Source organism: Dyadobacter sp. CY343 (assembly GCF_021390335.1).
Lineage (GTDB): Bacteria > Bacteroidota > Bacteroidia > Cytophagales > Spirosomataceae > Dyadobacter.
Genome location: NZ_JAJUXK010000002.1, coordinates 57,672 through 173,014 on the forward strand (window position 1 = coordinate 57,672; position 115,343 = coordinate 173,014).

The 115,343-nt window shown below is 46.0% G+C and carries 94 protein-coding genes (2 of these 94 cut by a window edge); 54 read left to right on the forward strand and 40 right to left on the reverse strand.

From position 1 onward, the window contains the following. Positions 1-228, reverse strand: partial view of a nucleotide-diphospho-sugar transferase gene (locus LZG94_RS06765; protein ID WP_233791171.1) — the 5' portion only. It extends 708 nt beyond the left edge of the window; only the first 228 of its 936 coding nucleotides appear in the window; the start codon lies at positions 226-228; its stop codon lies off the left edge, out of view. A gap of 739 nt (positions 229-967) precedes the next feature. Between LZG94_RS06765 and LZG94_RS06770 the strand changes: the two genes are divergently transcribed. The 11 genes from LZG94_RS06770 to asnB all read left to right on the forward strand — a co-directional run bounded on the left by LZG94_RS06770 (position 968) and on the right by asnB (position 14,840). Further along, a complete protein-coding gene (locus LZG94_RS06770; RefSeq protein ID WP_233791172.1) occupies positions 968-1,864 on the forward strand; it encodes a polysaccharide lyase in 897 nt (298 codons plus the stop codon). A gap of 230 nt (positions 1,865-2,094) precedes the next feature. After that, complete coding sequence (locus tag LZG94_RS06775; protein WP_215232682.1) at positions 2,095-2,913, forward strand: polysaccharide biosynthesis/export family protein; 819 nt, start codon at positions 2,095-2,097, stop codon at positions 2,911-2,913. 8 nt (positions 2,914-2,921) lie between these two features. Then, positions 2,922-5,282, forward strand: a complete 2,361-nt coding sequence (locus LZG94_RS06780; protein WP_233791174.1) for a tyrosine-protein kinase — start codon at positions 2,922-2,924, stop codon at positions 5,280-5,282. Between the two features lie 49 nt (positions 5,283-5,331). Then, positions 5,332-6,684: a flippase gene (locus LZG94_RS06785; protein WP_215232684.1), complete on the forward strand. Its 1,353-nt coding sequence runs from the start codon at positions 5,332-5,334 to the stop codon at positions 6,682-6,684. 46 nt (positions 6,685-6,730) lie between these two features. Then, positions 6,731-8,029, forward strand: a complete 1,299-nt coding sequence (locus tag LZG94_RS06790) for a hypothetical protein (RefSeq protein WP_233791175.1) — start codon at positions 6,731-6,733, stop codon at positions 8,027-8,029. Between the two features lie 12 nt (positions 8,030-8,041). Further along, positions 8,042-9,265 (forward strand): acyltransferase, encoded by a 1,224-nt coding sequence (locus LZG94_RS06795; protein ID WP_233791176.1) that lies wholly within the window; start codon positions 8,042-8,044, stop codon positions 9,263-9,265. Between the two features lie 52 nt (positions 9,266-9,317). Beyond that, positions 9,318-10,271, forward strand: a complete 954-nt coding sequence (locus tag LZG94_RS06800; RefSeq protein WP_233791177.1) for a glycosyltransferase — start codon at positions 9,318-9,320, stop codon at positions 10,269-10,271. A 25-nt stretch (positions 10,272-10,296) separates the two neighbouring features. Continuing rightward, positions 10,297-11,280 (forward strand): glycosyltransferase, encoded by a 984-nt coding sequence (locus LZG94_RS06805; RefSeq protein ID WP_233791178.1) that lies wholly within the window; start codon positions 10,297-10,299, stop codon positions 11,278-11,280. Positions 11,281-11,311: 31 nt separating this feature from the next. Beyond that, on the forward strand, positions 11,312-11,812 hold the full coding sequence (locus LZG94_RS06810; RefSeq protein ID WP_233791179.1) for a serine acetyltransferase: 501 nt from the start codon (positions 11,312-11,314) through the stop codon (positions 11,810-11,812). A 44-nt stretch (positions 11,813-11,856) separates the two neighbouring features. Continuing rightward, positions 11,857-12,939 carry a glycosyltransferase family 4 protein gene (locus LZG94_RS06815; protein ID WP_215232690.1) on the forward strand — a complete coding sequence of 361 codons (1,083 nt, stop codon included), beginning with the start codon at positions 11,857-11,859 and terminating at the stop codon, positions 12,937-12,939. A gap of 38 nt (positions 12,940-12,977) precedes the next feature. Further along, entirely contained in the window at positions 12,978-14,840 is a 1,863-nt protein-coding gene (gene asnB / locus LZG94_RS06820) for an asparagine synthase (glutamine-hydrolyzing) (protein ID WP_233791180.1), read from the forward strand. A 153-nt stretch (positions 14,841-14,993) separates the two neighbouring features. On the opposite strand, the gene LZG94_RS06825 is transcribed toward asnB, so the two are convergent. Together LZG94_RS06825 and LZG94_RS06830 are read right to left on the reverse strand one after the other, a co-directional pair. Then, on the reverse strand, positions 14,994-15,485 hold the full coding sequence (locus tag LZG94_RS06825; protein ID WP_215232692.1) for a glycosyltransferase: 492 nt from the start codon (positions 15,483-15,485) through the stop codon (positions 14,994-14,996). Continuing rightward, complete coding sequence (locus LZG94_RS06830; protein ID WP_215232693.1) at positions 15,482-15,925, reverse strand: oligosaccharide biosynthesis protein Alg14; 444 nt, start codon at positions 15,923-15,925, stop codon at positions 15,482-15,484. The genes LZG94_RS06825 and LZG94_RS06830 overlap by 4 nt, the downstream gene beginning before the upstream one ends. Positions 15,926-16,897: 972 nt before the next feature. Between LZG94_RS06830 and LZG94_RS06835 the strand changes: the two genes are divergently transcribed. After that, positions 16,898-18,052, forward strand: a complete 1,155-nt coding sequence (locus LZG94_RS06835) for a polysaccharide lyase (protein ID WP_233791181.1) — start codon at positions 16,898-16,900, stop codon at positions 18,050-18,052. Positions 18,053-18,145: 93 nt separating this feature from the next. Beyond that, on the forward strand, positions 18,146-18,580 hold the full coding sequence (locus LZG94_RS06840) for a VOC family protein (protein WP_233791182.1): 435 nt from the start codon (positions 18,146-18,148) through the stop codon (positions 18,578-18,580). 17 nt (positions 18,581-18,597) lie between these two features. On the opposite strand, the gene LZG94_RS06845 is transcribed toward LZG94_RS06840, so the two are convergent. The 3 genes from LZG94_RS06845 to LZG94_RS06855 form a co-directional block, all read right to left on the reverse strand. Beyond that, a complete protein-coding gene (locus LZG94_RS06845) occupies positions 18,598-19,284 on the reverse strand; it encodes a hypothetical protein (RefSeq protein ID WP_233791183.1) in 687 nt (228 codons plus the stop codon). 160 nt (positions 19,285-19,444) lie between these two features. Continuing rightward, complete coding sequence (locus LZG94_RS06850) at positions 19,445-20,503, reverse strand: phytase (RefSeq protein ID WP_233791184.1); 1,059 nt, start codon at positions 20,501-20,503, stop codon at positions 19,445-19,447. A gap of 18 nt (positions 20,504-20,521) precedes the next feature. Beyond that, a complete protein-coding gene (locus tag LZG94_RS06855; RefSeq protein WP_233791185.1) occupies positions 20,522-23,353 on the reverse strand; it encodes a TonB-dependent receptor in 2,832 nt (943 codons plus the stop codon). 187 nt (positions 23,354-23,540) lie between these two features. Between LZG94_RS06855 and LZG94_RS06860 the strand changes: the two genes are divergently transcribed. Continuing rightward, positions 23,541-25,022: a glycoside hydrolase family 130 protein gene (locus LZG94_RS06860; protein WP_233791186.1), complete on the forward strand. Its 1,482-nt coding sequence runs from the start codon at positions 23,541-23,543 to the stop codon at positions 25,020-25,022. On the opposite strand, the gene LZG94_RS06865 is transcribed toward LZG94_RS06860, so the two are convergent. Next, complete coding sequence (locus LZG94_RS06865) at positions 25,011-26,021, reverse strand: glycosyltransferase family 4 protein (protein WP_233791187.1); 1,011 nt, start codon at positions 26,019-26,021, stop codon at positions 25,011-25,013. The two genes, LZG94_RS06860 and LZG94_RS06865, sit on opposite strands and share 12 nt — an antisense overlap. After that, positions 26,018-28,261 (reverse strand): glycosyltransferase family 4 protein, encoded by a 2,244-nt coding sequence (locus LZG94_RS06870; protein WP_233791188.1) that lies wholly within the window; start codon positions 28,259-28,261, stop codon positions 26,018-26,020. Before LZG94_RS06870 ends, LZG94_RS06865 begins: the two co-directional genes overlap by 4 nt. 194 nt (positions 28,262-28,455) lie before the next feature. Between LZG94_RS06870 and LZG94_RS06875 the strand changes: the two genes are divergently transcribed. Then, on the forward strand, positions 28,456-29,304 hold the full coding sequence (locus tag LZG94_RS06875) for a transglutaminase family protein (protein WP_215232701.1): 849 nt from the start codon (positions 28,456-28,458) through the stop codon (positions 29,302-29,304). 8 nt (positions 29,305-29,312) lie between these two features. On the opposite strand, the gene LZG94_RS06880 is transcribed toward LZG94_RS06875, so the two are convergent. Next, positions 29,313-29,492 carry a hypothetical protein gene (locus LZG94_RS06880; RefSeq protein ID WP_233791189.1) on the reverse strand — a complete coding sequence of 60 codons (180 nt, stop codon included), beginning with the start codon at positions 29,490-29,492 and terminating at the stop codon, positions 29,313-29,315. Positions 29,493-29,693: 201 nt separating this feature from the next. Between LZG94_RS06880 and LZG94_RS06885 the strand changes: the two genes are divergently transcribed. Beyond that, positions 29,694-30,413, forward strand: a complete 720-nt coding sequence (locus tag LZG94_RS06885) for a DUF3891 family protein (protein ID WP_233791190.1) — start codon at positions 29,694-29,696, stop codon at positions 30,411-30,413. 10 nt (positions 30,414-30,423) lie between these two features. Here the strand turns inward: LZG94_RS06885 and LZG94_RS06890 are convergent, their stop codons facing one another. The 9 genes from LZG94_RS06890 to LZG94_RS06930 all read right to left on the reverse strand — a co-directional run bounded on the left by LZG94_RS06890 (position 30,424) and on the right by LZG94_RS06930 (position 40,881). After that, positions 30,424-31,770 (reverse strand): DUF3526 domain-containing protein, encoded by a 1,347-nt coding sequence (locus tag LZG94_RS06890; RefSeq protein ID WP_233791191.1) that lies wholly within the window; start codon positions 31,768-31,770, stop codon positions 30,424-30,426. A 2-nt stretch (positions 31,771-31,772) separates the two neighbouring features. After that, on the reverse strand, positions 31,773-33,215 hold the full coding sequence (locus tag LZG94_RS06895; protein WP_255700617.1) for a DUF3526 domain-containing protein: 1,443 nt from the start codon (positions 33,213-33,215) through the stop codon (positions 31,773-31,775). Between the two features lie 55 nt (positions 33,216-33,270). Further along, positions 33,271-33,966 (reverse strand): ABC transporter ATP-binding protein, encoded by a 696-nt coding sequence (locus tag LZG94_RS06900; RefSeq protein ID WP_233791193.1) that lies wholly within the window; start codon positions 33,964-33,966, stop codon positions 33,271-33,273. Positions 33,967-34,097: 131 nt separating this feature from the next. Next, positions 34,098-35,060, reverse strand: a complete 963-nt coding sequence (locus tag LZG94_RS06905) for a glycerophosphodiester phosphodiesterase family protein (protein WP_233791194.1) — start codon at positions 35,058-35,060, stop codon at positions 34,098-34,100. Continuing rightward, entirely contained in the window at positions 35,057-35,653 is a 597-nt protein-coding gene (locus LZG94_RS06910) for a histidine phosphatase family protein (protein WP_233791195.1), read from the reverse strand. The genes LZG94_RS06905 and LZG94_RS06910 overlap by 4 nt, the downstream gene beginning before the upstream one ends. Positions 35,654-35,684: 31 nt before the next feature. After that, complete coding sequence (locus tag LZG94_RS06915; RefSeq protein ID WP_233791196.1) at positions 35,685-37,118, reverse strand: FGGY-family carbohydrate kinase; 1,434 nt, start codon at positions 37,116-37,118, stop codon at positions 35,685-35,687. Further along, entirely contained in the window at positions 37,115-38,563 is a 1,449-nt protein-coding gene (locus tag LZG94_RS06920; RefSeq protein ID WP_233791197.1) for an FGGY-family carbohydrate kinase, read from the reverse strand. Before LZG94_RS06920 ends, LZG94_RS06915 begins: the two co-directional genes overlap by 4 nt. An 11-nt stretch (positions 38,564-38,574) precedes the next feature. Continuing rightward, complete coding sequence (locus tag LZG94_RS06925; protein ID WP_233791198.1) at positions 38,575-39,579, reverse strand: 2-hydroxyacid dehydrogenase; 1,005 nt, start codon at positions 39,577-39,579, stop codon at positions 38,575-38,577. A 42-nt stretch (positions 39,580-39,621) separates the two neighbouring features. Next, positions 39,622-40,881: an MFS transporter gene (locus tag LZG94_RS06930; RefSeq protein WP_233791199.1), complete on the reverse strand. Its 1,260-nt coding sequence runs from the start codon at positions 40,879-40,881 to the stop codon at positions 39,622-39,624. 178 nt (positions 40,882-41,059) lie between these two features. On the opposite strand from LZG94_RS06930, the gene LZG94_RS06935 reads away from it, so the two are divergent. The 3 genes from LZG94_RS06935 (at position 41,060) to LZG94_RS06945 (ending at position 43,685) form a co-directional block, all read left to right on the forward strand. Beyond that, the gene (locus tag LZG94_RS06935) at positions 41,060-41,824 is read left to right on the forward strand and encodes a DeoR/GlpR family DNA-binding transcription regulator (RefSeq protein WP_233791200.1); all 765 of its coding nucleotides are present in this window, start codon (positions 41,060-41,062) and stop codon (positions 41,822-41,824) included. Between the two features lie 97 nt (positions 41,825-41,921). Continuing rightward, on the forward strand, positions 41,922-42,794 hold the full coding sequence (locus LZG94_RS06940; RefSeq protein WP_233791201.1) for a sugar phosphate isomerase/epimerase: 873 nt from the start codon (positions 41,922-41,924) through the stop codon (positions 42,792-42,794). A gap of 63 nt (positions 42,795-42,857) precedes the next feature. Further along, positions 42,858-43,685 (forward strand): SGNH/GDSL hydrolase family protein, encoded by an 828-nt coding sequence (locus tag LZG94_RS06945; protein WP_233791202.1) that lies wholly within the window; start codon positions 42,858-42,860, stop codon positions 43,683-43,685. On the opposite strand, the gene LZG94_RS06950 is transcribed toward LZG94_RS06945, so the two are convergent. Next, complete coding sequence (locus LZG94_RS06950) at positions 43,678-44,220, reverse strand: DUF4468 domain-containing protein (protein WP_215232715.1); 543 nt, start codon at positions 44,218-44,220, stop codon at positions 43,678-43,680. The genes LZG94_RS06945 and LZG94_RS06950 overlap by 8 nt on opposite strands. Before the next feature lie 123 nt (positions 44,221-44,343). Here LZG94_RS06950 and LZG94_RS06955 point away from each other — a divergent pair, with 123 nt between their 5' ends. The 3 genes from LZG94_RS06955 to LZG94_RS06965 are packed head-to-tail and all read left to right on the forward strand — an operon-like array spanning position 44,344 to position 45,451. Further along, positions 44,344-44,697 carry a DUF6152 family protein gene (locus LZG94_RS06955; RefSeq protein WP_233791203.1) on the forward strand — a complete coding sequence of 118 codons (354 nt, stop codon included), beginning with the start codon at positions 44,344-44,346 and terminating at the stop codon, positions 44,695-44,697. Next, the gene (locus LZG94_RS06960; protein WP_233791204.1) at positions 44,697-45,170 is read left to right on the forward strand and encodes a DUF6644 family protein; all 474 of its coding nucleotides are present in this window, start codon (positions 44,697-44,699) and stop codon (positions 45,168-45,170) included. Before LZG94_RS06955 ends, LZG94_RS06960 begins: the two co-directional genes overlap by 1 nt. Next, positions 45,170-45,451, forward strand: a complete 282-nt coding sequence (locus tag LZG94_RS06965) for a hypothetical protein (RefSeq protein WP_233791205.1) — start codon at positions 45,170-45,172, stop codon at positions 45,449-45,451. Before LZG94_RS06960 ends, LZG94_RS06965 begins: the two co-directional genes overlap by 1 nt. 64 nt (positions 45,452-45,515) lie before the next feature. On the opposite strand, the gene LZG94_RS06970 is transcribed toward LZG94_RS06965, so the two are convergent. Beyond that, positions 45,516-46,892 (reverse strand): FlgO family outer membrane protein, encoded by a 1,377-nt coding sequence (locus LZG94_RS06970; protein WP_233791206.1) that lies wholly within the window; start codon positions 46,890-46,892, stop codon positions 45,516-45,518. A 209-nt stretch (positions 46,893-47,101) separates the two neighbouring features. Between LZG94_RS06970 and LZG94_RS06975 the strand changes: the two genes are divergently transcribed. From LZG94_RS06975 to LZG94_RS06985, 3 genes are all read left to right on the forward strand, one after another. Beyond that, positions 47,102-47,524 (forward strand): organic hydroperoxide resistance protein, encoded by a 423-nt coding sequence (locus LZG94_RS06975; RefSeq protein ID WP_233791207.1) that lies wholly within the window; start codon positions 47,102-47,104, stop codon positions 47,522-47,524. Between the two features lie 99 nt (positions 47,525-47,623). Continuing rightward, positions 47,624-51,289 carry a phosphoribosylformylglycinamidine synthase gene (gene purL / locus LZG94_RS06980; RefSeq protein ID WP_233791208.1) on the forward strand — a complete coding sequence of 1,222 codons (3,666 nt, stop codon included), beginning with the start codon at positions 47,624-47,626 and terminating at the stop codon, positions 51,287-51,289. A gap of 137 nt (positions 51,290-51,426) precedes the next feature. Next, the gene (locus tag LZG94_RS06985) at positions 51,427-52,431 is read left to right on the forward strand and encodes a virulence RhuM family protein (RefSeq protein ID WP_233791209.1); all 1,005 of its coding nucleotides are present in this window, start codon (positions 51,427-51,429) and stop codon (positions 52,429-52,431) included. A gap of 27 nt (positions 52,432-52,458) precedes the next feature. Here the strand turns inward: LZG94_RS06985 and LZG94_RS06990 are convergent, their stop codons facing one another. From LZG94_RS06990 to LZG94_RS07000, 3 genes are all read right to left on the reverse strand, one after another. Continuing rightward, positions 52,459-52,917, reverse strand: a complete 459-nt coding sequence (locus tag LZG94_RS06990) for a lipocalin family protein (RefSeq protein WP_233791210.1) — start codon at positions 52,915-52,917, stop codon at positions 52,459-52,461. A 72-nt stretch (positions 52,918-52,989) separates the two neighbouring features. Beyond that, positions 52,990-54,813: a sialate O-acetylesterase gene (locus LZG94_RS06995; RefSeq protein ID WP_233791211.1), complete on the reverse strand. Its 1,824-nt coding sequence runs from the start codon at positions 54,811-54,813 to the stop codon at positions 52,990-52,992. Between the two features lie 43 nt (positions 54,814-54,856). Then, positions 54,857-56,242 carry a hypothetical protein gene (locus LZG94_RS07000; RefSeq protein WP_233791212.1) on the reverse strand — a complete coding sequence of 462 codons (1,386 nt, stop codon included), beginning with the start codon at positions 56,240-56,242 and terminating at the stop codon, positions 54,857-54,859. 301 nt (positions 56,243-56,543) lie between these two features. On the opposite strand from LZG94_RS07000, the gene LZG94_RS07005 reads away from it, so the two are divergent. Beyond that, positions 56,544-57,272 carry a uracil-DNA glycosylase family protein gene (locus LZG94_RS07005; RefSeq protein WP_233791213.1) on the forward strand — a complete coding sequence of 243 codons (729 nt, stop codon included), beginning with the start codon at positions 56,544-56,546 and terminating at the stop codon, positions 57,270-57,272. Between the two features lie 30 nt (positions 57,273-57,302). Here LZG94_RS07005 and LZG94_RS07010 read toward each other — a convergent pair whose 3' ends face one another. After that, complete coding sequence (locus tag LZG94_RS07010; protein WP_233791214.1) at positions 57,303-57,485, reverse strand: hypothetical protein; 183 nt, start codon at positions 57,483-57,485, stop codon at positions 57,303-57,305. Between the two features lie 186 nt (positions 57,486-57,671). Between LZG94_RS07010 and LZG94_RS07015 the strand changes: the two genes are divergently transcribed. The 5 genes from LZG94_RS07015 (at position 57,672) to LZG94_RS07035 (ending at position 60,515) form a co-directional block, all read left to right on the forward strand. Further along, positions 57,672-58,532, forward strand: coding sequence for a hypothetical protein (locus tag LZG94_RS07015; RefSeq protein ID WP_233791215.1), 861 nt, complete (start codon positions 57,672-57,674; stop codon positions 58,530-58,532). A gap of 444 nt (positions 58,533-58,976) precedes the next feature. After that, positions 58,977-59,174, forward strand: coding sequence for a hypothetical protein (locus LZG94_RS07020; RefSeq protein ID WP_233791216.1), 198 nt, complete (start codon positions 58,977-58,979; stop codon positions 59,172-59,174). A gap of 111 nt (positions 59,175-59,285) precedes the next feature. Beyond that, entirely contained in the window at positions 59,286-59,816 is a 531-nt protein-coding gene (locus LZG94_RS07025) for a dihydrofolate reductase family protein (protein ID WP_233791217.1), read from the forward strand. A gap of 55 nt (positions 59,817-59,871) precedes the next feature. Beyond that, positions 59,872-60,066, forward strand: coding sequence for a hypothetical protein (locus tag LZG94_RS07030; protein ID WP_233791218.1), 195 nt, complete (start codon positions 59,872-59,874; stop codon positions 60,064-60,066). Next, entirely contained in the window at positions 60,066-60,515 is a 450-nt protein-coding gene (locus tag LZG94_RS07035; RefSeq protein WP_233791219.1) for a DUF6036 family nucleotidyltransferase, read from the forward strand. The genes LZG94_RS07030 and LZG94_RS07035 overlap by 1 nt, the downstream gene beginning before the upstream one ends. Positions 60,516-60,527: 12 nt before the next feature. Here LZG94_RS07035 and LZG94_RS07040 read toward each other — a convergent pair whose 3' ends face one another. Then, on the reverse strand, positions 60,528-61,514 hold the full coding sequence (locus LZG94_RS07040) for an OmpA family protein (RefSeq protein WP_233791220.1): 987 nt from the start codon (positions 61,512-61,514) through the stop codon (positions 60,528-60,530). 111 nt (positions 61,515-61,625) lie between these two features. On the opposite strand from LZG94_RS07040, the gene LZG94_RS07045 reads away from it, so the two are divergent. After that, on the forward strand, positions 61,626-62,138 hold the full coding sequence (locus LZG94_RS07045; protein WP_233791221.1) for a DinB family protein: 513 nt from the start codon (positions 61,626-61,628) through the stop codon (positions 62,136-62,138). Between the two features lie 63 nt (positions 62,139-62,201). After that, on the forward strand, positions 62,202-62,801 hold the full coding sequence (locus tag LZG94_RS07050) for a 2'-5' RNA ligase family protein (RefSeq protein WP_233791222.1): 600 nt from the start codon (positions 62,202-62,204) through the stop codon (positions 62,799-62,801). A 6-nt stretch (positions 62,802-62,807) separates the two neighbouring features. Here LZG94_RS07050 and LZG94_RS07055 read toward each other — a convergent pair whose 3' ends face one another. Beyond that, on the reverse strand, positions 62,808-63,401 hold the full coding sequence (locus LZG94_RS07055) for a 2OG-Fe(II) oxygenase (protein WP_233791223.1): 594 nt from the start codon (positions 63,399-63,401) through the stop codon (positions 62,808-62,810). Between the two features lie 126 nt (positions 63,402-63,527). Here LZG94_RS07055 and LZG94_RS07060 point away from each other — a divergent pair, with 126 nt between their 5' ends. The 7 genes from LZG94_RS07060 (at position 63,528) to LZG94_RS07090 (ending at position 72,140) form a co-directional block, all read left to right on the forward strand. Then, positions 63,528-64,133: an RNA polymerase sigma factor gene (locus tag LZG94_RS07060; RefSeq protein ID WP_233791224.1), complete on the forward strand. Its 606-nt coding sequence runs from the start codon at positions 63,528-63,530 to the stop codon at positions 64,131-64,133. Positions 64,134-64,213: 80 nt separating this feature from the next. Further along, positions 64,214-65,290, forward strand: coding sequence for a FecR family protein (locus LZG94_RS07065; protein ID WP_233791225.1), 1,077 nt, complete (start codon positions 64,214-64,216; stop codon positions 65,288-65,290). 95 nt (positions 65,291-65,385) lie between these two features. Continuing rightward, a complete protein-coding gene (locus LZG94_RS07070) occupies positions 65,386-68,844 on the forward strand; it encodes a TonB-dependent receptor (RefSeq protein ID WP_233791226.1) in 3,459 nt (1,152 codons plus the stop codon). A 30-nt stretch (positions 68,845-68,874) separates the two neighbouring features. After that, on the forward strand, positions 68,875-70,485 hold the full coding sequence (locus LZG94_RS07075; RefSeq protein WP_233791227.1) for a RagB/SusD family nutrient uptake outer membrane protein: 1,611 nt from the start codon (positions 68,875-68,877) through the stop codon (positions 70,483-70,485). 155 nt (positions 70,486-70,640) lie between these two features. Then, the gene (locus LZG94_RS07080; protein WP_215232737.1) at positions 70,641-70,865 is read left to right on the forward strand and encodes a helix-turn-helix transcriptional regulator; all 225 of its coding nucleotides are present in this window, start codon (positions 70,641-70,643) and stop codon (positions 70,863-70,865) included. Then, on the forward strand, positions 70,862-71,194 hold the full coding sequence (locus LZG94_RS07085; RefSeq protein WP_233791228.1) for a HipA N-terminal domain-containing protein: 333 nt from the start codon (positions 70,862-70,864) through the stop codon (positions 71,192-71,194). Before LZG94_RS07080 ends, LZG94_RS07085 begins: the two co-directional genes overlap by 4 nt. Beyond that, positions 71,187-72,140, forward strand: a complete 954-nt coding sequence (locus tag LZG94_RS07090; RefSeq protein ID WP_233791229.1) for a HipA domain-containing protein — start codon at positions 71,187-71,189, stop codon at positions 72,138-72,140. Before LZG94_RS07085 ends, LZG94_RS07090 begins: the two co-directional genes overlap by 8 nt. A gap of 24 nt (positions 72,141-72,164) precedes the next feature. Here LZG94_RS07090 and LZG94_RS07095 read toward each other — a convergent pair whose 3' ends face one another. After that, positions 72,165-72,899 carry a DNA-formamidopyrimidine glycosylase family protein gene (locus LZG94_RS07095; RefSeq protein ID WP_233791230.1) on the reverse strand — a complete coding sequence of 245 codons (735 nt, stop codon included), beginning with the start codon at positions 72,897-72,899 and terminating at the stop codon, positions 72,165-72,167. 24 nt (positions 72,900-72,923) lie between these two features. On the opposite strand from LZG94_RS07095, the gene LZG94_RS07100 reads away from it, so the two are divergent. After that, the gene (locus LZG94_RS07100; RefSeq protein ID WP_233791231.1) at positions 72,924-74,159 is read left to right on the forward strand and encodes an AI-2E family transporter; all 1,236 of its coding nucleotides are present in this window, start codon (positions 72,924-72,926) and stop codon (positions 74,157-74,159) included. 58 nt (positions 74,160-74,217) lie between these two features. On the opposite strand, the gene LZG94_RS07105 is transcribed toward LZG94_RS07100, so the two are convergent. Next, a complete protein-coding gene (locus LZG94_RS07105; RefSeq protein WP_233791232.1) occupies positions 74,218-75,210 on the reverse strand; it encodes a ScyD/ScyE family protein in 993 nt (330 codons plus the stop codon). A 206-nt stretch (positions 75,211-75,416) separates the two neighbouring features. Between LZG94_RS07105 and LZG94_RS07110 the strand changes: the two genes are divergently transcribed. Both LZG94_RS07110 and fdhA read left to right on the forward strand, forming a co-directional pair. Next, positions 75,417-75,998, forward strand: coding sequence for an O-methyltransferase (locus LZG94_RS07110; RefSeq protein WP_233791233.1), 582 nt, complete (start codon positions 75,417-75,419; stop codon positions 75,996-75,998). 139 nt (positions 75,999-76,137) lie between these two features. Next, positions 76,138-77,325: a formaldehyde dehydrogenase, glutathione-independent gene (fdhA, locus tag LZG94_RS07115; RefSeq protein WP_233791234.1), complete on the forward strand. Its 1,188-nt coding sequence runs from the start codon at positions 76,138-76,140 to the stop codon at positions 77,323-77,325. A 165-nt stretch (positions 77,326-77,490) separates the two neighbouring features. Here the strand turns inward: fdhA and LZG94_RS07120 are convergent, their stop codons facing one another. Beyond that, complete coding sequence (locus tag LZG94_RS07120; protein ID WP_233791235.1) at positions 77,491-79,941, reverse strand: ABC transporter permease; 2,451 nt, start codon at positions 79,939-79,941, stop codon at positions 77,491-77,493. Positions 79,942-80,214: 273 nt separating this feature from the next. On the opposite strand from LZG94_RS07120, the gene LZG94_RS07125 reads away from it, so the two are divergent. Next, complete coding sequence (locus LZG94_RS07125; RefSeq protein WP_233791236.1) at positions 80,215-82,866, forward strand: c-type cytochrome; 2,652 nt, start codon at positions 80,215-80,217, stop codon at positions 82,864-82,866. A gap of 236 nt (positions 82,867-83,102) precedes the next feature. Here LZG94_RS07125 and LZG94_RS07130 read toward each other — a convergent pair whose 3' ends face one another. After that, entirely contained in the window at positions 83,103-83,450 is a 348-nt protein-coding gene (locus tag LZG94_RS07130) for a hypothetical protein (protein ID WP_233791237.1), read from the reverse strand. A gap of 141 nt (positions 83,451-83,591) precedes the next feature. On the opposite strand from LZG94_RS07130, the gene LZG94_RS07135 reads away from it, so the two are divergent. After that, positions 83,592-84,593: a zinc-binding dehydrogenase gene (locus LZG94_RS07135; RefSeq protein WP_233791238.1), complete on the forward strand. Its 1,002-nt coding sequence runs from the start codon at positions 83,592-83,594 to the stop codon at positions 84,591-84,593. A gap of 49 nt (positions 84,594-84,642) precedes the next feature. Here the strand turns inward: LZG94_RS07135 and LZG94_RS07140 are convergent, their stop codons facing one another. The 4 genes from LZG94_RS07140 to LZG94_RS07155 form a co-directional block, all read right to left on the reverse strand. Continuing rightward, positions 84,643-85,734, reverse strand: coding sequence for an Ig-like domain-containing protein (locus LZG94_RS07140; RefSeq protein WP_233791239.1), 1,092 nt, complete (start codon positions 85,732-85,734; stop codon positions 84,643-84,645). Positions 85,735-85,761: 27 nt separating this feature from the next. Continuing rightward, positions 85,762-86,451: a hypothetical protein gene (locus LZG94_RS07145; protein ID WP_233791240.1), complete on the reverse strand. Its 690-nt coding sequence runs from the start codon at positions 86,449-86,451 to the stop codon at positions 85,762-85,764. A gap of 64 nt (positions 86,452-86,515) precedes the next feature. Beyond that, on the reverse strand, positions 86,516-87,481 hold the full coding sequence (locus LZG94_RS07150) for a hypothetical protein (protein WP_233791241.1): 966 nt from the start codon (positions 87,479-87,481) through the stop codon (positions 86,516-86,518). Positions 87,482-87,525: 44 nt separating this feature from the next. After that, positions 87,526-87,906 carry a hypothetical protein gene (locus LZG94_RS07155; RefSeq protein WP_233791242.1) on the reverse strand — a complete coding sequence of 127 codons (381 nt, stop codon included), beginning with the start codon at positions 87,904-87,906 and terminating at the stop codon, positions 87,526-87,528. A gap of 187 nt (positions 87,907-88,093) precedes the next feature. On the opposite strand from LZG94_RS07155, the gene LZG94_RS07160 reads away from it, so the two are divergent. Next, positions 88,094-88,891: a HipA family kinase gene (locus tag LZG94_RS07160; protein WP_233791243.1), complete on the forward strand. Its 798-nt coding sequence runs from the start codon at positions 88,094-88,096 to the stop codon at positions 88,889-88,891. After that, positions 88,869-89,255 (forward strand): DUF3037 domain-containing protein, encoded by a 387-nt coding sequence (locus LZG94_RS07165; protein WP_233791244.1) that lies wholly within the window; start codon positions 88,869-88,871, stop codon positions 89,253-89,255. Before LZG94_RS07160 ends, LZG94_RS07165 begins: the two co-directional genes overlap by 23 nt. Positions 89,256-89,259: 4 nt before the next feature. Here LZG94_RS07165 and LZG94_RS07170 read toward each other — a convergent pair whose 3' ends face one another. Together LZG94_RS07170 and LZG94_RS07175 are read right to left on the reverse strand one after the other, a co-directional pair. Then, positions 89,260-90,015 carry a LytTR family DNA-binding domain-containing protein gene (locus LZG94_RS07170; protein ID WP_215232753.1) on the reverse strand — a complete coding sequence of 252 codons (756 nt, stop codon included), beginning with the start codon at positions 90,013-90,015 and terminating at the stop codon, positions 89,260-89,262. 6 nt (positions 90,016-90,021) lie between these two features. Beyond that, a complete protein-coding gene (locus LZG94_RS07175) occupies positions 90,022-93,585 on the reverse strand; it encodes a histidine kinase (RefSeq protein ID WP_233791245.1) in 3,564 nt (1,187 codons plus the stop codon). Between the two features lie 280 nt (positions 93,586-93,865). Between LZG94_RS07175 and LZG94_RS07180 the strand changes: the two genes are divergently transcribed. The 3 genes from LZG94_RS07180 (at position 93,866) to LZG94_RS07190 (ending at position 97,955) form a co-directional block, all read left to right on the forward strand. Continuing rightward, positions 93,866-94,147, forward strand: a complete 282-nt coding sequence (locus LZG94_RS07180) for a hypothetical protein (RefSeq protein WP_233791246.1) — start codon at positions 93,866-93,868, stop codon at positions 94,145-94,147. 355 nt (positions 94,148-94,502) lie between these two features. Continuing rightward, a complete protein-coding gene (locus tag LZG94_RS07185; protein ID WP_233791247.1) occupies positions 94,503-96,851 on the forward strand; it encodes a hypothetical protein in 2,349 nt (782 codons plus the stop codon). A 6-nt stretch (positions 96,852-96,857) separates the two neighbouring features. Then, on the forward strand, positions 96,858-97,955 hold the full coding sequence (locus LZG94_RS07190; protein WP_233791248.1) for a T9SS type A sorting domain-containing protein: 1,098 nt from the start codon (positions 96,858-96,860) through the stop codon (positions 97,953-97,955). Positions 97,956-98,097: 142 nt separating this feature from the next. On the opposite strand, the gene glgB is transcribed toward LZG94_RS07190, so the two are convergent. The 4 genes from glgB to LZG94_RS07210 form a co-directional block, all read right to left on the reverse strand. Beyond that, positions 98,098-100,029: a 1,4-alpha-glucan branching protein GlgB gene (glgB, locus tag LZG94_RS07195; RefSeq protein ID WP_233791249.1), complete on the reverse strand. Its 1,932-nt coding sequence runs from the start codon at positions 100,027-100,029 to the stop codon at positions 98,098-98,100. Positions 100,030-100,039: 10 nt separating this feature from the next. Further along, positions 100,040-103,375 (reverse strand): maltose alpha-D-glucosyltransferase, encoded by a 3,336-nt coding sequence (gene treS, locus LZG94_RS07200; RefSeq protein ID WP_233791250.1) that lies wholly within the window; start codon positions 103,373-103,375, stop codon positions 100,040-100,042. Positions 103,376-103,381: 6 nt separating this feature from the next. Continuing rightward, complete coding sequence (locus tag LZG94_RS07205) at positions 103,382-105,340, reverse strand: alpha-1,4-glucan--maltose-1-phosphate maltosyltransferase (protein WP_233791251.1); 1,959 nt, start codon at positions 105,338-105,340, stop codon at positions 103,382-103,384. A gap of 161 nt (positions 105,341-105,501) precedes the next feature. Further along, entirely contained in the window at positions 105,502-109,728 is a 4,227-nt protein-coding gene (locus tag LZG94_RS07210; RefSeq protein ID WP_233791252.1) for a hybrid sensor histidine kinase/response regulator, read from the reverse strand. A gap of 191 nt (positions 109,729-109,919) precedes the next feature. On the opposite strand from LZG94_RS07210, the gene LZG94_RS07215 reads away from it, so the two are divergent. The 4 genes in view from LZG94_RS07215 to LZG94_RS07230 are tightly spaced (at most 58 nt apart) and all read left to right on the forward strand, a layout consistent with a single transcriptional unit that may run on beyond the window. Continuing rightward, entirely contained in the window at positions 109,920-110,303 is a 384-nt protein-coding gene (locus LZG94_RS07215; protein ID WP_233791253.1) for a response regulator, read from the forward strand. 56 nt (positions 110,304-110,359) lie between these two features. Continuing rightward, positions 110,360-114,577 carry a malto-oligosyltrehalose synthase gene (gene treY / locus LZG94_RS07220; protein ID WP_233791254.1) on the forward strand — a complete coding sequence of 1,406 codons (4,218 nt, stop codon included), beginning with the start codon at positions 110,360-110,362 and terminating at the stop codon, positions 114,575-114,577. Positions 114,578-114,635: 58 nt separating this feature from the next. Further along, positions 114,636-115,109 carry a hypothetical protein gene (locus LZG94_RS07225; protein ID WP_233791255.1) on the forward strand — a complete coding sequence of 158 codons (474 nt, stop codon included), beginning with the start codon at positions 114,636-114,638 and terminating at the stop codon, positions 115,107-115,109. Between the two features lie 24 nt (positions 115,110-115,133). Further along, positions 115,134-115,343, forward strand: partial view of a zeta toxin family protein gene (locus tag LZG94_RS07230; RefSeq protein WP_233791256.1) — the 5' end (the start) only. 363 nt of this gene lie beyond the right edge of the window; the window shows 210 of its 573 coding nt (coding positions 1-210); the start codon lies at positions 115,134-115,136; its stop codon lies beyond the right edge, outside the window.

The window sequence follows — 115,343 nt, forward strand, 5'->3', positions numbered from 1 at the left end:
CAGCCAACGCTCCACTTTGCATTCCCAATTAATCTGCGATTCGTCAAAAAAGCATCGGCAAGTGTCAACAAGTTCCAGTTCTTCGGGCAATCCGTTTCGGGGCGCATCTGAAAATATATATAGCCTGGAAGGTTTTAATTTTCTGATCTGTTCAAATACGTGACATGTAGTCTCTGGCCTGTTGAATGTGATCAGCAGTACAGGAATGTCAAACAATTTCTTATCCATTAAGAATTTTAAAATTTTAGAGGGTCATATCTGTTCCAGCCGGTGTTGATCGGAGGAGGGTTGAGTTTTTTAGTGTATGTATTCTGGAATTTGTAAATCGAAGGTATTACATTAAATATAACCGTAGCGGGCTTTTGGGGCAAAGTGCACGTAAATTGGGGTCACAAACTATCTGATCGGGGTGTTTTGCAACCGAATTAAAATAGATAAATAGCTGATTTAGGTTGTCGTATTAAACTTTATCTAATTGATAAGGAATTTCAATTTCAAAATCAATAAGAATATAAATATGTATCCTGTGAAAATGTAAATAGAATATTAATCGTTGAACATTTGTATATTATTTCAATTTAAATTCGGAACGATAACTAAATATGCATTTTGGATTTATTTTTCCAATACTAGTTTTAATAAGAAACCGTATTAGTTGAAAGATATATATAAGTATATGTATATTGAAATGTAAACTACATAGTCAGATACCAGCTACTATTTTTACAATAAGCGCGTTAGTACTACAACTCGTGTCGAAATAAATAATTAGTATCAGGGAGTACATTTGTAAATATATATCGTCTCCACAATAACCCCGACTTACACCCCCGAATTTCGATACGATCACCCCAAAAGCAGGGATGGTAAATATTGCATATACTAATATTGTGAACGAAATGCTTCCGGGCACCGACTTAATAACCCTCTTCGTTCAGAATATTTAAATACAACTCCTCGTCACTCTATGAATTTTTCTTCATACCGGATCGCAAACTTTGTTGGTTATGCAGTTTGCTCAGCAGCCATATTCTTCTGCCTTCAATCATGCGAACGTCTTGGGATTTCCAAGAAGAAACATGAGCCGACAAAGCCGGAGGTAGCAAATGACACGATCGCTCATTTTGATTTTGAACATGGGATAGGCGAGTGGCCGGAAAAGGTGGTATGCTGCCCCTGGTCAGCAAAACTGGACAGTTCAGTAAGTAGGGGAGGCAAGAAGTCGCTGCGCTTTGAGCTACAGGAAGCATCTTTCACAAAAGAGCAAAAAAATACACTGATTGGTCCCGAGGCGGTTTACGGGCTGATACCCAACGATGTGAAGGAGGGTTGGTTTGCGTTTTCAGTGCTGTTTCCGCAAACTTTCACAAAGGATACGATAGAGGAAAGCATCGTTTCCTGGCAGTCACTTCCTGATTTTGATGCGGGTGAAGAATGGCGCAGTCCGCCTTTGTTGCTTGGGGTGCTCAACGATAGTCTGGTGCTGGAAATACGGTCAGACCACAACCTGGTGACGAGACCTAATGAATATACGTTCGAAAGATTTAATCTCGGGCCGGTAGCCAGGGACAAATGGCTTGACTGGGTTTTTCACATCAAATGGGCTTACGATAATACAGGAAAAATAGAGGTTTGGAAAAACGATGCGCTGGTATTCCAGCGACTGAACCAGCCTAATTCCTATTATGACAGGAAGTTTCCCTATTTCAAAATCGGTATTTTGAGAATTGGCTGGACCAATGCACCGGGCTCTGTGAATACGAGGGTTTCGGGCAGTGACGAACCCAGGATAATATTCGTTGACGACATCACGGTTGGAAACGCAAAGCTTGATTATAACCACGTTCACACAAAAAGTAAATAATTCAATTTTTAGATCGGATCGTTATATTAAGGTTACGTATATAGTAAAACGTTTAAATGTAGCCGGTTTTCGAATTTATAAAATGAATGCAAATACATAGCCTGCTTCTCAATTTTGAAACCCCTGTAAATACCCATTCCGCCCCAACGTATAGGAATGATACCCCAAAATAAGTGATTGAATAAATACTAATGCATTACTTTGTTCTGTTAATAAATACCCTACTCAACATGAAATTACCTTTGCCCTCTATTAAGTTGTCTAAGAGCCTTACTTCATCTTTCAGGTACCTTCCGTTCTTATTCATTCTTCTCAATTTTTCTTGCAGTTCTTACAAAAAGGTACCTTATTTTAAAGACCTCAACCGTGATTCGTTGATCATCGAGAATGTTAAGAATTACGTGCCTATTACTGTGCAGCCTGCCGACATACTTGGAATTAATGTCAGCAGCAGAAACCCCGAATCCTCCTCTGTCTTTAATTATAATTTGAACCGTGTTAATGGAAACATGTATGATCAGTCTGCCGACAATCCGGTTACGGGATACCTTGTCGATTACAACGGAGAAATACAGCTTCCATTAATCGGTAATTTTAAAGTAAGCGGATTAACGACTTCCGAATTGCGCAAAAAATTGACCGAAGTATTGCTGACTTATTATAAAGATCCGGTTGTTAATATCCGCATCCTTAATTTTAAAGTAGCTGTTTATGGAGATGTTCAGAGACCTGATATTTACACGCTGCACAACGAAAGAACAACGATCACGCAGGCGCTGACACTCGCAGGAGATCTTAATATCACAGCAATGCGCAACAATATTATCCTTGTTCGTGAGCAGGATGGAAAGCGCAACTTTATTCCCATTGACCTTACTTCCAAGAAGCTCTTTGAATCTCCCTATTATTATCTGAGAAACAACGACGAGATCTACGTTCAACCTGATCGTACGAAATACGCCACTGTCGACCGCGGCTTCCGCATCACAACCCTCGCACTTTCCGGGCTTTCTATCATTGCCATCGTTCTGTCAAACTTATATAGATAACAGTCATAATGAATATCCAACAGGCACAAATTACCGCCTTCGCCTTTTCAGACCCTAAGAATAAAAATGGAAAAGGAAGCTCGTCCATTCAGCGCTACCTGTACCACTGGCCGCTTTTCGTAATAGGAATGGCAATAACAGGAACGTTGTTTTTCTTTTACCTAAAAACCGATAAGCCGGTGTACGAAGTGAAAGCTTCACTGCTGATCCAGGATGAAAAAAAGACCCCTAATCAACAGGCGCCGCTTCAAGAAATCAACCTTCTGAATTCAACCCGGATCATCGAAAATGAATTCGAAATTCTGAAATCAAAGCAGTTGATCGGTCAGGTTATTTCCGATTTGCAGCTGGCAGTTCAGTATCGCAAAAAGGATAGTTTCGGCTACACGGATCTGTATAAAGACAGCCCCGTTAAGTTAACCGTTCCCGGCGCGCCGGATGCAGCGAAGTATGGCAAATTCAACATCGTTATTAACAGCCCGAATACTTTTATCATTAAATATCCAAATGATAGAGAGCAGGAAGTTGCATTCAATAGTGAAGTAAAAGACGAATACGGAACGTGGAAACTGGAAGCCGTGAAGGACCTTACTTCCTATATCAACTCAGAAATCGAAATCGCTAATCTGGATCCCGATTTTCTGGCCATTGATTACCAGAAACGCATTGATGTAACCCTTTCGAATAAGCTCTCAACAACGATCGTATTGTCTTTGCACGACCAGGTTCCGCAGCGTGGAAAAGATGTACTTAATACGTTGATTAACAATTATAACCAAGTAAGAACGGTTTCGAAAAACCAGGAGATCAAAAATACGATCGACTTTCTCGACCAGCGCCTGAACTCCCTGCGTGTGGAGCTGAATGATGCGGAAAGAGGGATTGAAACCTTTAAAAGCAGCCGCGGGCTTACTGATATGACGTCGGACTCGAAGATCAGTCTGGAAAATATGCAGGCTAACGACGCGAGACTTAATGATGTGAATATCAAGCTCAGCGTGATCTCGGGTGTTGAAAAATATATCAGATCCGCGCAAGGTCCGGATAAAGTGCCTACCACGCTTGGAATAGACGATCCAGCTTTGAGCAGTCAGATTGAAAAACTGGCTTTGCTGCAATTGCAGCGCGAAAAATTGCTTGCGACAACGCCGGAAACCAATCCCGACTTTGAACCGATCAATCGGCAGATTTCAACCACGAAAACTGCTATCAAGGAGAACGTGGAAAATATCAGGACTTCACTGGTAAATACCCGTGATAAGCTGCAAACCTACAACCGCAAGTTTGAGTCTTCGATCAAGAATATTCCGACGCAGGAGCGGCAATACGTGAATATCAAGAGACAGCAATCGATCAAGGAAAGTCTTTATAACTATCTGTTACAGAAGAGGGAAGAGGTATCTATCCGCTACGCATCGAGCCTGGAAGAAGACAGGGTGGTGGACAGGGCTTATGCAGGCGCTCCGTCGGGTACGATGAAATCGCTGGCTGCCGCGCTGGCACTGATCTTCGGATTCGGGCTGCCGTTTGGGATCGTGTACATGAGAATCCACTTTACATCCAAAATCGAAGACGTTTCCGAGATCACTGATGCTGTTAAGATTCCTGTAATCGGAGAATTGTTGCTTGAAACGGGTAAAAAGAAGGTGCCTGCCAACAGTAACTGGACTACCGCGATCAGCGAGCAGATCAGGGCGATACGGATCAGGTTACAGCATATTTACAGCGATAAAAGAAAGGGTAGGGTCATTCTGATCACGTCCAGCGTGGCAGGCGAGGGGAAAAGCTTTTTAAGCAGCAACCTGGCACTGGCTACGGCGTTCGCAGGAAGAAAAACCGTGTTGGTTGAACTTGATCTGCGCAAACCAAAGATCCTTAAAAACTTCAAAATGGACAGCTCGCTTCCCGGTGTGAGCGATTACCTGGCCGGAGAAACGTCGGTTGACAAGATCATTCAAAATTCGAATGCTGACGCTTACCTGGATATTATCGGCAGCGGAACCGCGCTACCAAATCCATCGCAAATCCTTGAAAACGGCGAATTGCAGCAGTTAATACAGGATCTGGCGAACGTTTATGACGACATTATCATAGACAGCCCACCCGTGCATTTGATTTCAGACGCATTGCTTTTCGCTAAAATGGCTGATCTGACGCTTTATGTGATGAGACAGGGCGTGACCAGCAAATCGGAACTTGCGTTCATTAAAGATCTGCAAAGGCAGAATCATTTGCCCAACCTGAATATTGTGTTCAATGGCGTGCAAAGCCGTAAATACGGATATGGATACAGCTACGATATGAACTATTACGATCAGAAACCCGGCATTCTGAGCCCGGTGTTCAGCAATTTCGCTGACCGTTTCTAGGTAAGTCAATACATTAAGAACAGCCAGAACAGACTGTAACTACTCAACGATGGACAAAAGTAATTCGATGAAGCAACTGGGCAAGAACTTCTTGTCGCTTACCCTGGTGCAGATAGGAAATTACGTGCTGCCGATCCTTTCGGTGCCCGTCATTTCCAGGATAATCGGCCCGGAGAAATATGGTTTGATCAATTTTGCAGTCGCCTATGTTGCCTATTTCACCCTTCTTGTCAGTTATAGTTTTGACTTTTCGGCTACCAGAAAACTGCTGAAAGATCCCGATAATGTTGACTATCGGAGCGAAGTTTTCAGTGAAGTTTTTTATACCCAATGCCTGCTGTTTTTAGTGGCGACCAGTGTGTTTGTCGCAACGTTATTTCTGGTGCCCGATTTTGCATCCAACAGACTGGTAATCATATTCTCCTACCTGGTTTGTGTAGCCTCATTATTTACACAAAACTGGCTTTTCCAGGCGATGCAGGATCTTACGAAAGTGGCTATTTTCAACCTCACCAGTAAGCTGCTTTTTACGATTTCTATTTTGTTTTTTGTAAGAAAAAATGAAGACTATATCTGGCAGCCACTTTTAATAGGATTGATACAAACCGGAATCGCGGTCTGGTCTTTTGTGTGGGCATTAAAGAATTATAAGATCAAATTTCTGCGCTTCAATCTGAAAAGATGTTTCAATGTATTGTGGGAAGAAAGGATCATTTTCTTTTCGCTGATTTTCGTCAATCTTTATTCCAGTACCAATACCGTCATATTGGGTTTGTACCAGAATCCGGAGCAGGTAGGATTTTACACTTCGGCTCAGAGACTGATCGTTATCGCACAATCAGTTTTAACAATGCCACTGGCGCAGGCGTTTTACCCATATATTGGCCGCGCATTCTCGGAAAGTAAGGAAAGCGGACTGCGCGTTGCGCAAAAACTAATTCCATTGATTGTCCTTTTTATTGGCAGCGCCTCGGTATTCATATTTGTATTCGGCCCACTGGTGATCAGGTTGTTTTACGGAGAGAAGTTTGAGGCTGCTATTCCTGTATTTCAAATGCTCGCAATTATTCCGCTGTTATTCGCGCTTAATAATGTGCTTGGAATTCAGATCATGGTAAATCTCAAAATGGACAAACACTTCTTTACAATATCTGCGCTTGCGGGAATTATCAGTATCTCTTTGAACCTGTTGATCGTCAGACAATGGGGCTACATGGGAACGTCGGCTAACTGGCTTTTTACCGAGATATTCCTGTTCGTTAGTATGTATGTGGTATTGAAAAGAAAAGGACTTAACCCGATCAACGGGGAGTTTTTCAGATTCCAGAGTATATCGGAATTATTAAACCCGATGGTCAAAAAAATGTATGCAACAGTAAGGCCAGCTAATAAGGGATTGTAACGTACACTAACAACCGTAATCATCCGGCACTCCACGAAATAATAAAATGATACTAACGCTCAACGGTGAAAATATCGGCTCAGCTGAAATGACAACAGGCAAATACCAGAACCTCAAATTTGCATTTGTTGTATTCGCTACGTTGGTAAGCAGCCATTTGTTTGCATTTCATGGAGTAAATGGAAGGATATTCGATGTGCTCGAAATTGTGGTAGTGGTCGCTTGTATTGGAATTCTGATCGTATCAAAAGACAGATCGCCTGCCATTTCTATTTTCGGGACCAATGTAAAGCTGTTCCTGATCATACCGCTTATTAGCGCGCTCGGTGCAGCGGCATTTCACGGTCAGGAATTGCATTGGTCAGTGTCGGTAATCCGAACCAATTTTTTCTGGCTGCTCTATTTCGTCGTTCGCGTTTTCAATATCGATACCAAGCGTATTGTGTATTTAATAGCGACTATCGGAGTAATATGGTGCATAATTACGATCGTGCAGCAATTTACTTATCCGATGATCCTGTTTTATAACAGAGACGGCGAAGACGGACAGGAACTGTTGCGCGGGAATATTTACAGGTTTATGATCGACCCTCATTATTTCGGGGTATTTATGACCATTTATTTTTATTGCGAATCCCTCAGAAAACAGAAATTCGTTTATATGCTATTCGTCCTGCTAGGACTGGCCGGACTCTATTATTTCGGTACCCGACAAGTAGCGGCTGCGGTGCTGGGTTGCATGGCGATATTTACTTTGAGCCTGAAAGGAAGGACCCAAATTATGGCACTCGGCGTGGCGCTGGCGCTTTCCTGTTTTGCTTATGCATTCAGCGATGTATTGTTCGGCAGCTTTGTCGAGCTCACCAACGATCAGCTAAATTCAAACGAAGACGATATCCGTAATATCGCTGCCGACTTTTTCCTGTTTGACTACTGGCCTCACTGGATGACCGTTTTTACCGGAAATGGGATGGAAAATCACAATTCGCATTACGGAATGGAAATGCTCCGGATGAATCAGGAGTTAGGATTGTACAGGAGCGACGTCGGCTTGATCGGTGCATTCAATCTGTTCGGTATCTTTTATGTGATCAATATTTTATGGGTAAATATTAAAGGGATCAGCAGCCGCTATTATACAGGTGAAACCAAATATCTCAGGTTATTCTTTGTCTATTCTCTGGTATTAGTTTGGATCAGTGAACATTATTCTTATGCAGCTGCAATTCCGTTTTTCTGTTTTCTTTTTTATCTCGTTGAATGGTCTTACACACAGAAAATAATGATAAGAACGATTGAACCTGCTGAATATGAGCATGAAACTCGTGTTGCAGAACCAGCGTAAACCCCTTAAAACATGGAACAAGTTTTACTTCAGGAAACGGAAAAGCCGATAATTTCTGCTCAGGAAAAGAAACCGATCAAACACAGCTCCGAAAGAAAACCCGGACTGGATGCATTACGCGCGATCGCCATACTTTTGGTTGTCTGGTACCATTCGTTCGGAATATTGAAACCGCTTTTTACGATTCCTGTCATTGGCCAGGTGTTCAAGAAAATGTATGTCGCTTCCACCTGGATCGGTCCGCTGGGAGTAGATCTGTTTTTTGTTCTGAGCGGCTTTCTGATCGGTTCTATTTTAATTAAGATTTTCCTGAAAGAAGAGCGGTTCACTTTCAAAACAATTGTTAATTTCTGGATGAGAAGGTGGTTGCGTACTGTACCCAACTATTACTTCATGCTGGTGGTTTGCTTTATGCTTTACAGCTATTTGTATAACACCGAATTCAACTGGAAATATTTCCTGTTCATACAAAACCTGACATCTGCGCACCCTCCGTTTTTCGGTGAAGCTTGGAGCCTGGCAGTCGAGGAATGGTTTTATCTGACAGTCCCGGCCGCTCTGATGATCGTTAATTATCTGGCAAAAGGTAGCAGCAAAAACCGGATCCTGCTTTACACATTCAGCGCTTATCTGATCCTGTTTATTTCATTAAGATTTGTAAAATCCCTTACCGGAAATGATATCAATCTGGATACGGATATTAGGAAAGTAGTTGTATTCCGTTTGGATGCAATAATGTACGGAGTGATCGTCGCGCTTGCCTTTCAGAACGCCCGCGCATTTCTGCTTAAATGGAAAAAGCCGCTGGCCGTCATCGGGCTGATCGGGTCGTTTTTAGCGGTGGCGGTTGTCTTTATGATTTTTGAGAAAACGAATTGGTATAACGACAATAGCATAGTCAAGCTGCTGATCAACAGTTCTTTCTACACTGTCATGCCTATTTTCTTTGCTATGTTATTGCCGCACGCGGTATTCGTAAAAAAGATAAAATACAGATTACTGCGTGATGCGGTAATGCACATCAGTCTCATTTCATATTCAATGTACCTGATTCATTATTCGCTTATCTATATTCCGTTTTTCGAGAAATATGAGACCAGTTCCATATCGATGTCGATCCTTTTATATGTGACTTATTGGGTCCTCGTTTTTATCGTATCTGCAATCAATTACAGATTCATTGAAGCACCAGTCATGAAATTAAGAAACCGGATCAGCCCCGAGAAGGCGCATTAATATCACCTAACTCTATCTGCTTATTTACCCTCCTCAATTTATTAAATCGTCAATGAAATCCGACCAAAAGTTAGCCATAGTGATTCCCGCATTCAAAAGCGAGTATCTCTTCGACACACTGGAGTCGATCCGAAATCAGACCTGTAAAGACTTTACCGTTTACATTGGTGATGATGGCAGTCCCAATAATCTGTTCAAAATCATCAAGGATTTTACCTACGATCTGGACATTGTTTACAAGCGGTTTGAGCATAATATGGGCGCGCAAAATCTGGTAGGACATTGGGAGCGCTCGGTGGCGATGACGAACAATGAAGAGTGGATCTGGCTCTTTTCCGATGACGATGTGATGGATCCGAATTGCGTGAGCTCATTTTACAAATCACTCAATAGCGGCGTTAAGGCTGACCTTTTTCACTTTGACATTGATATCATCGACGGCGAAAGCAAAACGATCAAGAAATGCAGCAATTATCCTGCTGTATTAAGAGTTGAAAATTTCTTCGCAGAGCGCATTCGTCATAAAATTCACAGCTCGGTTGTCGAGTACATTTTCAGGAGAAGCGTTTATTATCGGGAAGATGGTTTTCAAAACTACGATCTCGCATGGTGTTCCGATGATGCAACGTGGATTAAGTTCGGCCGGAAATCGGATATTGTTACCATCCCATACGCGCGTGTTTCGTGGCGTTTCAGCGGATCCAATATCTCTTCCAATCTGAAACAAAAATCGGTTGTACTCCGGAAACTGGAATCCAATGTTCAGCATATTCAGTGGGTTGCAGACTATTTCAAAGCCAATAATATTTCAGAAGAGACTTCGAATCTGGATAAATTTAAATGGGCTTTTTCAGTCGTGATATTATCCACGGCCGTTTCGGTAAGAGAAAGATATCGGCTTGGCTTATCGGTAGTTAACACGCTCGGATATTCGCGAATTGCTCCGCTTGCTATGGCTTATCTGATGTATTGGGATGTGAAAAGATCCATATTGCCAAGCCGATAGTTTCCTCAACGTTAAAAAGAAGTTTATGCCAGCATTATCCATTATTGTTCCCGTTTATAATAAGGAACAATACGTAGAATCCTCTCTTAATTCGATATTAAACCAGTCTTTCACTGACTTCGAAGTAATCGTAGTCAACGATGGATCCACCGATTCGAGCCCGGCCAGATGTGATGCATTTGCCCGCCGCGACCCGCGCATTACCGTTGTGCACCAAAATAACCAGGGCGTTTCGGAGGCCAGAAATGCAGGAGTTAAACTGGCGACCGGCAGGTATATCGGATTTGTCGATTGCGACGATGAGCTTGAAAAGGATATGTATGAAATTTTGCTAACTAATATATCTGACTTCAAGGCTGACATCTCCATGTGCGGCGTCAAAAAAACAACGCTGAACAACCAGACCTCGGATAGTACAGCTCAGGAATTACAGTTATTTAATAAAAAGGAGGCGCTTGTCGCATTGCTGAACAACGATTTTCCGATCAGCGTTTATGACAAGATATACAGAGCTGATCTGGCTAAGTCGGTATTGTTTACCGGGCATATTTATGAGGATATGTTTTACAATTTCAATGTGCTTCAAAAGGCTTCGAAGGTGATACGGACGAGCAGTGAAAAGTATAATTACATTGTCCGGGAGAATTCGGAAAGCATGGCCAGGTTCAGCAAGAAGTACATGAATATCCTGGATTTCTCTACCAAAATGTTGGCGCAAAGTAGAAATGCAGACCGGGAAATACTGGAATCTGCGGTGATGTTTGACTTTGTTACCAATATCTCTCTTTTGAATCTGCTGATCTTGTCTGATGCAAGTGAATATGCGGCTGAGTACAAACTGATTTCAGATAATCTATCGAAATACAGGGATTATCCGAAGAACGCAACGGTTCGCAGCAAGCATAAATATGCGTTGTCTATTTTCCTGTTTCAACCTGTTGTGTACAAATACCTGCTTCGGCTGTATTGCCAGTTTGCGGATTCGGATGTATTAAGAAGAACGAAATAATATTCTCTTCTCCATATTTATAAAACACCACATGATCACATATATTTTTCAGGACTGGAAGAGCAACCAGCAAAATTCAAGGGGACGTTTCCTGATGGTTTTGTTCAGAATTGCGAGCTACTATTCTCGTGGCGGCATCGTTTCGCTCCTGCTTTTTCCCTATATCATATTTTACAAGATACTTGTGAATTTTATATTGGGAACAGAGATACCACACGATCTGAAAGCTGGAAAAGGGTTGCGCGTATTTCACGGACAAGCGCTGGTAGTTCATTCCAATACCGTTTTGGGATCCGATTGTACGCTGCGGCAATCCACCACGATCGGTAATAACGGGTCAAGTGATTCGTGCCCGGTAATTGGTAACCACGTTGATATTGGCGCGAATGTATGCATCATCGGAGATATAAGGATCGGCGATCATGTGAAGATCGGCGCGGGAAGTGTGGTCGTGAAAAGTATTCCTTCCTATTCTGTGGCGGTCGGTAATCCCGCACGAATTATCAGGCAGACAGAGCCTCAACTAGCGTAAGAATTTTACCCTCCTTTATCATCAATAAGAAAAGTTTTTTCGAAATGCCAGAACGCTCCCTTTTTCAACACGCATTGCACGTAGGTCCGCAATATAAAAATCACCGTGGCGGAATGGGCGCGGTAATTGCCTCCTACAATAAAAACATTTCTGATTTTCAGTTTGTATCTTCCTACGAAGGAAATTACAGCACATTGGCGAACGTTCCGTATTTCTTTGTTTCGCTTTTTAAATATGTTGGCGTATTGATAGCGAACAGGAAAATCAAGATCGTCCATATTCATGGCGCGCACAACGGAAGCTTCTTTCGGAAATACATATTGTTTCTGATTGCCAAATATGTGTTTGGAAAAGCGGTCGTATACCACAGCCACGGTTCCGATTTTCACATCTTTTATAATGGCAGCGGCGCGTTTGTGAAAAAGCTGGTCGCGCATTTCATCAACCACGCCGATCTGATCATTTGTCTTTCAATTCAATGGAACGATTTCTTCAAGGAGAATTTTTCCCCGAAACGAATTCATATTCTCGAAAACATTGTAGATCATCCGGATAAAACACCTGTGAGAAGACAAAAGCCGGTTCTTACGCTTTTATTCCTGGGATATATTGGCGACAGAAAAGGTATTTACGATCTGGTTAATGTAATTATTGAAAATAAAGAGTTTTTCAACGGTCGGCTCAAACTATTGGTTGGGGGAAACGGCGAGTCGCAGAAACTGGAAGCTATTATTAAAACGCATTCGCTGGAAAACATCGTCGAATACGTAGGCTGGGTAACGGGCGAAAAGAAGGATGAACTGCTTTCTACGAGTGATATTTTTATATTACCTTCTCATAATGAAGGGCTTCCGGTTTCTATATTGGAAGCAATGAGCTATAATCTGCCTATTATCTCTACTCCCGTTGGCGGCATTGGCGAGGTAGTGCGCGATAATGTGAACGGGTTCCTCGTCGAGCCTGGCAACAAAAAATCGATCCTCGAAAGCCTGAAAGCATTTGTGCTTTCGCCGGTACTCGCATTGGAAATGGGCCAGCGGTCGTCGCTGATCTTGAAACCATATTATTCTAACTCGGTGATCCCGAAGCTGCATTCATTTTATACCGAGCTTCTGACCGAAAAATAATTTATCAAAAATATTAATAACCTTATCTCTCCTTTACTATGTGTGGAATTGCCGGAAGTATTAATTGTGAACTGCCCGAAGAGGATATCAATCTGATCAGTCACAGGGGCCCTGATTCACAGGCGCTTATTGAATTGAAATCTGATAATTACCGGGTTTTTCTTGGTCATACGCGCCTCTCGATCCTGGACCTTTCGGAAGCTGGAAAGCAGCCTATGTTTACCGATTGCGGAGATTACTGCATCACTTTCAATGGGGAGATCTACAATCACAAAGAGCTCAGGGCCAAGCTGCCTAACATCAGTTTCAGAGGTCAGTCTGATACTGAGACCATTTTATATTATCTGCGCGAATTCGGTATTGATTCCGTTAAAGATTTCAACGGTATTTTCTCGTTTGCATTTTTTAATCGCAAAACAGGCAAAACGGTTCTCGTACGCGATCCTTTTGGTGTAAAACCGCTGTATTACTACATTTCAGGCGACAAGCTTATTTTTAGTTCGGAGATCAAAGTGATTTCCAACAACAAAATATACGCGCGGGAAATCGATGAGGCTGCATTGAATACGTTCCTCACTTTCCGCTACAATCCTGCGCCGCAAACGCTGTTCAAGGGAATCAAGAAATTGGAAGCGGCGACTTACCTTGAATTTTCACCAGATGGCCGCCACACTTTCAAGAATTACTGGCCAAAAGCGCAGAAAATAAACTACAATATATCTGAGGAAGAGGCGATTGGTGAATATCAGCGTCTGCTCGAGCAAGCTGTCGAGCGCCAGTTGCTGAGTGATGTGCCGGTTGGACTTCTGCTGAGCGGCGGACTTGATTCGGCCGTACTCGGGCATTTGATGTCGAAAAAATCTGCTTATAAGATCAAGACTTTCACAGTTGGATTTAAAGGTGTAGGGAATTTCAATGAGCTGGACGACGCGCGCGAAACTTCACAGCTGATCGGTTCGGAGCATTATGAAACGTTCATGGAAAAGGAAACCTACATGAACTACTTTTATAAATCTTTCTACCACACCGAGGAACCGGTGGCTGAGCCGACTATTCCGGCACTTTACTACCTTTCCAACCTGGCTTCCCAGCAGGTAAAAGTGGTATTGAGCGGTCAGGGTGCCGACGAGCCGATGGCCGGATACAAACGCTACCAGGGTGAGCGGCTGATCTCGAAATACAAGGGCATTTTGTCTATGCTCCCACTTTCGCTGGTCTCCAAAGTTTTCTCAAATAACAGCACCTTGGAGCGCGGCGTATATGCATCGCAGTTTAGCAACGAACTCGACCGCTTCATCGCGATTTACACCTTGCTGACGCCGGACATGAAGGAGAATTTGTACAAGCCTGATTTCCTGGCGCGTAACGAATGCAACCAGAAAGTCCATTTCGAGAAATTCTACGACAGAACCGACAAAAACGCCGATTCCCTGTCAAAGCTGCTTTACCTGGATACCCGCACGATGCTGCCAGATAACCTGCTGCTTTTCAATGATAAGCTCACGATGGCCAACTCGATTGAGAACCGGGTGCCGTACCTCGACATTGATCTTGTCAATTACCTGGAATCTCTTCCGATTGATTTAAAATTGCGAGGAAAAATGGGTAAATACATTCATAAAAAAGCGTCGGAAGCGTGGCTGCCGCAATCTGTCATTCATCGCAAGAAAAGAGGATTTGAAACGCCGGTAGGGGATTGGTTCAAAAATGAATTGTCTGACACATTAATGCAAATGATCGATAGTTCAGATTCATTATGCAGACAATATTTCAATGTTGAATTTATCAAGAAAATGATCCAGCAGCACAGGTCGATGAAAAAGGACTACAAGAAGCAGTTGTTTATTTTATTGTCACTCGAATTGTGGTACAGTTCTTTCTTCAAGGCAAAGCTAAACTGACAAAAATAGTTCTTACCAAAAAGGTGCGGCAATGTAATTGCTGCACCTTTTTTATTTACCTTAATATTCATTTCTGTAAGTAAAAAAGGTACCGGACATTTGCCCGGTACCTTTTTTATTATTCGTTAAAATTCAGTTAACCAGCTCAGAATATTAAGCTGGAACTGCCATAAAATTTTGCAGGGAATTGATTAATTCAAGAGATGCATATTTACCCACAGAGTGCAAAGGATTAAGTGCTCCCTTTGCCATGGATAAGACCTTTTCTTTCAGCTGTTGTTCGTCGTAAGCAACGTGCACATAATTAAGACTTTCCAATCTCTTTGCAGTGGCCAGCTGGTGGTCATTTCTGTGTTCTCCATATTTAACCAATTTCGGCAAAACCAGAATTGGCTTTTCTCTTTCGAATGCAGAAATGATCGTACCCATACCAGCGTGACTGACAACCAATTCCGCGGCGGAAAAGTATTTATCGAATTCTGTTGGAGATATAAATTCAAGTGCCTTCATATGTTTGGCCTTGTAGCTGCCGCCGGTCGACACCTGTGCGACGAATGTGATGTGCGGCAGCAGCTCAGCTACCTGGTCCATCGTGGAAATTAGCCTGTCAAAGGCTCCCTGAGTACCTACTGTTACAAAAATCATGATAATACGCTTCCGTTAAAAGTAACTTTTGAATTAGACAAATCCGGCCACTGTGTATAGCTTCTGTCAGCTATTGAAGTCGCTATTCTGCCGCTCATTGAAATATTCTCAACGTTGGCAATACTGTCAATCCAGACCGTTTTGGCGCCGATTACTTTACCTGCGATAATTCCCATTAACCCGGGTGCGGCTCCGGTTGTAATGATGATATTGGGGCGGGAAAGGAAGACGATTTTCAGTACACACATCAGTGAATACAGCAGCTTCATTTTGTTCCATCTGCTGGCATCAGGAATGCTGTGGAATTCATATCCGTCCACAGTGTCTTTAAAGCTTTTCTTAGTGGAAACGAAAATCAATTCATGGCCTTCAAATGCAGGTTTCAATCTTAATAACTGAATCCAGTGTCCTCCGGCAGAGGCAATTGCTAGAATTTTCATAAATAAACGAGGGTTTAAACGAGAGTATTTAACACTAATTAAATTAGAGTCTTTAATTGATTAAATAATGGTTAATAGATTACTTGTTTTTGATAATTAGGAAGCGGCATTGCGGACTTCAAAAGGTTGCCTGTGATCACAGGATTTCGATTTTGCAAATAGATCTGAGAGGTGATTTTATTTTCTGACAAGTTCATTTTAGAGGAGAGTAAATAACGAAACAAATTACTGAATGAGGATAGGTCTAAATCGTTAGCAAGTATAATAGATTACTATTTATTGCGTGACCATTTTGGGGTGACGAGGCGCATTTTGAGGGTGAACCTTTGAGAGGTTGGGGAAGCGTTTTATTTAGTAACTAGGTACAATTTCGGGCGTGTAAATATTTCTACAAATTGCTTTTAAACTATATTTATAAATTAAAAAAGTAGTTATGCAAACTGTGTATAAATTGCAGTTACAGAAAAACTGTTAGAAATAAGTAACTGAATTTTCCAGACCAGGACCAGTTGGAAACTTCCCGGACAATTTTCAGAAAAGCAACTGATTTTACCTTTCCCAAAACGGGATAGAATGCCTGCCTGGCTGGTGCGAAAAACCTCTTCTTTCGACCTTCTTAACCCAACTGAATGTAACTGTTTCGATTGTAGAACTTATTCGATAGCTCTAATTGCTTGTGAGAGAGTGTGCCGGTTTGTACACAACACCGTAGAATCGCCCGATCTGCGCGTTCACTGCCTGAGCAAATCTTCCTTCATGCGCCAAACTGGGGATTTAGCTACATTTTTTGGCTATATATATGTAGGATATGAAACTAGCTTGATCTTCAATAACAATTAGTTACTTCATAGTTACATTCTTGTAGTATTAGCTTCTACAAATAATTCTCTTGTTGTGTAGTATTTGTATGTAATTTTTCTAGCTTTGCCCAGTCACTAGACGATCGAAGTACAACTTATTACCCGCTAACTCATGAAGAAAAAATCTTTACTACTACTGCTTTTTGCGGTCGGGTTTTTCGGCTGCAGCTCTCCCGAAACTGGCGAAGTATTGCCTGAGAATGCAAATAATGAGACCGCCGTAGGGCATAATGCCAAAATTGGCGACGGAGGCAAAGGTCCGCTGCTTTCGTATTACAGTTTCGATAACGAAATGGGTGACTGGTATGAAAAAGCAATTTGCTGCTCCTGGTCAGCTACGGTCGATAGGAAAGTAAAACGTGCAGGTACTGGTGCATTAAAATTTGAACTGAGAAGGGGGGACTTGCCAAATGGTGCCCGGACAGAGCTGGGTGAAGCGCCCAATCATAATCCCGAAGGCTGGTATGCGTTCTCTATGTACCTGCCAAATACATTTGTAAAAGACCCGATCGAAGAGAGCATTGTTCAGTGGCAGTCACTTCCTGACTTTGCAGCCGGCGAAGGCTGGCGTAGTCCGCCGATGCTGCTCGGTGTGCTTGACGACCGTTTTGTCCTCGAAATAAGATCAGACGCAAACAAGGTGACCATACAGGATCATTTTACTTTTACCCGCATTGACCTCGGCCCGGTGGATAAGGATAAATGGCTGGATTGGGTTTTTCACGTAAAATGGTCGCACGATAACAATGGTGTTGTGGAGGTTTGGAGAAATTCTAAACTCATTTTAAAGAGGGAAAATCAGCCTAATTTCTATAACGACGAGCATTTCCCGTATTTTAAAGTCGGAATCTACAAGTGGGAGTGGAGCAATATGGCCAGAGGTGCCAATCAGATCCGGTCGATGTATGTGGATGAAATCAAGATCGGCAGTCAATCGGCGAACTACAATACAGTAGCGGTGAGCCAGGATAATGCATTGCCAGTCACATTAACCAGTTTCACTGCATCAAAAAGCGGCAAATTGGCCAACTTAGCTTGGGCAACGGCTGAGGAATCAAATTCTGATTACTTTGTGGTCCAGCGCAGCTCGGATGCGAAAACGTGGAAAGAGATTGGCAGGAAGGCTGCTTCCGGGCAAAGTAAGTCGAAGCGGAATTATACGTTTATCGATCAAAAACCGCTGGCCGGGGCTGGTTACTATCGCCTGAAAATGGTTGACCGCGACCAGACGTTTTCTTACAGCGCTATCAAGAATGTGAAATTCTGACACTGGTTACCCGGTTCATTCACATCATATACTATCTCCTCAGCAAGGCAACATTGGCCAGCTGAGGAGTTTTTTTATACAAAAACTGTAAGTTTGATCCACAACAGACTTATTCAAGAACTATTCGAATCGATGGAAGATCAATGGAAGGCAATTTTTACAGGTGTTGATCACCCGGCTGTCGCGGCTGATGATGTGGAGTTACTGGCAAACTGGTACTGCGAAATGCTGGGATATGAGCGGTATTTCAAAGATCCAAAGCCCGTGTGGATGCTCAAAGCGCCCGACGGTACCTTGCTGGAAATCATGCCGAAAGACCATACGCTCCGTCAGGAACGCACAACCTGGATGCCAGGCTGGTCGCACGTCGCGTTTCGCGTCACAGATCTTGAAGCAGCGATCGCTTATCTTGATACCAAAAACATAAAATGGGCAGGAGAGATCATACCCGCAATAGGCGGAGGGAAGGTCAGAAATTGCTTTGACCTGGAAGGGAATATGATCCAGGTCCTGGAAAGGCACTTTTAGACGAAAGCAAAATCCTGTTACAACTGGCTTTTCGTTTTTCTAAGAAAGGCGGCAAATGTGGTCCCTGAGTCCTTGATGAACGTGCGGTTGAGTACATATTCTGTGGTCTTCAACTCCCGGGCAATTTCTGCAACTGTCACCTTTTTGTTGTGCTTTACTTTATCCTGCACAAAGCGCGTCACTTTCGCAATGCAGGAAGACTGATCCGCAACCAGTTCCTGGCTTACACCCTCCGGGGCTATACGTACTGCGATGTTGAGGATATTCAGCGCATTATTGAGGATGATCTCTTCCGAATGTTCCTGCGGTACCGCGATCTCTCTCCGGATCATCTTCACCAGCGAACCCACCGATTCCTGGTCTTCCACGTGCTGGACCCGGTGTTCGTGAATCTCAGAAGTGATCGGCACCAGACTATTGACCCTGTCCACAATCCGCAGCTGGTTTTTCAGATCTTCGGGAAGTCTGTTATCATGAAACGGGATGGTGTTGAAAACAATGACGAACGCAGTGACCGGCACCGAAGCCGTTAACTCTACACCATTTGCAATACGGAAAGCATAAAAAGAACCCTGGCTGAAATTGAAGAGACTATGGTCCAGTTTCACCTGCCCGGAACCGCGCAATACATACAGAAATTTGTGCTGATACTTGTATTTTCCAAGCAGGATCCGCACAGGCCTGTCCAGAAAGTGGATAGACATTACATTTCCTAGGGCAAACGTACTCAACTCTTTGACTCGTTAAAGTGATGGTTACTCAACTTTGTAACCGTTGTTATCTTTAACAGAACGTCCAACCTTTTTATTGCGTTCCCGTTTTGGGGCGCCAGATTCTTTTTATGCTTAAAAGTTCAGGGAAAAGTTATTTAATGTCCCCGATAATATCCTCCCATTTGTAATAATGAAACACTTTTCCTTCCGACATCACTACAAACAGTCCTTTGGGAAACGCCGGTGAAAGCGCCAGGTTAGTCACATCGGAACCATCACTTTTATGCGCGGCTACCTTCACGGTCCTCAAATGCGCGTGTTCGTGCGGATTGGCGGCTGTACCCTCTCTTCTGAATATATAGAACTGGTCTGCGCCCTGATCTGAGACAAGGATATAGCCCGTTTTTGGGCCTGTTTTATAAATGGAAATGCCTTCATTATCTTCTGTAAAACCCGTATTCGGAATCAGCGCGAGCTCTTTGCCTGTGCTGTCAGGATCGGCGTAATATTTGCGCACGCCCACCTGCTCATCGGAATAGTACACAAATCCCATTTCGTTATCGACAGCGATGGATTCGATCTCTTTCTTGCCGCTGTATTTGCCGAACTTCCGGACGAGTTCCGCTTTCACATTTCCCTTTCCATCATCTTGCAGCCGGTACTGCCACAGGTAACCTTCCTTCGGGCCATTTTTCCTTCCTACAATCGCAAATATAGCTTTGTCGGAAGGCCGCGTATAGAGTGATACGCCCATCGGTGCCTGCATGGAATCACCTTTGAAAACCTCAATACCACCCAGATCAACCGCCTTCATATCAGGTAGTGCAAATATGCGGATGCTGTTGGCAGCTCTTTCGGTAGCCACAGCAATATCAGTAGGTTTGCCCGAGAGCATCAAACCGTAAGCGATATCGACGTTATTTGGACGTTTCAGGTTTTTTACCACTTTGTCCTGCTGGATTTTCCCGGCCAGATCGAATACGTACAAAGCACCGTCTTCGTCTTTATCTGTACCGATAATGAGGCTCTTGGAAGGATCCTGCGGGTTGATCCATATTGCCGGATCGTCGGTATCGTGCACCACCGAATCGGTGATAATGACCGGCTGGATAATCGTCGAATCGGCGCTGGCTGAATGTTCGGAAGATTGTGTATTACAGCCAAAAAGGCTTATCAGGGCCAATAGGGCCAGTATTGAATAGGGTTTCATGTAAAATGAATGTTGATATTACTTGGTCATATCGAATTTCAAACCAAAATTAAACCTCGGTCTGTAATACTCCGCCTGGGTTGTGCGCGACGAAATGCTCTGGTAATAGCGAAGTGGCTGGTTAGTCAGGTTGTTCGCTTCTGCAAACAGCCTCAGGTTTTTAGTGATCTTGTAAGCCGCATTTGCATCGAGGAAAAACTGCTTATCATAGTAAATATCATCAAAATCCTCTCCACCCAGCGCATCCAGGTAAGCGGCGGTATAGTTGGCAGAAAGCCTGGCTGAGAACTTTCTATTTTCCCAGGACAAAGAAGCATTGAACATGTGCGGCGCAGTTCCGGGTAGTGAAACGTCCGTTCTTGCGTCCCCGTCTTCATTATAAACACCGTTCGCGAAAGACTTCGTAAATGTGTAGTTGGTGTAAATACCGAAGTTTTTCAAAAAGCCCGGAAGGAAATCGAGCTGGCGCTGAAATGCGAGTTCAAATCCGAAAACATTTACATTATCCCCATTTCTCGACTGCAAAAAGTCCCACTGCTGACCGTCAGAAATCGGGTTGGTCACAGTTGGGAAATCGCTCGCAAAAGCTGCTTCCGAGTATTGCTGGTTACGATAAGTGTAAATGAAATTTTTGAGGTTTTTGTAAAAAACGCCACCTGAGATCAAGCCGACGGATTCAAAGTAATTCTCTGCCATCAGATCAAAATTCCAGGAATAAGTAGCCTTCAAATCGGGGTTACCAGCTGAAATTTGCTGATCGCCCGGAATAATGCTGATGTACGGAGCCAGCGCGTAATAGTTCGGGCGGGCCAATGCAGTAGTGGCAGCCGCGCGGAGGATAAAGTTGTCGGTTGCATTGTAGCGGAAGGAAACGCTCGGCATTACATTCAGATAGTTATTCTTTACAGAGCGCGCGCCGGCCAGTTCTTCTTCATCTTCAATGATATTTCCAGTATAATCAATGGAAGTATTTTCCAGTCTCACACCCAAGATCATAGACAGTTTCTCATTGAAATCCTGATCAAAACGCACATAACCCGCCACGATGTTTTCCTTTGCATTGTAGTTCGCACCGAGGAATTCACCAGGAACCGGTTCCGCTTCAAACTCCGACGTATTGGTCAGGTTGAGGTTACCTAAAAACGTTTTGGAAGCAAATAGTCCCGGTACCAGGTGTGAGCCGGCCTGAAATTTGTCGCCCGGCCAGTTCACCGTCGCCGCATCGCCGAGCGTCGCGATCGCATCCTCATTCACAGGTGCATATTCATAAAATATGTTATCCCTGTCTTTTGTTTTAAGTCGCAGGCGGGCTCCTACGCGCATCCGGCCTTTCTGATCGGCAATGATCGACAGCGGAAAACGCAGGTTAACTTTTGCGCCCAATTCGGTTTCTTCTGTAAAATCGTGGTTTTCGGTAATTTCATGCAAGCCCAGCGAGCTGGCGTCCAGGCCAGCCGGCGATAGAAGCGGGGCGCGGGAATCTCCATTGTAAGTCAATGTGTTACCACCTTCGCGGAAGCTGATATAACGCTCGTTCGGCCGGTCTTCACTCGCAGTAGAATAGCTTACGCTCCAATCCAGGTCCACTTTCGGGCTCAGCAAATGGTCGCCGCGCACAGAATAGTTCTGAACCGTCTGTCTTTCGAGCCGGCCGCCTTTGTTTTTATTATTGTCGATACCGCCTTTGGTTTGCCTTCCTACGCGACCTTCAAAACCTGTAATCTGGTCATTATCATCGTAAAGCGGCTCAATATCGTCGATCCGCATCCGGTAACGGTTTTCAATATCGTCGCGCCAGTTGTACATCGCATTCGCCGTGATCGTGTGATTTTGACCAAGTTTGAAATCAAATGCAGCGGAAAGACTTCTGCGGATACGCTGCACGTCGTACTTTCTGATGTCGGTTTCACTGATATATACATTGCCGAAATCGTCTTTTGACCAAACAGCCTCTACATCGTCCGAACCATAATTATTGTTGTTATAAGATCCGCTCAGCACCATACCTATTGCGCTTTTAGCAAAACGGTTGGCGTAAACAAAGCCGCCCGTGTACAATGCTTTGCCGCGGATCGGGTTAAAACCCGAAGATAGTGTCGCCGAGATACGCTGACTGTTTGGTGCCGCCCGGGTTACCAGGTTCACCGAGCCGCCAATCGCATCCGCGTCCATGTCGGGCGTCAGCGTTTTGTTCACTTCGATCGTCGAGATCATATCCGACGGGATCAAATCCATTTGTACCCGGCGGTTGTCGCCTTCCGCGGAAGGGATTCTGTCTCCATTTAATGTAACCGAATTGAGCTCCGGTGCCAATCCGCGTACGATAATATTTCTTGCCTCACCCTGATCATTTTGCATTGTAATACCTGGTACGCGTTTCAATGCATCCCCGATATTGGAGTCGGGAAAGCGGCCTACCTGGTCGGAGGAAATGATATTGGTGATATTGTCATTGTTTCTTTGTTGGTTAAGCGCCTTGGCCTGACCTTTCAGCCTGTCTCCCAAAACAACTACCTCGTTCATATCCAGTCCGCCTTCTTGCAGGACCATCTCGAAAGATTTTTTTCCGCCCGCCTCTACCACAATGCTTTCGGCGTAGTTCCGGTAGCCCATATATGTTGCTTCCAGCTGGTAGGTTCCCGGATTTACATTCAGGAATTCAAACTTCCCGTACACATCCGAAATCGTATACTGGTTACCGGGCGTGATCTTTACAGTCGCGCCGGGCAGCGATAATCTTTGCGCATCCATGATCTTTCCCGAGATCACGGCCTTTTGCCCAAAAGATAGTGAAGAGATAAACAGTAGGATTAAAAATGAGATCGAGTAGCGTAGTACAATTCTTTTCATCAGCCTGATTTTAGTAATCTGCAAAAGTCACAGACTAATGTTACCAAGATGTCAGGTGAGTGTTATCAAATTATTATCAGAATAGCCTCTCTGTATTTTGTCCCCGAAAATCCCGTTTTCTTTTTACTTCTATGTGGTTATGGTTCGAATCCGGGATTAATAGTTGATCTTGTCTTAAAATGCGAAAATGTCAATACATATTATAAGAAAAGATACTGTTTTTCAGCCCGATTCAAGCCGGGTTATTGCCCGTTTTTTGTTTAGTAGTGAAGAGCGCAGCACCCTTTTAATTGAACGGATTCTGGGACTTTCCGAGCAGGAGCAGAACCAGGAGCTCAGTAATGTGTTTCGAAAATATGCCAAGCGCCACCGGAATATCCTGCGCATTTTTGAAAGGCATTTTAACAAACTGGCCCATATACTTGATAAGATGAATATTACGGCGCATTCGCTGAGCACTACCCAGAAAATGCTGATCGGTTCCTATTTTACGATGGAATATTCGATCGAAGCCGCAGCGTTCTTTAATCCTTCCATTGTAGAAGATCCCGATCAGTCGCGTATTGGTTTTGGTGAGAAAAGGGTAATACTTAGCTTCCGCGCTACCGGCGAGGGGCATATTTCGTCCATCGTTTTCAGGTCGGCGATCATTGATCAGAACAATACGATCAATGTAGAACCGCCGGGGCGAATGCTGGATGCACCCGAGCACGTGAGAAACCACGTTTACAAAAAAGATACTTTTTTGGCCAAGCTGGGTGAAATGCAGAATATGGAAACTGCCGCCTACGCCGTAATTGAGGGCAAACTGACGAAGACTTTCACCTACGAAGAGCTGAAACGCTACGTCGACGAAACCAGGAAGGAAGTTCCAACGACCCAGTCAAGCCAGGTTTTGCTGCGCGAAGTCATGTGGCTGGCTTCATCCCATTATGAAATGGATTTTTCCCTCGATACCGATATTTCCGAGCGTGTAATTTTCCCGATCGCGGACACAGAAAAGCGGGGGATCGAAGATGCCAGGTTTGTCAAATTCACAAGCGAAAGCAATGAGACGATCTACTATGCCACTTACACGGCGTACGACGGGATGTCGATCTTGCCCAAACTGTTGATGACCCGGGATTTTTACCATTTCAAAGTACTGCCAATTCACGGGGAAATCGCGCAGAACAAAGGAATGGCGCTGTTTCCAAGAAAGATCAACGGCAAATATGCCATGCTTTGCAGGATCGACGGGGTCAATAATTACATCGCTTTTTCGGATAATATCAGCATCTGGCGGGACGCGGTGATGATCCAGTCGCCGAAGTATCCCTGGGAATTTGTGCAGATCGGCAATTGCGGTTCGCCGCTGGAAACGGAAGCCGGCTGGTTGGTACTGACGCACGGCGTTGGACCTATGCGCGAATATGTGCTGGGAGCCTCGCTTTTTGCGATCGATAATCCTGAAATGGAGATCGGCCGGCTCTCACAGCCGCTGTTACTGCCCAATCGCAAGGAGCGGGAAGGTTATGTGCCCAATGTGGTCTATTCCTGCGGGGCGCTGATCCACAACGGAAACCTGATCATTCCCTACGCGATGTCCGATTATGCTTCTACTTATGCCGCGGTCGACCTGGCTGAGTTGCTGGCAGAATTGACCAGCAGCGCCATTTCAGCGGTTTAGCAGCTTTTCATACACAGCAATATATTCATCCACCATATTCTCTTTCGAAAATTTAGACGCGGCCCATTGCCGGCAATAGGCTCTGCTGATCCGGTCAATTTGCGAGACGGATTCAACCGCCCCAGCGACATTGCTGACCAGAAAACCAGTCTCTCCGTCGCGCAGCAATTCGGGCATGGAGCCGCGTTTAAATGCGATCACGGGCGTGCCGCAGAACATCGATTCTGCCACGCTCAGGCCGAAAGGCTCCTCGAATTTGACCGGGTGCAGCAATGCAAAAGCTTTTCCTAACAATACCTCCTTTTCACCGGGGCCCACATTGCCGCAGTAGAAGATCTGTTTGTTGTCAATAAAAGGTTTTACTTCATTTTCAAAATAGGTATTATCCTGTATCAGCCCGGCGATCATCAGTTTCCTGCCGCTGGCTAACGCGATCTGAATCGCCTCGCTGGTTCCCTTATCGGGATGAATCCTGCCAAAAAACAGCAGGTAATCTTCGGGTTCGGCTACAAAGGGAAATGCCTGATCGTCAATACCATTGTAAACGGTAGCCACATAATCCAGCTCGGCGTCGCGGTCCGAATCGCTGATGGAGACATAGCTGGTGTGCCCATTGTATTTACGGTACACTTCCTTGATTTTCTCAGACGAAAAACCGTGAATAGTGGTCAGTACCGGCGTTTTTACAAGTTTAGAATAGGTGAGGGGCAAAAAGTCAAAATGGTTGTGTATCAGATCAAACTGTTCCGCTTTCTCCATTAAGTTACTGATATGCAGGCACTCCGCCACTTTCGCGTCGACCTGCCCGTCCTCGGCGTAGCCGGTCGCACAGGCCGCGTCGAGCGCAGCACTGGTAAGCGAGTCGGAAGTGGCAAAAAGGGTTACTTCAATACCCCGCGCGTGCAGGCCTTCGGTCAGGTCGGAGGCTACCTGCTCCCACGGCCCATATTTACGGGGCGGCGTGCGCCAGGCAACCGACGATAGGATCGCTACTTTCATACTACGCTGGCTTCCAGATTGGAAACCTCTTCAAATGCTTCCAGCACGCTCAGGTGGGAGATCAGATAGGCCAGGGTACTTTCTGCGCCCTGGTTGCGGTTGACGCCGTAGCTTTCGAGCCCATCGCAGCAGCCTTTGGTTTCAAAATCATACAAACTGATACGCAGATCATTTTCACCTAAAAACCACATGAAACAAGTATAAAGCTGCCGGATATAAGCCTGGTCCTTGGTGAGCTGAAATGCCTGGTGGAACATCAGGACCATGGCCAGTGCATCCAGCGGCTGCTGGGCGAACATTGAATTTTCACCGTCCTTATTATACCATTTTTCATTCCCTACAACGGAAAGGTAACCATTGCGGAGCGTGATCCCGGAAAGGAAATCCATACTTTCGAACGCAATCTTTTCGACTTTCTCATCATTCAAAAACTCGGCTGCATGTAGTAGCGCAAGCGGCAGGAATGCATTGTCGTAAGCCAGAAGCGATTCAAACCAGTGCCAGTCGGCGGTGCTGTTTATCTCATAATCCGCCACCAGCCGGTTGGCCAGCTGCCTTAATATCTCTTTCATCCCCTCATCGGAAGGATTGCTTTTCATATAGTGACATATCCCCACGATGGTATTGGCAATACTCCTGATCGATTGGAGCTTGACGAAATTAGGAGCCGCATCGAAGAATATCTCCCGTCCGGTTTGATAATATGCATCATTAGGCGCATTACCCAGCAAATAGCCCAGCGACCATATTGCCCTGCCGAAAGAGTCTTCCGATCCTACCTCATCCAGAAAATTCCGGTTAAAGCTGAGGAAGTTCCTGAAAGCCCCGTCGGGGTTTTGCATATAATTGATATAGCTCAGGTAAGTCGGCGAAAGTTTGAGGGCGAGCGGATGTTTGTTCCTTTTGTAGGTCATCAACACCATTAACAAGGCTCGCGCATTATCGTCCAGGCAGTAACCTTCCTTCAAATTGGGAATACCATATTTGGCGTGCTGGATAATGCCTGTGTCGTCGGTGAGGCGCTGCACGTGGTCGAGCAGAAATGGCGGCAATGCAAGCAGGTCCAGGATCATTTCTTTTTCAACCCACTCGTCGGGCTGCTCGGCGACGATCTTGCTGGCAAGCTGCGCATATTTTTCACCTATTTTGGGCCAGGTGATCTCTCTGCCGTAATCGTAGGCATTTTTTCGCAAATCCCGCATAACCTGCGGATTGTCCAGTAAATCCAGGAACACTTCACTCAATGCCTGCTCGTCGTTGAAGGGGAATAACCTGCCTCTTCCTTCTGAAAGCAGCTCGGCGGCGTGCCAATAGGGGGTGGAAATGACTGCCGAACCTGCGCCAATCGCATAAGACAATGTGCCGCTGGTGATTTGCGCTTCGTTGGTGTAGGGAGTAATGTAAATATCTGAGGCCGAGAGATATTTAAACAGCTCGGACTGATCTATGAATTCATTCAGGAAAATGACGTGCTTTTCAATGCCCAGTTTTTTAACAAGGCCCATCAGATAGATACGGTATTCCTCGCCCGAATGCCGGATCACGTTCGGGTGCGTTTTGCCCAGTACAATATATACCAGGTTCGGGTATTTTGAAACCACAGCTGGCAGTGCTTTCAGAACGGTTTCAATGCCTTTATTCCTGCCGATAAAGCCGAATGTGAGCAGTACGTGTTTGGAAGAAAGCTTGAATTCCTTCTTTGCCAGCAGCTGATCAAACTGAATATCCGGAACACCGTGCGCAATCTGTGCGATCTTGTGTTCAGGCACACTGTATTCGGCTACCAGCATATCCACAGCCGTTTGGCTCATCACCACCACCGACTGCGCGATCTTGCAAATCTCGGTGAGTACCGCGCGTTCATTATAGGAAGGATTTTTAAGGACGGTATGCAGCGTGACGATCAGCGGAATTTTAAGCCTGTATAGCAAAGGGAGAATGTAAATGCCGTTTTGCCCGCCGAAAATACCGAATTCATGTTCCAGTATACACACGTCGGCGCCGCTGATATTGATGAAGTTGGCCGCTTCCAGGTAGTCCGCCTGCTCTTCCTGACGGATCGTCAGTTTCACTTCTTTTGGATAATCGTAACGCTGCTCATGGTCATTGATCGCCACCACAATACCCTGGTTCGGACCATCGGAGCCCGGTGCAGCGAGCATCGCATCAAACAGATTTTTTGTAAAAGTCCCAATTCCGCATTCCCTTGGAGGGAATGTACCTATAAACGAAATCTTCATATACCTCACGGAGTTGATTTCTTACAAGTTAACCCTATTATCTGACACTTGGGGGTTAACAGGTCCGGCGCGGCGGCGGAAACATTTTATCGCCGGGAATTACGCTTCCAAGCCAGCTTATCGACCAAAAATCCATATTTAAGCCCTATCTTACATTAAACCGAATTTGTAAATCAAAGGAAAAAAGTACCCGGATGCCCTCATTGATCTCACTTCATCACAAAACCGTTTACCGCTACGACCGGCCGGTATTTCTTTCGCCGCACTTTTTCCGGCTCCGGCCCGCCGCGCATGCGCCCGCTGCGATCGAAGACTATTCGCTCCGCATTGAACCTGCAACGCATATACTGCACTGGCAGCAGGATATATTCGGCAATTTCGTTGCCCGCGCCGATTTCAGTGGGTCCGTAGTAGGAATGAGCGTAGCGGTTGACCTGAAAGCTACCCTGGCTTCCTATGATCCGTTCAATGTACTTATTGACGATTACGCGCAAAAGTTTCCATTCAACTATTCGGCCGACAATGCAAAAGATCTATCGCCTTATCTTGAAATTGTGGATCACGGGCTGAGATTATCCGAATTCGTTGAAGCAGCAGCGAGTCACGGACAGGATACACTAAGTTTCATTGTGGATCTCAACAATAAGATTTACAGCAAGATAGGGTATCTGTCAAGGATCGAAGAGGGTACACGCACTTCGGAGCAAACGCTTGAATATAAAACCGGCTCTTGCAGGGACTCGGCCTGGCTGCTGGTGCAGGTACTGCGTCACCTTGGACTCGCCAGCCGGTTTGTTTCGGGATATCTGGTGCAATTTTCAGACGGAGCCACGGAAGGTTCCGCCGATCTGCATGCGTGGGCGGAAGTCTATATTCCGGGAGCGGGCTGGGTTGGACTCGATACCACCTCGGGCTTGCTGACCACCGAGGGGCATATTCCGCTCGCGTGTACGTCACGACCCGCCGACGCGGCCCCGGTAACAGGAATGGTAGGAGCAAATTTCGCTACGATCGAATATGAAAGTCGCGTTTTCCGGCTGTGATATTTCTTTTAAATGGCGGCTACGATCTCACTTTCGAAAAGTGGATATTCCTTCTCACCGCCGTAAGCAGCCCGACAGTAGTAAATTCTCTTATAATAACGGCGAATTACTAATTTCTGATCCGGATTCGATTTGGCGAATATAAACTGGCCTTCTGTGAACCTTTGGTCTGAGATTGTTTGCTGCATGTTGTCTTTGTGAAAAGGTTAAATTGAATACAGATTCTCATTAATCTTTCGGATTGACAAGGGTACCTGCTGTAAAGGTGCGGATTGTAGCCGGACATACTGTTGCTCAGTTAAGCTTATTTGTTGCAAATTTCACATTTGTACCTGCACCGGCACGTAAATTTAGCGGGAGCAATCGCCATTAATTTCAGCATATTCAAAATGATAGTCAATTACACCGAAGACGGATGGTCGATCGTTTTACAGCGATCTCACGGGCTGCTCGCCGGGCAGATCTGCGCGCATTGGAAAAAAAACAGGCAGCCGGTCAGGTGGGTAGAGACGATGATCGCCACCACCGAGCACGATGATGTGAGCAATGAGCTGGAAGCAGACGATCTGCTGAACGAAAACGGAGGCCCGAAAAATTTTAAAACCAACAAATTCAACAGTGCCAACTGCGACAGCCTGCTGGCGCGCGCTAGCGAAAAGGGACTTTATATTGCGCTGCTGATCTCCCGGCACATGCTCTTTTTATACGAAAGCGACCCGGCTGCGAAGTCGTATTGCAAGAATCTAAAAGAATTGGAGAAAAAATGGATCAAACAGGCGGGTACTACCGCCAAAGAGATTTCGGAAAGCTACGAACTGCTCGAATTTTGCGACGCAATGTCGCTACTGATCTGCCAGGGATTGCAGCAGCCCGAGCAGCGCAGGATCGAGATCAGCAACGGTCCCGACGGAGTTACTTATACGTTATCGGAAGCCAAGAATGGAAACCTTATCGTATCGCCCTGGCCTTTTGAGCAGGATTCAATAACAGTGAACTACGAAGCCCGGAATGTTAATCAGCTGTCTTTCAAAGACGCCGCCGAATTCAGGAAAATCCTGCAAGATACCGAAGTGACCCAACGTGCGCTGACGATTTCGAAGGAAGGGTAAGAGGCACGGACTATGAAACCATCGTACGGAACCTGACCCAACCCAAAACTGAGAATAGCAATATCGCAACTACCAGGGGCAGGGCAGCACTGGTCGCGCTCGTCATACTGTTGTCAGAGAAGTTTTCAATCTCGAATTTTTCCCATTGCTGGCTGCTGGCCGGCGATTCTTTGAATATGGCGGGATAAAACTGCAAACGAAGCTGCTCGTGAAACCGACCCGTTTCGTCCATGAATCGCAGCTGGTTGCTCAGTCCCGAACCTGCTATCTCGTTGAGTTGGATCTGCATATGGACCGAAGGAATGAAGCTGGCAATGCGGGTACTGGCCCGGTTCCGCATTTCAAGTTTCTCGCGGAGCGCCTTCGACTCGCTGGCCGCTTCGTCGTCGCCCATTTGCTGCATCGCATAGTACCACAGCCAGTTAAAATCCTCTTTGGGATAGCCAAAAGTTTTGAACTGCGGGTAGTGATTGTAAAACTTGTCGATCGTCGCTTTTTTATCCATATCCCACTTTTCGTGGTATCCGTTTCGCTGCTTCACGGTGGTTTCCATAGCTTCCGGAACAGGGTAGGCGCTTACCAGGTAGCTATTCACCATCGCCGGCAGCACAATAATGAGCAGGATCCACGCCGAAAGCAGCGTCACTGCATTGTAGCTGGAAGATTTGCTCATGGAGGCGACCCAGAAACTTAACGCAAACCAGAAGAGGATGTACAGGAACGAGACGCCGCCGAACAGCCAGAAGCGGGTATTCAGGGGAATTTTGAGAAAAATAACTGCGAGAAAAAGTGTTAAAAACAGTGTAAATACCACTACCAGAAATCGTACTGTGAACAGTTTCAGGATCAAACCAAACAGGTTGCTGCTTTGCACTGCTGCAATTTTCCAAGTACCGCTTTCCCGTTCTTCGGAAATGATATTGTAGGTAAATGCAATGATAAAAAGGGGAAAAAGATAGATCAGAACAAAACTGAAATCGATATTGCCCAGCAGCAGGTTGCTCGGATTTTGAAGATCTGCGTCGTATTTCTGGCCCTCCAAACCCCTGATCGTCACACTCTGAATGGAAGGGTTCACGTCGCGCTGGCCGATTGAAAGACTATTGATTGGCTCGGTCTGGTTGACGAGTGAAAACTTGACGTAATAAAGCAAAAGACCCAGCTCATCGGGGTGGTATTGCACATTTTTGCTGATATGCGCTTTCTGGTAAGCCGCAGTAGCTTCCACATTTTCAGCCTGTTTTGCAAGAAACTGGTTGCCTACTACAAGACTCACAAGTCCGGTGATGATCAGAAATGCAATGCCAATCTTTACGCCGGAAGAAGACAAGAAATTTTTAAATGCTAGCTTAAACATACTTAATTCACTTTCAGCTCTTTAGATAATATCTCAATCATAAAATACAGCAGGCCGATCCAGAACAGCAATGCAAAAAAGCTGGTGGTCTCATGCTCGAATACCGTGTTCACCATCGGCTGGACATATTTAAATTCCGGTACTTCTTCCCAGTGTTTCTGATCGATCACAACCGGTTTTTCATCCGGGCCTGGCTTTTTGTTGCTGATGTATTTGATCTGTAACTCATTCATTTTCTGCGCCATCGCATACCGGTAAGCTTCCGCCTGCTTTTGAAAATCGGTATAGGTACGGTAGTCCGTCCCGGCAAGCGACATCGACAAGTTTTTGATCGCCACAAACGGATCCAGAAATGCCGTCGCTTTCAAAAAGCTGTTTTGAGCATCGTAAACGCGCAACAGGTTGTCAAAGTGACTATTGTAAATACGCGCGCTGATCTTTTCGCCCTCGGCCATTACAAATCCGCTGTAATTGAATGGCAGCTGGCTAGTAGAATCTACGCCATAAGCTGTTAGTAGCGAATCTTTTAAGGCTTTGTAATGAATATCGTCGGGATTATGACTATCGCCCTCTTTGAGAACATCCTTTTCAATATTGGCCAGAAAAGTGACTTTCACAGGCGCAGGATAAAGGTAGGAACCCAGTGCCTGGGAAGCGCGCGGGAGCACGATTGTGAGCATCAGCCACAGACCGATTAGCGAGATGAGTGCCGATTTAGAAGTTTTGCTGGCCGCCGAAACCAGCACGGCGATCACGCAGAACAGTAGCAGGTAAATGCCGTAAGACAGGAAAACCAGTAAAAGTCTGACCGTTTCATCGGAGGTAATATGCCCGTCTTGAAGGAAAAACCACAAAACAAAAGTGACGAGCATTACCGGGACAAAAACACCCATTGCGATCTGCGCCAGGCCGATAATCTTGCCTAAAATGAGCTGTTTCCAGCTGATTCCCTGGGTCAGGATGATTTTCAAGGTACCATTTTCGCGCTCGGCGGCTATGCTGGTAAATCCTATAAAAAAGAGTAAAAGCGGGAGCAGGATTTGCAGCACCATCGCCACGCTGATCTCGCCGAAACGAAGCATTCCCGTCGAAAAGCCGGCCTCTGAAAAGTTGACTGAGTTCTGTTTGTGGGCTTCCAGAAAGATCGTATTGCCGAAAAAGCTTTCCATTCCCGAGTCAAAAATGCTCAGCGGCGCTTTGGGACGGAATGCGAAATTCCCGTAATGCGCCATGCGATGGGGATGTTTGTCGGGATTATCCAGCCAGTCATGCCGCGTTTCGGTCTGGTGGTGCGCGGTGCTTTCGTTTTGTTTGACAAATCCCGACCAACTGGTGATCACTGCGTAGGTGATCAGAATACCGATAAATAAAATGAGCAAATATACAGCCCTGTTTTTCAACGCATTACTACGGAAATTTCGGGCGATTAATAATTGAGGAGGCATGCTGGACTTCTTTACCAAATTGAAAAATAGCACTCTTGCAGAAATGTGGAGCTGCTCAAACCGTCTGCAAATACAGCTGTTCGAGCTCGTTGGCTGAAATATCCTGCGCACTGATCGTCGAGACCAGGTTTCCCTGCCGCATAATACCGATGCTGGTAGCCACTTCGCGCGCCCTGAAAATATCGTGGGTCGCCATCAGGATCGCGGTACCTTCTGCGGCAAGTGACCGGATAATTTCGGAAAATTCGTTGGAAGCCTTGGGATCCAGCCCGCTCGTGGGCTCGTCGAGGAGCAGTACTTTCGCTTTTTTGGCCACAGCAATAGCGATACCAACCTTCTGCCTCATCCCTTTCGAATAGCCCGCCAGCTTCTGGTCAAACGATTGCGATTGCAAACCGGCATGCGCCAGCAGATCACTGAGCTGCTGCTTTGAATAATTGAAACCTGCCAGTGAAGAGAAGTATTGCAGGTTTTCGAGGCCGGTCAGATTTGGATATAATGTGACCGTTTCGGGAATATAGGCAAGGTGCTTTTTGATCTCCTGCGGATGCTCTTCCACGGCGATTCCGTTGATGAGCGCACTGCCGCTGGTCGGTTCGATAAACCCAAGAAACAGGTTGATCGTAGTCGTTTTCCCAGCTCCGTTCTGACCCAGCAATGCAAAAATTTCACCGGGCTTGATGATCAGATTCAGGTTGTCAAGTGCAAGATGTGAGCCGTATCTCTTCGTTAAGCTTCTCGCTTCGAGCATATTCTGTTTCGATTACTATTCTAAAATGCAAAATGTTGCTGCATTCTCTAATGCAACAACATTGCAAATATAGAAAGATCTCTTTATGCAACAGTGTTGCGCGAATATTTTTCCATAGCAGATAATACTTACTACTTTTTAATCGGGGCTTTTTTAAAGAACTTTTGCTTGGGCGAATCTTTTTTTACGAAATTCTTCACCGCATCAGCCAGCTCGATAGGGTAGTCCGATTCAATGATCGAAGCCCCGTCCCGGGCAATAGCCTGGTAAGCCGCCCGCCGCTCTTCAGCCGTTTTGAGTTTATCATAAGAAGAGGCCGCCGAAATCATGCACATTGCGCCCGCATTATTCAGCAACGTGTACAATTCTTTGTTGTCAGGCTTCACGTGCGGGCCAATGTATGCGATCATTTGCGTGAAAGGAACACCCGCTTTCTGATAGTCTTCGAACTCTTTTTTAGTTTTGATAAAAGCTGAAAACACGCTGTTCTTATTGTTTTTCAAATAAAATAAGGCTTCATCTGGGTGATGCACGGTCATCATCACGAAGTTGTCGGCTTTGTGCTTGCGTATCAGATCGGCCGTCATTTGCAGGGGTACATCCTTGTGGTCAAGGTTCAGTATCGTTTTCCCACGCCCCCATTCAATTACTTCCGACAATGTTGGAATCGCAAAGTCGGTTACATTTCCCTCAGCATCTTTGAGCCGGATATCCTTCAATTGCGCATAGGTATAATCCGAGAGTTTTCCTTTCCCGGTGGTAGTGCGGTCCAGCGTCGCGTCGTGCATGAGTACCATCACGCTGTCCTTGGTCAGCCGCGGGTCGATCTCGAAAAATGCCGGCGTATGTTTCAGGGTATTTTCAAAGGTAGCAATCGAGTTTTCGGGAAAACCTTTCACCATTCCGCCCCGGTGGCCGGCGATCAGCAGCACGTCATTTCCTGTGTATTTAAAGAATGCTTGCAGGTCTTTCGCAGATTTCAATTTCAGTACGTTGATCTCGCTTTGTGCCTCTGCGGCTTGTAAGCCTATTGTTAACACTGATAGAAATACTGTCAAAGTGCGAAAGCTGCGTCTTTTCATAATAAAATTCATCGGGCATTGAGTTTAAGCAGACTGAATTCGCCTGCATCGTCGAGATTGAAAATAGTGATGGTGGAATTATCCTGGACCAGCCGGCGGTAGTTTCTAAGCGGCATACCGAGTTTCCACGCCATGTAAAAGCGGTTTAGTCCATTATGCGCCACGACCATGATCGTTTTGCCGTCGTGTTCTTTTTGTTTTTGGTTGAAAAAGTCATCTACCCGCTGCACGATCTCCAAGGCTGTGTTTCCTGTTTCGCCGGCACGGGTATGTTCCGGATTTTCGGCCCAGGCATTCCAAAGTGCGGGATTTTCGGCCACGAATTCAGCCCGTGTCTTTCCTTCCCAGTTTCCGAAATTTGCCTCCATCAATCGTGGGTCAGCAGTTACTTCTCTTTCACCGGAAGCAATGCGGGCAGTGAGATAGGCGCGTTGCAGGGGAGAGGAATAAACGGCGTCGAAATCAATACCTTGCAACAATGCCGCCGCCGCGTGGGCTTGTTGTACCCCTTTTTCGGTGAGGCCGATATCGGTTGTGCCGCAGTAGCGATTGCCGTCGGCATTGTAGAATGTTTCTCCGTGGCGGAGCAGATATACAGTCAGCATAGTTTCTTTTTTGTCAGGTAAAAACCACTGTTTAAATGTAGTTTTTGTCAACTAGTTTTTTCTTAAAATTCTGATAGCCAGATTCGTAACTGTCTGTCAAATCTGGAATAGGTTGTACTACTTTTTCCACGTGGGTCATCGCTTTTGCGGCATTGGTCAATGTACTGAAATAACTTCCCGCCGCTGCCACGATCGCCGCGCCTGCCGCCCCTGTAACCTGCCCGCATTTGTAAACCGGCTTGTTGAGCACACTCGCCCGGATCGTAAGCCAGGTATCGCTGTTACTGGCGCCGCCTGCGGTGAATACGGCATTGACCTTCTCGCCCGAAAGCTGTTCGATCAGCTCGTAGGAAAGCCGCTCAATGTAGGCAACACCTTCCATATTGGCCGAGAAAAGTTGATTTTTATCAATACCCTCCGGCGCAAAACCGCGCGCTTCGGGAGCAATGAAAGGGAATCTTTCGCCCGCCTGCATCAGCGGGTAGGAGATCAGTGAGGTCGGGATCAGATGTTCCGCGGCTTTGTTTAGTTCAGGTAATTGATCCTGAAAACCGCTACTGATCCAGTCTGCACCGGTATTGCTTGCACCGCCCGGCATCCAGTAACCTTCCGGGTGCCGGTGAGAATACAGGCGGCCGAGCGGATCTTTGATCTCGCGCGTGGTAACACCTTTTACCACCAGCGTAGTGCCAATCGTCGTATTCCAGTCGCCCGGCGCCACTGCACCGGAGGCAACCTGAGAGGCGCATCCGTCGGTCATGCCTGCGATGATCTGTATTTGAGGTAGTTGCAATTCGCGGGCAAGTTCGGGCACAAGTTTTCCGATCATTGTACCCGATGGAAACACCGCTTGCAGCCATTCTTTTTTGACAGGAAGCTGCTCGTGAATATAAGCTGGCCAGGTTGCGCACGCCACGTCAAATCCGGATTTCAATGCGTTTGTAAAATCGGTCACACGGAAATTGCCGCTCAACTTGCCGATGATAAAGTCCGTTGCGTGTACCCAGGTTGTGATCCGGTCCACTTTTTCAGGGTAATTTTTAACAAACCAAACCATTTTAGACAAGCCGCTAGATGCATTGAAGCCCTTATAACCGCCGGGATTGAATTCTTCGGAGAGCTGGCGGCACAATTTTCCCTCCTCCGTCGAACGCGGGTCGCTGTACATCAATGCATTGTGGACCGGCTCGTTGTTTTCATCCAGCGGAATCACAGTACCCGAAGTAGAAGTGACCGAAACTGCCTGAATAGCCTCTAAGTGAATACTTCCACTCACAGCATCCAGCATTTCATGCAGGCAGAGCAGGCAGCTATCCCACCAAAGCGCAGGCGATTGTTCCAGCCTGGATGTTTCGGTTAATGGAAAAACTTTCTCCGCGCCGGCATAAGTGTGGCCCTTTTGATCCAGCAGCACCACACGCACACCCTGCGTTCCGACATCGATCCCTATAAAATATACATTCATGAAAGCACCGATTTAAACGTTGCCCGCGTCTGTTTCCACTGCTGGTACCACTGTTTCTGAACCTCGGAATCCTGCGGAAAAACTACTTCCAGAATAGCTGGAACCTCATTTTCAATACCTAGTGCAGTATTGCAAACTTGTACGCCGCCCGTCACCGAGGCTTGCCGGTAATTATCGCGCAGCATCACTTTTTTACCAATCAAGTTGGCCAGAAACTGCCGCAGAACCTTACTCTGAACACCGCCTCCGCAAACCCAGATATGGTCCTGGTTATGTGGCGTAACGTCACACAGGCTTTTGTAGTTTTCGTAAATGCTGCAAGCAATATCCCAGAGCGTCGCCAGTACAAAATGTCCTCTTTTTAACTGGTGGGAAACGGGTGTATTGAAAATAAACCCGCCCCGGATGAGCGGCGATTTTTCATCTGCCAGCAGCGAGCCAAGCGCTGCAATGCATTGATTTTCATCGATCTCGGCAACCTCCCGTTCTATGATTTCATAACTTTCATTGGGGTAAAAAATCTCTTTCAGCCGCTGGTAATTCAACCCGGTAACCCCTGCATTGGCTTCGAGTAAAAAGCTTTGCTGGTCGGTGTGGCGGCTTGTCCACGTTCGCTGGGCGTCGTCGAGCACGTAGTTACCCGAAATACTGATCACCGGCGTGGTTGTTCCTGAAACCACTACCATATCGTCCACCGAAGGCTGCATACTCATGATCGCAAGCTGAGTATCCGATCCGCCGACGATAATCCGTGCATTGGGAGAGATATTAAGCGCATTTGCCACCTCCGTTTTGATATTGCCTAACGTAGTTCCGCAGGCGTGCAGCGGCGGGAGCAAATTGGTATTTAATGCAAATATTTTACATAAATCCGCCGACCACGACCCTTTATCAACATCATATAAAAGCGTTTCGCAAGCCTGGGAATGCTCGTAGCCGATCACGCCGCTGAATTTGTACTGGACCCAGTCACTGATGCTCATGAAAGTTTGCACGCGATCCCAGTATTCCGGCAGCCTGTTTCGTAAACCGACCAGCTTCAACGCTGAAAACAGCGAGGTAGGGTAGCGGCCAGTCAGTTGGTAAATCGAGCTCTTATCTTGCATTTCATCTTCCCATTCGCGGCCGCGGTGGTCGATATTGGGCATTCCGATCAGTGAATTTCCGGCTGCGTCAATAACCACGATACCTTCCCGCTGACTGGTCGCAGTAATGGCAGCAATCTCGACCGGGCCGGTTTCGGCGAATAGTTTTTGTGTTAAAGTATTGATCTGCTGCCACAATGCATCGGGTGAAAAATAGATCGATTCGGGGTAATGCAGGTCCTTTTCGTAACGCGCATCTTCACTAACTACCCCCAGCACAAGTCCGCTGCTGTTCGCAACCGCGACGCGCACATTGCCTGTACCGACATCGACGATCAGGTAATATTTGTCTGATTTCATCGCTGGATGCATTAAAATGTTTTAACCGAAAGTACCTCCTTGTTGACCAGCTGCCGGATCCCGTGATTTCCTTCGGCAAAAAACTGACGCAGGTTTTTGTTCATAATATCGGCATGATGGTCTTCCACTTCGAAAGTCGCGCCTGCAATGTGCGGCGTGGCGAGTACGTGGGGGTGATGGATCAGTTTGTAGTCCAGCTCATCGGGTGGTTCATGGTCAAAAACGTCGAGGATCGCCCCGCGGATAAGGTCATTTTCTATTGCATTCAGTAATGCTAATCTGTCCACCACCACAGCGCGGGCGGTATTGACGAATATCGAATCCTTTTTCATGAGACTAATCAGACTTTCTCCGATCATCCCCTCCGTTTCCTTGTTAACCGGCAGGTGAATGGAAACCACGTCGCTCGTACTGAACAGTTCGGGCAGATCGACCTTCTTGTAAGTCTCTTCTTCGGAGGTATAAAACGGATCATAGTATTGAATATCAGCTGGAAAATGGCGGAGCAGATTGGCTATCGTTTGCCCAACCGCGCCGAAACCAACCATTCCGATCCTCTTGCCGGCAATCTCGTTTCCCTTAAATTGAAGGTAGGATGTATGCGCGCCAGCCTCCCAGTTTTCACCTTCCAGCCACGCAATTGCCGGCAAGGTATTCCGCATCAGGTTAACCAGATTGGCGATAAACATTTCGGCCACTGCCTGCGCATTGCGGGCCGGCGTGTGGAATACCGGAATCTGAAATCTGGTCGCGGCAGCAATCGCTACATTCGAAGGCGTGCCGCGGCAAACTCCTATAAACGCGAGATCGGAACAACTTTCGATCACTTGTTCGGTCACTTCGTCGTGCTCGGTGACCAGCGCTTCTGCATTGGTTTCTTTCAGTAAGGCGATCAGCTCCTGCTGATTGTAGGCGCGTCCCTGTGTTTTCCAGGGTTTATAAATAATCTCCCCAAACTGCTTTTCCAGCGCGTCAAGGGCTTTTTGATGATAAGGTGCGGTGACTAGGACTTTCATATTTTCGGTTTTAGCATTTGAATATAGTAGTAAACAAAAGGGTCAGGAACGGACGGGACCGGTGCTGGTAACAGAAAGGATATGGTCCTGCGGCAAGGTGATGAACCTGGTTAAAATGGCGCTGATAAAGTAGAGTACCGCCAATATCCAGACCACTCCTTCACTACCGATCGTGCCGATAAAAACGCCGACGATAGCCGGCCCGATGAAAACAGGTAAGCCGGCTCCCAGATTTAAAATCGCCATCGCAGCCCCTTTTTCTTCTTTAACCAAAGAAGGAACCAATGCGGAAAGCGGCACATAACCTGCCAATAAACCGCCCCAGAGCACGCCGCTGCCCATTACGAGCCAGAAACTGCCGTCGAACCAGACGGGTGAATAGTAAAACAATAGCGTAGTGATCCCGCAGCCAACCCCGCCAAACCACATGATCGTATTGCGCCAGCCCAGCCTGTCGCCCACAAAGCCGAATATCAGGTTGAAAATAATATTGCTCGTGAAAATGGTACCCCAGATCTGCAACCATTCTTTGGTTGAAAAACCGTGTTCAGCAAGGTATATGGGCAGAAAAACGGGGAATGCAAATTGGGCGGTGGTATTGATTATACGTACAATGCCGCCGATCAAAACCTTCGGTTCTTCCTGCACGATCGTGAGCCCTTTCAGCAATTCTTTTGCTTTTGTAGATGTGCTGTCCAGTAGAGAAGGCGATTTAAACTGATCTTTATTTAACACCAATGCAAAAAATGCACCCACTAAAACCCAGAAAATAGAAGTCCAGAGCGTGTTTTGATACCCCAAATTGTCAATGGCCCAGCTGGAATAATACGCGCCGAGCACATTCAGACCGCCTGTGAATACAAACCAGAACCAACCCACCGCGCGCCCCAGCTGGTTTTGCGGCGTACGGTAAGTGATCCAAACCAGAAATGAATACGCAAAAAGCGGATAACCAAAGCCGCGTATTGCGTAAGTGAATAGCATGATCGGGAAGTTGAGCTGCTGCATACCCAGTCCGACAAAGCCGATCGTGCCGATCACATACAGCAAAATGCCCAGCAGCATTGCTTTTCGGGGACCGTAACCCTCCGCGAGGACGCCGGAAAACCACGAAGAAATGGCGATGGTGACGCCATAAACTGTGAAGAGCGAGGCGGATTGCTGAATGCTCATGCCGTGTTCGAGCAGGTAGGGGCTGAGCCAGCCTTGCTCTACGCCGTCACCCATCATAAAGATGAGAATGCCAATATAACCCCAGGCAAGGTGTTTGGGCATGCCGGCTTTGTCTGCCAGTGAAGTCATTTTGTAGAAGTGTTAAGGGTTAGGAAATTAAGGGATAGGAATAGTGAAAATCGATACTTGTAATATAAGAGGTTTTGTTAGGAATGATCTGTGTGAAACTTGATATAAACAAAGCTAATTAAATAATGTGAAACAAATTAAAAGAAAATTAAAGTAATTTTAAGCGACTTATCAGCTTATGAAGACGATCACAGAAAGGCACCAGCTCATTTTACAGGAGTTAAAAAAAACGGGCATTGTAAATATTCTCGAATTATCGGATCTGATGCAGGTTTCGGGGGTGACGATCCGGAAGGATTTGAAAATCCTGGAAGATAAAGGATTGCTTTACCGGACGCATGGCGGCGGCTCGCTGCATAATCCCTACGCGATTGAAAGGCCGATCAATGAGAAGCAGTTTATCAATGCAGAGGAAAAGCAGCGGATCGGGAAGGCTGCGGCGGAACTGATCCTGCAAAATGATTCGATCATGATCGGTTCGGGTACTACCGTTTTTGAGCTGGCCCGCACCCTTTATCCCGCCAAACAGATCACTGTGATCACGCCGGCTTTGAAGGTCGCATTGGAGCTGAGTAACCGGCCGAACGTGGAAGTATTGCAGCTCGGCGGGCTGATCAGGCAGAATTCGTCGTCGGTCGCAGGTTTTTACGCAGAATATATTCTGGCCAATATCTCTTGCGGGATTCTGTTTATCGGGGTTGACGGGATCGATCCGGATTTCGGGTTGTCGATCAGCAACCTGACTGAGGCGGGGCTGAACCAGAAAATGATCAGTACTGCGCAAAGTGTTGTGGTTCTCGCAGACCACACGAAATTCGGGAAACGTGGCATTGCCAAAATCTGCGAACTGGATCAGGTCCATTATATTGTTACCGATCAGCAGACGAGTGCGGATACTGTAAAAAGTCTGGAAGAGCGTGGGATCAAGGTGATTATTGCCTGATCGCTGTCTCAGGATAAATAAAGGATAATGCGTCCGGTAGTGATATTTAGCATTGCATTGACTTCTAGTTGCAAATCATCCACGATATCCGACAGCTATGCATATTGACAGAAAAACTTTCCTGAAAGAACTATCCCTGTTGACCGGCGTTTCAATGCTGGCCAGAAATGTTTCGGCTGCGGGGCCGCTCGCTGCCAAACCGGAAATGAAGCTGGGTTTGGTAACTTATTTGTGGGGAAAGGACTGGGACGTGCCTACGATCATCAAAAATTGCACGGATACCAAAATCCACGGTGTAGAGCTGCGGGTGGAGCACGCGCATAACGTAATGCCCGAGCTGAGTGCGGCGGGCAGGGTAGAAGTGAAGAAGAGATTTGCAGACAGCCCGGTCAAGATTGTGGGACTTGGCACCAACCAGCAATACGATTATCCCGACCAGGCTAAACTGAAAGCTTCAATCGAGCGGACGAAGGAATTTATCAAGCTCAGCGCGGATATCGGCGCGTCGGGTGTGAAAGTGAAGCCGAATGCATTGCATAAGGAAGTACCTGCGGAGAAAACTTTGGAGCAGATAGGGAAATCACTGCATCAACTGGCTGGATATGCGGCTGATATGGGCCAGCAACTCCGGCTGGAAGTGCACGGCGAAGAAACCCAGGAGCTGCCGAATACCAAAAAGATCATGGAATACGCCAGCCACCCCAATGCGAAGATCTGCTGGAACTGCAACCCGCAGGATTTGAATGGCGCAGGTTTTCAGTCCAATTTTGATCTGGTGAAACAGTATTTCGGCGATACGCTGCACGTGCGCGAGCTGGACCGGACGGACTATCCATATAAAGAACTGATCGCCAACCTGATCAAAATGAATTACAAAGGCTGGGTATTGCTAGAATGCCACACGAACCCGGCAGACAAAGTAAAATCCATGCATGAGCAGCGGGCTGTTTTCGACAGAATGGTCGTTTAAAAAGGAAACAGTTTAAAGTATCGCTTTAACGAAAGCTATTTGTATCGAAAGAAAACTATCGTAATGAAAAAAAGCATTTTCCTGCTGCTACTGGTCTTTGTCTGCCTCGGTGCAGCTCCCAAGAAAACTACCTGGGTCGCAATCGGCGATTCGATCACTTATCTGAATGATCACAAAGACGAAACCGGCGACCGGGTTACGAAAGGTTATTTGAGTCTGATCACTGAGAAATACCCTGATATCGAATATATTAACAAAGGGTACAACGGCTGGACATCGACTAACATCGCCGAAAAGATCGAGTCGCTGGAACTGGTGGAAGCAGATGTTTACACCGTTTTTCTGGGTACGAACGATTGGTGGCAGGGAAAGCAGATCGGGACAATTGCCGATTACGAAAACCAGAACGGTGCTTCTACGGTGTACGGTGCATTTCGGGTGATTACCAACAAGTTGAAAGCGTTAAACAAGAACGCTCAGATCATCCTGATCACGCCGATGCAAAGGGGAGATTTTGTTTACATTAATAATCCCAAAAATAACGCGCACGGATCCTACAAGCCAAAACGTGACCAAACGCTTGAACAGGTGGCGAATGCGATCCTGGAAATTGGTGTGCTGGAAAAAATTCCGGTTGTAGACCTGTACCATGAAAGCGGCATTAACCTCGATAATATGGTTAATTTCAAAAGGCTTAAAAACCCGGAAAATGGCGAGTACGTGAATTACACTTATCCCGATTACACCAATATCCCATTCGACCCCGAAAAGGACGAATATCCCTATCCCGCCGAAGCGACCAATATGACCTACGACGGGCTTCATCCCTCAGATAAAGGCTACGAAGTAATTGCTAATATGCTGACAGACAAATGGAAAGGTCTTAATTAGTGAACTGTTTCAGGCTGCCGAGGAGGTTGTACATGGCGGTATTGATCCCGTCGTTGTCAGCTTTCAGCAATTTCAGTTCTTCTTCCAGTTCGGCGCGTTTTTTTCTGTTGTTTTCTGCCTTGATCAGTACTTCCTGCGAAGATATAGTCTCGTTTTCCTTGGCGCTGATACGCTCCGGGCTGTGCACCGGGGATACACCGTCGAGCGTGGTAATATGCGCGTCGTATTTGTTGTCCGAAACAGTGATGGTCAGATCGAATCTTGCGTAGGCGAAGCGCGCGTGAATAAGCGGTACGTAGCTGGTAATGCGCAATATGCCTGCTTTCGGATCTTCAAAAGTGACGGCATTCTGATAGTTGCCAAACGTTTTTCCCACCCAATCCTGCGTTTTTTTGAAAAGCTCGTCTTTCGAAAGATTGGGTTGTCCTGAATCTGAATAATGAATCTGTTTGTCAGCGTCTAACGGAAGATAACCGTCCTGAGCGAATACGTGACCGAAGGAAAAAAGGATCAGAAGGGAAGCGAGATATTTCAAAGTGTTATGCGTTGATTAGTGGGTAAAGATAAGTGAAAAGGCAAACTATCGGCTTTCAAGTGGTTTTAGTTTCAAAAGATCATTTGTTTCGTTACTTTTAAACTACACTAAAATCGACAGGTTATGAGGTACTTAAAAACATTTGCACTTGCATTAACAGTTGTATCGCTCGTATCATTTACAGTTCTTCACCACGGCTGGGCCGATTATGATCAAACCAAACCTGCTGATTTCAAGACTAAAATTGAGGAAGCGGTATACGAAAATCCGCACGTACTCGCGAAGGTTAAATACAAGAAAGATGTGATCACCGTATTTCTAGCCCCTACCAGCCGCATGACCGACCGCGGACTCACGGCTGATATGATCACGAAAGGTACCGATGTGAGATTGGTCGCTTATCCGCACAAAACAGAGAAAAATGAAATGCGCGCAGAACGCATTTTTGTGGACGGGAAAAAATTTGAGCTGCGCTAGTGGAATTACTCGAGTGGCTTGAAAAATCTTCCTGGGCTGTCGGTATCCGGCAATCTTTGTATCTATACCCGGTATTGGAAATCATCCATATACTGGGTATAGTTATGTTGGTCGGCGCCGCTTTTTTGTTTGATCTTCGTCTCTTGGGATTTTCCAAAAACTTGCCGGTAGCAGGATTGGCAAAGCATTTGTTACCCTGGTCTCAACGCGGCTTGATCCTCATTATTCCTTCCGGACTGCTGCTTTTCATCACCAATGCCCAAGCGCTGGGCACGGATTTCACTTTTTGGTTAAAGATTACATTGATCGCAGTTGGCGCATTAAATGCGTGGGTATTTCACAGATTTATTTACAAAATACCCGGAGTTACCCTCGGCGAAATCGAGCTTCCGGCTTCTTCCAAACTGTCTGCATTGATTTCGATTTCTGTCTGGATTGCGGTGGTTGCCTGCGGGAGGCTGCTGGCATATTGATGGTTTTTTTATTGTTCTTCGTTTTCAAGCTTCCTTCGTCCTCGCTCCTTTCTGCATTTGGCAAAGCTTCGCTGGTCATCATGTACCTGCATCAGGGATTGCAAATTGCATTGCGGGACCAAGGATATGCGGATACTAACTTGCGTATTGCAGTTGCACTTTTACTTCCCTTGCTCTTTTATCTGGCTGCAAATCATTGGAGTGTCAGCCGGGCTTTATTGCTCGGATCGCTTTCGGATCAAAAAAGTTTTTTGGGTAAATTTACAAGCCGGTCCCTATAAAGCGTGATAAAGAGCATGTAGGAATGTAATATTTTACCGGGTCCAATTTCGTTTGGGCTAACTATTACAAAATCAGCTCCACCAGCATATCGTACCGAACATCATGCAATGTATCTGAGAGCCAGTCTCTTACAATGTACTTGAAGAATAGCATCGGCGGTTCGTGCTGACTTACAGCATTCTGGAAATATTCAATGGCAATTTCAGTATCACCCAAAGTTGCATGCACAATCCCCATATCGTAATTTGATACTACCTGCGTTTTGCTCAATGCATTCATTTGGGTCAATATATCCCGCGCACTTTCATGCTCGCCGGACAGTCCGAACAATGCGCCGCAGGCACTTAATGTAATGCCGTTATAATTTATTTCGAGTGCCGTTTCGAGTGCTTCCTGAGCGGCGGGGTAATCTTTTAATGTGATCAGATTGGCGCCCGTGATCATGTGCCCGCCCCAGAAATTCGGTTCCAGCGCGGTTAGTTTTCTTCCTTGCGCAATCGCACTCTCGAAGTTGGCGGATAGCCAGTAAACATATCCTGCATAAAAGTTATTGATCAGCGAGAACGGTTCCAGTTCAAGTGCCGTCGCGATTTCTTTTTCGGCCATGGAAGCGTGGCCCAGCAGTCCCCAGTACAATGCAAACTGCACGTGCAGCTCGGCGGTATTCCAGTTCAGGTCGGTCGCTTTTTTGAATGCATTCGCCGCGCTGCCGAAATCCCATTCATACAGCATTTGCATTCGAGCCAATGCAATATAGCTTTCGGCAATTTCATCGTCGAGCGCAAGTGCCTGCGCGGTGGCTTCTTTCATCAGCGGCAATGCTTTTGCAGCAGGCATGTGCCTGTAAAACCACATATTCAGGTAGCAGGAGGCAATTCCGGCGTAGGCAATTGCATAAGTAGGATCGAGCTCAATTGCCGCTTCGAAGTAGCCGATTGCTTTTTGGTACTCGTCGCCTCCGGCAAATTTATTATGGTAAAACCGTCCGCGCAGGTAAAGCTGGTACGCATCCTTATTATTGGTATACCGCTTGAAAGTAAGCGCAGGCTCTTCGCCAAGTAGCTCCACTTTGATCGCGCCCAAAATAGCCAATCCAATTTCATCCTGAATATCAAAAATATCATCCAGCGCACGGTATTGCTCCGACCAGATCACCGTTCCGTCGGCTGCATGCACCAGCTGCGCATTGATCAGCAACTGGTTACCTTTACTCGCCACGCTACCTTTTAAAAAGTGTTTTACATTCAACTGCTCGCTAATCGATTGGAAATCCTCGCTGCTACCTTTAAAAGTGAACGAAGAAGTTCGGCCTGCTACCTGTAATCCAGGTACCCGGCTCAATACATTGATGATCTCTTCGGTGATCCCGTCACTGAAATATTCCTCTTCGGGATCGTTGCTGAGGTTGGCAAATGGCAATACGGCGATGGATGGTTGCATGGTCACTAGTAAGCGCTGAATTTCTGTTCAATTATGCCAATATAGGCAATTTTCGAATGTTTTCTGGCGGAGGTTGTATTCAATGGAGTTGCTTAGCTGGCTCTAATTTGTCGAATGGATGGTTATCCCATTGCGGAACCAGGGTAGGATTTTGACGGTTGTTAAAGGGAATATTGTTCACACTTTTAAATAAACAACCTGCATTTGATATGAAAATTGAACCAGTATATACCGCAAAAGCAACAGCTACCGGCGGACGGAATGGAAAAGTGAAATCCGAAAATGGTGTGCTCGACATTGATGTGCGGGTACCCAAAGAAATGGGCGGTCCGTCGGGCGAGTACCTCAATCCTGAAATGCTTTTTGCCGGAGGGTATGCTGCTTGTTTTGACAGTGCTTTGAGCCTGATCATGCGCCAGGAAAAAATTACGGGCGTAACTACTTCGGTGACTGCGGCTGTGAGTATTGGTAAAATTGAGAATGGCGGGTTTGGATTGTCGGTGGTGCTGGAAATTGAAGCACCGGGACTTGAAAAAGAGCAAACAGAAGAGCTCGTTAAAAAAGCACATCAGGTTTGTCCATATTCCAATGCAACCCGCGGCAACGTGGATGTGGAGCTGATCGTGAAGTAAGTATTTCAGCCTGAAGGCATTAATTCGAAAGACAGAAAAGACGTTCATTACTAGCCAAAAAGCCAAATTAGCGTTACCTTTGCGCCATAATTCGATACCATGATCTACTTTTTTGCAGACAAACAGAACACTGTTTTTGCGGTCCAGATAGAGCGAACGCTAACAGAATCAGATACTTCCAAATTAAGCTGGCTTTTTGGCGGCGCAGAACTCCGGGATGAACAAACCATCACGGAGTTTTTTGTTGGTCCGCGAGCAGCGATGATTACGCCTTGGAGCACCAATGCGGTGGAGATCACCCAGAATATGGACATTCAGGGTATCATCCGCATTGAAGAATTCAAGAAAGTCGACGCTGACTTTTCGGGTTTTGATCCAATGCTTTCGCAGAAATACAGCGAGCTGAACCAGGAGCTTTACACGATCAACATCGCGCCGGAGCCTATTAAGGAAGTGGAGGATATTGCTGCTTATAACAAGCAGGAGGGACTTTCGCTGAGCGATGAAGAAGTTGGGTACTTAGATAATCTGGCCGAAAAACTCAATCGCAAACTGACGGATTCAGAGGTTTTTGGTTTCTCTCAGGTTAACTCCGAGCACTGCCGCCACAAGATTTTCAATGGTGTGTTTGTGATCGATGGAGAGGAGCAGCCGGTTTCTTTGTTCAAATTGATCCGCAAAACTTCTGAGGCGAATCCTAATTCGATCGTTTCGGCATATAAAGATAACGTAGCATTTCTGGAAGGTCCGGTTGTGAGGCAGTTTGCTCCGAAACGGCCAGATGTTCCTGAATTTTACGAGATAAAAGATTTTAAATCAGTTATTTCCCTCAAAGCGGAGACGCACAATTTCCCGACTACGGTCGAGCCTTTCAACGGTGCTGCGACTGGTTCGGGTGGTGAAATTCGTGACAGGCTGGCGGGCGGACAAGGTTCACTTCCTTTGGCGGGAACGGCGGTTTACATGACTGCATTGTCGCGTTTGGAGGAAGGTCGCCCCTGGGAAAATGGTGTGGAAGAGCGTCAGTGGTTGTATCAAACACCCATGGATATCCTGATCAAAGCTTCAAACGGAGCGACTGATTTTGGAAATAAATTCGGTCAGCCGCTGATCGCAGGCTCGGTTTTGACCTTTGAACACGAAGAAAAAGGCCGCAAGTTGGGCTACGATAAAGTGATCATGCAGGCGGGTGGTATTGGTTACGGAAAAGCGGATCAGGCGAAAAAGTCGACTCCCGAAGTGGGCGATCAGATTGTGGTAATGGGTGGTGAAAACTACCGGATCGGAATGGGCGGCGCGGCGGTTTCTTCTGCCGATACCGGGGCGTTTGGCTCAGGTATCGAACTCAATGCGATCCAGCGTTCCAATCCTGAAATGCAAAAACGTGTTGCCAATGCAGTGCGTGGCATGGTGGAAAGCGATAATAATACCATCGTTTCAATCCACGACCACGGCGCAGGCGGGCATTTGAACTGTCTTTCGGAGCTGGTGGAAGAAACGGGTGGAAACATAGATCTGGACAAATTACCTGTCGGTGATCCTACACTTTCGGCCAAGGAAATCATTGGTAACGAATCCCAGGAAAGAATGGGATTGGTGATCAGCAAGGAAAACCTGGAAACGCTGAAACGCATCGCCGACCGCGAGCGGGCGCCTTTGTACCGGGTAGGAGAGGTGACTGGTTCGCACAGGTTTACATTCGAATCGGCCAAAACGGGCGCGAAACCAATGGACCTGAAAATGGAGGATATGTTTGGCAGCTCGCCGAAGACGGTTATGGCTGACAAATCCATTCAAAGAAATTATGAGCCGGTAACTTATGAAATCGGCAAGTTGCATGAATATCTGGAACAAATGCTGCAACTGGAAGCGGTTGCGAGCAAAGACTGGCTTACGAATAAGGTAGACCGTTGCGTGGGTGGCCACGTTGCCAAGCAGCAATGCGCCGGTCCGCTGCAATTGCCTTTGAATAATGTGGGCGTAATGGCGCTGGATTTTCAGGGTAAAGACGGCATCGCCACTTCGATCGGTCACGCGCCACTTTCTGCATTGATCGACCCGGCAGCGGGTAGTCGCAATGCGATTGCGGAGGCACTTTCCAATATTGTTTGGGCGCCATTAAAGGATAATCTGACGAGCGTTTCGCTTTCGGCAAACTGGATGTGGGCTTGCAAAAATGAAGGCGAGGACGCACGTTTATACAAGGCCGTGAAAGCCTGTTCGGAATTTGCGATCAGTCTGGGAATCAACATTCCGACTGGCAAGGATTCGCTTTCGATGAAGCAGAAATACAAAGATGCCGAGGTAATTGCGCCTGGTACTGTGATCATTTCGGCAGCTGGACATTGCGATGATATCACTGCCGTAGTTGAGCCTGTTTTGAAGAAAAGTGGCGGCTCGATTTACTATATCAACTTATCAGGCGATACTTACAAACTGGGCGGCTCTTCTTTCGCTCAGATTTTGAATAAAATCGGAGATGCTACGCCAGATATTCAGAATGCAGACCAGTTTAAGAATGCATTCAATACCATTCAGCCATTGGTCAAGGAAGGTAAAATCCAGGCGGGCCACGATATCGGCAGCGGCGGATTGATCACGACTTTACTTGAAATGTGTTTCGCAGATCGCGATCTGGGTGCTTCGATTGACCTTTCCGGTTTGGGCGATCAGGATATCATTGAAAAGCTTTTTGCAGAAAATATCGGTATTGTTTTCCAGGCTGAGGAAAGTGTGGAAAATGCTCTTGAAGCAAATGGAGTTAATTTTTATAAAATCGGAAACGTAAATCTGGCTTCGACTTTGACTATCAAAGACGCAGCAGGCAAATGGGATTTCGATATTGATCAGTTGAGGGATGTTTGGTTCAAAACTTCGTATTTGCTTGATATCAAACAAAGCGGCGCGAAGCTGGCGAAAGAGCGTTTTGACAATTACAAACACCACGTACTACGTTACAAATTCCCTGCGCAGTTTCACGGGAAAAAACCTGTTATTGATGAATCAAAACCTCGCCCAAAAGCTGCGGTACTACGTGAAAAAGGAAGTAATTCCGAACGCGAATTGGCCAATGCAATGTATCTGGCGGGTTTTGACGTGAAAGATGTCCACATGACAGACCTGATCTCTGGTCGGGAGACTTTGGAAGATATTCAATTCATCGGCGCAGTAGGAGGGTTTTCAAATTCTGATGTACTCGGTTCTGCCAAAGGTTGGGCTGGTGCTTTCCTTTATAATGACAAAGCCAGAGTGGCGCTGGAAAACTTCTTTAAGCGTGAGGATACCTTGTCGGTGGGTGTGTGTAATGGTTGTCAGCTTTTCGTAGAGCTTGGCCTGATCAATATGGGTCACGATGTGAAACCAAAAATGCTGCACAATGCAAGTGGCAAGCACGAAAGTATCTTCACCTCGCTGACGATCCAGCCTAACAAATCGGTAATGCTGTCATCTCTTGCAGGTTCAACTTTGGGCGTTTGGGTATCCCACGGAGAAGGTCGTTTCGAATTCCCGTATACCGAGGAACGTTACAGCATTGTAGCCAAATACGGGTACGAAACTTATCCAGCTTGCCCAAACGGTTCCGGCTTCAATACTGCGATGCTTTGCGATGAAACCGGCCGCCATTTAGTAATGATGCCGCACATCGAAAGATCACTTTTCCAATGGCATTGGGCGAATTATCCAGAGGGAAGAAAGGATGAGGTTAGTCCTTGGATTGAGGCGTTTGTGAATGCGCGGGAGTGGGTTGAGGGGCGGCCCGCGTAGGTAGGAAGGAGGAAAGGGAGTAGGGAGGAAGGTTTTATATTATTGGCCCGCTGCGATTTATATTGCAGCGGGTTTTTTGTGGGGGAAAGTGTAGATTTGGGGAATGGATTCTGGCACACTATTAACTTATCTGAATCATGGAAAGACCTGAGATCATTATTTATCAATTTGAAAATGGCAAGAGTTCGGTGGCACTTTATGCTCGGGATGGTGACATCTGGCTGAACCAAAATCAGCTCGCAGAACTTTTTGCCACCTCTAAGCAGAATATCAGTCTTCATATAATTAACATATTAAAAGATAATGAGTTAGACCGAAATTCAGTTGTCAAGGATTACTTGACAACTGCTTCCGATGGCAAAGAGTACAATGTGACTTTCTATTCTCTTGATATGATCCTGGCGATCGGATTTAGGGTGAGGGGCAACCGAGGTACACAGTTCAGGCAGTGGGCAAATCAGAACCTTCGCGAATATATGGTCAAGGGTTTTGTGATGGATGATGAGCGTTTGAAGAATCCTGATGGTCGGCCGGATTATTATGACGAGCTGGTTGCCCGCATTCGGGATATAAGAGCATCTGAAAAGCGGTTTTATCAAAAAGTACGTGACCTGTTTGCGCTCAGTATTGACTACGATAAGACCGACAAAGCCACACAAATGTTTTTCGCAGAGACGCAGAATAAGTTGCTATTTGCGGTAACTGGCGAAACTGCGGCAGAGCTAGTTTCCAGTAGAGCGGACGCTTCAAAACCGAATATGGGACTGATGAGCTGGAAAGGTAATGTAATTCGCAAACAGGATGTCCTGATTGCAAAAAATTACCTGAATGAAGATGAAATGGATAATCTGAATCGCTTCGTGACGGTGTTTTTAGAAACTGCGGAATTGCGCGCCAAAAACAGGCAGCAAATAAAAATGGATTTCTGGCGGGACAATATCGATCGTATCATTGAGTTCAATGACAAAGTTGTATTGCAAGGTCGTGGCAGCATTAGCAATGAACAAATGGAAGCACTCGCTTTCCAGGAATACAAAACATTTGATTTAAATAGAAAGCTAGAAGAAGCTCGGCAAGCCGACAAAGAAGACCTAGCCGAACTTAAAAAACTGGAAGATGAAATCAAAAGAATGAAAGCATAATCAAAAGCCGATCGCCGACAGCCGAAGTCACTTCCTCACATACACCTCCCGAATCTCCCGGTCAACGCCAAGACTGTCAATCTTTTCAAAACCAGTCTGCACAAGCGTATCTCCATTGATTTGGAGTTTGAAATGAAACTGATGATTTTCCCATTCGCGATAATTACAGTATTGCAGGTTCTCCGTATAATCATCACCTTTTAAAGTGTAAGTACCCGCACCAGCGTCAAAAACGGCGGTATCACCTTTGCCCTGGCGAGTATCGTGCTTCATGAAGCTGAAATGTGTATCCGTGATCTGCTTGATCATTTCCTGATCTTTGACGGGAAAGGTTTTAATGGTGTCTCCTTTTTCAATGATCTGGCTAGAGTGCAGGTGCCAGGTTCCGATGATATTTTGTTCTTTCGGTTGGTCTATGGTTTCTGTTTTCGAGGTGCATTGGGTTGCAAAGGCTAGGAGTACGAGGGCTGCGGGTTTGAGATTCATTTAGATTTTGAGGTAAAGGTTAAATGACGATATAAGGATATTTCGGTTAACCTCTACCTGTCCGCAATAATCTCATCTTCCCACCCGTACCAGCTTCCGCACCGTATAACTCTCATTAACCTTCAACCTGCAAAACAGAATTTCACCTGCATTATTTGACAAGTTTTTCACTTCATACTGCCACTTACCTTCTGCATGCGGGTTGTTCACTACTGTTTTCAAGATTTTACCCTGAATGTCAATAACCTCTAATCTCACGTGGCTGTTTTCTTCGGGCACGTCAAACGCAATAGTAAAACTGGAAGTAAATGGATTTGGGTAGGCGGTTAGTTCAAAGCCAGGCAGTTCCGGTTCTTTTTCATTTTCAATTTCATAGCCTTCACGCTGACTTTCGTACTTTCCGACGTTAAGTGCAGCTGATATGTGCCAGTTACCGGTCGCGTCTTTCATGTGACATTTGATACCAAGGTGTTTCCCGTCGGCAATGTACACACTTGCGTTTCCTCCAGGCACGCCGGGTGAATTCATACTCGTAGAGTTCCAGACATATTGGACTCCCCCACCGGGAGCAGTAAGTGTTCTTAATTCTCCATTTTTTGAATAGGTTAATTGCGGCACCCAGCTTGCGGCGATGGGATTAATCAAGGCTCCAATGCTGGCAAACCATTTATTCGCAAGCCAGGTAAGTCCTTTGATTGAACCCGGTCCTTCGTAAAAGTGAGTGGTATCTCCCCGGTATCTATTCACACCAACGATGTTGGTAGTAGCGCCTGAACTTCCGGTTACGTAATCTGTGTCCGGACCATTCAGGTTCGGGGCACCTGGTGCTGCATTGCCCTGACCTGTTCTTACGGTAGCATTCAACGGCCCCCATTTACTTATGGATGCCTTCGAGATATACCACGTGAGGTTGGGTGACCCAAAGTCAGCACGCGATTTTGCAATTACTGCCTGTAATTTGGCCTGGTAGTCCGCGGCGCTCGTTGCTTTGTAAATCGGATTGACGTTCAAATCTGCATCGGCCTCGCCTTGGTGCCACAGTACGGCTCGCACCCCGAATAGCGAGCCGTAAGAGTTTAATGCGTTTTTCAGTGTGGTGTAAGGCAAGCCGTAGTAGTCAGTTGGATTTATCGACGCTCCCGCTACATAACCCAAACACACCTGTGCTCCGGTATAAGGATGTTTTGCCTCAACACCGTCCGCGCCTTGTTTCCATTCAGTTACGCTTGATCCTGCAGTAGATGCGTTAAAAAATGCCACCGGCGTTCCTCCGGTTGCATTGGAAATTAGCTTGCCCAAAGTCGCATAAGCCCAGATGCTATTGCCTGATGGCCCTAATCTGCCATGCCGTTTTGCTTCATCAGGCGTATTCAATGAGAACATGCCGTTAAAGGCCCCGCTGGGGATATGTCTGGAGCAAGTATAATCATGAAAAGTGCCAACAATCCATTCAGGAATGTTGACGTTGCTGGGCAATAGATAAGCGTCATTTTCGACTCCCTGTGCATTAGACTGGCCTGCAATAAAAAATACGTCCCCTATTCCAAATTTGGCGGATGCATAGGGAATGCCATTTAGAAGAATTTCACACAAATACCACCCTTTGTTGACTGTCAATGTTGTATAATACATTCCATTTGCAGCGAGGCTCAGGTTTGTTGCAGGCCCTGCGGCTCCAACCACGCCTGTGGCACTAACAGCGCGAATCCTGTAACTCATTGTGACAGCGAGGGTATTATGAATTAGCTGACCGGCAATAGTGGCTGTGGCGCTGTTAAGTGTACTTCTCTGGATTACGGAATTATTGATCGGATATGATAATGTTACCGTTTGTGCATGGCCAATATTTGTCAAGAGGCAGGCGCATACGACTAGCCACTTTATGAAACTGTTCATTGTAGAAAGATTAGTTTGCTGAAAATAATTTAAAGCACTGTTTTTAGAGGCCGTTTGCCTTCACAAAACCAGCAATGTCGATCAACGGGATCTTAGCGCCATAATGCTTATTCAGCGCTTTGATCACTTCGTTCGAAATAATGGCCTGCCCAAGCGGCGTAGGATAAATTCCATCTGAGGAGAAGAAATTACCGTACGGACTTCCGTCTACCAAAACTCCGTCATCGGTTTTGTAACCTCCCTGATGAATGCGTTGATAAAGGTCAAATAGATCAACCACAGCGAGGTCTTTTTCCGCCGCATAATCCCTGATTTTCTGATTATAATATAGTGCAGGATCAGATTGATGGCTCTCAGTAGCATCGATAACCTCGATGTCAGTTAGATTAGCCGAAAAGGTGCCGCCCGCAAATCTCTTGCAAAGATTATGGAGCCGGGCCGTAGGTATCAGCGAAAACGGCATCATTAAATCGATCACTCCGTCAGCCACACCTTCGCGATCGAAGGTGATGTATGCGTTTTGAAATTTCTTCATCGAATACCATTCCATATAGGGCAAATCCTGGTATCTAGGAATTGTAAAAATGACTCCTTTTTTGCCATGTAGAACATAGTTGATTGAATAATCAGTAATCCTACCCGAGTACATGATCGAGCCATTGAAGGAATCATGAAATCCCCCGATCTGATTGGTCCTTCTAATTCCGCGCATCCAGCGGTCAAAAAATTCTTCGATAACAATAAAATTATACGGTAAATCTGTCGGTACATGCCCCTCGAGACGGGACGTGAGCAGCGTAGTTAGCGAGCAATTCTCACATCCCCAGCCGGGAACAAACCACTCCGTGCTTCCCCAGTATAGCCCGTAATTCGAGATCTTTCCCTGGTACTTCGGCATCGTCGCCGGCTTGCCTGGCAACACAGAGATCACATTGTTTGTAACCCTGTCCCACTGCGGATATCCGTCTGTCGTATTACGGTATACGTAATAGCCTGTTCCATTGAAATGCTCCTTTTCAAACAGCGGCATTGCGAAGTTCTTGATGCCCATTTGATGTGCGAGCAAGTTGGTGTAGTTCGTTTGCTGACTTTCCCTTGTAATACCTCCGTTCATGACACCAGCTGTGAGCCCGCCGCCAAATGCGACCATTTCCATTTCCTGTCCCGGTTTGAGAATGCGCCCGAAATCGGCTGTCGGAAGTGGAGCAGCCAGCCAATCTTCTATTTTGAGTGCAGGCTGCTTTTGTAGATTTTCATGGATCATCTCCGGATACTGCCCCATTGGGTGAATGCCCATAAACGGGCCGGCCGTCTTTGCGGAGTCTTCGGCAGTGGGAATATAAATGGGCTCAACGGGTTTGGGATCAGGCCAACTGTTGGTGGGCTTGTTGCAGGCAACGAGGGCGAAAACAAATAACAACTTCTTCATTTTTAATTTGTTTAAAGTGAATAAGTAAACACTGACTGACTGTTCTGCCTATGAGGGATGCAGGTATTTTAGAAGCTGTACCAGGCGGCGCGGAGTTTCAACTATTAGTTTGACAAGTATGCTGCAATACTAGCACTTTAGAGGACCATTAATTTTACGATCTAACCGCTGACGAGCCAGCGGCTGGTTTGGTTTATTGACCGGTGTGAAGAGCTAAGTTTTTCTTTTCAGAAAACTTATTAAACGGTTCGTGACAATGAAGTTTTACTTGTTAAATAGGGACTCTACTAACCTCCCTGTTATGGCAGCTGACATTTTAAATACCCAATTACTTAAACTCTACCAGAAGTATACCGACTCCATCTACGCCGAAACCTGGGAAAATAATGTCTCTGCGCCGCTGCTAATGCATGTTTTCGACGAATACTGCGCGATGGAGAATAAGATTCTCTTCGTGGGACAGGAGACGCATAGCTGGGGGCAAATGAACCTGAAACCAAGCCCGGCTGACCTGCTTAAAAAGTACCGTGAATTCAATCTCGGTAAGTCTGCGGATTATGGAGACAAGAAGCCGCCACGCTACTTGCGTAGTCCGTTCTGGAATTTTAATCGGAATGTCTTTTATCAGGGAAATTGGAAAAACAGTGAAGTGACCAACAAAACAAATGGTTTTCTCTGGACCAATATCTCGAAGTTCGATTGCAACAGTACCACGCCGTCAGAAGATTTGCAAAACCGTAACGTAGCAGGCTTCGAATTGTTGAAAGCGGAAATTGCCATCTTAAAACCTGATGTGGTAGTATTCCTCACAGGTTCCAAATATGATTATCGCATTAATAACGTGTTCAATCCCGTACGCGAAACCATTTTGCCCGACGGCTATTTGTATCAGCTTTCCACCGCCGACGGTTCGCTTCCGCCACGCACTTTCCAAACCAAACATCCCAGAACATTGCTAGGCTCCCGCCGGAATAAAATGGAGAATCGATATAAGGAAATTGTGGAGAAGGTTGTTGCGTGTGCGTTTTAGTGATTGATTAACAAGAATCGGGAATATTAATTAGTCGTCGAAAGTACGTCCTCTTGCTTCTGCTTCTTCAATTAAACTAATAACTATTGCTCTTACCTTAGTGTCGGGTACCTGCTGGTTCTCCAATGCCATACTTCCGCTCACTGATTCGGTGATCATGAAGGTGACGTAAGCTTTTTGACGAATTTTGGCGTATTGTTCGAAGAGCTTCATGATAACATATTTCTTTGAAGTAAGTTGTTCTTAACCTTTTAAACTCGATTCAACCAGGTTGATGCCGAGGTAAAATGTCAGTTTCTATGAGAAATTTAAGATGGCTGTCGAGTTTACTTTTAATGTACTTAAGTACCTATATTACTAAAAGCCAAATAAATATTTTAATGAAGACTTTGTTTTAGAATGATACTTCAACAAAAATCCCTCGAAAAATTAAGGAATTTGATAAACGAAGAAACGGAATACCGGTCTGGTCCTAAATTGGTGAGTTTCTTTAACGAGCTCGGATTCAAAGACGTATATGAGCAAGGGTTCCCTTCAAGATGGGTATATACAGATGAAAAGTTAGCTAAAATCAACGGAACGCCTGAACTTGACAAATGTATAAAGAGGATATTGATGCCAGTCAATTTTATAGGCAGATTTGGGGAATTGGATAAGCTAATAAATGATTTTAATCAATATTTGGCGTTTGACAATTGGAAGGTCATTCGAAAAGAAAAAGACATCCTCTTTATTAAAGCTGATAAAATTGATTTTGATGCTGATGTAAAAGAGGAAGATTTTTTAAGTAAGGAATTCCATGACGTGTCCATAGACAAACTGGAATTAGATGCAGTAGTTTCCGATATATTGAAGTCTAGAATTGACCAGATAAAGAGGTGTATATCGGTAAAAGCTCCACTAGCGGCTATATTCTTATCGGGAAGTGTTCTAGAAGGAATTTTACTGGGAATGGCAACTAAAAATCCGAAGGATTACAATCAAGCGAAGACATCTCCAAGGGACAAAGAAGGAAAGACGAAGATGTTTCATCAATGGACATTATCCAATTTTATTGATGTATCACACGAACTGGGTTATATTAAAGATGATGTAAGAAAGTTTAGTCATGCTCGCAGGGATTTTAGAAATTATATTCACCCTTATGAACAGATGAGTTCGAGATTCAATCCCGACGAACATACAGCTGAAATTTGTTGGCAGGTGCTCAAAGCTGCAATTTCTCAATTAGCCAAAACTAGTATTGTTATCGATGATTAAACAATATTCTGAATTGAAATTGTCAAGGGTTTATCTTGTTTAATGTCAATACCTTGGATATCATTGATAATAAGTTCTAGATGTTCAGATTATTAGGTTCTTAACTGCCGAGGGCAAATATTTAATCACGGGCGATTGTAGTCAAAGATTGCTCCGATATCTTCAATTGATGTAGAAATGCTATTTTCGACCGTTAAAAAATTCCCCCTCCCTCAATTTGCATCCCACCAATTTTCTCCCGAATATTCGCATTCCCAATAAATGCGCGTAAAATGAAAAATGTTAGAAGTATTGCCCTGTTATGGTGTGGATCAGGCGAAAGCCCCAAGGCGCTTACGCGAGCGCGGGACACCTAAGACAGGGCATTTTATTTTTTTTCCATCCCAATAAATACGTGTTATGTACAACAAACCAAACTCCCCAGAGTCTGCGGACTCGACGTGTATGGCCTACGGTCAAATGGTCAATGAATTGCTGAGTGCCAGCTCGGCCGACACATGGTGCGAACATCTCTGGGCAATGTATGGAGGTTACGTCCTCGCTCAGAAGGAGCTGGGTTACGGCGCCGACGCTCCTAATGTTTTCTGGTCGTTTCGCGATTTGCTGTTTTTCTTTCAGGAGTTGAAGGGCAATCAAGAATGATTGAATGATTGAATGATTGAATGATTGAATTTGCGTTCACGGTAGCAAGTTCTTGAGAAATGTACTCACGTTCCTTTATTACTTTATTTTAGATCAAACACATTGTTAAAAATGCGAAAACTGGTTCTTTACATTGCTTCCAGCGTCGACGGGTACATTGCTGCTCCCGGCGATGACCTGGGATTTTTGGCGAAAGTGGAAAAAGAAGGGGAGGATTATGGATATGCGGATTTCATTGCGGAGGTCGATACGGTGATCGTCGGCCGCCGGACTTACGATTGGGTAATGCAGCACGTTCCTGAGTTCAGCCACTCGGACAAGGAATCGTATATCATCACCAGAACGCCGCAGGAAAGCGTTGGTAACACCCATTTTTATACCGGCGACATCGGCGAGCTGGTACAGGCATTCAAAGCGAAAGAAGGCGGCACGATCTTCTGCGACGGCGGCGCCGAAGTAGTACACCAGCTCCTGACACGCAGCCTGATTGACGAATTTGTGATTTCAATTATTCCCACATTCGTCGGTGACGGTACCCGGCTTTTCAAAGACGGTCGGCCCGGCGGGGATCTGCAATTGGTTGATGTGAAGAGTTTCGATACCGGGTTGGTGCAGTTGTGTTACAGGAGGGCAGGGAGGTAAGCGGCAGATGTGTTAAAGAAATTGGATATATTTGGTATAAACGATAATAGCCGAAATGAGCAGGAAAATAGCAATGGTGAAGAGTCAGTCAGAAATGACCAAAGTCGGACAGGCGAGTGACGACCTGGCTTATTGGCTGAGCCGTCCGGTACAGGAGCGATTGGCGGCAGTAACGTTTTTAGTAAATCAGAACCTGGCACCATCTCAGCGAATGGACAAGAACGCGGTTTTCAGGAAAATGATGAAGTAATGGTACTAGAACCCGATTTTGAAGATTTTATAGCGCTTCTTAACAAACACGAGGTTGAGTATCTTGTTGTGGGAGGCTACGCAATGGCGTTTCACGGCAGACCGCGTTACACTGGTGATCTTGACATTTGGATCAATGTTTCCGAATCAAATGCGCAGAAGATGCTGGTTGTTTTGGCTGAATTCGGATTTTCTTCACTGATGTTTAGTAAGGAAGATTTTTTAAAAGAAAACATCATTAATCAGATTGGTTATCCGCCACTTAGAATAGATATTTTGACGTCTGTCGACGGAATCACCTTTGCGGAAGCTTATTCAAATCGCAAATCGCTTGAAATGGGAGCGCTTGAAGTCGCTTTTATCGGGTTAAATCAACTGATTGCAAATAAAAAGGCCAGTAACAGGCCGCAGGATATTGTTGACATTGAATCTTTAAAGAAGATTGATTAGTTGCCAAACCCCTCACTGCTCCCGAAACGAAATCTCCACCCGCCGGTTTTTGCTCTTATTTTCCTCTCTATCATTCTCAGCAACGGGCAAATACGAACCTTTCCATTCAACCCGGATCTGGCCCGGGCGCACTCCGTTTGTTTTCATATAATGTTGCACAACCCGGGCGCGGTATTCTGAGAGGATCAGGTTTAGGCTTTGCTTGCCGACATTATCGGTGTGGCCAGTAACACGGGCAATCAGGTTATGCCGGCGGACCAATACTGCGCATACAGAATCCAGAACAAGGCGGCTGTCTTTCCTGAGGTGGTAACTGCTTTGGTCGAAATATAAAGTCCTCGGCGTCAGCATTTGAAGCGCAACCTGGCTGTTTGTTTTAGCGTTTTCATAACGTACAAACAAGAAGTTAAAACCTTCATTGAGCACTACCTTTTCCTTCGAAAGGCTATTTTCAACCTCCTTTTCGGTTTTGTCAAAAATCCCTGTATAAAGTGTGTAAGCACCAGGAAGAACGTAGTTCGTGGTTATGGTCCGGTGTTTTGGCGAACTTACGATAGGTCTGTTCTCCTGCACTTTACGTGTGGTTTCGTCCATTAACACTATTGACATTGTTTCGGTATCAGGCGCGTCAACTTGCACGAACAATTGACTTTTTGGGAAAATAGTTTCGTCTTCCTTAATGGAAGGATCCAGCCCGTTTTTCAACATTGGTACCTTTATTTCAAATGTACCTTTTGCTCGATTTTTCCCGATTCTGTTTACTCCAATGTTTCTTGTTTCAAATCCAGCCAACTCAAAAGTCAGTTGCCGGGCTGAGTCGGGTAGCTCGAATGCAAACTTTCCCAATTGGTCTACATTAATTTTCTGCTTGCTTGTACTGAAAACTACTGTGATATTGCATTTCTCATTGGTCTGGTCAGCGACATTGTAACAGTTGCCAGAGACGCGGAGTGAGTCAGAAGTAAATGCGAGAAACGACAGGATGAGTGCGGTGAGCATAGCCGGTTGACGATGAGTTTAGAACTTTATGGAAAAGGAAAGAACGGGTAGCTGCTACTTGAAAGCGCTGCAAATCAGTATGATAATTTACATTGATATAATAAGCATAACATGTTAGAAACCATCAAAGAGAGCATCTGGCAGCAATTTGGAGCAAGTTTAAATACATTGGGAAATGCAATTGAGCGTTGTCCGGCGGATTTGTGGGAGAGTAAAAAACGATTTTTCTACATCGGATACCACGCATTGATCCTTGCAGATTATTACCTGACAATTCCCGCGCCGGAAGAATTTCACTCGGTACTTCCATTTTCTTTTACCGAACCAGACGAGATTCCTGACGGTGTAGTGGGAGATATGGTGCCCGATAAACATTATACGCAAGCTGAAATGCTGACTTATGTTGAGGGAGTCCGTGCCAAGCTGAGGGAAGTAGTTTTTGGGCTGACGGAAGAGAAAGTAAGTGAGCGCTGGGTTGAGCCGAGTGGCGATATGAATTATTCGGTTTTGGAGATTTTGCTTTATAATTTACGACACGTGCAGCATCATGCCGCGCAGCTGAATCTGCTTTTGAGGCAAGAGCGGAACTTGCGGTCGGAGTGGGTTTTTCGGGTTGATGAGTAAGGTAGAGTTATTAAAAAGTCGTTTTACATAAATACATTTACTGCAATTAAAAGTTAGCATCAAATGCCAACCCTCGCCAACTACTCCCTCGCCATCATGCCCGACGCTACAATCCTGCAAGATGTAGCGGAAATGAAGCAGCAGCTCAAAACTACAACTGGGAAAAGTTACGGCAGCGCGAATGCGGAGGGGCATATTTCTTTGGATGGGTTTGAAGCCAGTGAAGAGGATTATCCTTACGTTCTGGCAGAGTACCGCCGCATTGTGTCTGAGCTCGATCCTTTTGAGATTGTCTTTTCCGGTTTCGACGATTTCGACCGGGGCAACTTTTCTGCTTTTTACATTAAATTAACGAAAGATTCTTCTGAGGAAATCCGTGAGCGGACTGCCGTTATAATGAAGGCTTTTGACAAAAAAATCAAGAAGCAATATATGCGAAAATGGGCGGATGAATCTAAAAACCCGCATATGTCCATTGGAAGGCGGCTGTCTCGCGAGTGGATTGCATTGGCGCGTTCGATCTTTACCAACTATGAAGCGCGCTTCCATTGCAATTCATTTGCGATCAGGAAGTATAATGACAAACGCCGTCAGTATGATGTTGTAGATGTGCTTCCCTTCCTGGGTGCTCCCGCGGTACAGCTGGATTTGTTCAATCCATAAAACTCATCACCCCACTTTCAACCATCCCGTAATACTCAGCCTGGCAGTATTGGTGACCAGCACTTCGTGTTCCAGTTCGCTGCTTTTGAAGAAGATACTTTTTCCGCTAACAGGTGAGATATCCTGCTCACGGTCAGCGTGATGGATCCGCAGCTCGCCGCCATTTCCTTCCTGCCAGTCGGCATTCAGATAGGTGATCATTGAATATTGCCGGCTCGGATTGTTGCGGAACTGATCTAAGTGTTTTTTGTAAAAGCTCCCCGCAGGGTACATTGCGTAATGGAATTCGTAACCAGTGATTCCGGTGTAGCAAGTACTGTTCAAATGCAGCACAAATTGATCAATCAGATCAAAAAACTCGTTTTCAACAGGATCATTATGCTTCCGGTCGAGCCAGTAGATCATGTCGCTCCGGTACAGTTTATCATGGAGAATGATCTTTTCGTTGCCGGTACCAGCCGACTGAAAATGGCCTTGTGAATGCAATGCAGCGAGCTTTTCTCTTAGCTGGTTGGCGAGTGTTGCATTCAGGAAATTTTCCGCTATCCCCACTTTATTATCGATGTAGCTGTCGATAAGTGTATCAAATGCAGTTTGCAAAAAGTGAAGATTAGAAGTAAGTCCAATAGCAGGATTAAGTGAAGATAATACTATTATTTGTTTTTTTTGAAACAGTTGTCGGTGCAAAATCGCTGCATTTCGTCTTGTACTTGTAAATCCTTTTGCATGTATTTCCCGACTGCGGCGCCTGTTAATGCCATTACCGATGATGCTGCGCTTTGGCTCGCCTTTCGCACCGGCGACAATAAGGCCCTCGGCACTCTGGCTGAGCGCTATTTTGTTACTTTAAAAAGGTACGGGCTCAAATTTATGGTTGACGAAACCATTGTTGACGATTGCATTCAGGACCTCTTTCTCGAACTCTGGCAAAACCGTCACAAGATCAACCAGACTCCCTCAGTTAAATTTTATCTGCTCAAATCGCTCAGAAACAGCATAATAGGGCACTTACGTTATCAGCAGCGATTTGCAAGCGAAGAACCGTCCCAGTGGGATACCGGCATGCCCGATCATTTCAATGCAGAATCGCTCCTTATTGAGCAGGAAACGCTAGACGGTTTGATCACCCAGGTAAATTCACAAATGGCGACACTGCCAAAACGCGAGCGCGAAGCACTTTATCTGCGTTATTTTGAAAACCTCAGTGTAATTGAGATCGCAGAAGTAATGGGTGTGAACAGGCAGTCCGTTTCTAATTTTCTCCAAAAGGCGCTCGCCCGCATCCGCGACCGGTGGCTGGTCACGATGGTACTAAACTTATTCTTTTTTTAAATATTTTTTCAATTCCGAGGGTATATCGTTCACGGCTGTTCATAATATCATAGAAATCATTTGAATAGTCAAGAATAGTCATGCCTGAACAACCCTTCGGATCCGTCGAGGATTTTTTGCAGGACCTTCGTTTCCAGCAATGGGCACGCGGCGAAGCTCCCGGCGACAAACGCTATTGGCAGGCGTTTCTGAACTCCAACCCGGATAAAGTTCACCTTTATGAAGAGGCTATTGCATTGATTCTCATCATGCAGGGTAATGATTTGCAGCCCGTAAGTTCATCCAGGAAAATCAGGCAAATACAGGATGCCATTGCGGACGAAGTAACTGAAAAACACATTCTACCAGTCTGGCAGTGGTTACGATGGGGGTTAGCCGCAATGCTGGTCGTCGCAATCGGTTTTTGGTGGAGTTATAAAACAACGAACAAAACCGGGGAGATAGCCGCCAAAGAAAAATTCTTTCCTGCATTGGAAAAGTCGGTTACGCGGCGTAATGAACGCAACCAGGCAATGCTTGTGAACCTGCCCGACGGATCATCAGTATTACTTTCAAAAGAAAGCAGCGTGCGGTACAACCAGCAGATGAACGGAAAGAAAAGGGTTGTTTACCTGACCGGCGAAGGCTTTTTCGAAGTGGTTAAAGATGCAAACCGACCATTTTTCGTGTATGCAGACAAAGTGGTTACAAAAGTGTTAGGTACCAGTTTCACCGTAAAATCGTATCCTGATAGTGCTGAGGCGATCGTTTCAGTTAAAACCGGCAAGGTATCTGTTTCTGCCTCGGCCCAGAATGCCGGCAGCCACACATCACTTACCTTGCTCCCCAATCAGCAGGTGAATCTGTTGGTTGAAAATCAAAAATTGACCACGACTATCACGGAGGTGGTTAAACCTTCTGAAATGACACCTGTGCAGAAAGAACCGTTTGAATTCGAATTCACGCCGGTGGCCGAGGCATTTAAAATACTGGAAGCCAATTATGCAGTCAAAATTCATTTCGATGAAGTGAAAATGCGTGACTGTACGCTCACAGCCTCACTGAAAGACGAACCGTTTCTGGAAAAGATCAGGCTGATCTGCCTGGCAACGGAATCCAGTTTTCAGGTGCTCGAAGATCAGATAATCATTTCCGGAAACGGGTGTCAGACTCCTTAATTCTCTAAAATTCCCTTTAAATAATAACCCTAAACCAAACGCTATGAAAAGAAAGTGTAAGTAACAATCGCCTGATCCTTAATAATTTAAACTCTATGAAAAAATCTTTGCAAATGAAATCTTACAAACCTTTATTAAAAAGGAAAATCCGCGGCCAGCTGTTCCTTCCGGGCTTACTGCTGCTGTTGCTCGCGAAACTGAGTGGGGCAAATGCCGCCGGCGTGCAGGAAATGCTCAACCAGCGGATCAGTATTTCGGTGTCCAATGAGAAAATCGAAACAGTGGTTTCCAGACTGGAACAATCTGCCAAAGTGCGCTTTTTATACAGCCGCGAAATCATTCAGTCGAAGCGCAAAGTGAGCTTTACAGCTTCTGAGCAGCCACTTTCGAAGGTACTCGACGGGATTTTAGAGCCGCTTAATCTCAAATATGAGGTAGCAGGCGACAAGATCATATTGAAACGCCAGCCGGCTGCTCAGGAGGCGGAAGTGCAGCCTGCTTCCTCGGTCACTACCAATACGACAGCGACTGCGGATATTTCGGTTTCAGGGAAAATCACCGATGATACCGGCAGCCCGCTTCCCGGCGTGAGTATTCTCATTAAAGGAACCTCAAAAGGCGCAACGACCAATTCCGACGGTAGCTATAATGTGGAAGTGGTGAGTGGCGACGCGGTGCTGGTGATCAGTTTTGTTGGTTATGTGAGCCAGGAAATCCAGGTTGGTACCCGCAGTGTGATAGATGTGCAGCTGCTGGTTGACGACAAGGCGCTGGAAGAAGTTGTAGTGGTAGGTTATGGTGTTCAAAAGAAAGCCAACCTAACCGGCGCAGTTTCTACTATTGATTCAAAAGCGATTGAAAACCGCCCTTCCAGTAACCTTTCGACAGGTTTGCAGGGTGTAACGCCAGGTTTGATCATTACCCGCCAGACCGGCCAGCCAGGCCGTGAAAATATTGCTATTCAGATCCGTGGCGCTACTTCGGCCAATGGAAATGTGAACCCGCTGGTATTGCTCGACGGCGTAAGTGTACCGATCAGCACCATGCAAACCATGAACCCGAATGATGTAGAAAGTATCAGTGTTTTGAAAGATGCAGCCGCCGCAGCGATCTACGGCGCACAGGCTGCGGGTGGGGTTATTTTAATTACTACCAAAAAAGGAAAAGCCGGAAAAGTGGTATTCGATTACACCGGCCAGCAAGGTATCGACTGGTCGACCAACGTGCCGGACAGAATGTCGCTGCTGGACGAAGCTTTGTTCTCCAATCAGGCGCGTATCAACTCAGGTTCAAGTCCTGAATATACAGACGAAGAAGTCCAGCGCATTCGTGACGGGGTACCCTATGTGATCAATCCGGCGGATACTTCTTCCTATTTGTATTACAACCAAAGACCGATCGCCGACGAGCTTTTGCGCAAAACTACTTCCATGAGCACGCATAATATCACGGCGCGCGGCGGAACGGATAAGCTCAACTTTTTGATTTCGGGAGGTTACTACAACAAGCAGGGCGTTTTTAAAGTGGGTCCTGACAGTTATGATCGCTATAATGCACGTATCAACCTCGGTGCCGAATTGACAAGACATTTGACGCTCGACAGCCGATTGTCTTACACGCATGAATACACCAACAGTTCGTATGCGGATGCCAATGGAGGCGGATTGATTTATCAGGTGTACAGGTTCCGTACCAGAAACCCTGCATTCACGCCGGAAGGTCGCTACAACACTTCAAACAGTACCTACGCACAGCTTGCCGAAGGTGGTTACAATCGCTACAAACGCAATTTCTTTGACGGTGTATTCACTTTAACGGCGGCTAATTTCGTAAAAGGTTTGCAGCTGCGCGCGGTGGCTGGTACGCAGTACAGACGTGGTGATCGTCAGCGCTTTAACCGCACCGTTCCATTGTGGAGCAAGTCAAAAGTGGCGAGTTATGTGAACCAGATCAATTCTTACAATATTGATAATGAGCTTACTAAAAACCTGAACTTGCAGCTTTTGGCCAATTACGATTTCAAGATTGGTGAAAAACATAATATCGCACTGTTTGCAGGTTATCAATGGGAGGAGTTCCGTGAGGATTTTCTGTTCTCAGGAGCTACTAACCTGGTAAGCAACGATTTGCCTACTTTGAATTTGGGTGATGACAAGACCAAAACCAATAGCCAGATCATCAGAACCAATGCATTCCAGTCGGTATTTGGCAGGTTCAATTACAATTATGCAAACAAATACCTGTTTGAAGCTACGGTGAGGTTGGATGAAAGTTCGAAGCTGGCGCCGGGATTGAGAAAGAAATTTTTCCCGTCGGCTTCCGTGGGCTGGAATGTGCACCAGGAAGACTGGTTTGCCAATACACTTCCTTTCTTCTCCGAGTTCAAGCTGCGCGGATCGTGGGGTCGCCTCGGTGGCGCTTTGGGTGACGCAATTGGAAACTACGATTATTTGAGCCAGCTGAGCCGGGCAAATGGTCTGGTTTTAGGGGATTCAAGAACTTCTTACATTTTCCAGGGTTCAATTCCTTCTGCTAATTTGTCGTGGGAAACGATTGAAACTACGAATGGTGGTCTGGATTTAGGTTTGTTCCAGAACAGACTGCAATTCAACGGAGATTATTACGTGAAATTTAACCGTAATATGCTTACCGCTCAGCAGTTACCAGCTACGATCGGTATTGGAACACCCCGGAAAAACAATGGCGAGCTGAAATCGTGGGGTTGGGAAACGGAGCTGAGATACCGCGATAAAATCGGTAAGGATTTCACTTACTCGGTCGCTATCAATTTTTCAGACAATAATAACAAGTTGATCAGCTTCTCAGGCAGAAATATCGTAGGTACCGGTACCAACGGACTCATCGAAGGTTATGCGATGAACACGGTTTGGGGTTACAAAACTTCGGGCTACTTCACCTCGCCGGATGAAGTGAAGAACTGGGCATTCCAGGATAACCGCGCCGGGGTTGGTGATGTTAAATACAATGACCTGGACGGTGACAAGCGAATTACAGTAGGAAAAGGAACTGTTGAAAATCACGGTGACCTCGTGTTGCTGGGTACCACTGCGCCGCGTTACCTGTTTGGATTTACATTGGGCGCAGGTTGGAAAGGTTTCGATTTTACAGCATTCTTCCAGGGTGTGGGTAAAAGAAGTTACCGCTCCACGGCAGAATCGATCGCGCCGCTTTTGGTTACCTGGAAGCAGGCAATGGGCATTCACAGCGATTACTGGACACCAGAAAATCAGGACGCGCTTTTCCCAAGACCTTACACCGGAGCTACGCACAATTACCTGGCATCGGACAAATGGACGCTGGACGCAAGCTATATCAGGCTGAAAAATATCCAGCTCGGCTACACGATTCCTTTGCGCATTACCGAAAAAGTGAAAGTGTCGAGAGCGCGTGTGTTCTTCTCAGGACAGGATATTCTGACGCTTTCAGGAATGGGTAAATTCCAGGGCTTCTTCGATCCTGAAACGCGCGACGGTGTAGAAAATGACTATCCGTTCTTCGCGACGGCCTCATTTGGTCTGAACGTTTCGTTTTAATCTTTGACCAACCGCATTAACATGATAACAATGAAAATTACATTTAAACAAACGCTGCTAAGCCTGTCGCTGGTCACTTGCATGACAGCCTGCGACGTGAACCGTTTGCCGGAAACGAATATAAGCGACATGACTTTCTGGACGTCGGAATCGGACATCAAAGCAGCTAACAATTACCTATATACGTTCCTGCCTGGTTTCAGTAATGAAGAGGTTTGGTCCGATGACGCATTCGGTCTTGCTTCTAATTCGATCAGTGATGGTTCTCGGCTGGCTCCTGCTACCGCGGCGGATTATAACTCGCCTTACAACCTGATCCGCGCTGCGAATAATATCCTTGAAAAAGCGCCGCGTGCGGCTGTGGCGCCGGCTGTACTTAACCGGTACCTGGCCGAAGCATACTTTTTCCGTGCCTGGGGCTATTTCTCGCTGGTTCAGAAATACGGAAGTGTTCCTTTGATCCTGAAAACGTTGGAAGAAGGCAGTCCTGAGCTGACAGAAGCGGCTGCACCCAGAGAAACGGTTGTGGATCAGATCTATATGGACCTCGATTTTGCAGTGATGAACCTGCCGACGATCACTACATTAGGTGCCGCAGATTACGGACGTATTTCGCGGACAGCTGCGCAGGCATTTAAAGCAAGGGTGGGGCTTTTCGAAGGTACTTATGCCAAATATCATGCAAAAGGCGATGCTACCAAGCATTTAAATATCGCGGCTGTCAGCAGCAAGGAAGTGATTGATAGTAAGGAGCATACATTGTTCGGAATCTATTTTGATTTGTTTCAGATGGCGGGCGAGGGAAGGCAGAACAAGGAAAATATCATTGTAAAGCAATATGGCGTTTCGTCCACTGAGCGCGTGGTGACGCACGCTTACTACCGCAGTTCGCTGGAAAACGGGAACATCAATCCAACCAAAAGTCTGGCTGACTCATACCTGATGAAAGACGGTTTGCCGCTTTCGAAGTCGCCACTCTGGTCTGTGCCGGATTCTTCTCACAAGGTATTCAAAAACAGGGACTTGCGTATGAGCGCTACGTTTATGAAAAGAGGCGACGCAATGATGACCACCAAGCCGATTTTTGATATTGCCAACCTGGTATTCAATAAAACGGGCTATATGTTCCGCAAGTTTGCGAATGTAAATGACTGGAATACACAAGCTTCTGTTATCGATAGACCTTTGCTACGTTATGCCGAGGTGTTGCTGACTTATGCAGAAGCTACTTATGAACTGAAAGGCGCGATCACAGATGCTGAGCTGGATATGTCGATCAATCTGCTGCGGGCGAGGGGAGAAGTAGCGAAACTGACAAATGCATTTGTTACTGCGAATGCATTGAATATGCGTGACGAGATCCGTCGTGAGCGCCGGGTTGAGCTGGCGCAGGAAGGTTTCCGTTACTGGGACCTGATCAGATGGAAAATTGCTGAAACGGAGCTGGTGAAGCCGGTTTTAGGTAATTTTTATTTCAAAAATGAATTCGCTGCTGCTACTGTGAACCTTGCTCCTGACAACGTTATCCTCGTGCAGGACGCCAGTTTCCGCAAATTCAATCCTGCCAAAGATTACCTCTGGCCGCTTCCAATCAACGAAATCGCATTGAATCCAGCATTGAAGCAGAACGCTGGTTGGTAGTATTGGTTTTAATCAGTTAATTAATAAAAGTCCCTGATCGGTGGTCAGGGACTTTTTTGTATGCTTTCACATATAATTTTGGCATTAAGTATACTGTTATATGTAAAAGCATATAATTTTTATATATTTACCAAAACTATATGTAATAGCATATAATGAGAGCATTATCCCAATTCGTAAAGGACAAGAGAAAAGAGGTAGGTCTGACTCAGGAAGATCTAGCTATCAAAGCTGGCGTTGCCTTAACTGTAATCCGCAAGATAGAACAGGGTAAGGAGAATCTGAATCTTGATAAAGTTAATCAGGTACTCCGAATGTTCGGTCACATCCTGGCGCCGGTGAATGCCAGGGAAATAAATTTAGACGGTAATGACCTATGAGAAGTGCTACTATCTATTATAAAGACGTTGTTGCAGGTATGCTGACAGAAACAGACGATGGCGAATATACCTTCGAATATGACGGCAGCTACATACAAAATTATCCAACGCAAATGATCACGGTCACAATGCCGGTAACAACCCGAAGGTATGTGGAGAACAGACTTTTTCCTTTTTTTGAAGGTCTTATTCCCGAAGGGTGGCTGCTTGAAATTGCGTCAAAAAATTGGAAAATAAACGCCAACGATCGAATGGGTTTGCTACTAGCTTGCTGTCAGAATTGCATTGGAGCTGTAAGTGTTCAACCTATATCTCAGGAAAATGACTAAAAGGTGCCTGTATTGTTATAATATTCTGGAAAACACGTCGGAAAGTGATTTTCATGAGCGTTGTTCCCTGGACTTTTTCGGATCAAAGACCCAGCCTGCATTAGCCTATTCATTAGATCAAATGACCGAGCTGGCTAAAAATGTTGTTGAAAGGAGCATTGCAGTACCAGGTGTTCAACCCAAATTATCCCTTTCACTGATTAGCGACGCAATGAAAAACGGTGGAGGTGGGCGATTGACAGTTGTGGGCGCTTTGGGCGGTAATTACATATTTAAGCCTCCCATGGAAAAATATCCTGAAATGCCCCAAAATGAACATGTGACAATGCGCATAGCCGAGGCATTTGGTATTAAAACTGTCAAATCCAGCTTAATAAGGCTGCAATCGGGAGAGTTGTCTTATATAACAAAGCGCATTGACCGGACTGAAAACGATGAGAAGATCCACATGCTCGATATGTTTCAGATTCTGGAAGCTTTCGATAAATACAAGAGTTCTATGGAAAGAGTAGGGAAGGCTTTGGCGACCTACTCGACGAATACCCTTCTTGATCAATTGTCTTTTTTTGAGCTGAGTGTTTTTAGTTTTCTTACCGGAAACAATGACATGCATCTCAAAAACTTCTCGATGCTCAACATTAAAGGTGACTGGGTTCTAGCGCCAGCATATGATTTGCTGAATGTGACAATCGTAAATCCAGAAGATACAGAGGAGCTGGCATTAACGCTGGAAGGCAAAAAGCGAAAGCTTAAACTCGAATATTTTGAAAGATTCGGAGTTGGACTGGGGTTAAATAAAAAGCAAATTGAGAATGTGTTCAGAAGGTTTTTGAAATATAAACCTGTCGCAATGGACTGGGTAGACAAATCCTTTTTGTCAGATAGCAATAAAGCTGCATATAAAAATGTGCTTGAAGAGAGATACGTCCGATTAAAAAGCGACTAGTTAATTGATCCAAACAAAATCCCTCTAATACAACTCCTGGCAACTCTCGCAGTAGTAACTTCGCCTCTTCGATTTTCCCAGGTATTCCTTGTGAAAAGGGATATTGCACCTTGGGCAAATCTTTTTCGTGTGGGCCAGCCAATGTTTTTTCAGGGTATTCTCTTTCTTCCAGTTCAAAAAGTCAAATGCGTAATTGCGCGTTTCATCGACTAGTTCCCGCAATTTCTTATCCGGTATCTGCCCCAGCTTGCTCATCGGGTGAATGCGGGTGCGGAACAGTACTTCATTTTTAATGATATTGCCGCTTCCCGAGAAGATATTCTGATCCAGCAAGGCGTCGCAGGCGAGCATTTTCGGGTTTTCGCCCAGCTTACCAAGCGCCAGGGAAGCGTCCCACTCTTCCGCCATAATATCCCCGCGCCAATCGTAAAGCTGGTCGGCAGGCTGGTCGAAAATTTGAATGGAACACGCGTAGAAATTCAGTTCATCCTTGTCAAAAAGCAAGGTCAGCCGGGGCGGCGTTTTCTTTTGTGCATTGATCAGGTAACTTCCAAAAAGCATAAAATGAATGCGTAGCGTAAAATCCGGAAAGCAGATCAGGAAATGTTTTCCCCATGACCTGAAATCTGTGACTTCCTGGTTGATAAGCCTGTCCAGGTCGATTTTGGTAGTTCCTTCGGCTTGCCGGATCACCTTTCCTTCGAGGTGAAGCGGCTCGATCGCTTCTTTTAATATTACAATTGACGGGCCTTCTGGCATGGCATGCTTATTATACGTTTACAGGTGGCATTCATTCTAAAAAAGCCGCGCCAGGCAACAGAGATTGCATTCAGCATTTTCACCACACCCAATTATATGAGTTTACTTTCCAAAAGCCAAAAAGACGACCAGCCCGGCATCTCGCCGGCCTGGATGAAGGCGCAGGATGCCTATCCGTTTTACATCAAAGCGCCACTGATCCTGATTGGTCTGTGCCTGGTTGTTTACATTCTTGCTCTTTTGCAGGATATCATCGTTCCATTCGCATTCGCCGGACTGATTTCAGTACTGCTCAATCCGGTTTATAACCGCCTTCAAAAATGGAATGTCAATAAAATACTTGCGATCGTGCTTACGATTTTGGCGGCATTTCTTGTAGTGGCCGGGATTATGTTTTTCCTGTCTTCGCAGATCGTCCAGTTCGGAGAAATGCTGCCGCAGCTTGAAAAGAAAACCATGACGCTACTGCATGAATTGCAAGCCTGGCTTTCTTCCACGTTCGGAATGTCGACCCAGAAGCAGATGAGCGTATTGAATGAGGCCGTGAACAGCAGCCGGACATATGTGGGCAAAACGCTGAATACGGTATTCGGGATACTCAGCTTTTTCGTACTGATACCGCTTTATATTTTCCTGCTGCTTTACTACAAACCTTTGATACTGAACTTTATATTCGAGGTATTTGATGAAGATAACTCTGCGCAGGTAGCCGAAATCCTGAAAGAAACGAAAGGTGCAGTGCAAAGCTATATTGTAGGGTTAATGATCGAAATGTCGATCGTAGCGGCGCTTAATTCCGCTGCGTTGCTGATCCTCGGCGTCCGTTATGCAGTGTTACTGGGTGTGATCGGGGCTATTTTGAATTTAATACCCTACATAGGAGGCGTGATCGCGATTGCGCTGCCGGTGTTGATGTCATTTATCACAAAGGACGGATTTACGACACCACTGTTGATATTCGGAGCCTATACATTGATCCAGTTTGCTGATAATAATATCATTGTGCCGCGTGTGGTTTCGTCCAAAGTTTCCGTCAATGCGCTGATTTCCATACTCATTGTATTGCTCGGCGGGACGCTGTGGGGAGTGAGCGGGATGTTCTTATCCATTCCGATCGTCGCCGTGTTGAAAATCATTTTCGACCGGGTTGACGGGCTGAAACCCTGGGGGAAATTGCTGGGAGATAAAATGCCGGAGGACGCGCCCGAGGAAGTCGTGGATCCAAGAGAAACCAAGCAGCGGGATAAGCCGCTGGTATAACAAAAACGCCGCCCGGTCAAACCAGGCGGCGTTTTTGTTTGGTTTTTTGTTTTGCTGATCAATAAGTCAGTTTCTGTATAGTACCAAGTGGCATGCTAAGCAGATAGAACTCGCGGTCGCCGGTACGTTTGATATCCGTTGGCATCATCAGGCCTCCGAGTAGCTCTTTCCCGTTTTCGTCGAGAACTGCGCCGGAAAAGGGAACAAAACCTTTATCGAAGTTTGCGAACCTGATTACCAGCGGCTTGTTATTGGCTGTCAATGTAATGTGAGTCAGCGTCGTAAATTTATCACTGTGAACACCCACCGTACCATTCATATCTACTGAAAAGATTTTCGCACTGCCTTTTACAAATGGGCCGCCGGAAAGTGTGCTGATCAAAAATTTGCTACCGTCGAATACAATACCTGTTGGCACTGCGTCCACGATCGGGCCGGTCCCTACCTCAGGCAGTGACGCAAAAAGGCTGATATCGCCTGTGCTGTTTTCGCGCTTGAAAACTGCATTGGCACCTGCGTCAACCATATAAATGTTATGGTCGGGGCCAACCGTCATATCGTAAAGATTGGAGTTGGTATCCTTGGTTGGCTTGATCTTTCTGATCAATTGTCCGTATTCATGAACGATCAGATCAGACATTTTTCTTTCAGAATCGCCTGTTTTGAATCCTGAAACGTCAGCGATAAATAATTTTCCTTCGATACCGTGCAGGATATACAGCTTAGCGTCATGGAACATTACGTGGCTGATTCCTTCCGCGCCGCCTTCGGGCCCCATCACAGAGGTGAAGCCGCTTACGAATGTTGTTTTAGTGCCGTCAGGCGAAATCATTACTACTGCGCCGTCATTTTTTCCGGTTCCTATTTCGGAAACCCAAAGGTTGCCGCGGTTGTCTTTCGCCATCCCGATAGGTGCGCGCAGGCCGGAGAATAAGTTGGATGCTGTCAGTTGCGTAGGTTCAGGAATGGGTACTTCGTGGTCGGTACAGGAAATTACAGCAGAAACCAGCAGGAATAAAGCGGCAATGGACGTCAGGAAGTGTTTTTTCATAATTGAAATGGTATGGTGGAAGATTGAGTTTGAGCCCATTTGGGCATTAACAAAAATATACAAATTGACAGCTGCCTCCTTTGTGTCCACCAGACAATCCGGTTCTATTCTTATTAAGCGGTAACGGAATCCGATTTTTTTGTACAATTGTGAATTAGAACGACATAGAGCCGATTTTACAGCAATAGCAATAACCAACAATAGTGATGACCCAAGATATCGTACAGCCGGTTCCCCAAGCTTATGCAGCCATTGATGAACAAACCAGAACAGCCGGTTTTTCAATGGCTTCCGACATTCATACCTGCTCACTTCTGAAAACGCTTGCCGCCTCCAAGCCCGGCGGTCACTTCCTCGAACTGGGGACCGGTACCGGACTTTCCACCGCGTGGATCCTCGACGGAATGGACGAAGGATCGACGCTGGTTTCTATTGATAATGATGCAGATTTTCTGAAAATCGCAGAGGATTTTCTGGGCAAGGACCCAAGGTTATCCCTGGTGCACACCGACGGAGCTGACTGGATCAATGAAAATCGTGGGGAAGTATTCGATTATATCTTCGCGGACACCTGGCACGGCAAATATCTGATGCTCGACGAAACGCTGACTATGTTGAAAACAGGCGGTTTTTACATCATCGACGATATGATGCCGCAACCAAACTGGCCGGAGGGGCACGATGATAAAGCCAAAAATCTGGTCGCTTATCTGGATAGCCGGAATGATCTCGCGCTGACTAAACAGGTTTGGGCGACTGGTATCATTCTAGCAGTTAAGATTAAATAGCGCCGGCCAGCTATATATTTTCTTCGTAACGTAAGAGTATAACAGGGTATTCAAATGGTTTAATTTTAAATAATTAGAAGATTATATTTTAATTATTGAAGATGAGGCTATTTATCACTAACCCTTAAATCTTACGTTTATGTGTCAAAATCATGGAGTTGCCTACATCAAACCGGGCGAAGTAGAGGTTCAGGAAATTGAATACCCCAAGCTTGCCATCGGTGACCGCAAATGCGAGCACGGTGTGATTCTTAAAATTGTCTCCACCAACATCTGCGGCAGTGACCAGCATATGGTGAGGGGGCGTACTACTGCGCCGGCCGGCCTGGTTTTAGGTCACGAGATTACAGGCATTGTTGTCGAGGCAGGGCGTGATGTAGAATTTATCAAACAAGGCGATCTAGTCTCAGTACCATTTAATATCGCGTGTGGCCGCTGTCGGAATTGTAAGGAAGGCAGGACAGGTATTTGCTTGAATGTGAATCCGGCACGTCCGGGCGCTGCTTATGGATATGTAGATATGGGAGGCTGGGTAGGCGGCCAGGCGGAGTACGTGATGGTACCTTATGCTGATTTCAATTTGCTCAAATTCCCCGACAAGGATCAGGGAATGTCCTATATCAGGGATCTTACATTACTATCTGATATTTTCCCGACAGGTTTTCACGGCGCTGTAACAGCGGGAGTGGGGCCGGGTTCTATCGTATATGTAGCCGGAGCCGGACCTGTGGGGCTTGCCTGTGCTGCCTCCTGCCATTTGCTCGGCGCAGCCGTGGTGATCGTAGGAGATATGATTCAGGAAAGACTTGATCAGGCCAAAAGTTTTGGCTGCGAGGTAATCGATCTTTCCAAAGACACGCCGCTGGAACAGGCGATTGAAGAGATAGTTGGAGTTCCAGAAGTGGATTGTTTCGTCGATTGCGTTGGTTTCGAAGCCAGAGGCCACGGTGCGGATTCAGGAGAAGAACGCCCGGCGACAGTTTTGAATACTGCAATGGCCGTAACCCGCGCAGGTGGAGCGATCGGTATTCCCGGACTTTACGTGACCGGCGATCCCGGCGCGAAAGACAAGGCGGCGCAGGAAGGAAGTCTGAGTATTAGAATCGGTTTAGGCTGGGCTAAATCTCACTCGTTTTACACAGGTCAGTGCCCGGTTATGAAATACCACCGCCAGCTGATGAATGCGATTTTATTTGATAAGATTAAAATTGCGAAAGCAGTGAATGTGGAGGTGATCACGTTACAGGATGCCCCACGTGGCTACCGCGATTTCGACAAAGGCGCAGCCAAAAAGTTCGTCATCGATCCGCATGGAATGATAGCGTAGGGTGGTTTTTTCTTAAAAAACCCTAAATCCCTGAAGGGACTTTTTGCAGCTCGCAGAAGTCCCTTTAGGGATTTAGGGTATTTGGCACATTGCCCCAACCCCTAAAGGGGCTTTTTTTTAGAAACCCCAGAAGTCCCTTTAGGGATTTAGGGTTTTCCAGCACAATTACTCCGATTTCAGCGACTTCGCCGGGTTCATCAATGCAGCTTTTATCGCCTGCGAGCTGACAGTGGCGAATGCGATAAACAGCGCCAGCAGCCCTGAGACGACGAACATCCACCATTCAATATCCACTTTGTAGGCGAAATCGTTAAGCCACTCCCTCACTCCAAACCAGGCAATCGGTGAGCCGATCAGGATTGCGATGGCGACCAGTTTCAGAAATTCTTTAGACAGCAATTGAACAATACCCGCCACGGTCGCTCCCAGTACTTTTCTTACGCCAATCTCTTTTGTACGCTGCGCAATGGTGTAGGATGAAAGTCCGAAGATGCCGAGGGTGGCGATGGCGACTGCCATTAATGAAAAGAAGCTGGAAATCTGCCCGAAGATCTTGTCGTCTTTGTATTGTTCATCAAAATGCTCGTCCATGAAAAAGTACTCAAAATCATTTCCCGGGAAAAAACTGAGGTACTTGTCTTTCACTAACTGTATCGTTCTTTCCATGTCCGGGCCGGCTACTTTAATAGAATAAAATCCACCCATCGTATAGAAAGGCGCAAAGTATATCGGTTCGATCGCGTGTTTAAGAGATTGCTGGTGAAAATCGCTGACTACGCCGACGATCTCCCATTCTTTTCCCTGCATTAAAAACTTCTTACCCGCAGCCTCCTCAGCATCTTTAAAGCCCAGCAATTGGGCAGCTGAAAGATTTAAAATCACATTTTTCACCTTCCTTCCATCCGGATTCGAATCCGTCGGAAGAAAGTCACGACCGGCGAGCATTTTGATCTGATAAGTTTCGAAAAAATCAAGATCGACCGGCATTCTGCTGAATGTTACGCCCTTCTCATCATTAGAACCCACCTTTTTTATATTGAAAGACCTCGAGAGCCGGTTTCCAAACAAATTTCCTGACGAGCTCGCAGCTTTGACCTGCGGGTAGCGTTTCAATTCCGCTTTGAAGCTGTTGATGCGGTCGATCGAAGTGGAGTCCCAGCGCGACAGTTCCGGCCCGCGCAAAACCAGCATCTGTTCCATGTTGAAACCCAGATTTTCTGTTCGCATGAAACGGAGCTGCTTGAAGACAATCAATGTACCTACGATCAAAACGACGGAAGCTGTATATTGAAAAACAACAAGCGACTGCCGCACCCAGATACCTTTTGCCGATCTTTTAAAAGAACCTTTCAACACACTGATCGCTTCAAATGAAGACAAAGTGAATGCAGGATAAAACCCTGACAGGAAAATTCCAAGCAGGAAAACAACGACCAGCACAATCGACATTGTCCAGCCCCCATAGCCTTGGCCGGTGAGTAGTGAAAATGATAAGGGTTTTTCAATCAGTTTATTCAGCACCGGCTGGCATAGCTGGGCCAGGATAATTGACAGCGCCAGCGCAGCGACATTCAACAAAATCGATTCAGAAAGAAATTGCCAGGTAAGTTGTCGGGACGTAGCGCCGGCCACTTTTCTTACACCTACCTCCCTGGCGCGTTCCAGCGAGCGGGCAGTCGACAGATTAATGTAATTGATCCAGGCAATAATGAGGATGAATGCGGCAATGATCAGCATTGTCCACACAGCTTTTCCGTTATTCGTTTTCCCGATCTCATATTCGTAGTCCGAATACAAGTGCGCTCTTGTAAGTGGCTGTAAATGAAAAGTTTCAATGCTGCCCGAAACACTGGCTCCCTTGAAATATCGCTGGCTGAATGCTGGAAATTTCTTTTCGAGGGCGGCTGCATCTGCTCCCGGCTTCAATTGAATATAATGCCACATATCTGATCCGTCCCAGCTTGTTTTCACCCACGGTCCCCAGGTTCGCACCAGCGTTTCATAAGACATCAGAATACCATATTGCAAATGCGAAGCGGCGGGCAAATCCTTCATAATACCAGTAATCTGGTAAGGCTCGGTGTCCAGATCGAGAACCAGCGTTTTGCCGATCAGATCCGGGTAATCCTTCGGCGATGCATTGAATACGCGCTTTGCATTCGTTTCAGACAGGATAATAGAGTAGGGTGCTTTCAACGCACTTTTTAAATCTCCTGCAACGAGCGGAAATGTGAATAGAGAGAGGAAATTTTCATCCGCATACAATCCTTTTTCCTGGTATATCTTCCTGTCTTTCTGTAATTTGAATGTACCGGGGTTAGAAACGGTCGTGAATGCATCTACTTCATTGAAATCCTTCACCATCGTCGGTCCGATCGTAGGATAGGTGATAGTGCCGTGCTGGATCAGTTTACCTTGTTGAAAACGGTCGTTAGTTACGCGGTAAATCCGATCGGCATTTTGATGGAATCGGTCAAAACTCAGCTCGAAGCTCACATATTGCAGGATCAGCAGACAGGCGGTAATCCCCGTTACGAGGCCGGTGAGGTTGACAAATGAATAGGCTTTGCGCTTCCACAAATTGCGCAACGCTATCTTGAAGTAATTTTTTATCATAAGAAGTTAAGGAGCAAAAGGGATATTCAAAGCCTTTCAATAATTCCTTGCCAATTTATTAATGTGCCTCCAAAAGCTCGGTTGGGCGTTTTTAGTGTGTTATTATGTTCGATTCTGGACAACTGGATTCAGTTGCGGACAATGTATTCTTTCATATTCCGCCGGCTTTTACCGGATTTTTGGTAAAAATAAAAATGCAACAACCGGACAGAGTAGTTATCGCGTGTTTTGGAGTTTATTTAGTAGCTCAAAGTTTACTATTACCTATTTATTATGTTAAAAATTTATCTGAGTGTACTGTCGGCATTCCTGCTTCTCGGCTGGAACAGCCTGTATTTGCAGCAGTCACCAAGTTCTGAACCAGCAAGAGTTTTCACAAAAGCAGATTCACTGCCGAATGCGGCGAGCTGGCCCGCGGAGTTGAATATAACCCATTTCGCCGGGCCTGATCTGACTCCAAGCCCAGCTTGTCTGGCTGTTGCTGCCACAGGTGAAGTTTATGTTGGAGTTGATATGATCGGTTCGCTGGGGAAAGATCCCGGAAAGGGGAGCATTGTGCGGCTGGTTGACTCAAACAACGATGGTAAGGTCGATCAGCACACAACTTTCGCGAAAGTGGACGATCCGCGCGGGATCATTTCTCAGGGCGACCAGCTTTTCGTTCTGCATACCACATTCTCCAAAGAAACCGGCAAGGCTTCCGGCATGGATCTGGTTGTTTTTGAGGATAAAAATCACGATGGTATTGCGGACGGACCTTCCAAACCATTGATCCAAGGCGTGAGCTCGCCAAAATTCCTGCAAAGCCGCGGAACAGACCACGCTACAAACGGTATCCGTATGGGAATCGACGGCTGGATCTACATTGCAGTGGGAGATTTCGGGTTTCACGACGCGGTGGATCGCTCTGGTAAAAAACTGACCCAGCTCGGTGGCGGAATTGTGCGGGTAAGGCCCGACGGGACGGAAATGGAAGTGTACACGCACGGAATGCGCAATATCTATGATGTCGCTATTGATCCGTACATGAACATTTTTACAAGAGATAACACGAATGACGGCGGCGGCTGGAATATCCGTTTCAGTAACCAGATCCAGTCAGGCGAGTATGGATATCCGGTTCTTTTCAAAAATTTTACCGAAGAGATGATTCCCGCATTGATCGACCTGGGCGGTGGATCGGGAACAGGCTCACTTTTTATGGACGATCCCACTTGGCCAGCCAAATACAACCGTGTTCCGATGATGGCCGACTGGGGCAGAAGTCAGATCTATGTGCACCGGCTTACAGCTGATGCGGCAAGTTTTGACCAGAAGGAAGAGGAATTTATCAAGCTTGCCCAGGTTACCGACCTTGATATCGATGCATCGGGCCGCGTTTATCTGGCAGCCTGGGATGGAGCTGGCTATTCCGGAAATCCGAACAAGGGTTTTGTAGTGCGCGCTATTCCCAAAGATTGGAATTACAAGCCTTTTAAAGGTGTGAAAAATTCGTCAGCCAAAGCACTGGCGGCACTTTTGAAATCTGAAAGCGCAGTTCAGCGTCTGGCCGGGCAACAGGAATTGCTGGCGCGTTTTCCGAAAGGGGCTGCGAAACTTTCCCTGAAAATCGCGCAGGACAAGAGCCTTCCTTTATATGTACGCGTGGCAGGTATTTATACTTACGCGCAGGCTTCCGGGAAAAATGGATTTAATGATCTGGTGAAATTGAGTGAAGAAAATGATGTTCGCGAATTTGCATTACGCGCGCTGGCTGACAGAAAGCCGAATGTTGCTCAGGTGCCGATCGAGCCATTTTTGAAAGGTATGAAAGACGCTTCACCACGTGTTCAGATCGCCGCGACGGTGGGTTTGGGAAGAATAGGCAGAGCTGAGGCTGCACAATCTTTGTTGGAAGTTAAAGTGCCGGCTTCATTCGTATCGCCCGCAAAAGGGACGGAGGGGCCGCATGCTACGCCCAACTCCGCTATCATTCCCGCACATATTGCGGTGAGATCGCTGGTTGCGATAAATGCAGTAGACGCTTGCGTGCAGGCGATCGGAACAGAAAACTCGACAATTGCATTGTGGGCATTGCGTTATATGCACGACCCGAAGGCAGTTTCCGCACTGATTGCAGCTTATGAAAAAGCGACAGATGAAAAACTGAAAGGTCAGATCCTCACTACATTAGGAAGGCTTTACAAAGTAGAAGCGCCTTACGACGGCTCCTGGTGGTGGAGTACCCGGCCAGATACGCACGGACCTTATTATAAAGCGGTTACTTGGGAGTCTTCTGACGCGATCAAGGGATTTTTAATGCAGCAGTGGACGAAAGCCGACGATAATGGTAAAAAGTTTTTCGCTGATCTGAATGGTCGCCAGCGTATGGGAATTGATGAATTTGGAGGCGAGGATATTGTGGTTGAAAAGCAGGAACTGAAAATCGACCTGAGCAAGATCAGTAATAAGAAAGGCCAGATCGGGGAAAATTCCATTGAAGACGTGATGCTCGCGATAGCCAGGATCCCGGGCGATGCGGCGGCAGGTAAGTTGTTATTCACAAAACAAGGTTGCGTGGCCTGCCACAGTATCAATAAAAATGGCCCGCTCAAAGGACCGTATATGGGCCAGATCGGCTCTATCATGAACCGTGAACAGATCGCTGAATCGATATTGAAGCCAAATGCATCCATTTCGCAGGGTTTTGCTTCGGTGCTGATCACTACCAAAGGAGACCAAAGCTACATGGGCTTTGTTTCTGAGGAATCGGCTGAAAAGCTGGTTTTGCGGGATATTACCGGAGCTGTTTACACTTTCAAAATGTCGGATATTACATCTCGTAAAGAACTTGAAAACTCAATGATGCCCCCGGGACTGGCTAATGAGCTGTCTTACGAGGAATTCGCCTCGTTGATCACATTTCTTTATGAACAGAAAAAATAATAGGTTAGAATTGTACAATATTTGCTTTTTGTATTGCCGGTTGAAGAGGCCGGCAATTTCATTCGATTTTTGTTTTTAAGTGAGTAGTCTTTTTCGTAAGTTTTGTAGTAGTGATTTTAATCGACTAGATATTTATTGAAAAAACTTTTTGCTCAACGTTTATAAAGCAGTAATCCCCCATATCTTTTACGGTTGGGGGATTTTTTATTTTGTAATAAAAAGCGAATACCGCTGTGTTAAGGCCGCTGTTGTTTCCTGGATCCTTCCGGAACGGCCTTAATGGTCGATTTTCTTTTTTTGACAGAATAGGAGCCGGTTGTATCCGCGTCGGGGCGGCCGGTGCTGCTGCGTCCATCGATCGTGCCGGTGGAATTTACACTCCCATTATCATTCAGAATAGGACCGGTTTCTGCATTCGAAGAATCTTTCAGGATTGCAGAAACGTCAGAAGTATCTCTCGTTGATCGGGAGCTGGTTGTTCTTTTACGGTATTCCCTGGCCGATTTTTTGCTTTCCGTTGACTGTGCAAACGTCAGTGCGGGAGCGGCAAACAGCAGGGCAAGTAGGATGGGAAGCGCTTTCATATTTGCTGGATTTAGATTGAAGATGTTTTAACACATTAACAAAATCCATTCCAAACCAGCTCAACCAATGCAAGCTTGTGGTTTTTTCTTCTAAATTGACCCAAACTGATTACTTCGCATTATCAAATCAAAAACAATATTATGAAAGCAGTATTTCTTGTCGATACCAACGTGCCGCTTACTATTAAGGAAGTGCAAACACCGGAGCCGGGTGCAAGCCAGATCCTGATCAAACTGGAATACTCCGCATTGAACCACCGCGATGTGTGGATACAGAAAGGAAAGTACGCTGGTCCAAAATCGGGCCTGATACTTGGTTCCGACGGACTGGGAACGGTAGTGAAAGTTGGAAGTGAGGCAGATCAAAACTGGATCGGGAAAAAGGTGATCATTAATCCGAGCCACGATTGGGGCGATGATCCCGCGGCATTTGGCAACGATTTCAAAATCCTGGGCAATCCCGAGCCGGGTACTTTTGCAGAATATATTGCTGTGGACGAAAAATATGTTCATTTAAAACCCACACACCTGACAGACGAAGAAGCTGCTGCATTGCCGCTCGCAGGAGTAACCACTTATCGTGCGCTTTTTGTAAGGGCTGCTGTAAAAAGCGGTGAAAAAGTACTAGTTACCGGAATCGGCGCGGGTACTGCTTTGCTGGCATTGCAATATGCGCTTGCAGCAGGAGCAGAAGTGTACGTGACGTCCAGTTCCCAGGAAAAAATTGATCGTGCAATCGAGTTAGGCGCGACAGCGGGCTTTAATTACAAAGAAGAAAACTGGTTTCAGACTGCGAAAGAAGAAACAGGCGGTTTTCACGTAATCGTCGATAGTGCCTCTGGCAAAGGTTTCGGAAATCTGATCGAAGCAGCCCGTCCCGGCGGCAGGATCGTATTTTTTGGCGGTACCGATGGAGTCATCGGGAATATCGTTCCAAACAAAATCTTCTGGCGCAACATTTCAATACTGGGCACGACAATGGGAACGATGCAGGATTTTAAAGATATGCTTGAATTTACTGAAAAGCATAACATCAAACCGATCGTTGACAAAGTGTTTGGAACACTGGCCGAAGCGCAGGATGCTTTGGATTACATGCACGAAGGAAAGCAGTTCGGCAAGATCGTGCTGACGAACGTTTAAACCAGATTTAACGGAAATGCAAATCCCAGCCAAAAGCCGGGATTTGTCATTAATTGTGCATCAACTTGTAAATCTTGACCGCGCCGTCGTCCTGTTCAAAGTGAACATAGTACATGCCGGTCGGGTATTGTCTCATACTAACCGTGAAAGTTGGGTCAGTCACCGGCCTTGATACCCTTACTATCCCCGAATTACTGATAATCCGAAAGTTTTTCACACGCTTGTTACGAACAACAATTTGTAGAATATCGTCGACAGGATTTGGAAACACCTCTGCCCACGAGAATTCTGGAAAATGAACCGAACGCACGCGACTATACGCAAATGTATTGTCCGCGTCGATCATCTTTAATCGGTAATAGTTCAGTCCAGACTCCGGCAGACTGTCGGTGAAATTATAAGCTCGCGCATCTCCGCTTTCCCTCGCAGCCTCGCACCGGCCGATTGCTGTCCAATGGACCATATCCGTCGTGCGCTGCACCTCGAAATAATCGCTGTTGGCTTCCTGCGAAGTCGCCCATTCCAGTTCAGTAAGAGATTCGCGCTTGTTCACATCGAAGCGTGTCAATACAACAGGCAGCGGGTCGGTGCTGATCTGAACGAGGACCGTACCTACATTGGAAACTTGTCTGGTTTGGTCCCTCACTGTGTAAGTGAATGAAAAATCGCCCACAACGCCATTTCCAGGAGTGAATACAACTTTTCCCGCCACATTTCTTATTTCACAATTCACTGGCTGGCTGGTGATAACCAGCGAATTGGCATCGAGAGCAGAACATACTGCGAGGTCATTTCCTAAAACATCGATCTCGACAGGAGTGTTTTTCTTACCGGTCGCTATGTCGTCAACCGCAGTGGGCTTGTGGTGCTTAACGATGATCTTAATAGATTCCAACGATAAACATCCGTCATCATTCACCCCAAACGCATTGTAAGTCCCTTCTTCACTTACAATTAGCTCGTGGGTAGATGAACTTGCAACCAGCTCATTGTTACGATACCATTCATAGCGATGCGCGCCCTGGGACTCGGCTCTGAGCCGGATAGACGCCGTTTTGCACATGGATACCTCCCTGGTCTGGCTTTGCCCGAAAGCAATGCCAGACGTCAGGAACATCCAAACGATTAGGTTAGAGCGCATCGTACAGATTAATTCAGGAGTTCTGAATTAAAGAAGTTGGATAGTAGGAATGGTAGGCAATGGCAGGTTGTGCAGGATTTGCTGACTCGTACCAGTGATGATGTTCGTAGCCAGTTTGGTTGCAGTAGGCAGCAGGGCGCCGGCAGCCGGCAATTTGTATTTAGCTACTACCTTGTAAAGACCCGCTTTTACTACTCTCAAAGATGCACCTGTTTCTGTAAGGATCTCATCGTCAGGACCTCTCCACTCGAACGGAAGTTCAACTCCGTACGTAACCAAATTAGTAATAGGGGTTAAGAATGAAGCGTTTAGCGTCACATCTACTTCCGCGCCCACACAAAAGTTGGTTTTTGGAACCTCTAATGCAAGTTCCAGTTTTGGCAGCACAATGATGTTATACTCAACAGGATCAGATTCGCAACCTGCAAGGAGATCAGCAATCACACTCAACTTGATTTCGTGCTTGGTAATGGTCGTTGTTGCGTCTGAAAAGGTCAGTTTCAAAACACCGCCAAGCGTACTTCCAAGGATCTCGTTCAATACACCGTCTACACGCCAGAACAGCTTGGATGTTGCAACGTTGCCTTGCGGCGTTAATGTAAATTCCTCACCATTAGTAACATAGAAATTGATTGGGGCTGGTGTTGATTGTGCATTGGCAACCTGGGCGAATGCAAGAAGTGCGAACACGGCAAAGGAGGTAATGAATTTTTTCATGAATTGTTTTTTGTTAAAAGTGAACTACTGATAGATAATTGAAGGGAATTGTTATTTATTGATTCTAGGGATTTAATGCTGCGCTGGGTGAAGCCGGGGCGCTCTGCACGGTTACGGTCACCTTCTTTCGGGGTGAAGCTGTGCATCCTTCGCCGGCTTTGGTGGTCTGGACATAGTAAGTTTTCTGACCTGTGGTGGTTAATCCGGTAATCGGTAATGTTTGATTGGAAGATAGTAATGTTCCGTCGCTCGCTTCTGAGTACCAGGAATATAGAAAGTTGCCAATCCCGCCAATACTCGCCTGCAATGCAGTGGCCGACAGTGTGATCCCGCCCAGATTGGTACAGGCTACTGCATCCGGTGCACTGATTCCGTCCGGAACGCGGCGCACATCGTGCACGTTAATACCGTTGGCCCCGAGGCCCAGACCAAGCAATGCAATATTCAGGTCGAGCTCGATTCGATCGAATATGAAAGAGCTCCCGTCTGCATTTTTTGGGATAAAATAAAAGGTAATATTTTCGCGGTTGGCAAGTGAAGTCAGCAGAGAAGCTTCCACGATTGATTCCAGCAGTTTCACCGTACCTACCTCACTTTCACCGCGGTAAGCGCGAAGTGTAATACTCGAACCCAGCTTCACATCCAGGAAAGATCCTCCCTGAGAAAGCGTAACCCGCACGATATCATCGGGATTGGAATTTCCATTGAAATAGAATGTCTGCTTAATATGTCCGCCAAGAAGCGGCAGTCCGTTGGAAACAAAGGAAGATTTTGTGGCCAGATCTTCATCAATCGCGCCGCCTGGATTTGTAACTCCGAATGCTGTCAGGATGATATCCGAGTATCCAATGCTGGTCCCATTTGGCCTCCCGCAGTCTGCTGCATTGAATGGGTACGGGTTGGATGAGTTGGACGCACCAGCTCCGTAAAAGGCGTAATAAACGCTTGCGCTATTTGTGCCTGCCAGAACGGGGGAGGCCACTGTAAGCTTCACCGATTTGAAAGTGGCCGACGGGGTAACGCCTATCAATGCATAACCATCTGGGGCATAGTAAGTTTTGTAGCCGCTGCCCGTCAGGCTGACCGATCCACCAGAACTATTTTGCGCAGTGATCGTGATAGCGCCGTTGGCAAGAGCACTGGAATTTGGATTGACTTGAAATAAACAGTCTTCGGATTTGCAGACTCATAGTTTACGGAATTCGTAAATATCAGTTGCAAAGAGCAGGAAGTAGCGCCTCCAAGCACAGCCTTCGAAGCGACAAGTTCAGCAGCCGAAGTTCTAGAACTATTGGCAGCATTTTCCGGATTAGTTACTGATCCTCCATCTGTGCCTGGCACAGGGGTTTCCGTAGCATATACAGCGTCGCTGGGTTGCGCAACTGCAAATTGAGCATACAGGATCAGCACAAGCAGGGCGAGCCTGCCGGCAGATTTGGGGTAAAGATGTTTCAAGTATAGAGTTGGGTGTACGTAATGTTTTACAATTACTTCTACAAAGGAAAAGGGAAGTTAAATATTTACAAAAAAGTTTCTTGTAGAAATAATTCAATGAAATTTGAAAATGCGTTTTGCATATTGTGAACGGGGAAAATGGCTTAAAAAAAGTTTTAACTTGCTCAATCTATTAACTATGTAACCGATGTCACCACAGCCAGTAGCAATCCGGGAAGTGAAAGTGATCCGTTACCTCACGCCGTTGCGGGAGGGGGGATCACTGCCCGCAATCGCGGAAGCGGACGACGATTTTTTATACGTTTTGAAATTCAAAGGCGCGGGGCAGGGAGTGAAAGCCCTTATTGCTGAGCTTATTGGAGGCGAGATTGCAAGACTCCTGGGATTGCGCATACCAGAAATTGTATTCGCTCAACTCGACGAAGCATTCGGCAGAACTGAGCCCGATGAGGAGATTCAGGATCTTTTGAAAGCCAGCATCGGATTGAACCTGGCTATGCATTATTTGTCAGGCGCAATCACTTTCGACCCGCTGGTGAGTGACGTCGATGCGAGACTTGCGTCCGAGATTGTGTGGCTCGATTGCCTGCTCATGAACGTCGACCGCACTGCCCGTAATACGAATATGCTCATGTGGCACAAAGAATTGTGGCTGATCGACCACGGAGCTGCTTTGTATTTTCACCACTCCTGGCAGGATTGGGAGCAGCAGGCTGCACGCCCGTTTGCGCAGATTAAAGATCACGTTTTACTTAAAAAAGCGACAGACCTGAGTGCCGTTGACGAGCATTTCAAAGGCATTTTAAGTGAGGAAGCAATCCGCCATATCGTATCGCTTATACCAGGAGACTGGCTATTGAAAGACGCACCTTTTGAAACCGAAAAAGCGCACCGTGAAGCTTATATCCAATTTTTTATCCAAAGGCTTCTTCATTCCGAAGTACTTATAAAAGCAGCGGCAGATGCAAGACAAGCAGTTATATGAATATGCAGTTCTCCGGCTTGTACCCAGGGTGGAGCGGGAGGAGTTTATTAATGTAGGCGTGATTCTATACTGCTCGGGGCGTCAATTTCTGAGTGTGAGGTACGAGCTGAATCCTGCAAGACTAGGTGCTTTTGGTTGTAATGTGGATCCAGCTGAAATTCAGGCATACCTGCTCGCTTTCAAGCAGATATGCCAGGGCAGGAGAGATGGTGGTGTGATAGGTGCGTTGCCACTTTCTTCGCGTTTCCGCTGGCTTACAGCGACCAGAAGTACGATGTTGCAGACGTCGAAGGTGCATGCGGGCTTTTGCGAAGATCCGGAACATACTTTGTCCGTTTTGTTCAATGAACAGGTTTTATGCTGAGTGGCTATTTCAATTTCAGGTACTGCTGAACCGTTTCCTTTTTCCGCCTCGAAATCTCAATTCTTGATCCGTCTGTCAGAAGCAGGAACTGGTTGTTGTGCGTCACTTGCTTGATGTATTTCGGGTTGACCAAATGGGATTTGTGTGTACGGATGAAATTGAATTCGTTCAGCATTTCGTCAAAGTGTTTAAGCGTTTTGCTGGACAAAAACGGTCGTTTTCCGATCAAATGAATAGAAGTGTAGTTCTTATCGGCTTCCAGCCGGAGAATTTCGTCCAATGTAAAAAAATAGACGCCTTCGCTTGACGGTACCGCCAGCCGGAAGTCTTTGATTTCTTTCTTTTCAATGTTCTGGGCGAGATTATCGTATAGTTGCTGGTTTGTCAGCACCGCTTTCTGGCGGACTTTTTCCAAATGCCGCTCGATCGATCCCTGCAATTCCTCCGGGTCTACGGGTTTCAACAAATAATCCAGTGCACTGAACCGGATCGCCTGGATCGCATATTGATTGTAAGCAGTTGTAAAAATGATGTCATAACTGGGATTTTTGCGTAGCAGCAGAAAGTCGAATCCGTTTTGATGCGGCATTTCTACGTCAAGAAAAACAATATCGGGCATAAAAGTTTCCAGAATTACAAGCGCTTGCCTGACCGAGTCTGCGTGCCTGACGTCAATTTTTTCCTTGATGAAATTGACAAGATAATGGTCGAGCACATTTCTTGCTTTTTGTTCGTCATCGATTATTAGAGCCTTTATCATAACGTTTTAGGTATTATTTAAGAAAGTTGAAAGTTCGATTGTTACAAGTGTCCCCGTGGCATTGCCTTGCTCATTATATTTGTCTGTGATCTGAACCGATGCATGCCGGCCTTGCTTTTCGAGCAGATCGAGTCTGTCTTTCGCAATTTGCAGACCTTTGGATTTGTGCCTTTTGCCTTTGCTGTTAAACTCCTTGATTTCCAGGGACTTTTTCCTGCCTATCCCGTTATCATCTATCAGGCATCTGAAAACATCGTCGTCCATGCGTTCATATTTTATACTAAGCTGCCGGTCGCCGTCCTTATGCATCAGTCCGTGCCAGAGCGCATTTTCTACATAAGGTTGCAGCAGCATCGAAGGCAGCAGGATATCTTCCGCATCCAGGTCGCGATCGACAATTATTTTAAAGGAAAAGCTCTGCTCAAACCGCATTTGTTCGAGGTACAGTTGAAGTACATCGTTCTCTTCCTCGATCGTCACCAGATTCTGGTCTGAATTATTAAGTACTCTTCTGAAAAGCTTTGAGAATTTGTTCAGATATTTGCTTGCTTCTCCATACTTCTGCGTCACGATACACTCCTGAATACTGTTCAGGCAGTTGAATACGAAGTGCGGGTTCATCTGCGCCCGTAGTGCCATTAACTGGCTTTCTGCCAACATTTTGTTGATTTCCAACAGCATCATTTCTTTCTGCTGCGCCTGTTCCTCAGCCTGCGCTTCGGCTATTTTATTGGCACTGATCGAAGCGATCGTTGAAAGTACCCTGGCATGTCCTTCGGTGAAGAACCTCTTCATACTATGTTCCGAATCGATCACACCAATCACTTTTCCTTCATGCAGGATCGGGACAGCTATTTCCGACAAACGCGCCTCATCGTCGACAATATATCGGCTATCTTTTCTGGTGTCTTTAATGATCAGCGGTTTCTTCGTAGCGGCCGCCGTACCTACTATACCTTCGCCAAGTTCCAGTTCCAGCGGATTCAGAATTTCGTGTTCTCTTTCATTTTTAATCCCATAAGTAGCTTTCTGAATAAGCTTTTGCCTGCCTTCATCCCACAAATACACCACGCAGTCTTCAAAACGAAGCTGGGAAATGCAGTTACGCGCAATATCCCAGCATATTTCATTCACAGAATTCTCTCCATAAACGGAATTAGCGAAATAGGCGATTGCATTGTTGAAGGTCACCTTTTGCTTCCGGTTCCTGTACCCTTTATACGTGGCATCCATAAATACGGCAGATAGTGTACCTGCCAGCACGAAAAACCACCAGGTTTGCCACCAGTGCGGCAAGACACGCACTCGCACCGTGGTGAAGTCATCCATCCACCGGCCATTTTCGTCTGTACTTTTGACTTTAAAGTTATAATACCCGGGTTTCAGACTGTTATAGCTGACATACAGATTTCGTCCTGCATCTACCCACTTATCGTCAATACCTTCCAGCATATAACTGTATTGCAGGGAGGGTACATCGCGGTGACTGAGTGATGCATATTGAAATGTGACGTAGTTATCCTCTGGTTTCAGCTGTAAAATAGGCTTGTCGATTTCATCAAGTTCGGTTCCGAATATCTTAATGGAAGTGACGTGCGGCGGTTTCCTGACCGGAAGTTTTGCAAATTTAAATGGGTCGATCTCAACCACATGGTCCAGCATAACCGCATAAACTCGGTTGTTGCTCGCATAAATGTAGTTCCAGTAATCCTGCAATGTCTTGCCCAGATTAATCTGAACACGCGTAACTTTTTTTGTTTCAGTAAAAAAGAATAGCAGACCTCCCGGTCCGGCTGCCCAGATAGCACCTCTCGCGTCGATCGCAATGCTGTTAATCTGATTAAAAAGCAATCCGTTCTGATTGTGAAGGCTATCTATCAGTTCGCCCCTCGTATTAATCTTATAAATACCCCTTTCCCAGATCGCCGACCAAATGTTGCCTTCTGGATCCTCTACGGACTGCCTGACGTCAAATTTCCCCGGATTGGCCACGGGAATGACCGAAAACCTTTCCTCTTTGTCGGTATATTTAAGAAAACCTATACCGCGGATTGCGAATAAGATGTCGCCATTTCTCATCTGCAGGAAGCTCTGGCAATTAGCGTATTTGAATAAACCATATTTGCTTTCTGTCCCGTCAAAACGGAGCAGCGATCCCGAGTATGGATCGTATCGGTAAATGGCATCCCGATAAACATGAAACCAAATCCTCCCCTTCAGATCGGTCAAAACGACATTGACTATTCCGTCGGGACTGTTCTTTAACTTGCTGAGTACCTGCTGCCTGCCATTTATCGTAAAGATTCCTTCGGGTCCGGCCATCCACCATTCGTTGGCAGCCTTACTTACCATTATAAATCTGTTTCGATGATACTGCTTACCGGAAACAAAATAGCGTTTAAAGGTCCGCTGTTCCATATCGTACAAAACCACACCATCCTCCTTCGCGGCATATATCTTATCCTGATCAATGACAATACTATTGATGTGAGCAAAATTTGTTTCGAGAAAAAATTCGTAGCTCGGTAATTTATAAATAGCTCTGAAAGGTGAGTTCACAGCTAATTTGCTCACGCCATTGATAGTAGCAAACCATAGATTTCCTTCTTCGTCTTCCAAAATATGCTGAATGAACCCGTAGCCGATAGAATTAGGGGAATCCTGATTATAAGGGACCTTCTTTATAGGTTTTCCATAATCTTTCACGTAAGCCGCGTACATCCAGGTTGATATCCACAACCGGTTCTGGGTGTCCACAAACAGGTAATTGCATCCGTCCGTGGCTTTTTTGTTGTCAAATTTGTAGTGAGTAGTAACCCCGTTTGACCTGGCGTCCCAGAAATTGAGCGAAAAGTCAGAGGTAGAAGCGTACCACAAATTCGCATTCATATCCAGTGTTAGGGCTGTAACCAACGTTTTGTTGAGGATCGGATATTGTCGTGGGTTGTAGGCACTGTCGTAAAGGACTTTATTTTTAATGTCAAAGAAGAAGGTCTGGTAACCGCCAATCCAAAAACCGCTTCGCGATTTATCCCAGCAGAAGGCGCTAGATGCTGAAAACGAGAAATTCTGGCTGAGAAGCTTTTTCGCCTGTGGATATTCCTGGATAAGTGGTACTACCTTTTCTCCATTGAAAATGTAAATTTCGGATTTGCAAATAATCCAAAGTCTGCCATCGCCGTCTTCTTTGATTGATAAAATTCGCTTGTTGGTAAGACTTGCGAATCTCTTGTCCCTATAAAATGCCGTTTTGCTCTTATTAAAGGTGAGCAAACCGACTGACGTTGCTAAAAGTAGAGTCTTATGTTTGTCAATCGCAGCTATTGCACTTACGTATACGCTTCTTTGAAGTTCCGGGTTCTGGTATGCTCTGATCTGGTTGCCATCATAACGGTTGAGTCCGTTGGTAGTCCCGATCCAGAGATACCCGTCCGGATCTTTGGACAGGCACAATACATCCTTTGCGTTGAGACCGTCAACTTCCCCAAAATTTTGAAAGATAAATTGCCCCCGGGCAGTTGTGGCTGTAAAAACTAACGAAAGAAGCGTTAAGTATCTGAAAAGACGCATTCAGGTTGTTGTGTTGAATTAAGCGTAAAGTAGTTATTCATAAACGAAGCGTAAATAACAATTCCTCAAAGGCTGCATTCAGTTATTAATCGGTTGGGTCAATCTTGATGGACGAGAATTTACTTGCAATTTTTAGCGAATAAATTCTAGTGACATTGACCAGTTAATCATTACAAGACACCGTTTATTCATTCATTTTCAATCTGGCCTCTGATTACGGCAAATTTGTTTAAACAGACCATCCGGAACGGACGGTACGAACAATAACCCTTTTGAATTGATGAATACATACCTAACTGGATTTGTGATCAATTGCCTGGCTGCACTTGTGTTGTCTGGCTACCTGCTTTATCTCTACCTCATGAAGAGACCTGCTGACGGTTTGGGCGCCATCAGGGCAATCGTGGTATTAATTGTGATTGAATGTGCTGTATCCATTTATTGTGTGCGGGATGGAAACCTCACGCTGGCGTCCGTGATCGTCTGGGTGCAGGCCGTCGCAATCATTGCGACAACCATATTCATTATCCTGATCATTATCTTCAAGCCTGACTGGAAGTAACAGTCAGGTCTTCATTATTTTCGATTCTTAGCCCGCGAATCACTATTTCCCAGCTGCGGCCTTAGCTTGTTGGAATTCAAATCTACAAGTATTTCAAAGTGCGCCCTTCTAATTTGTAATTACTTCTAAGTTGATAATGAGAATGTTGCTGTTAAAAAGCCTTCAATAACCATTCAATCAATCAACTGAAGCCGCTCAATTAACAAATGCGGCGCCCGCCATTTCCCTTATCATCTTTGGATCAGTTAAGTCTTAACGGCAGCCAGGCCAGCTGTCAACTTTCAAAAAAGAGTCTTGAAAATAGCCAAACTCTCCACAACAACGATTATGAAATTTCAATTTAAACACACTTTTTATGAGGACTTCTATTATTGTTCTGCTGCTGGCAATCAGCAGTCTTACGAACGCCCAGGTTTTTAATCCGACCGGAGGATGGGCCGGTGCAAACACAATTCCGCCAGGTTGGACAAGCACCGGATCGGCTTCAAGTTCAACAGTAACTTCTTATGGTTCAGGTAATGGGGCGCCTGGTGAAGGTTTATTTAGTCCATGGGTTCTTGCGCCATTACCAAATCCGCCTTCGGGGCAAACACATTTCCTGAGTCAGTTCAGTAATAATAATTTGAATCAAAAGGCTGAGACTAAGATATATTCGCTGCAACCGGGAATATGGTATGAAGTAAAATATCATGTAATGACTGCCTCCTATAAATTAAATGGAGGCGTTGCTACTGATCTCGCAGACAAAGCATTCATCGAAGTGACTGGCGGACCCGGAGCGGTAGCGTCGCATACGTTCAGTCAGGGATTAACTTGGACAGAAGGGACTTTGAAGTTTCAGGCGTCAGGTTCAGTTGAAGTTTTCAAATTTAATGTTACAGAAAATACTGCTGCTGGTGCAGTTGCTAATCTCGATATAACTTCCATCAAAATGGTTTGCGGTCAGCCTGACAATCAAATAGGCTTCGAGCATCCGGTGCAATTTTTGAAATGTCCCCAATCCACGATCAATCTAAACGATTCATACACCGGCTATATCCCTACTGGAAGTAGTCTGGTATGGTATTCCAACCCGACACATTCCGGAAAGGCTCTTATTGGGACGAATCTTATAAATCAGCCTGGCGACTACTATGCTTTTTTCTACGATAAAGACAGAAACTGCTTCAATACTGATTTAGCGGAAGCCAAAGTAAAGGTTATGAGAGCTGATGTAAAGTTAAAATCTGATGTCGGACAAATTACCTGCCACGGGGTAACGACGTTTGACTTGAACACACTGCACGACACGCCCCCAGGTGACATTCCTCCCGGCGCATCGTTGGTCTGGTTTAATAATCCGACCCACTCCGGCTTCCCCTCAGCAATGGGCAACGCAACCAGCGTAGTGCCTGGTACATACTACGCATTTTACTATTTCGGAGCCCCTTACAACTGCTATAACACGGATCTTTCTACGGATGTAGTACAAGTGAAACTGCCTACGCAAGTAAATCTAGGTCAGCATCAGCGATTGGTTGTGTGCACAAGCGGAACCGCGCAATTATTTACTGAGGCATTTAATGTGCCATTAGGAACTAGACTTGTCTATTTTGATAATCCACAGGGACAAGGGCAGCCTATCCAGGCAGGAACATCCATGCCTATTGGGCAATACTACGCATTCAGTCAAGATACCTTAAAGGGATGTCTTAACACAAACCTGTCTACGGAGGTGTTAACGATCTCTCAGATCGCTGCACCTGTCATATCTCCCGATACGGTTACGGCACAATGCGGCTCACGAACTTTCGACTTGACGCAAATTCAGGTGGGGGCGACACTAGGCCAAGTTCATTGGTATCCAACGCCCAATCGGGTCCCTTATAAATTGGGCACATTCGATCCGACAAAAGTGAAGCCGGGAAACTATTATGCTTTCATTTATGACCAAGTAAGCAAATGCTACAATGTGCCAATCTCCAACTCAAAGCTGACTGTGTTAGATACAGTTTGCTTGGAACGCTCGGTGAAGATCAATTTCAAAGTGAAATTGCAGGGCGCGATTTCAGGGCAGGATACAGTGATGAAGAATACTTTACAAACGTACGTTAAAGGGCCTGGAATGGTTGGCCTATTACCGACTACTGATCCTTATGGTAATGGAATAGTTTACGAAGATGTGAATAACCTAAACGGTGTTTTGGGCGCGGTTGTTGATTGGGTGAAAATTGAGATTCGAAGTTCCCAAAGCCCAGGTACTATCTTAGAGTCTGGCAGTTACCTTTTGAAGCCAGATGGCAGTGTCGTAACATTTATGGGTTCAGCCCCCTACTTTGAGAGTCGTACTCAACCAGTACATGTTGTCGTCAAACATAGGAATCACGTGGCAATTATGAGTCAACCACTCTCCATTGATGGGAGCATACCGGAAGTCGAGTATAACTTCACAACATCGTTACAGAAAGCGTTTACCAACGGTATAATTCCTGACCAAATGCGACAGGTGAACGGAGTTTGGTGCATGGTAAGCGGAGACGTTTCCCAAAATTTAATGGTAAAAAATGAAGATATGAGTCAGACCAGAAACTCATACAACCAGGGATTATTCGGAGTATATTCTTCGAGAGATCTAAATATGAATGGCCTCATCAACAACCAGGATGTGAACATTCAGCGTAACAGATACAACGTAGGCTACTTTTCAATTTTAACTAAATACTAATAAATCATGAGAACACTTTTAAAAATCACATTAATTGCTTTCATCGCACTCACAACCTCTCTGAAAGATGCCTATTCGCAGACGCCAGCAAAAATTATCATGGACTTTACGAATCGGAAGCTCAGCGCTGACGGTATGTCATGGAGTTTTGATCTGGTGGCCAAGGGTGATGCTAATTATACTCCTGGGGTCGGCTCAGACGGTCTGTGGATTGCAATGAATATTCGACTGGATCTTGCGCTTCCCCCTGGTGTCTTCGTTGTAAATGGAGTCTGTGAACCTGATCCGACTTATGCATCCGCAAGTGGTGGTGTACAGCCATCTGTACCAGGCCCCGGCACCCCGGGCCAGGATGACTTAGGTCTGACAATAGAGCGTGCTGATTCTGACACAGATTTGAACCTAACGGATTTCGTCAAATTAGCTCACTACACAATTAACTTTAATGCTCCTGTTGCTCAGGGAAATCCAGCGTATCCAAGGATAGAATTCGATGATTTTGGAAGCTCTTGGGTGCATTCCATCGACGAGGTGAATTTGCTGCCAATTGTATTTGTTAATGAAGAGTTTCCTTTACCTGTTAAGCTAGTCTCATTTGATGCTAATGCAGAGAATGGTGTTGCGAATTTGGTTTGGAAGACTTCAGAAGAATCTAACAGCAGCCATTTTGATGTGCAACGCAGTAAAGATGGTAAGCAGTGGGCAACAATCGCAACGGTGAAGGCAATGGGTGAAAGCAAGATTGATCAGACCTACCTCGCGTCGGATAATAATCCCTTTTCTGGTGAAAATTTGTATCGTTTACATATGATCGATCAGGATGGAGCAAGTGCGTATAGTATGATCCGTAGTATCAAATTCGAATTTGTGTCTGCAAGCGTCTACCCTAATCCCGTTGTTGACGAACTGACGATTAATACATCAGATATCAGTAAGGTTTCTAATGTGAGCATAATTAATATCGCAGGACAGGAAGTGTTTAAATCCGTAGGCAAACCTCGCGAGAAAATAAAAGTAAGTGGTTTAAATGCCGGAGTATATGTGGTGAACATAAAGTCTACTAACGGCGAACAGAATAGCTACAAGATACTTGTAGTTAAATAGTTGAGTGTGTTGGTTTGTTTTATTTGAGAGGCTACTTCTCCAATAGAAGTAGCCTCCTTAACAACCTCGAAATTTCGATTAAGTATGTGTGGGTAGTTTGTTTGAGGCTACGTCCGGTGTGACGTAGCCTCTTTTTATGTTATTACAGCCAGTCAAATCCTTTCACGTATTTCAATACCACCACAGCTAACCCAGGGATTCGTAAGGGAATGGAATGAACCCGGGAATGTTTTGGGATCGGGTAGCTTTCCTGTTCTTCGAGCTCTAATAGGTCAGACCCGCCGTATTTCAGGTTGTCTGTATTGAAAACTTCCTGGTAGTACCCTGGTTTTGGAACGCCGATCCGATAATTTGTTCTCACTACCGGCGTAAAGTTGGCCACAAAAATAAGGTCCTCTTCCGGATTGTTTCCTTTCCTGATCCAGCTGAAAACACTATTAGTGCTGTCTTGATTATCGATCCATTCGAAACCTTCCCAAGAAAAATTCTTTTCGTACAAGGCCGGCTGGGAAGCATAAAACTCGTTGAGGTCTTTTAATAGCAACTGTATTCCGTTGTGCGATGGATTCAGATTTTCATCCCAGTCCAGGCTGAAATCGTGGCGCCACTCGTGACGCTGTGCAAAGTCCGCTCCCATGAACAATAGCTTCGCGCCCGGGTGGCCGAACATGTAACCGTACAAAGCCCTCAGATTTGCAAACTGCTGCCAGTGATCGCCGGGCATTTTGTTGATCATCGAATGTTTTCCGTACACCACCTCGTCATGAGACAGCGGCAAAGTAAATTTTTCGGAGAACGCGTAATGCGTACTGAATGCCAGCTGACCCTGGTGATGTGATCGATAGACAGGCTCTTTCTGGAAATAAGATAAGGTATCGTGCATCCAGCCCATCATCCATTTCATATCGAAACCTAAACCACCGTTTTGTGGGAGTTGCGTTACGCCGGGCCAGGCGGTAGACTCTTCCGCAACAGTAAAGACATCAGGGAAATACTGGTGTACCGCCGTATTGAATTCCTTCAAAAAGTCAATCGCTTCGAGGTTTTCTCTTCCGCCATATTGATTAGGGATCCATTCACCCTCATTCCGCGAATAGTCCAGATACAGCATCGACGCAACTGCATCGACCCGTAGTGCGTCAATATGAAACTTGTCTAGCCAATAAATCGCATTGGAAATCAGGAATGCTTTAACTTCATTTCTACCATAATTAAAAATAAAGCTCTTCCAATCCGGATGAAAGCCTTTTCTGGGATCAGCATGCTCATACAAATGCGTACCGTCGAAATAGCCAAGCCCGTGTTCATCAGTCGGGAAATGGGAGGGAACCCAGTCCAGAATGACGCCGATACCAGCCTGATGGAGCGCATCTACCAGGAACATAAAATCCTGTGGTGTACCGAAACGACTCGAAGGCGCAAAATACCCCGTAAGCTGATAACCCCACGATCCGTAAAAAGGGTGTTCCATAATCGGCATGAACTCCACGTGCGAGAATCCCATGTATTTGCAATACTCAGGTAGCTCTGCTGCAAGCTCACGATAGGTCAGAAAACGTCCCTCTTCTTCGTGAGCCCGGCGCCACGAGCCAATATGGACCTCGTAAACGGAAATAGGCTTTTCCAGAGGCGATCCTGATTTTCGATTGGATAACCACTCAGAATCTTTCCATTCATATTCCAGATCCCACACTACTGATGCCGTGTGCGGCGGTGTTTCCCAATGTACGGCGTAAGGATCTCCTTTTTCAACCTGATGCCCGGAGTGGGAAGTAATGAAATATTTATAGTATTCACCCTTGCCCAATCCTGCAATAAAGCCTTCCCAGATTCCCGAACCGTCGCCGCGAACCGTCAGCGGGTTTTCCGTTCTGTTCCAGCCGTTGAAATTACCAACCACTGTCACGTCCTTTGCATTGGGAGCCCAAACTGAAAAATAGGTGCCGCGTTGTCCGTCGACCTCAGTAAGGTGAGAGCCGAGCTTATTATAAACATGATAGTGTGTGCCGGCACGGAACAAATTAACGTCAAAGTCGGATAACTTGGCAAACGAATTATTTTGCAAATCAGTCATAATAGCCTGGTTAAGCGTTCACCGCTTCATTTTTTTTAATTATCGATTTAATTCCTCTCAGTGGCACCATAACCCACGATGGGCGATTATTCACTTCATAATTCAGTTCGTAAATCGCTTTTTGAAGCAGGAAAGTCTGCATCAGAACATCCAGGTCCTCTTTTTTCTGAGGCACGATCGGGTTCTCTTTCACAGTTTCCAGATAGGCTTTCATGAATATGCCGCTCATATAGTGATACCATTGCTCCACATAAGGCAGCAGCTTGGCAATATCTTCCGTTCTTACCTGGTTGTCAAGATAAAGACTTCCGTAAGCAGCATAATGGAACGACCGCAGCATTCCTGCTACATCCCGGAGCGCAGATCTTTTGAGTCTCCGCTCGCTATAACTCCTCGCCGGTTCACCCTCAAAATCAAGAATTACAAAATCCTTTCCGGTAAACAGTACTTGACCCAAGTGGTAGTCACCGTGAATCCGGATCTTAGATGTATCAATTTTTCGTGAATATACCTTCTTCAATTCCGTCAGGATCTCTTCTTTCATTTGAAGCACTTCCTCAGCCTCGTGCTTCACCTCCGGCGTCAGCTTTTTCATGTTGCGGTTCAAACTCTGGAATGCAACCCTGACAAGCGACTGTAAAGACGAATAGACAGATCGCTGGTAATGCAGTGAGAAATCCTCCGGTTTAAAATCATCTGACTCCTTTTCAGAAGCCAGGGCTAAGTGCATTTCACCCGTACGAATACCCAGCAATGAAACTTGCTCTGCGACAGACACATCAAGCAAATCCCTGAAAGTTTCCGGAATATCTTCATATCCAATCGGTTCTGTCAATGTTCCTTTAAGCTCGGGAAGTTCGATCTCACCGCCCAAAAGGATCTTTTCATTGAAGCTGTCAAGTCGGTCGAGCATATTTGCCCAGGCGTCGGTGCTGTTATTCACCATTTCCTGCATCATACCGAGCACCATGGAATCGTTTTTATACTTCCATTCCACCGCCCCGACAAATGCAGGTATATTCTTGAAGTGGGCTTTGTGGGTAAGGAAGTGCGTGATTTCCATATCCGGATTAATCGCCCGATCGACTTTGCGGTACAATTTGAAGAAGTACTTTCCATCGTAATTAATGGAAGTATTGCTCTGCTCACCAGACAGTACCTTCGGCTTAATCTTTTCAGTAGTCTTGATATGCGTTTCAAGATCGCTGTTTCCAGTAAAATGAATTTCGCTGTTTTTTGCAGGTAACTTTTCACCCGATCCCATATTGAAGATCAAAGCCTGCTGCAACTCGAAACCATAAATCCCGTCGAACAAAACCCCTTCTTCTTCTCCCTTGATCTTAATACGTGATATAACCGCCTGCGGGCAATCTTCTCTTACCCTGTTTGAAAATGGTTCTTTACCATAGGCAAGTGGCAGCTGGTATATCTCATTCACATCGTTTTGGTAAGAAGCTTCCAGCAGGAAAATATAGGCTGGCGGGTTGCTGCCCAGCGGAATAGTCGCGTGACTTATCACTTTAATGCTGTCCAGTCCCTTGCCCTTTCCGCCAAACCACCTCATTTTCATTAGGTAAGCGGGTAAAAGCTTGTTTTCAAGCTGCTCGATCGCCCTTGGATCCAGCAGATCCTTCCATTTGTCCAGTTGCAAAAGCGGAAGTTCCTGGTTCTCGTCAATTTCCGGATGCGTTTTTTCCAATGCGAAACACTGACAAGCATACGCTTCCAGCGTGAAGAAATAAGGTGTATTATCTTTCACCGAAGGAAATTTATTTTTACTGTAAATTTCCACGGGCTGATAACCTTTATATTGATCCAGATCAAGCTCAACCGGTTGCGGGAACCTGGAAAGGTTGGCGATCACCAGCATCGTTTCGTCCTGGAACGTACGTGTGAATGCAAGTACCTTCGAGTTTTCCGAGTTCAGGAAGTGAATATCGCCGCGGCTGAATGCAGCGTATTTTTTCCTTGTATTAATAGCCCGTTTCATCCACCAAAGCAGCGAAGAAGAGTTTCGGGACTGCAATTCAACGTTGATCGACTCGTAGTGATATTGCGGATCAAGGATAAGTGGCAGATAAAGCTGCTGTGGATTCGCCTGTGAAAAACCTGCATTGCGATCAGGGCTCCATTGCATTGGTGTCCTGACCCCGTCACGGTCACCCAGATAGAAATTATCACCCATACCAATTTCATCCCCGTAATAAATAATAGGGGTTCCCGGGAAAGTGAACAGCAGGGAGTTCAGCAACTCTATTTTCTTTCGGTTGTTTTCCATCAAAGGAGCCAACCGGTGCCTGATTCCGAGGTTGATCCGCGCTTTGGGATCTTTCACGTAGGCTTTGTACATATAGTCGCGCTCCTCGTCAGTTACCATTTCAAGCGTCAGCTCGTCGTGGTTTCTCAGGAAAATACCCCATTGACAGTTATCCGGAATAGCAGGAGTTTGGTCAAAAATATCTGTAATAGGATACCTGTCTTCCATTTGCAGCGACATAAACATCCGCGGCATGATCGGGAAGTGATAGTTCATCTGACATTCGTCGCCATCGCCAAAATAGGCAGCCGAATCCTCAGGCCACATATTCGCCTCCGCAAGCAGCAAAGTGCCCGGGTAGCGCTGGTCGACGTGCTTTCTCAGTTTTTTCAGGAATGCATGGGTCTCGGGAAGGTTTTCACAGTTAGTACCATCTCTCTCAAAAAGATAAGGTACCGCGTCCAGCCTGAAACCGTCGACACCCATTTTACACCAGAAATTGATGATCTTGAAAATCTCTTCCTGAACCTGCAAATTGTCAAAATTCAAATCGGGCTGGTGGTGGAAGAAGCGGTGCCAGTAATATTGTTCGGCAACACTGTCCCAGGTCCAGTTTGATTTTTCATAATCCTGGAAAATGATCCTGGCATCTTTAAACTGCTTCGGATCGTCCGTCCACACGTAGTAATTGCGGTGTGCAGAACCTTTGGGCGCTTTCCGCGCGCGCTGAAACCACGGATGCTGGTCAGAAGTGTGGTTGATTACCAGCTCGGTAATTACTTTTAAACCACGCTTATGCGCCTCTTTCAAAAATGCCTTAAACTCGGCGATATCCCCGTAAGAAGGGTTAATAGTGTAATAATCAGCGATATCATAACCATCGTCTCGAAGCGGCGAGGGGTAAAAAGGTAATAGCCAGATCGCCGTCACGCCGAGATCCTGCAGGTAATCAAGTTGTTCCATCAAACCCTTGAAATCACCTATACCGTCACAGTTTCCGTCTTTAAATGCTTTTATATGTAGCTCGTAAATAATCGCATCCTTATACCAATGCAAATTCTTTTCAAGTATTCCGTTCTTATATTCCATGGTATCTCAATTGAGTGTTTCTATTTTGAAAATATGCGCCGGCATTTCGTAAGGATTCAATTGAACAAAATTGTATTCTCCCTGCCAGTAGTATTTTTCACCACTAAGCACATCATTAACCGCATAAGGCTGGTCGTAACGAATACCCAAAAGGTGCAGCGGAACCTTGATATGCGCGCCCTGGGTATTGAAATAATCGAGATTGACGACGATCAGCAGTGCATTGTTTTGTGCGGGATCAGACTTTAAATAGCACATTACCATATCATTGTCAGTTTCTGCAATTTCTATATTCCAGGTCGTTTGCAGCGCAGTATTCTGCTTTCTTATGGTATTTATCCGGGTTATGATCTCCCGGGTGCGACTGTATCTATCCCAATCCCATTGTTTGATCTCATACTTTTCATTATCCGTGTACTCTTCTTTTCCGGGATGCGGCGTGTTGACTCCATATTCGTAAACCGGTCCGTATAGCCCATAGTTGGAAGAAAGTGTAGCTGCCAGGATAAGCCTAGTGATATGCGCATTTTCGCCACCCTCAACAAGGTGATGGGGGAGAATGTCTGGGGTATTAGGCCAGAAGTTGGGACGGAAATAGTACTGCTGATCTGTCTTGGTCAGCTCGTTCATGTATTGTTCCAGCTCCCATTTACTATTACGCCACGTAAAGTAAGTATAGGATTGGTTGAAGCCGATCTTGCCAAGGCGCTCCATAACCCTTGGCCGGGTAAATGCCTCGGCCAGAAACAGCACCTGCGGGTGTGATTTGCGAACTTCGCCGATCAGCCACTGCCAGAAACCGAAAGCCTTAGTATGCGGGTTATCAATCCGGAACACATTCACGCCTTTTTCGATCCAGAAGTCGATCACACTTTTCAACTCCTGCCACATATTCTCCCAATCCTGGGTTTCAAAGTCAAACGGCAGAATATCTTCGTAACGTTTCGGCGGATTCTCCGCATATTGTACCGTGCCGTCGGGCCGCCATTTAAACCACTGGGGATGTTCTTTCACATAAGGATGATCGGGCGCACATTGATAGGCAATGTCCATTGCAACTTCAATATCCAGCTTTTTCGCATTCTCAACCAGCTCGACAAAGTCCTCGATTGTACCCAGTTCCGGGTGTACCGCTTTGTGTCCGCCCAGCCTGTTTCCGATGGCCCAGGGTGAACCGGGATCGGTGTCAGATGGAGTAAGTGAGTTATTCTTTCCCTTCCTTTTCATTTCTCCGATTGGATGAATAGGAGGGAAGTACAGGATATCAAAACCCATTTTGGCAACCTTTGGAAGCAGGTTGATCACGTCCCTGAAAGTACCGTGCTGACCTGGCTGGCTGGAAGCCGATCGTGGGAACAGCTCGTACCAACTGCTGAATGCCGCCTTTTTCCGCTCTATTTCAAGCTCAAAAGTATGGTCAAAAACGGTAGTGCGGTCGGTGTAGCGGATTGTAGAAACTGTGCGGGCAACGTCATCACTAATCGCCAGATCAACAGCCCACTGCGGGTCAGTAGCTGTGCTGAGAGAATCGGCCCAGCCTGCAAGTAAAGATGCGTTTTCACCGCTTGTCAAACCGGCAGCTTCCTGCAAAATCTCAGCCCCTATTTTAAGTTCGACTGCAATATCCTGGCCGGCCTCGAATTTCTTTACCAAACCCTTTTTCCAGGTAGTAAAATGGTCGACCCAGCCTGTAAACCGGTATTCGTATAGCCCAATCTTGTCCGGGGTCCAGCGAGCTTCCCAGCGGTCGTTTATAATAAACTGCATGGGGATTTGCTCCCAAAACTGGTCAGATTCATATTTGTAGATTACGCTTGCGGCCACTGAATCATGGCCATCTCCGAAGATATCAGCCGAAAAAACAATACTTTCTCCAATAGCTCTTCTCGCCGGAAGCCTGCCTTCTTCAACTTGGGGACCAACATTGGTGATTATCACCCGTTTCCTTCCGTCCTTGTTGTTCATCGATCAGATTTTTAGTTTTCCACTTGGTTGAATGGCAAAACTAGCAATCAAAATCATGCCTGCAGAACAAATTTTCTGCGGATGCAATCGACCTGTGCGTTTCTTACGTTCAGTTTTTTAATAAGTATTGAAAGGAATTGAAATTCAGGCAGAAGTAGCGTTTACCGGTTTTCGTTTTCAGTAGAAATGGTATTTCTGAGATGATAAACCCTTTCGAGCGCAGTTTTTATTTCCTCATAACGCAGCGGCTTGGCGAGATAATCATCCATACCTGCACCGATGCATATTTCCCTGTCTTCCTGCATCGCATTGGCTGTCATCGCGATAATAAGCGGCTGGCGCCCGGAGAGTTGGCGGATGCGGCCGGTAGCTTCCAAACCGTCCATTTCGGGCATTTGAACATCCATGAAAACAACGTCATACTCCGATTTTGAAGCTTCCGCAAGCGCCTCCTTGCCGTTTCGGGCTACTCTGGGGGCGTAACCCATTTTTGAAAGTACTTTCACAAACAGCTTTTCATTGATCACATTATCCTCTGCGATCAGGATTTCAAGAGGAAACTGTTCGGCAAATGCGGCTGACAAGAGATTTTTCTCAGCGGCAACCTTTCTATCAGGCATAACCTGTTGCCGCGAAAGTTCCTTCTTAACAACCTCGCCGAGTTTTTGGTTTTTCACCGGTTTGGTCAGGATCGAGCAGAATATGCCCGGATAATTCTTACGTGTTTCGTCTCCCACGGAAGTAAGCAGCACGACGGGAATTTCACCAAACTGTTCTTTAATAATTGTTGCCAGCTGCACGCCGGTCATTTCCGGCATATTCTGGTCCGTGATCACCAGCTCGATCTTGTGATCCGCTTTGAGGATATTCAGCGCTTCTGCCCCGGAAGACGCCAGGATCGGAGATAGCTTCCAGTATTTGAGTTGTGATTCAATAATGCGCAGGTTGGTTTTGTTATCGTCAACAATAAGAACCTGTTTACCGTCGATTTCTGCACCGGTTGTTGCCGTATTCGCCTCGGGTAGAGCGGTACCGGCTTCTGTTTTAATAGTAAAGTAAAAGCTGGTGCCTTTGCCCGGTTCACTTTCCGCATGAATACTCCCGCCCATTAGTTGCACCAGCCGCTGACTGATCACCAGCCCCAGCCCCGTTCCGCCGTATTTCCGGCTGTGCGAAGAATCCACCTGCGAGAATGCCCTGAAAAGCAGGTCGAGCTTGTCGGCCGCAATACCAATCCCGGTATCCTGAACCTGAAATGTCAGTTCAATATCGTTTCCGCTATTTAATTTTCTCTGACTTACCTGCACCAAAATCTCGCCTTCGTGGGTAAACTTGATCGCGTTGCTCACCAGATTGATCAATATCTGCCGCAGCCGCAGATTGTCCCCGATGATCTGAGGCGGCACATCCGGGTCGATCTGATACACGAGGTCAAGTCCCAGATCGGCCGCTTTTCTTGCAAAAATATCCAACACTTCCTCAATACATTCAAGCAGATTGAAGTTCTTACTTTCCAGCTCCATATTCCCGGACTCGATCTTCGAGAAGTCCAGCACGTCGTTGATCACAGTCAATAACCCGTCGCCGCAGCCGATGATCGTCTCAGTATATTCCGCCTGCTCCTCGCTCATTTCGGTTTGTGAAAGCAGAAGTGCCATTCCCAGGATCCCGTTCATTGGTGTCCTGATTTCGTGGCTCATTGTCGCCAGGAACACGCTTTTTGCCTGATTGGCCTTTTCTGCCTCTTCGCGGGCCTGGTGTTCAAGAATGTGTTTTTGATGTAAACTTTCATTCAGCACGCGCAGGTCGGCCGCCTGTTTTTCAAGCGCCTGTTTCTGCCGCACTACTTCTTTCGTCCGCTGGAAGACCTTCCGCTGCAAAACCTGTTTTTGATTTTGAATAACTCGGACTCTCCCGCGGTATAGCAGATACACAGCCGCCGCGACCAGCAATACCATTAATGCCCTGAACCACCACGTTTGCCAGAAAGGCGGGACGATCCGCAGCAGTACCGATGTGCCCGTTTCATTCCAGATCCCGTCGTTATTGGCCGCCTTCACGCGAAAGCGATATTTTCCCGGATCGAGGTTGGTATAAGTGGCTTTTCTGTTCGTGCCGGAATAGATCCAGTCTTTGTCAAATCCTTCCAGCTTGTAAGCGTATTTATTCTTTCTCGTCAGCGTGTAATTCAGTGCGGAGAATTCGAATGAAAGCATCAGGTCTTCGTAGGAAACCGTAATCTCGCGCGTCTGCGTAATATGTTTTTGAAGTGGAGACTCGCCGCCAACCCGAACCGATTCATTGAAGATTTGAAAATCTGTAATAAAAACGGGGGGTATAAATGTATTGTAGCGAATGCTGTCCGGGTGAAAAATGTTGAGCCCGTTTTGTCCCCCAAAATACATCCTGCCGTTCTGATCTTCGTAAGCGGCCATTCTATTAAATGAAGTACCCTGCAAACCGTCGCTGATATCGAAGTTGCGGAAAGATTTCGAAGCCGGGTCGAATCTCGACAAGCCGTTATTGGTACTGATCCAGAGCAGCCCGTGTGAATCTTCGAGAATTCCCCAGATCAGATCATTCGGCAGTCCGTCCTTTTGCCGGTAGCAGGTGAAAGTCTGGTTTTTTTTGTCAAAAAGATTGATACCTCCATTCGTACCCAGCCACAAGTTGCCTTTGCTATCTTCAAATATACAGTTCACCAGATTGTTGCTGACCGATCTGCTATTGGAAGGATCATGCGCGAAACGGATAAATGCATTTGCTTTTTCGTCAAAAAGATTCAATCCTCCGCCTTCGGTACCGATCCAAAGCTTGCCGCTGCGATCAATATATAAAGCCAGCACACTGCTGCTGCTGATGCTCCTGGGATTTGCCGGGTCGTTGAGGTAACTGATATACGAATGCGTATTCTTATCATACCGGAGCAAGCCCTGGGAGCTGGCTATCCAAATATATCCTTTCCGGTCGTCGACGAGCGAATGAATGTTGACGGGGATGATCCTCGCTATCTCCGGATCGCGGTTCAGGTTGAGGAACCGGTTGCCAGGCCGGTCGAAAATACTCAGGCCGCCTTTGTAATTGCCGACCCAGATCTTCCGGTCGGCATCCTCATACAATGCTGTTATAAAATTGCTCGCAACAGAAAATGGCTGGCCTGGCTGGTGTGCGTAGTATTCAAAGCTGCCCGTTTTCGGATCCATGACATTAATGCCGCCCCCGTCTGTGCCCAGCCAGATTTTGCCCGTGTAATCCTGCATTACACTCAGCACATTGTCATTGGTCAATCCCTTCGACGCGACCGTACTGCTGCGGAAGCGGTTGAACTTGAGAGGCTCGTAATCCATGATATTCAATCCGCCGGCAAAAGTGCCCACCCACATGGTACCCACAGGATCACAGAAAATCGAATAGATGGAACCATTGTTAAGCCCGTTCGGATCCAGCTTGTTAAACTCGTGTCTGATAAAGCGCCCGTCTTTTTCGAGAATATTGATCCCCCCGTTCCGCGTCCCGATCCACAACCTTCCGCTTTTATCCTCCGCAAATGACAATATATCGTCGTGGGAAATGCTGGCTGGATCGGAGGGTTTGTTACGGAAAGATCTGAATGTACCGTTTGCGCGGTTCATCAGGTTTACACCGCCGCCTTCAGTAGCGACCCACAAGTTCTTCTGCCGATCCTCATAAATGCTGTTAAGCTCGTTTTTGCTAAGTGAGGCAGGATTTGCAGGATCGTAAATAAAACGGGTGAACGTATCGGTTGAGGGATTGAACCTGTTAATCCCGGTAGAGCGTGTAGCGACCCAGATCTCACCTTTGTGATCGATCATGACATCCTTAATAAAGTCGTCACTCAGACTCGCCGCATTGCCGGGATCGTTTCGGTAGCTTTTGAAAGTTCTTCTTTTATTGTCAAAAAAGTTGAGGCCGCCTCCCGAAGTGCCGATCCAGAAATCACCTGCTGCATTTTGTACGATCGATGTGATCTTGTTGCTGCTGATACTTTTACTTTTCCGCGGGTCGTGCTGGTAATTAGTAAAGCGGTCGGTTTCAAAGTTATATAAACTAATGCCACCGTCCTGTGTGCCTACCCAAAGGCGCCCCTGCCTATCCTCGAACAAGGTGGTCACATAGCTTTGCGCAATGCTTCCGGCATCCTCCGGGTCGTGACGGTATACGGTAAACTTGTAGCCATCGTACCTGTTGAGTCCGTCCTGCGTACTGAACCACATAAAGCCACGCCGGTCCATCAGGATATCAGTCACATTATTCTGCGAAAGACCCTGATTGGTAGTAATATGGCGGAAGGCGCGTTGGATTTTCTGGGCACTTGCGCTATGAAAGAACAATAGTAACGCAAGGCACAATCGGAGATGTAGTTTCATCGATTAGTCAGCTCCGATGTAAAATTTGACTCAACATTTTTAATAATTTGAGGGATTTAAGAATTAAATATGTTAAGTTTTGGAAACTAATTCGACAAAGATATTTTAAATGTATAAAAAAATCTGTCTTTTATTATTAGAATACCTAACATTCGCCCGGCAGTTACGTCATCGTCTCCTGCCTCCACTCAATGGAATTTATCATTATAGATGATAGTGTATTCGACCTGTTCACGCAGGAAAAACTGCTCTTACGGAGTGGGCTGGCGAGTCACGTGCTGGCTTTTGCCTCGCCGGTAGAAGCGATTGAATATCTCAACCGGCAAACGGTTCAGATTCCATTGACCGTCATCCTGCTTGATCTTCAAATGCCCGAAATGAATGGATTTGAATTTGCCGCGCAATATGGGTTGATCGACGAGGATATCCGCGAGCGTATCCAGCTTTTCATGATCTCCTCCACGGTTGATGCAAATGACTTGGTCCTGGCGGAAAATGATCCTTTCATCATCCGGCTACTTCCAAAACCTCTGGACATTCCTTTCCTAAAAAAGCTCCTGGCAGAACAGGACTGAATACGCGGCTGGCATAATATTTAGAGTGCAGGTTTTTAGAAAACCAATAGCCAGATATGAATTATCCTTCATCTACTTACCGCATTCAATTCAATACAGAATTCTCTTTCACTGATTTTGAGAGATTGATACCATACTTCAAAAAGCTTGGTGTGGGGGCCATTTATGCATCACCTATACTGGAATCTACACCGGGAAGTATGCACGGTTACGATGGCGTAAACCCGGGAGCGATAGACCCTGAACTAGGCTCGCTCGAAGACCTGCGTGATATCAGCGGACAGCTTAAAGAAGCTGGTATTAGCTGGTTACAGGATATTGTACCCAACCACATGGCATTCCACTCCGAAAATCCGTGGCTGATGGACGTACTCGAAAAGGGTATACAATCGCAATATGCCTCGTTTTTTGACATTGCCTGGAACAACAGAATGTTCCACGGCAAGATCATGGTGCCGTTTTTGACAAAAGACCTCAGCGAAGTCATTGAAGGCGGGCAGTTGCGACTCGACTATGCCGGCGACAAGCTGGTGATGGATTACGAGGGCTCTGTGTTCCCGCTAAATCTTCGGGCTTACGTCGCCATTCTTTCGTATGCAAGTGAGGATCAGCCGCAATCGGTGCAGCAACTGGTTAGCCAGTTGAAGGAAATCAACGAAGTGGAAGAGTCGCGCGCTTTTTCAGAAAGATTTAATGAGTTGAAATTACAACTCGCCTCGCTGGCTAAAACCGAGCAGATAGGCGGATTTCTCGAAAAGGCGCTGCAATACTATAATGAAGACCCGGCGCGGCTGAGAGAGATTGTCGACCTGCAAACCTATGCGCTTTGCCACTGGCAAGCTACCGAAGAGAAGATCAACTTCCGACGCTTTTTTACCGTCAACGGTCTGATCTGCCTTAATATGCAAAACGATGATGTTTTCGATGCGTACCACGAGCTGGTGAAGCAACTAGTGAGCGAAGGAATATTCCAGGGATTGCGCATTGATCATATCGACGGCCTTTTTGACCCAAACTCTTACCTGAAAAAGCTGCGGACAGCAGTCGGAGACGAGACTTATATTATTGCTGAGAAGATCCTGGAGAAAGAGGAAGACATGCCGACCGAGTGGCCTATCCAGGGAGCAACCGGTTACGAATTTCTGGCAATGGTCAATAATATTTTCACCAATAAAAACGCAGAGCCAGCTTTTAATGCTTTTTATCAGGAGCTCACGGGATCGGATAAAACGATCCACGATCAGCTGTTAAGCAAAAAATCGGAGATATTATATGGTCACATGGGCGGCGAGCTGGAAAACCTTTACCAGCTATTTGTAGAGCTGCAACTGGCCGATGCTGAGGATTTGAAGGAAATAGGGAAGGAAGATCTGAAAGCTTTCATCGGCGAACTGCTTGTGCATTGCCCGGTTTACCGGTATTACGGAAATGAAATGCCGCTTCCGGAGGCAGATCAGACTGCGTTGAAAGCTGTTATCAAAGAAGTGATTACGTTTCATCCTAACCTGGAAGCTGCTGCGAACCTGTTCGAAAAATGCTTGATCGATACGCCGGAGCAGGAGGATGAAAACTACCAGGCGAGGGCGCTTGAATTTTATCAGCGCTGCATGCAATTCTCGGGGCCGCTAATGGCCAAAGGCGGAGAAGATACGCTGATGTACACCAATCACCGCTTCATCGGACACAACGAAGTAGGCGATTTTCCGGACCGTTTCGGTGTGCCGGTTAAGGATTTCCATAAGTACATGCACAACAGGCAGAAGCACTGGCCGCTGGCGCTGAATGCTACTTCGACACACGATACGAAAAGGGGAGAAGATGTACGCGCGCGGCTCAATGTACTCACCGACCTGGGCGAGATCTGGACTGAGAAAGTGAAGCATTGGCAGCAATTGAATGCGGATATCCGGCAAAATGCGCCGGATGCGAACGATGAATACCTTATCTATCAGACTATTGCAGGCGCGCATCCAATGCCGGGCGAAGAAGACGACGAATTTTTAAGCCGGTTGAAAGAGTACCTGCAAAAGGCAATGCGGGAAGGTAAGGTTAAGTCGAACTGGGCTGAGCCGAATGAAGCTTATGAGGGTCAGGTAAAGGATTTTGTATCTAAAATTCTTGAAAAAGACAGTCCGTTCTATACCGACTTCACGGCATTTCTGAAAGAGATCGCTGACTACGGTATCATTAATTCTTTGTCCCAGCTTGTACTAAAATTCACTTGTCCGGGTATTCCTGATGTTTACCAGGGCTGCGAGTTGTGGGATTTGAGCATGGTCGACCCGGATAACCGTCGCCCGGTGGATTACGCCAAACGTGCTGATTGGTTAACCGAAGTGGAAAACATTGGCTCTGATGAATTATCATCAAAATTGTGGAGTGAGCGCTCGAATGCAAAGATCAAACTCTGGCTGACCAGCCATTTATTTAAACTCAGAAACGAACACAGCCTGCTGTTTACAAAAGGCGAATATGTTGCGCTTAAAACCCGCGGCGAATACAAGCAACACTTATTGGCTTTTGCCAGAAAGAGCAAAAAAGATTTCTATGTAGTTGTGGTCCCGCTGAACGTTTCGACGCTTTGCCGCGAGCAGCAGACTACGTTTTTCGACCTGGATTGGAAAGATACCACCGTGGTATTGCCGGATAACCTTGCTCCCGAATGGACAAATATCCTGGGAGGCGACCAGCTGGAATTGCAGGGCAAATTGGCTCCTGGTGAGATATTCACTTCGCTGCCGGTTGCTATTTTAAGAGGATCCAAACCGGATAATGAACGCAAAGCTGGCGTGCTGCTTCACATCACTTCACTTGCTTCTCCCTACGGAATAGGCGATCTGGGGCCGGAAGCAACTGCATTTGCCGATTTCCTCAATCGCGGAGACCAGAAGATATGGCAAATACTTCCATTAAATCCGACGGAGGAATCGCAATCAAATTCACCTTATAGCGCGGTATCCAGCCGGGCAGGTAACCCGCTGCTGATCAGTCCGGATCTGCTTGCAAATGACGGACTTCTGGATCGGGAGTGGCTGGCAGGTTATCACCAGGAACCTGCTTCGACAGTAGATTTCAGCAAAGCCGAAGAACTGAAAACCGAGCTGCTGGCGAAGGCTTTTGAAAGCTATAAAGAGAAAAATGACGAGAGCGAACGGGAAGCATTTGAGGAATTTTGTGAGAAGAATGCCGAGTGGCTTTCCGACTTTGTTACCTACATCGCATTGAAAAAAATGCATGATGGAAATCCGTGGTACGAATGGCCGGAGCAATATCGGGAACGTGACCAGGCTGCGATTGCACAGATTGAGGAATCGGAAGAAGATCTGATAAGTTTCGTGAAATGGCAGCAATATGTGTTTGATAAACAATGGAAAAATCTACGTAAATACTGCCACAGCCTCGATATCAAGCTGCTAGGAGATATTCCTTTTTACGTTAGCTACGATTCGGCCGACGTTTGGGCAAACCGCAAATTCTTCCGGGTGGAGCCCTCGGGCAAAATCAGCGGGATCGCCGGTGTACCGCCAGACGCATTTTCGGAAGACGGCCAGCTTTGGGGAATGCCCGTTTTTGATTGGGATGAACTTAAAAACGAGGGTTACCAGTGGTGGATCGATCGCCTTGCAAAGAATATCGAACTATTTGACATGGTCCGGCTGGATCACTTCCGCGCATTCGCAGATTATTGGGAAGTGCCCGGTGGTGAGACCACTGCGGTAAATGGTACCTGGAAGATTGGGCCCGATGCGGACTTTTTTGAAACGATTCAGAAAGCCTTGGGCAAGCTGCCATTTATCGCAGAAGACCTTGGGGAGATCAGTCCGGAGGTATACAAGCTTCGGGATAAATTCGCATTGCCGGGGATGAAGGTGTTGCAGTTTGCATTTGATGAGAATATGCCACAGTCAGACCATATCCCGCATAATTACTCGTCTAATTTCATTGCTTATACCGGGACGCACGATAACAATACGGTGAGGGGCTGGTTTAAACAAGTGGCCGAGGATGGTGTCAAAAAGCGGATTGAAGCCTATTCAGGAAAGGAAATCACCGAAGAAAATGCTTACCGCGAAATGGCGCGCATGGTTTACAGTTCTGTCGCGAACGTGGCTATGCTTCCTATGCAGGACGTATTAAACCTGGATGAAACAGCAAAAATGAATTTGCCCGGGTCCAACGAAAACAACTGGGCGTGGCGCCTTTTGCCGGGACAGTTTACCGAGAAAGACGAACAGTTTTTAGCGGAACTGGCGGTATTGTTCAATCGCGACTAGTATTTTCACAACGCTGCACTTACTTTGTGGTTTGTAAATGTATTTGTCATTTTGAATTATGGGTTTGGTTAAAACGACTTCGGTTATCCGGTTACTGGTATTATTAGCTGTGGTTGTCTCTTGTCAGCAAAAGGCAGGCAGTCCGGAAGAAGCTGCTGAGTTGCTTATCTCTTCTCCCAAATGGAAAATTGATGAAATACGGGTGAATGATGTAGCTACATTTCAGAATGGAAAAATGACGCAGCAATTTGGCGGCATCGATTTCCAGCGGTACATGGAAGTGGTGGAGATCAAAAAGGGTGGGACTTTTTCTGGGGTATTCAAAGGCGAAACCAAACCTTTTTTGCTGGAATGGAAAGCCAATGAGAAGAACATTCTGGTAGGTCTGCCAGGCGCCAAGCCTTCTCCCAGCGACTGGTCCATCGCGCCCGCCGACGTGACCAAAGAGTCATTTTCCATGAAAACCCAAAGCACCGCCTACGACTATCCGAATGTTACCAGGATTGTGTTGAGGTTTAAGGCAGAGAAATAATTTGAGAAAATTAACCGGAGTCCAGTGCCGACATTATACATGATCGCGGGTTGTAATGGTGCTGGCAAAACTACCGCCAGCTTTACAATTCTGCCAGAAATTCTAAGGTGCCGGGAGTTTGTGAATGCGGACAACATCGCCGCGGGATTATCGCCTTTCAATCCCGAGAATGTTGCCTTGGAAGCGGGAAGAATTATGTTGAAGAGAATTAAAGAGTTACTGGACTCCCGAGTT

Coding starts and splice junctions, on each gene's coding strand:
- LZG94_RS06915 (WP_233791196.1), bottom strand. CDS start 37,118: ATGAATGTATATTTTATAGGGATCGATGTCGGAACGCAGGGTGTGCGT.
- LZG94_RS06830 (WP_215232693.1), bottom strand. CDS start 15,925: ATGAAAATTCTAGCAATTGCCTCTGCCGGAGGACACTGGATTCAGTTA.
- LZG94_RS07080 (WP_215232737.1), top strand. CDS start 70,641: ATGAGAGCATTATCCCAATTCGTAAAGGACAAGAGAAAAGAGGTAGGT.
- LZG94_RS06935 (WP_233791200.1), top strand. CDS start 41,060: ATGAAGACGATCACAGAAAGGCACCAGCTCATTTTACAGGAGTTAAAA.
- LZG94_RS06945 (WP_233791202.1), top strand. CDS start 42,858: ATGAAAAAAAGCATTTTCCTGCTGCTACTGGTCTTTGTCTGCCTCGGT.
- treY (WP_233791254.1), top strand. CDS start 110,360: ATGAATTATCCTTCATCTACTTACCGCATTCAATTCAATACAGAATTC.
- LZG94_RS06880 (WP_233791189.1), bottom strand. CDS start 29,492: ATGCAGCAAACAATCTCAGACCAAAGGTTCACAGAAGGCCAGTTTATA.
- LZG94_RS07025 (WP_233791217.1), top strand. CDS start 59,286: ATGCGAAAACTGGTTCTTTACATTGCTTCCAGCGTCGACGGGTACATT.
- LZG94_RS07125 (WP_233791236.1), top strand. CDS start 80,215: ATGTTAAAAATTTATCTGAGTGTACTGTCGGCATTCCTGCTTCTCGGC.
- LZG94_RS06975 (WP_233791207.1), top strand. CDS start 47,102: ATGAAAATTGAACCAGTATATACCGCAAAAGCAACAGCTACCGGCGGA.
- LZG94_RS07060 (WP_233791224.1), top strand. CDS start 63,528: ATGTATTTCCCGACTGCGGCGCCTGTTAATGCCATTACCGATGATGCT.
- LZG94_RS06970 (WP_233791206.1), bottom strand. CDS start 46,892: ATGCAACCATCCATCGCCGTATTGCCATTTGCCAACCTCAGCAACGAT.
- LZG94_RS06940 (WP_233791201.1), top strand. CDS start 41,922: ATGCATATTGACAGAAAAACTTTCCTGAAAGAACTATCCCTGTTGACC.
- LZG94_RS07120 (WP_233791235.1), bottom strand. CDS start 79,941: ATGATAAAAAATTACTTCAAGATAGCGTTGCGCAATTTGTGGAAGCGC.
- LZG94_RS06815 (WP_215232690.1), top strand. CDS start 11,857: ATGCCAGAACGCTCCCTTTTTCAACACGCATTGCACGTAGGTCCGCAA.
- LZG94_RS06930 (WP_233791199.1), bottom strand. CDS start 40,881: ATGACTTCACTGGCAGACAAAGCCGGCATGCCCAAACACCTTGCCTGG.
- LZG94_RS07030 (WP_233791218.1), top strand. CDS start 59,872: ATGAGCAGGAAAATAGCAATGGTGAAGAGTCAGTCAGAAATGACCAAA.
- LZG94_RS07145 (WP_233791240.1), bottom strand. CDS start 86,451: ATGAAAAAATTCATTACCTCCTTTGCCGTGTTCGCACTTCTTGCATTC.
- LZG94_RS07165 (WP_233791244.1), top strand. CDS start 88,869: ATGCAAGACAAGCAGTTATATGAATATGCAGTTCTCCGGCTTGTACCC.
- LZG94_RS07035 (WP_233791219.1), top strand. CDS start 60,066: ATGGTACTAGAACCCGATTTTGAAGATTTTATAGCGCTTCTTAACAAA.
- fdhA (WP_233791234.1), top strand. CDS start 76,138: ATGTGTCAAAATCATGGAGTTGCCTACATCAAACCGGGCGAAGTAGAG.
- LZG94_RS06825 (WP_215232692.1), bottom strand. CDS start 15,485: ATGATTTTTGTAACAGTAGGTACTCAGGGAGCCTTTGACAGGCTAATT.
- LZG94_RS07160 (WP_233791243.1), top strand. CDS start 88,094: ATGTCACCACAGCCAGTAGCAATCCGGGAAGTGAAAGTGATCCGTTAC.
- LZG94_RS06905 (WP_233791194.1), bottom strand. CDS start 35,060: ATGAATTTTATTATGAAAAGACGCAGCTTTCGCACTTTGACAGTATTT.
- LZG94_RS07015 (WP_233791215.1), top strand. CDS start 57,672: ATGATACTTCAACAAAAATCCCTCGAAAAATTAAGGAATTTGATAAAC.
- LZG94_RS07225 (WP_233791255.1), top strand. CDS start 114,636: ATGGGTTTGGTTAAAACGACTTCGGTTATCCGGTTACTGGTATTATTA.
- LZG94_RS06995 (WP_233791211.1), bottom strand. CDS start 54,813: ATGAACAGTTTCATAAAGTGGCTAGTCGTATGCGCCTGCCTCTTGACA.
- LZG94_RS07205 (WP_233791251.1), bottom strand. CDS start 105,340: ATGAACAACAAGGACGGAAGGAAACGGGTGATAATCACCAATGTTGGT.
- LZG94_RS06955 (WP_233791203.1), top strand. CDS start 44,344: ATGAGGTACTTAAAAACATTTGCACTTGCATTAACAGTTGTATCGCTC.
- LZG94_RS07190 (WP_233791248.1), top strand. CDS start 96,858: ATGAGAACACTTTTAAAAATCACATTAATTGCTTTCATCGCACTCACA.
- LZG94_RS06920 (WP_233791197.1), bottom strand. CDS start 38,563: ATGAAATCAGACAAATATTACCTGATCGTCGATGTCGGTACAGGCAAT.
- LZG94_RS06770 (WP_233791172.1), top strand. CDS start 968: ATGAATTTTTCTTCATACCGGATCGCAAACTTTGTTGGTTATGCAGTT.
- LZG94_RS06835 (WP_233791181.1), top strand. CDS start 16,898: ATGAAGAAAAAATCTTTACTACTACTGCTTTTTGCGGTCGGGTTTTTC.
- LZG94_RS06860 (WP_233791186.1), top strand. CDS start 23,541: ATGTCAATACATATTATAAGAAAAGATACTGTTTTTCAGCCCGATTCA.
- LZG94_RS07085 (WP_233791228.1), top strand. CDS start 70,862: ATGAGAAGTGCTACTATCTATTATAAAGACGTTGTTGCAGGTATGCTG.
- LZG94_RS07005 (WP_233791213.1), top strand. CDS start 56,544: ATGGCAGCTGACATTTTAAATACCCAATTACTTAAACTCTACCAGAAG.
- LZG94_RS07210 (WP_233791252.1), bottom strand. CDS start 109,728: ATGAAACTACATCTCCGATTGTGCCTTGCGTTACTATTGTTCTTTCAT.
- asnB (WP_233791180.1), top strand. CDS start 12,978: ATGTGTGGAATTGCCGGAAGTATTAATTGTGAACTGCCCGAAGAGGAT.
- LZG94_RS06795 (WP_233791176.1), top strand. CDS start 8,042: ATGGAACAAGTTTTACTTCAGGAAACGGAAAAGCCGATAATTTCTGCT.
- LZG94_RS06890 (WP_233791191.1), bottom strand. CDS start 31,770: ATGTTTAAGCTAGCATTTAAAAATTTCTTGTCTTCTTCCGGCGTAAAG.
- LZG94_RS06780 (WP_233791174.1), top strand. CDS start 2,922: ATGAATATCCAACAGGCACAAATTACCGCCTTCGCCTTTTCAGACCCT.
- LZG94_RS06990 (WP_233791210.1), bottom strand. CDS start 52,917: ATGAATCTCAAACCCGCAGCCCTCGTACTCCTAGCCTTTGCAACCCAA.
- LZG94_RS07140 (WP_233791239.1), bottom strand. CDS start 85,734: ATGCGCTCTAACCTAATCGTTTGGATGTTCCTGACGTCTGGCATTGCT.
- purL (WP_233791208.1), top strand. CDS start 47,624: ATGATCTACTTTTTTGCAGACAAACAGAACACTGTTTTTGCGGTCCAG.
- LZG94_RS07040 (WP_233791220.1), bottom strand. CDS start 61,514: ATGCTCACCGCACTCATCCTGTCGTTTCTCGCATTTACTTCTGACTCA.
- LZG94_RS06805 (WP_233791178.1), top strand. CDS start 10,297: ATGCCAGCATTATCCATTATTGTTCCCGTTTATAATAAGGAACAATAC.
- LZG94_RS06900 (WP_233791193.1), bottom strand. CDS start 33,966: ATGCTCGAAGCGAGAAGCTTAACGAAGAGATACGGCTCACATCTTGCA.
- LZG94_RS06985 (WP_233791209.1), top strand. CDS start 51,427: ATGGAAAGACCTGAGATCATTATTTATCAATTTGAAAATGGCAAGAGT.
- LZG94_RS07050 (WP_233791222.1), top strand. CDS start 62,202: ATGCCAACCCTCGCCAACTACTCCCTCGCCATCATGCCCGACGCTACA.
- LZG94_RS06775 (WP_215232682.1), top strand. CDS start 2,095: ATGAAATTACCTTTGCCCTCTATTAAGTTGTCTAAGAGCCTTACTTCA.
- LZG94_RS06895 (WP_255700617.1), bottom strand. CDS start 33,215: ATGCCTCCTCAATTATTAATCGCCCGAAATTTCCGTAGTAATGCGTTG.
- LZG94_RS07135 (WP_233791238.1), top strand. CDS start 83,592: ATGAAAGCAGTATTTCTTGTCGATACCAACGTGCCGCTTACTATTAAG.
- LZG94_RS06925 (WP_233791198.1), bottom strand. CDS start 39,579: ATGAAAGTCCTAGTCACCGCACCTTATCATCAAAAAGCCCTTGACGCG.
- LZG94_RS06850 (WP_233791184.1), bottom strand. CDS start 20,503: ATGAAACCCTATTCAATACTGGCCCTATTGGCCCTGATAAGCCTTTTT.
- LZG94_RS06870 (WP_233791188.1), bottom strand. CDS start 28,261: ATGAAGATTTCGTTTATAGGTACATTCCCTCCAAGGGAATGCGGAATT.
- LZG94_RS07010 (WP_233791214.1), bottom strand. CDS start 57,485: ATGAAGCTCTTCGAACAATACGCCAAAATTCGTCAAAAAGCTTACGTC.
- LZG94_RS06845 (WP_233791183.1), bottom strand. CDS start 19,284: ATGTCTATCCACTTTCTGGACAGGCCTGTGCGGATCCTGCTTGGAAAA.
- LZG94_RS07105 (WP_233791232.1), bottom strand. CDS start 75,210: ATGAAAAAACACTTCCTGACGTCCATTGCCGCTTTATTCCTGCTGGTT.
- LZG94_RS06810 (WP_233791179.1), top strand. CDS start 11,312: ATGATCACATATATTTTTCAGGACTGGAAGAGCAACCAGCAAAATTCA.
- glgB (WP_233791249.1), bottom strand. CDS start 100,029: ATGACTGATTTGCAAAATAATTCGTTTGCCAAGTTATCCGACTTTGAC.
- LZG94_RS07065 (WP_233791225.1), top strand. CDS start 64,214: ATGCCTGAACAACCCTTCGGATCCGTCGAGGATTTTTTGCAGGACCTT.
- LZG94_RS06865 (WP_233791187.1), bottom strand. CDS start 26,021: ATGAAAGTAGCGATCCTATCGTCGGTTGCCTGGCGCACGCCGCCCCGT.
- LZG94_RS06965 (WP_233791205.1), top strand. CDS start 45,170: ATGGTTTTTTTATTGTTCTTCGTTTTCAAGCTTCCTTCGTCCTCGCTC.
- LZG94_RS07185 (WP_233791247.1), top strand. CDS start 94,503: ATGAGGACTTCTATTATTGTTCTGCTGCTGGCAATCAGCAGTCTTACG.
- LZG94_RS07070 (WP_233791226.1), top strand. CDS start 65,386: ATGAAAAAATCTTTGCAAATGAAATCTTACAAACCTTTATTAAAAAGG.
- LZG94_RS07175 (WP_233791245.1), bottom strand. CDS start 93,585: ATGCGTCTTTTCAGATACTTAACGCTTCTTTCGTTAGTTTTTACAGCC.
- LZG94_RS06910 (WP_233791195.1), bottom strand. CDS start 35,653: ATGCTGACTGTATATCTGCTCCGCCACGGAGAAACATTCTACAATGCC.
- LZG94_RS07045 (WP_233791221.1), top strand. CDS start 61,626: ATGTTAGAAACCATCAAAGAGAGCATCTGGCAGCAATTTGGAGCAAGT.
- LZG94_RS06855 (WP_233791185.1), bottom strand. CDS start 23,353: ATGAAAAGAATTGTACTACGCTACTCGATCTCATTTTTAATCCTACTG.
- LZG94_RS06790 (WP_233791175.1), top strand. CDS start 6,731: ATGATACTAACGCTCAACGGTGAAAATATCGGCTCAGCTGAAATGACA.
- LZG94_RS07110 (WP_233791233.1), top strand. CDS start 75,417: ATGACCCAAGATATCGTACAGCCGGTTCCCCAAGCTTATGCAGCCATT.
- LZG94_RS06885 (WP_233791190.1), top strand. CDS start 29,694: ATGATAGTCAATTACACCGAAGACGGATGGTCGATCGTTTTACAGCGA.
- LZG94_RS07075 (WP_233791227.1), top strand. CDS start 68,875: ATGAAAATTACATTTAAACAAACGCTGCTAAGCCTGTCGCTGGTCACT.
- LZG94_RS06785 (WP_215232684.1), top strand. CDS start 5,332: ATGGACAAAAGTAATTCGATGAAGCAACTGGGCAAGAACTTCTTGTCG.
- treS (WP_233791250.1), bottom strand. CDS start 103,375: ATGGAATATAAGAACGGAATACTTGAAAAGAATTTGCATTGGTATAAG.
- LZG94_RS06875 (WP_215232701.1), top strand. CDS start 28,456: ATGCCCTCATTGATCTCACTTCATCACAAAACCGTTTACCGCTACGAC.
- LZG94_RS07000 (WP_233791212.1), bottom strand. CDS start 56,242: ATGAAGAAGTTGTTATTTGTTTTCGCCCTCGTTGCCTGCAACAAGCCC.
- LZG94_RS07095 (WP_233791230.1), bottom strand. CDS start 72,899: ATGCCAGAAGGCCCGTCAATTGTAATATTAAAAGAAGCGATCGAGCCG.
- LZG94_RS07020 (WP_233791216.1), top strand. CDS start 58,977: ATGGCCTACGGTCAAATGGTCAATGAATTGCTGAGTGCCAGCTCGGCC.
- LZG94_RS07170 (WP_215232753.1), bottom strand. CDS start 90,015: ATGATAAAGGCTCTAATAATCGATGACGAACAAAAAGCAAGAAATGTG.
- LZG94_RS07090 (WP_233791229.1), top strand. CDS start 71,187: ATGACTAAAAGGTGCCTGTATTGTTATAATATTCTGGAAAACACGTCG.
- LZG94_RS07130 (WP_233791237.1), bottom strand. CDS start 83,450: ATGAAAGCGCTTCCCATCCTACTTGCCCTGCTGTTTGCCGCTCCCGCA.
- LZG94_RS06800 (WP_233791177.1), top strand. CDS start 9,318: ATGAAATCCGACCAAAAGTTAGCCATAGTGATTCCCGCATTCAAAAGC.
- LZG94_RS07180 (WP_233791246.1), top strand. CDS start 93,866: ATGAATACATACCTAACTGGATTTGTGATCAATTGCCTGGCTGCACTT.
- LZG94_RS07215 (WP_233791253.1), top strand. CDS start 109,920: ATGGAATTTATCATTATAGATGATAGTGTATTCGACCTGTTCACGCAG.